The sequence below is a fragment of the Streptomyces coffeae genome (genome assembly GCF_016741875.1).
GTDB lineage: Bacteria > Actinomycetota > Actinomycetes > Streptomycetales > Streptomycetaceae > Streptomyces > Streptomyces coffeae.
Genome location: NZ_JAERRF010000029.1, coordinates 1 through 115,343, shown reverse-complemented (window position 1 = coordinate 115,343; position 115,343 = coordinate 1). Strand labels below are relative to the sequence as shown.

Annotated in this window: 74 protein-coding genes and 20 pseudogenes (1 of these 94 running past the window's edge); 39 read left to right on the top strand and 55 right to left on the bottom strand. The window is 69.6% G+C overall.

Annotation, left to right across the window (positions count from 1 at the left end; genetic code table 11):
- On the bottom strand, nucleotides 1–141 hold the 5' portion of the coding sequence (locus JK363_RS33855) for a hypothetical protein (protein ID WP_201881169.1). It extends 78 nt beyond the left edge of the window; only the first 141 of its 219 coding nucleotides appear in the window; it begins with the start codon at nucleotides 139–141; its stop codon lies beyond the left edge, outside the window.
- A 46-nt stretch (nucleotides 142–187) separates the two neighbouring features.
- Entirely contained in the window at nucleotides 188–1,294 is a 1,107-nt protein-coding gene (locus JK363_RS33850; protein WP_236076311.1) for a chymotrypsin family serine protease, read from the bottom strand.
- A 267-nt stretch (nucleotides 1,295–1,561) separates the two neighbouring features.
- Between JK363_RS33850 and JK363_RS33845 the strand changes: the two are divergent.
- Nucleotides 1,562–1,771, top strand: a pseudogene (locus tag JK363_RS33845) (methyltransferase domain-containing protein); the annotation flags it as partial.
- Here the strand turns inward: JK363_RS33845 and JK363_RS43985 are convergent.
- From JK363_RS43985 to JK363_RS33835, 3 genes are read right to left on the bottom strand one after another with little or no spacing between them, the layout of a single operon-like run.
- A complete protein-coding gene (locus tag JK363_RS43985) occupies nucleotides 1,724–1,846 on the bottom strand; it encodes a hypothetical protein (protein WP_268981126.1) in 123 nt (40 codons plus the stop codon). The pseudogene JK363_RS33845 and the gene JK363_RS43985 overlap by 48 nt on opposite strands.
- A gap of 27 nt (nucleotides 1,847–1,873) precedes the next feature.
- Nucleotides 1,874–3,028 carry a M20 family metallopeptidase gene (locus JK363_RS33840; protein WP_201881167.1) on the bottom strand — a complete coding sequence of 385 codons (1,155 nt, stop codon included), beginning with the start codon at nucleotides 3,026–3,028 and terminating at the stop codon, nucleotides 1,874–1,876.
- 45 nt (nucleotides 3,029–3,073) lie between these two features.
- On the bottom strand, nucleotides 3,074–4,672 hold the full coding sequence (locus JK363_RS33835) for an AbgT family transporter (RefSeq protein WP_307821971.1): 1,599 nt from the start codon (nucleotides 4,670–4,672) through the stop codon (nucleotides 3,074–3,076).
- A 136-nt stretch (nucleotides 4,673–4,808) separates the two neighbouring features.
- Here JK363_RS33835 and JK363_RS33830 point away from each other — a divergent pair, with 136 nt between their 5' ends.
- Nucleotides 4,809–5,804, top strand: coding sequence for an Lrp/AsnC family transcriptional regulator (locus JK363_RS33830; protein WP_201881166.1), 996 nt, complete (start codon nucleotides 4,809–4,811; stop codon nucleotides 5,802–5,804).
- A gap of 271 nt (nucleotides 5,805–6,075) precedes the next feature.
- Here the strand turns inward: JK363_RS33830 and JK363_RS44410 are convergent, their stop codons facing one another.
- The gene (locus JK363_RS44410; protein ID WP_201881165.1) at nucleotides 6,076–9,657 is read right to left on the bottom strand and encodes an nSTAND1 domain-containing NTPase; all 3,582 of its coding nucleotides are present in this window, start codon (nucleotides 9,655–9,657) and stop codon (nucleotides 6,076–6,078) included.
- Between the two features lie 243 nt (nucleotides 9,658–9,900).
- On the opposite strand from JK363_RS44410, the gene JK363_RS33820 reads away from it, so the two are divergent.
- From JK363_RS33820 to JK363_RS44790, 3 genes are all read left to right on the top strand, one after another.
- Entirely contained in the window at nucleotides 9,901–10,299 is a 399-nt protein-coding gene (locus JK363_RS33820) for a hypothetical protein (RefSeq protein ID WP_201881164.1), read from the top strand.
- A gap of 133 nt (nucleotides 10,300–10,432) precedes the next feature.
- Nucleotides 10,433–10,810, top strand: coding sequence for a recombinase family protein (locus JK363_RS33815; protein ID WP_201881163.1), 378 nt, complete (start codon nucleotides 10,433–10,435; stop codon nucleotides 10,808–10,810).
- Entirely contained in the window at nucleotides 10,786–11,142 is a 357-nt protein-coding gene (locus tag JK363_RS44790; RefSeq protein ID WP_201881162.1) for a recombinase family protein, read from the top strand. Before JK363_RS33815 ends, JK363_RS44790 begins: the two co-directional genes overlap by 25 nt.
- 386 nt (nucleotides 11,143–11,528) lie before the next feature.
- Here the strand turns inward: JK363_RS44790 and JK363_RS33805 are convergent, their stop codons facing one another.
- The 5 genes from JK363_RS33805 to JK363_RS43980 form a co-directional block, all read right to left on the bottom strand.
- Entirely contained in the window at nucleotides 11,529–12,665 is a 1,137-nt protein-coding gene (locus JK363_RS33805) for a phosphoenolpyruvate carboxykinase (ATP) (protein ID WP_201881161.1), read from the bottom strand.
- Nucleotides 12,666–12,691: 26 nt separating this feature from the next.
- On the bottom strand, nucleotides 12,692–13,588 hold the full coding sequence (locus tag JK363_RS33800) for a lactate/malate family dehydrogenase (RefSeq protein ID WP_201881159.1): 897 nt from the start codon (nucleotides 13,586–13,588) through the stop codon (nucleotides 12,692–12,694).
- Nucleotides 13,585–14,415: a hypothetical protein gene (locus JK363_RS33795; RefSeq protein ID WP_236076310.1), complete on the bottom strand. Its 831-nt coding sequence runs from the start codon at nucleotides 14,413–14,415 to the stop codon at nucleotides 13,585–13,587. The genes JK363_RS33800 and JK363_RS33795 overlap by 4 nt, the downstream gene beginning before the upstream one ends.
- Before the next feature lie 345 nt (nucleotides 14,416–14,760).
- Nucleotides 14,761–15,168 carry a hypothetical protein gene (locus JK363_RS33790; RefSeq protein ID WP_201881157.1) on the bottom strand — a complete coding sequence of 136 codons (408 nt, stop codon included), beginning with the start codon at nucleotides 15,166–15,168 and terminating at the stop codon, nucleotides 14,761–14,763.
- A complete protein-coding gene (locus tag JK363_RS43980) occupies nucleotides 15,152–15,286 on the bottom strand; it encodes a hypothetical protein (RefSeq protein ID WP_268981125.1) in 135 nt (44 codons plus the stop codon). Before JK363_RS43980 ends, JK363_RS33790 begins: the two co-directional genes overlap by 17 nt.
- Nucleotides 15,287–15,362: 76 nt before the next feature.
- Here JK363_RS43980 and JK363_RS33785 point away from each other — a divergent pair, with 76 nt between their 5' ends.
- Nucleotides 15,363–16,706 carry an NsdA family TPR-like regulatory protein gene (locus JK363_RS33785; protein WP_201881155.1) on the top strand — a complete coding sequence of 448 codons (1,344 nt, stop codon included), beginning with the start codon at nucleotides 15,363–15,365 and terminating at the stop codon, nucleotides 16,704–16,706.
- A gap of 72 nt (nucleotides 16,707–16,778) precedes the next feature.
- Nucleotides 16,779–17,207 carry a hypothetical protein gene (locus tag JK363_RS33780; RefSeq protein ID WP_201881153.1) on the top strand — a complete coding sequence of 143 codons (429 nt, stop codon included), beginning with the start codon at nucleotides 16,779–16,781 and terminating at the stop codon, nucleotides 17,205–17,207.
- A gap of 58 nt (nucleotides 17,208–17,265) precedes the next feature.
- Here the strand turns inward: JK363_RS33780 and JK363_RS33775 are convergent.
- Nucleotides 17,266–17,862: pseudogene (locus tag JK363_RS33775) on the bottom strand (helix-turn-helix domain-containing protein); the annotation flags it as partial.
- Between the two features lie 237 nt (nucleotides 17,863–18,099).
- Between JK363_RS33775 and JK363_RS33770 the strand changes: the two are divergent.
- Nucleotides 18,100–18,324, top strand: a complete 225-nt coding sequence (locus tag JK363_RS33770; protein ID WP_201881151.1) for a hypothetical protein — start codon at nucleotides 18,100–18,102, stop codon at nucleotides 18,322–18,324.
- A gap of 20 nt (nucleotides 18,325–18,344) precedes the next feature.
- On the opposite strand, the pseudogene JK363_RS43095 reads toward JK363_RS33770, so the two are convergent.
- A pseudogene (locus JK363_RS43095) lies at nucleotides 18,345–18,521 on the bottom strand (DnaJ C-terminal domain-containing protein); the annotation flags it as partial.
- Nucleotides 18,522–18,569: 48 nt separating this feature from the next.
- Here JK363_RS43095 and JK363_RS33760 point away from each other — a divergent pair.
- Together JK363_RS33760 and JK363_RS33755 are read left to right on the top strand one after the other, a co-directional pair.
- Nucleotides 18,570–18,670 (top strand): annotated as a pseudogene (locus tag JK363_RS33760) (IS21-like element helper ATPase IstB); the annotation flags it as partial.
- Between the two features lie 84 nt (nucleotides 18,671–18,754).
- Nucleotides 18,755–19,758, top strand: a pseudogene (locus tag JK363_RS33755) (IS5 family transposase).
- A gap of 73 nt (nucleotides 19,759–19,831) precedes the next feature.
- Here the strand turns inward: JK363_RS33755 and JK363_RS33750 are convergent.
- Nucleotides 19,832–22,093: an MMPL family transporter gene (locus tag JK363_RS33750; protein WP_201881150.1), complete on the bottom strand. Its 2,262-nt coding sequence runs from the start codon at nucleotides 22,091–22,093 to the stop codon at nucleotides 19,832–19,834.
- 175 nt (nucleotides 22,094–22,268) lie between these two features.
- Between JK363_RS33750 and JK363_RS33745 the strand changes: the two genes are divergently transcribed.
- From JK363_RS33745 to JK363_RS33725, 5 genes and pseudogenes are all read left to right on the top strand, one after another.
- Nucleotides 22,269–23,441: a sensor histidine kinase gene (locus tag JK363_RS33745; RefSeq protein WP_201881148.1), complete on the top strand. Its 1,173-nt coding sequence runs from the start codon at nucleotides 22,269–22,271 to the stop codon at nucleotides 23,439–23,441.
- A complete protein-coding gene (locus JK363_RS33740) occupies nucleotides 23,416–24,078 on the top strand; it encodes a response regulator (RefSeq protein ID WP_201881146.1) in 663 nt (220 codons plus the stop codon). The genes JK363_RS33745 and JK363_RS33740 overlap by 26 nt, the downstream gene beginning before the upstream one ends.
- A 370-nt stretch (nucleotides 24,079–24,448) precedes the next feature.
- Nucleotides 24,449–25,090, top strand: coding sequence for a gamma carbonic anhydrase family protein (locus JK363_RS33735; RefSeq protein ID WP_201881145.1), 642 nt, complete (start codon nucleotides 24,449–24,451; stop codon nucleotides 25,088–25,090).
- Nucleotides 25,091–25,177: 87 nt separating this feature from the next.
- Nucleotides 25,178–26,312, top strand: a pseudogene (locus JK363_RS33730) (IS630 family transposase).
- A gap of 467 nt (nucleotides 26,313–26,779) precedes the next feature.
- Nucleotides 26,780–27,997: pseudogene (locus JK363_RS33725) on the top strand (IS110 family RNA-guided transposase); the annotation flags it as partial.
- 41 nt (nucleotides 27,998–28,038) lie between these two features.
- On the opposite strand, the gene JK363_RS33720 reads toward JK363_RS33725, so the two are convergent.
- The 9 genes and pseudogenes from JK363_RS33720 to tnpA (JK363_RS33680) all read right to left on the bottom strand — a co-directional run bounded on the left by JK363_RS33720 (nucleotide 28,039) and on the right by tnpA (JK363_RS33680) (nucleotide 36,982).
- Nucleotides 28,039–28,248, bottom strand: a complete 210-nt coding sequence (locus JK363_RS33720; protein WP_215911532.1) for a hypothetical protein — start codon at nucleotides 28,246–28,248, stop codon at nucleotides 28,039–28,041.
- A gap of 192 nt (nucleotides 28,249–28,440) precedes the next feature.
- Nucleotides 28,441–29,213 (bottom strand): annotated as a pseudogene (locus JK363_RS33715) (class I SAM-dependent methyltransferase).
- A 217-nt stretch (nucleotides 29,214–29,430) separates the two neighbouring features.
- Nucleotides 29,431–30,564: an NAD(P)/FAD-dependent oxidoreductase gene (locus JK363_RS33710; protein WP_201881143.1), complete on the bottom strand. Its 1,134-nt coding sequence runs from the start codon at nucleotides 30,562–30,564 to the stop codon at nucleotides 29,431–29,433.
- Complete coding sequence (locus JK363_RS33705) at nucleotides 30,561–33,479, bottom strand: LodA/GoxA family CTQ-dependent oxidase (protein ID WP_236076307.1); 2,919 nt, start codon at nucleotides 33,477–33,479, stop codon at nucleotides 30,561–30,563. The genes JK363_RS33710 and JK363_RS33705 overlap by 4 nt, the downstream gene beginning before the upstream one ends.
- Before the next feature lie 140 nt (nucleotides 33,480–33,619).
- Entirely contained in the window at nucleotides 33,620–34,381 is a 762-nt protein-coding gene (locus JK363_RS33700) for a hypothetical protein (protein ID WP_201881142.1), read from the bottom strand.
- 249 nt (nucleotides 34,382–34,630) lie between these two features.
- Nucleotides 34,631–35,302, bottom strand: a complete 672-nt coding sequence (locus tag JK363_RS33695; RefSeq protein ID WP_201881141.1) for a hypothetical protein — start codon at nucleotides 35,300–35,302, stop codon at nucleotides 34,631–34,633.
- An 87-nt stretch (nucleotides 35,303–35,389) separates the two neighbouring features.
- Entirely contained in the window at nucleotides 35,390–35,812 is a 423-nt protein-coding gene (locus JK363_RS44405; protein ID WP_201881140.1) for a protein kinase family protein, read from the bottom strand.
- Nucleotides 35,813–35,945: 133 nt separating this feature from the next.
- Nucleotides 35,946–36,329: pseudogene (locus tag JK363_RS33685) on the bottom strand (transposase); the annotation flags it as partial.
- Nucleotides 36,330–36,565: 236 nt separating this feature from the next.
- Nucleotides 36,566–36,982 (bottom strand): IS200/IS605 family transposase, encoded by a 417-nt coding sequence (gene tnpA, locus JK363_RS33680; RefSeq protein WP_201881138.1) that lies wholly within the window; start codon nucleotides 36,980–36,982, stop codon nucleotides 36,566–36,568.
- 296 nt (nucleotides 36,983–37,278) lie between these two features.
- Here tnpA (JK363_RS33680) and JK363_RS33675 point away from each other — a divergent pair, with 296 nt between their 5' ends.
- Together JK363_RS33675 and JK363_RS44400 are read left to right on the top strand one after the other, a co-directional pair.
- Complete coding sequence (locus tag JK363_RS33675) at nucleotides 37,279–37,563, top strand: hypothetical protein (protein ID WP_201881136.1); 285 nt, start codon at nucleotides 37,279–37,281, stop codon at nucleotides 37,561–37,563.
- Nucleotides 37,564–37,691: 128 nt separating this feature from the next.
- Nucleotides 37,692–38,363, top strand: a pseudogene (locus JK363_RS44400) (helix-turn-helix domain-containing protein); the annotation flags it as partial.
- Nucleotides 38,364–38,414: 51 nt separating this feature from the next.
- Here the strand turns inward: JK363_RS44400 and JK363_RS45190 are convergent.
- Nucleotides 38,415–38,534 (bottom strand): annotated as a pseudogene (locus JK363_RS45190) (AraC family transcriptional regulator); the annotation flags it as partial.
- Between the two features lie 333 nt (nucleotides 38,535–38,867).
- Between JK363_RS45190 and JK363_RS44395 the strand changes: the two are divergent.
- On the top strand, nucleotides 38,868–40,076 hold the full coding sequence (locus JK363_RS44395; protein ID WP_307821973.1) for a S41 family peptidase: 1,209 nt from the start codon (nucleotides 38,868–38,870) through the stop codon (nucleotides 40,074–40,076).
- Nucleotides 40,077–40,716: 640 nt separating this feature from the next.
- Here the strand turns inward: JK363_RS44395 and JK363_RS44390 are convergent.
- From JK363_RS44390 to JK363_RS44385, 6 genes are all read right to left on the bottom strand, one after another.
- On the bottom strand, nucleotides 40,717–41,397 hold the full coding sequence (locus JK363_RS44390) for an FAD-dependent monooxygenase (RefSeq protein WP_307821970.1): 681 nt from the start codon (nucleotides 41,395–41,397) through the stop codon (nucleotides 40,717–40,719).
- A gap of 44 nt (nucleotides 41,398–41,441) precedes the next feature.
- Nucleotides 41,442–42,029 (bottom strand): SDR family oxidoreductase, encoded by a 588-nt coding sequence (locus JK363_RS33645; protein ID WP_236076305.1) that lies wholly within the window; start codon nucleotides 42,027–42,029, stop codon nucleotides 41,442–41,444.
- Nucleotides 42,030–42,039: 10 nt separating this feature from the next.
- Nucleotides 42,040–42,849 (bottom strand): enoyl-CoA hydratase-related protein, encoded by an 810-nt coding sequence (locus tag JK363_RS33640; protein ID WP_201881135.1) that lies wholly within the window; start codon nucleotides 42,847–42,849, stop codon nucleotides 42,040–42,042.
- Nucleotides 42,846–43,757, bottom strand: coding sequence for a fumarylacetoacetate hydrolase family protein (locus JK363_RS33635; protein WP_201881134.1), 912 nt, complete (start codon nucleotides 43,755–43,757; stop codon nucleotides 42,846–42,848). The genes JK363_RS33640 and JK363_RS33635 overlap by 4 nt, the downstream gene beginning before the upstream one ends.
- 22 nt (nucleotides 43,758–43,779) lie before the next feature.
- Nucleotides 43,780–45,015: a CaiB/BaiF CoA transferase family protein gene (locus JK363_RS33630; protein WP_201881133.1), complete on the bottom strand. Its 1,236-nt coding sequence runs from the start codon at nucleotides 45,013–45,015 to the stop codon at nucleotides 43,780–43,782.
- A gap of 145 nt (nucleotides 45,016–45,160) precedes the next feature.
- Complete coding sequence (locus JK363_RS44385) at nucleotides 45,161–45,373, bottom strand: hypothetical protein (protein ID WP_307821975.1); 213 nt, start codon at nucleotides 45,371–45,373, stop codon at nucleotides 45,161–45,163.
- Nucleotides 45,374–45,566: 193 nt separating this feature from the next.
- On the opposite strand from JK363_RS44385, the gene JK363_RS33620 reads away from it, so the two are divergent.
- Complete coding sequence (locus JK363_RS33620) at nucleotides 45,567–46,319, top strand: IclR family transcriptional regulator (RefSeq protein WP_268981124.1); 753 nt, start codon at nucleotides 45,567–45,569, stop codon at nucleotides 46,317–46,319.
- 453 nt (nucleotides 46,320–46,772) lie between these two features.
- On the opposite strand, the pseudogene JK363_RS33615 reads toward JK363_RS33620, so the two are convergent.
- The 3 genes and pseudogenes from JK363_RS33615 to JK363_RS33605 all read right to left on the bottom strand — a co-directional run.
- Nucleotides 46,773–47,006, bottom strand: a pseudogene (locus JK363_RS33615) (response regulator transcription factor); the annotation flags it as partial.
- Between the two features lie 77 nt (nucleotides 47,007–47,083).
- Nucleotides 47,084–47,197: pseudogene (locus JK363_RS44780) on the bottom strand (histidine kinase); the annotation flags it as partial.
- 465 nt (nucleotides 47,198–47,662) lie between these two features.
- Nucleotides 47,663–48,916: a DUF3500 domain-containing protein gene (locus JK363_RS33605; protein WP_201881131.1), complete on the bottom strand. Its 1,254-nt coding sequence runs from the start codon at nucleotides 48,914–48,916 to the stop codon at nucleotides 47,663–47,665.
- A 216-nt stretch (nucleotides 48,917–49,132) separates the two neighbouring features.
- On the opposite strand from JK363_RS33605, the pseudogene JK363_RS43975 reads away from it, so the two are divergent.
- Nucleotides 49,133–49,243, top strand: a pseudogene (locus tag JK363_RS43975) (CoA transferase); the annotation flags it as partial.
- A gap of 160 nt (nucleotides 49,244–49,403) precedes the next feature.
- Here the strand turns inward: JK363_RS43975 and JK363_RS33600 are convergent.
- On the bottom strand, nucleotides 49,404–50,072 hold the full coding sequence (locus JK363_RS33600) for a GntR family transcriptional regulator (RefSeq protein ID WP_201881130.1): 669 nt from the start codon (nucleotides 50,070–50,072) through the stop codon (nucleotides 49,404–49,406).
- Between the two features lie 357 nt (nucleotides 50,073–50,429).
- Between JK363_RS33600 and JK363_RS33595 the strand changes: the two genes are divergently transcribed.
- The 7 genes from JK363_RS33595 (at nucleotide 50,430) to JK363_RS33565 (ending at nucleotide 57,089) form a co-directional block, all read left to right on the top strand.
- Nucleotides 50,430–51,545, top strand: a complete 1,116-nt coding sequence (locus JK363_RS33595; RefSeq protein WP_201881128.1) for an LLM class flavin-dependent oxidoreductase — start codon at nucleotides 50,430–50,432, stop codon at nucleotides 51,543–51,545.
- 22 nt (nucleotides 51,546–51,567) lie between these two features.
- Complete coding sequence (locus JK363_RS33590) at nucleotides 51,568–52,389, top strand: alpha/beta fold hydrolase (RefSeq protein ID WP_201881126.1); 822 nt, start codon at nucleotides 51,568–51,570, stop codon at nucleotides 52,387–52,389.
- Nucleotides 52,386–52,895: a flavin reductase family protein gene (locus tag JK363_RS33585; RefSeq protein ID WP_236076304.1), complete on the top strand. Its 510-nt coding sequence runs from the start codon at nucleotides 52,386–52,388 to the stop codon at nucleotides 52,893–52,895. Before JK363_RS33590 ends, JK363_RS33585 begins: the two co-directional genes overlap by 4 nt.
- Nucleotides 52,892–54,136 carry a CaiB/BaiF CoA transferase family protein gene (locus JK363_RS33580; protein ID WP_307821969.1) on the top strand — a complete coding sequence of 415 codons (1,245 nt, stop codon included), beginning with the start codon at nucleotides 52,892–52,894 and terminating at the stop codon, nucleotides 54,134–54,136. The genes JK363_RS33585 and JK363_RS33580 overlap by 4 nt, the downstream gene beginning before the upstream one ends.
- Nucleotides 54,137–54,544: 408 nt before the next feature.
- Entirely contained in the window at nucleotides 54,545–55,321 is a 777-nt protein-coding gene (locus tag JK363_RS33575; RefSeq protein WP_201881124.1) for an alpha/beta hydrolase family protein, read from the top strand.
- A 5-nt stretch (nucleotides 55,322–55,326) separates the two neighbouring features.
- The gene (locus JK363_RS33570; RefSeq protein WP_201881122.1) at nucleotides 55,327–56,163 is read left to right on the top strand and encodes an enoyl-CoA hydratase/isomerase family protein; all 837 of its coding nucleotides are present in this window, start codon (nucleotides 55,327–55,329) and stop codon (nucleotides 56,161–56,163) included.
- 104 nt (nucleotides 56,164–56,267) lie between these two features.
- Nucleotides 56,268–57,089, top strand: coding sequence for an enoyl-CoA hydratase/isomerase family protein (locus JK363_RS33565; protein ID WP_201881120.1), 822 nt, complete (start codon nucleotides 56,268–56,270; stop codon nucleotides 57,087–57,089).
- 65 nt (nucleotides 57,090–57,154) lie between these two features.
- Here JK363_RS33565 and JK363_RS33560 read toward each other — a convergent pair whose 3' ends face one another.
- On the bottom strand, nucleotides 57,155–58,939 hold the full coding sequence (locus tag JK363_RS33560; RefSeq protein ID WP_201881118.1) for an acyl-CoA dehydrogenase: 1,785 nt from the start codon (nucleotides 58,937–58,939) through the stop codon (nucleotides 57,155–57,157).
- A gap of 375 nt (nucleotides 58,940–59,314) precedes the next feature.
- Here JK363_RS33560 and JK363_RS33555 point away from each other — a divergent pair, with 375 nt between their 5' ends.
- Together JK363_RS33555 and JK363_RS33550 are read left to right on the top strand one after the other, a co-directional pair.
- A complete protein-coding gene (locus JK363_RS33555) occupies nucleotides 59,315–60,151 on the top strand; it encodes an SDR family oxidoreductase (protein WP_201881116.1) in 837 nt (278 codons plus the stop codon).
- Between the two features lie 42 nt (nucleotides 60,152–60,193).
- Entirely contained in the window at nucleotides 60,194–60,436 is a 243-nt protein-coding gene (locus JK363_RS33550) for a hypothetical protein (RefSeq protein ID WP_201881114.1), read from the top strand.
- A gap of 27 nt (nucleotides 60,437–60,463) precedes the next feature.
- Here JK363_RS33550 and JK363_RS33545 read toward each other — a convergent pair whose 3' ends face one another.
- Nucleotides 60,464–60,991, bottom strand: a complete 528-nt coding sequence (locus tag JK363_RS33545) for a hypothetical protein (RefSeq protein WP_201881113.1) — start codon at nucleotides 60,989–60,991, stop codon at nucleotides 60,464–60,466.
- Nucleotides 60,992–61,136: 145 nt separating this feature from the next.
- Here JK363_RS33545 and JK363_RS33540 point away from each other — a divergent pair, with 145 nt between their 5' ends.
- Both JK363_RS33540 and JK363_RS33535 read left to right on the top strand, forming a co-directional pair.
- The gene (locus JK363_RS33540) at nucleotides 61,137–61,334 is read left to right on the top strand and encodes a hypothetical protein (protein WP_201881112.1); all 198 of its coding nucleotides are present in this window, start codon (nucleotides 61,137–61,139) and stop codon (nucleotides 61,332–61,334) included.
- Between the two features lie 855 nt (nucleotides 61,335–62,189).
- The gene (locus tag JK363_RS33535) at nucleotides 62,190–63,566 is read left to right on the top strand and encodes an MFS transporter (RefSeq protein WP_307821968.1); all 1,377 of its coding nucleotides are present in this window, start codon (nucleotides 62,190–62,192) and stop codon (nucleotides 63,564–63,566) included.
- Nucleotides 63,567–63,929: 363 nt separating this feature from the next.
- Here the strand turns inward: JK363_RS33535 and JK363_RS33530 are convergent, their stop codons facing one another.
- A complete protein-coding gene (locus tag JK363_RS33530) occupies nucleotides 63,930–64,397 on the bottom strand; it encodes a GNAT family N-acetyltransferase (RefSeq protein WP_215911531.1) in 468 nt (155 codons plus the stop codon).
- Between the two features lie 287 nt (nucleotides 64,398–64,684).
- Between JK363_RS33530 and JK363_RS33525 the strand changes: the two genes are divergently transcribed.
- Entirely contained in the window at nucleotides 64,685–67,513 is a 2,829-nt protein-coding gene (locus tag JK363_RS33525; RefSeq protein ID WP_307821967.1) for an ATP-binding protein, read from the top strand.
- A 291-nt stretch (nucleotides 67,514–67,804) separates the two neighbouring features.
- Here the strand turns inward: JK363_RS33525 and JK363_RS33520 are convergent, their stop codons facing one another.
- The 8 genes from JK363_RS33520 to JK363_RS33485 all read right to left on the bottom strand — a co-directional run bounded on the left by JK363_RS33520 (nucleotide 67,805) and on the right by JK363_RS33485 (nucleotide 76,381).
- Nucleotides 67,805–68,194 (bottom strand): hypothetical protein, encoded by a 390-nt coding sequence (locus tag JK363_RS33520; protein ID WP_201881108.1) that lies wholly within the window; start codon nucleotides 68,192–68,194, stop codon nucleotides 67,805–67,807.
- Nucleotides 68,195–68,717: 523 nt separating this feature from the next.
- Complete coding sequence (locus JK363_RS33515) at nucleotides 68,718–69,062, bottom strand: putative ATP-grasp-modified RiPP (RefSeq protein ID WP_236076303.1); 345 nt, start codon at nucleotides 69,060–69,062, stop codon at nucleotides 68,718–68,720.
- A gap of 275 nt (nucleotides 69,063–69,337) precedes the next feature.
- Nucleotides 69,338–70,030 carry an ATP-binding protein gene (locus tag JK363_RS33510; RefSeq protein ID WP_236076312.1) on the bottom strand — a complete coding sequence of 231 codons (693 nt, stop codon included), beginning with the start codon at nucleotides 70,028–70,030 and terminating at the stop codon, nucleotides 69,338–69,340.
- Nucleotides 70,031–70,873: 843 nt separating this feature from the next.
- Nucleotides 70,874–71,155: a hypothetical protein gene (locus JK363_RS33505; RefSeq protein ID WP_201881106.1), complete on the bottom strand. Its 282-nt coding sequence runs from the start codon at nucleotides 71,153–71,155 to the stop codon at nucleotides 70,874–70,876.
- A gap of 163 nt (nucleotides 71,156–71,318) precedes the next feature.
- On the bottom strand, nucleotides 71,319–72,068 hold the full coding sequence (locus JK363_RS33500) for a hypothetical protein (RefSeq protein ID WP_201881105.1): 750 nt from the start codon (nucleotides 72,066–72,068) through the stop codon (nucleotides 71,319–71,321).
- Nucleotides 72,069–72,400: 332 nt separating this feature from the next.
- Entirely contained in the window at nucleotides 72,401–73,453 is a 1,053-nt protein-coding gene (locus tag JK363_RS33495) for an S-methyl thiohydantoin desulfurase family protein (RefSeq protein ID WP_201881104.1), read from the bottom strand.
- 3 nt (nucleotides 73,454–73,456) lie between these two features.
- Nucleotides 73,457–75,007, bottom strand: a complete 1,551-nt coding sequence (locus tag JK363_RS33490) for a hydantoinase/oxoprolinase N-terminal domain-containing protein (RefSeq protein WP_201881103.1) — start codon at nucleotides 75,005–75,007, stop codon at nucleotides 73,457–73,459.
- A gap of 27 nt (nucleotides 75,008–75,034) precedes the next feature.
- Nucleotides 75,035–76,381: a purine-cytosine permease family protein gene (locus JK363_RS33485; protein ID WP_201881102.1), complete on the bottom strand. Its 1,347-nt coding sequence runs from the start codon at nucleotides 76,379–76,381 to the stop codon at nucleotides 75,035–75,037.
- 183 nt (nucleotides 76,382–76,564) lie between these two features.
- Here JK363_RS33485 and JK363_RS33480 point away from each other — a divergent pair, with 183 nt between their 5' ends.
- The 4 genes and pseudogenes from JK363_RS33480 (at nucleotide 76,565) to JK363_RS33470 (ending at nucleotide 80,092) form a co-directional block, all read left to right on the top strand.
- Nucleotides 76,565–77,626 (top strand): DUF917 domain-containing protein, encoded by a 1,062-nt coding sequence (locus JK363_RS33480; protein WP_201881100.1) that lies wholly within the window; start codon nucleotides 76,565–76,567, stop codon nucleotides 77,624–77,626.
- Nucleotides 77,626–79,149, top strand: coding sequence for a PucR family transcriptional regulator (locus JK363_RS33475; protein ID WP_201881098.1), 1,524 nt, complete (start codon nucleotides 77,626–77,628; stop codon nucleotides 79,147–79,149). The genes JK363_RS33480 and JK363_RS33475 overlap by 1 nt, the downstream gene beginning before the upstream one ends.
- 6 nt (nucleotides 79,150–79,155) lie before the next feature.
- A pseudogene (locus JK363_RS44380) lies at nucleotides 79,156–79,500 on the top strand (hypothetical protein); the annotation flags it as partial.
- Nucleotides 79,501–79,633: 133 nt separating this feature from the next.
- On the top strand, nucleotides 79,634–80,092 hold the full coding sequence (locus JK363_RS33470; protein WP_201881096.1) for an SRPBCC family protein: 459 nt from the start codon (nucleotides 79,634–79,636) through the stop codon (nucleotides 80,090–80,092).
- A gap of 201 nt (nucleotides 80,093–80,293) precedes the next feature.
- Here the strand turns inward: JK363_RS33470 and JK363_RS33465 are convergent, their stop codons facing one another.
- The 4 genes and pseudogenes from JK363_RS33465 to JK363_RS44370 all read right to left on the bottom strand — a co-directional run.
- Entirely contained in the window at nucleotides 80,294–81,031 is a 738-nt protein-coding gene (locus tag JK363_RS33465; RefSeq protein WP_201881094.1) for an SOS response-associated peptidase, read from the bottom strand.
- A 152-nt stretch (nucleotides 81,032–81,183) separates the two neighbouring features.
- Nucleotides 81,184–81,504 (bottom strand): HNH endonuclease family protein, encoded by a 321-nt coding sequence (locus JK363_RS43070; protein ID WP_236076301.1) that lies wholly within the window; start codon nucleotides 81,502–81,504, stop codon nucleotides 81,184–81,186.
- Nucleotides 81,505–82,317: 813 nt separating this feature from the next.
- Nucleotides 82,318–82,536: a hypothetical protein gene (locus JK363_RS44375; RefSeq protein ID WP_307821974.1), complete on the bottom strand. Its 219-nt coding sequence runs from the start codon at nucleotides 82,534–82,536 to the stop codon at nucleotides 82,318–82,320.
- 95 nt (nucleotides 82,537–82,631) lie between these two features.
- A pseudogene (locus tag JK363_RS44370) lies at nucleotides 82,632–82,832 on the bottom strand (DUF5131 family protein); the annotation flags it as partial.
- A 956-nt stretch (nucleotides 82,833–83,788) separates the two neighbouring features.
- Between JK363_RS44370 and JK363_RS33450 the strand changes: the two are divergent.
- A complete protein-coding gene (locus tag JK363_RS33450; protein ID WP_236076300.1) occupies nucleotides 83,789–84,553 on the top strand; it encodes a hypothetical protein in 765 nt (254 codons plus the stop codon).
- Between the two features lie 250 nt (nucleotides 84,554–84,803).
- Here the strand turns inward: JK363_RS33450 and tnpA (JK363_RS33445) are convergent.
- Nucleotides 84,804–85,031, bottom strand: a pseudogene (gene tnpA, locus JK363_RS33445) (IS200/IS605 family transposase); the annotation flags it as partial.
- 11 nt (nucleotides 85,032–85,042) lie between these two features.
- Between tnpA (JK363_RS33445) and JK363_RS33440 the strand changes: the two are divergent.
- A pseudogene (locus tag JK363_RS33440) lies at nucleotides 85,043–86,288 on the top strand (RNA-guided endonuclease InsQ/TnpB family protein).
- Between the two features lie 237 nt (nucleotides 86,289–86,525).
- Here the strand turns inward: JK363_RS33440 and JK363_RS43065 are convergent.
- Both JK363_RS43065 and JK363_RS45185 read right to left on the bottom strand, forming a co-directional pair.
- Nucleotides 86,526–87,086, bottom strand: coding sequence for a hypothetical protein (locus JK363_RS43065; protein ID WP_236076299.1), 561 nt, complete (start codon nucleotides 87,084–87,086; stop codon nucleotides 86,526–86,528).
- Nucleotides 87,087–87,126: 40 nt separating this feature from the next.
- Entirely contained in the window at nucleotides 87,127–87,504 is a 378-nt protein-coding gene (locus tag JK363_RS45185; RefSeq protein WP_504752458.1) for an ATP-binding cassette domain-containing protein, read from the bottom strand.
- A gap of 114 nt (nucleotides 87,505–87,618) precedes the next feature.
- On the opposite strand from JK363_RS45185, the pseudogene JK363_RS43055 reads away from it, so the two are divergent.
- A pseudogene (locus JK363_RS43055) lies at nucleotides 87,619–87,753 on the top strand (IS5/IS1182 family transposase); the annotation flags it as partial.
- 248 nt (nucleotides 87,754–88,001) lie between these two features.
- Here JK363_RS43055 and JK363_RS33420 read toward each other — a convergent pair.
- The 3 genes and pseudogenes from JK363_RS33420 to JK363_RS33410 all read right to left on the bottom strand — a co-directional run.
- Nucleotides 88,002–95,561 carry a type I polyketide synthase gene (locus JK363_RS33420; RefSeq protein WP_201881089.1) on the bottom strand — a complete coding sequence of 2,520 codons (7,560 nt, stop codon included), beginning with the start codon at nucleotides 95,559–95,561 and terminating at the stop codon, nucleotides 88,002–88,004.
- A pseudogene (locus tag JK363_RS33415) lies at nucleotides 95,558–102,028 on the bottom strand (type I polyketide synthase); the annotation flags it as partial. The pseudogene JK363_RS33415 and the gene JK363_RS33420, both read right to left, overlap by 4 nt.
- 147 nt (nucleotides 102,029–102,175) lie before the next feature.
- Nucleotides 102,176–115,343 (bottom strand): type I polyketide synthase (locus tag JK363_RS33410; RefSeq protein WP_201881086.1); only part of this gene is annotated, 13,168 nt, incomplete at its 5' end.

Below are 115,343 nucleotides of genomic sequence, written 5' to 3'. Positions count from 1 at the left end.
CTCGGCGAGGCTGGTGACCCACACGTCGATGGTGGGGGTACCGTCGGGCTGCTCGCCTTGGCCGACCGCGACGACCCCGGCGACCTGGCCGATCCAGGTGTTGGCTTCGGTCAGTGCGGCGGACAACTTGCTCTCGTTCATGGTCGTTCCATTTGGGCAGTCTCGAATCCCGTACAGCGGGAGCCGGTCAGGGTGTCTCGGTGACGCGGATTCCGAGCAGCTGCTGCACGAGCGGGATGGGATTCATGATGGTCACGTAGGGCGACCCCGCGAACAGCAGCCCGACCGCACCCTCCTCCAGGTCGCACACCAGGCTGCCGGAGTCGCCGCCTGCTGACATGGGCGTGGTGAGGATCTGGTTGGCGAACCGGGCGACCCGTCCGTTGCCGTAGTTGACGTCTACCGTGGCGTTGATGTTGAGCACGCGGCCGCTGGTGTAGTTGGTCGTTCTGCCGCACTTCTGCACCAGGGTGTTGATCTGCGGGGCGGAGTTGATGCGCTTGACGTCCCCGGCCCAGTAGATCCGCCGGTCCAGGTCGCGGAAGTCGCCCTCGGCGATGGCCGCGTCCACGTAGTTCAGTGGCACGTTTCCATTCTGCATGTACTTGATCGGTACGAACCTGCTGAGCCACGCGATCGTGTCGGCCGTCGCACTGCCGCCGTCGTACGGACCGGGTTGGAGGATAGGGTCGCCGATCTTGGCGTCGTTGGAGTTGGCCAGTACGTGGTTGTTGGACAGCACGTAGTACTTCGGCGGGGCGCCGGGGAAGTACTGCGCGTCGTACACGCAGGTTCCGAGCGTCCCTGCGGTGATCTTGTAGTGGCCGATGCTGACACCGCCATACGCCGGGCGGACCCTGTGGGTGAGTACCTGGGGCCTCACAGGGGCCATGCCGGGCGCGATCCGTTCGCGTGTGATGGCCGACGGCTCGCGCTCCGCCAGGGCCTCCCCTTCCCGGCCCATCTCCATCCTGCCGTCCATCATGAACATGGGTACGTTCGTGGTCAGGTCAGGACCGAGGCCGGCGTGGATAATGCCAACCTCCTGCACGTCGACCGGCGTCTCGCCGATCTTCGCCGGCGCCAGCTCGCCCTTACCCAGCATCTGCTTGTCGAGCTTCGTCTCGACCAACGCCACCAGAGCCTTCTGGTTGGTCTTCTCGCCGCCGGTGTACTTGTAGCCGAGGGCGACGCCGACTACGTTCGGCTTTTCCAGCAGCCCCGCCTCCTCGCTTGCCTGAATCTTGGCCAGGGCTTGGAAGTCAGGGTGGCAGAGCTCGTCTCGCTGCAACATGGGGCAGCCTCCTTCGCGGAACCGAGGATCGTAGGACGCCCACAGCTACGTCATTCCGGCTGATATGCCGGGCACCGTCACCCATACGTGGGCATGGGACTGTGCCGGACAGCTCACGCCAACCTCCGGACCAGCGAGGTGGCTTTGTTCACTTTCAGCAGCAGCGTTTGTCTACCCGTTCGGGCAGCGTTTGGTGGTCTCCGGGCTCGAGGATGTTCACGAGAAATGACGTCACTGTGGGAGCCCGGGAGTGTTTGACTAGCTCGCATGTCATCGACTCTTGGTATGTCCCGACCTGAACAGGCTTCCTACATGCTGCGAGGCGCTGCCAGTGATGCCGGCCGTGCGTACAAGCAGCAGCTACTTGACCTGTTAGACATCCAGGCGGGTCAGATCGCCCTGGACGTGGGATGCGGCCCAGGCACCGATCTACCGGCGCTGGCGGAGCGTGTCGGTGACAGTGGCACCGTCATTGGCGTCGACCGTGACCGAGCCATGCTCACCCGGGCACGCGAGCAGTTCCACGACGGCGACCGCCGCCGTGGCCGTCACGGCGGCGGTCCGCAAGTGGGTACGTCTCTACGACGCGTCGGACGCCAGCGCACGCAGCAGGCCGACGGCGAGCGCGGTACGGGCGGGGATGGGGGCCAGCAGCGTGTACTCGTGCCGGGCGTGGGCACCGGAGCCCAGGGCGCCGAGCCCGTCGAGGACGGGACGGCCGAGTCCGGAGACGAAGTTGCCGTCGCTCGAGCCGCCGACCGCAGTCTCCTCCAGCGCCCAGCCCTGTTCGGCCGCGACGTCGTGGGCCTGCTTGAACAGTTGCCGAGACGCGTCGTTCGGGACCATCGGGGGGCGGTTCCACCGGCCGCTGAGGGTCAGCCGCACCCGCGGGTCGGAGGGGGTGAGGGCGCTCAGCGCGGCGTCGATCCGCGCCGTCTCGGCCGGTTCGGCGATCCTGATGTCGATGCCGCAACTCGCCTGCGCGGCGACCACGTTACGCCCCGTGCCCCCGCTGATCAGCCCCACGTTCACGGTGGTCCCGCGCTCCGGAGAGCCGAGGCCGGTGATGTGGGAAACAACCTCGGCCAGGGCGTGGATGGCGCTCGCCCCCGCGGACGGATCGAGCCCCGCGTGCGACTCGATGCCCTGCACCGTCATGTCGAACAGCCCCACGCCCTTGCGTGAGGTCTTGAGCGCCCCGTCCAGCGACGCTTCGAAGACCAGCGTGGCGAGCGCGTCCTCGCTCAGCCGCTCGATATGCGGCCTGGAGGCCGGGCTGCCGATCTCCTCGTCGCCGTTGAGCAGCAGCCGAACCGAGGGGTGGGGCAGCCGTAGCTCGCGCAGCAGCCGCAACGCCCACACCGCTTGCACGATTCCTGTCTTCATGTCGAAGACGCCCGGCCCGCTCGCTCGGCCGTCCACCACCTCGAAGGGCCACTCGGCGAGCGTCCCGGCCGGCCAGACCGTGTCGTAGTGGCACAGCAACAGCACCGTGCCGGGCGCCGTGCCACGGTAGGTGATGGCGAGTACATCGCCGTACGGGCCGCCGTCGTGGTGCTCCGACTCGTCCGGCTCGCCGAGCCGCTCGACGAGCCATCTGCTGATCACCGCGAGCCCTGCGTCCAGCAGCCCTTTGTCGTTGCTCGGCGTCTCCAGTTCCACCAGTGTCCGCAGGTCTTTGATCATCTCGGGCAGCGCCTGCCGCGTCGGGGCGGCGATGTCGGAGATCGTCATCAAGGGGATCCTTCCCGGGTTGCATGAAAGCGGGGCGGCAGCGGGTCAGCGGACCGGCGCGCCGGGGCCGAGCGGGATGCCCAGCGCCCACCAGGCGTAGAACAGGAGAGTCCAGGCCACGAGCATGGCCACGGAGAGCGGCAGGGTCAGCGAGGCCAGGGTCCCGATACCCGCGGAGCGCCGGTAGCGCTGGAGGAAGCCGAGTGTCATGACGAAGTAAGCGCTCATTGGGGTAATTGCGTTGGTGCACGAGTCGGCGATGCGGTAGATCGCCTGGGTGGCTTCCGGGGGGATGTGCAGCAGCATCAGCATCGGCACGAACACCGGGGAGACGAGTGCCCACATGGCCGAGCCACTGGTCATCGCCAGGTTGATCACCGTGCATATCACCACGATGCCCAGGAAGGCGATGGGCCCCGTCACTCCGAGGTCCTTGAGTAGGTCGGCCCCCCGGATGGCGAGCACCTGGCCGACGCCGGTCCATTTGAAGTAGGCGAGGAACTGGGAGATGGCGAAGAACAGGACCAGGATGGGGGCCATTTCCCGCATGCCCTGTGCCATGAAGTCCGGGATGTCGCGGCTGCCGCGCACAGTCCCGGTCGCGCGCCCGTAGACCGCGCCGAGGACGGCGAAGAGAAGCCCGAGCACCACGGCGATGCCGGAGAGCACAGGCGACTCAACGATGCTGCCGCCCTCGCCCCGCAGTGGCGATCCGGAAGGGATCATCATCACCACGACCACCGCGAGGAAGACGAGGAGGGTGAGCCCGGCGCGGCGCAGTCCCCGGGCCTCCTCGGGACGCTGGGCGAGCTCGCCCAAGCCGGGCTCCGCGGTGTTTTCCTCAGGCTCGGGCGGCAGCGCTGCCACCCGCTTGACCAGCACCTTCTCGGTGACGAAGGTGATCACACCGGCCAGTACCACTGACGAGGCCAGTGAGAAGAAGTAGTTGGACAGCGGGGTGACGACATAGTCCGGGTCCACGGTGTGCGCGGCGGCCGTGGTCAGCCCGGACAGGACAGCGTCCACCGGAGTGATCAACGGGCTGGCGTCGTAGCCGGCCGACACACCCACGAAAGCCACCACGATCCCGAGGATCGGGCTCCGTCCGATCGCGCGGAAGGCCAGGCCGCCCAGCGGGACGAGCACGATGTAGGCGGCGTCGGAGGCTATGTGGGCGATCATGGCCGTGAAGGCCAGGGCGAAGGTCATCCACCGCGCCGGAACCCGGGAGACACCGGCCCGCAACATCGCCGTGAGCATCCCTGACTTGTCGGCGACGGCGACACCGAGCATGACGACCAGGATCGTGCCCAGCGGAGGGAAGGTGGCGTAGTTGGTGACGGCGTCAGTGATCAACGATCGCACGCCGTCGGCCGAGACCAGGCTGCGCACGGCCACGGTCTTGTCACTGGCCGGATCGACTACAGAGACGTCCGCGGCGGCCAGCACCCAGCTCACCAGCGCGAGAATGGCGCTGAGGACGGCGAACAGCCAGAACGGATGGGGCAGTTTGTTCCCCGCGCGTTCGATGGCGCCAAGCAGCCGGAGCAGGCCCGACAGCACCGGTGAGCCATCGCCAGGCTTGTCCGGAGGTGTTCGGCCTGGCGTGTTGTCGGGCGTGGTAGTGGTGTCGTTCGAATTCACCGTCCGCACTTCCTTCGTCGGTGACGCAGCAGATGGCCGCCATTAGAGATGGCTTAATGGAATAAGGCAAGAAGCGGGGAGATGATGCATGGATCATTCATTGCTCGGGCTTGGATCGCACGATACAGTTACGTCCATGGCGTCGAAACTGGACAATGTGGACCTCGACCTGGTGGCCGCTTTGCAAGTGGCCCCGAGGGCACCGTTGAGCGCGCTAGCCGACGTCCTCGGAATCTCTGCCAGCACCATCAGCCGTCGGCTGAGCCGGCTCGAGGAAGAGCGGCTACTGCGGGTGATCGGACAGGTGGAGTGGCCGATGCTGGCTGAGGGCAATCCCATGCATGTATGGGTGTCCACGGCCCCGGGTCAGGCACGACAGGTCGCCCGGCGCCTTGCCGAACTGCCCGAGATCCCGTTCGTGGCGACGACCACAGGACGGACGGATGTCTACTGCTCCGTCCACGCGGCGCGGCAGAGCCGGGCGCGCGAGCTGCTGATGACACAGATCCCGTCCGTCCCGGGAATCCGGTCGGCACACACAGAACTGGTCCTGCGGGCCTCGACGAAGTCCGACTCGTGGCGGCTGCGTCGACTCAACGACACCCAGGTGCGAGCCTTGCGGGAGGTCGCCGACACGCAGGACGAGCCCAGCACCGTCGCCGACTTCAGCGCCGATGAGCTCCGGGCGGTCGAGCTGCTCCGGCACGATGGACGCGCAAACGCCGCCGATGTGGCACGTGCGGTCGGCATCAGCCAGTCGACCGCCTACCGGCTATCCCAGTCACTGTTCCAGCGTGGTCTGGTACGGCCCCGGGTCGAGATCGAACCGACGCTCCTGGGGTACACGCTTGAGGTCGTGGCCGAGCTGCACGTGGCCCCTGGAGCCATCCAGGAGGTGGCCGACGCGCTGGCCCGTCACCCGTCGTCGCGATACGTCTCGATCGTCGCGGGCACCTCCTCCGTGATCCACCACGGCGTGTTCCGGGATGAGGAAGGGCTTGCCGAGCTGCTCACCCGAGATCTGGCCGCCCTCCCTGGCATCACCGCCTGCGAGGTGTCGGTGATGCTCGACGTGCTGCGCCGGTACTGGATCGGCCGAGAGGACGGCTATCTGGTCACCACGGGCGGATGAGCAACCACGAAACCCCCTGTGTCCGGTGGCTTACCCACTGGGCGGACCGACTCCCGTCTGCTAGCGATCACATGCTCAAGGATGATGACCGCGTTCTCGTCGCCCAGGGGGCGTACCGCTCAGCCGCCTCCATCCTCAGCCTCTCGCCGGAAGGCCCGCCGCTCGTCGGACAGCCCGCCTTCTTGCACATACCTCATGCAGTGGGCATATCGCAGGGATTTAGAGCCGTCAGCCCCTGCCGACACCACGCTTTGAAGGTCAGTATCCACAGTCAGTGATCGGGGCTTGAGTCGATGGCTCGTTGGGGATCGGTCTCCCACAGGCGGGTGGTCTGGTCAGTCCCAGTGGTGGCAAGGGTGTGCCCGTCTGGGCTGAACGCCGCGAACATGACCTCACTGGTGTGCCCTTGAAGGACAGCGGTGGGGTGGTGCGTGCGGGCGTCCCAGAGACGGACGCTGCTGTCTGAGCCGACCGTGGCGAGAGTGCGGCCGTCGGGGCTGAAGGCGATGCCGTACACCACACCCGTGTGGCCCTTCAAGGTGGCGATGACCTTGCCGGAGGCGCGGTCCCACAGCCGGGCCGTGCCGTCCAGCGACGCTGTGCCGACGGTCTTGCCGTCAGGACTGAACGCCGTATCCCACACACCGCGGCGGTGCCCGGTGAGGACGCGGGTTGCCCGGTGCGCGGACACGTCCCACAGCCGCGCCGTATCGCGGGCACCCGCGCTGACCAGAGTGCGGCCGTCCGGGCTGAAGTCCACGGAATGGACCGCGCCTTCGTGTCCCCGCAATACGGCCAGGAGTCTGCGGGAAGCCACGTCCCACAGGCGCACCGTGCGGAAACCGGCGCTCGCCACGGTCTGGCCGTCGGGTGAGAGTGCCACCGCGAAGACCTCTTTGTTGTGATGGCCCAGGGTGGCCAGCCGATGTCCGCCTCGGTGGGTCAGCTTCCACAGTTCGATGGCGCCGTCCGGGCTGCCGATGACCATGGTGTTTCGGTTCGGGGCGTAGGCGACGTTTCGCACCGGGCCGGTGTGGCGGGGCAGTTGGGTGCGTACGCGCCGGTACTCCGGATCCCAGCGGGTGACCGTGCCGGTCGAGTCGGGGACGGCCAGCTCGTGCCCGCTGGGGCTGAAGGCCGGTGCGTTCGGATAATGCCTCTGCTGGGGCCACTGGCGGCTCACTCGGCCGGTTGAGGCGTCCCATACCCGCGTCACCCCGTCGTTGTCCGCGGCGGCGACGTGCTTCCCGTCCGGGCTGACCGCGACGGTGGCCCGCAGGGCTGTGCCGTCGCCCAGCGACGTCGTGCTCCGCTTCGAGTCAAGGTTCCACACTCGTATCCCTGAACGTGTCCCTCTAAACGACGCCAGCGCCAGCAGGGACTTTCCGTCCGGTGTGAAGGCGAGCGAGGAGACACTGTCTTCCGGTCTCTTCAGATGGGCCCGTGGTTCAAGGTCTGAGGTGCGCCACAGGGTGATGCCCTCACGATAGGAGCTGGCCGCGAGGGTACGGCCGTCGGGGCTGAAAGCCACGGGGCCGACGAGCCGACCCCAAGGGTTCAGGCGGGCGCGCTCCACTCCGGTGGCAGCGTTCCACAGCCGGACCCGGCCGTTGTTGTCGTCGTCGCCTCCGGTGACCAGCGTCCGGCCGTCGGGGCTGAATGCCACCCCCCAGACAGCCCCTGGCTGCCTGAGGACGGCTCGGGTGCGCCGGTTGGTGACGTCCCACAGACGCGTGGACCCTTCCTCGGAGGCAGTGGCGAGGGTGCGGCCATCGGGGCTGAAGACCGCGCTGGTCAATGCGCTGGAACTCGCTTTCAGCACGGCTTTCGTGCGGTGGGTACGCAGATCCCACAGCCGGGCCGTACCGTCCGAACTCGCGCTGGCCAGCGTGCTGCCGTCAGGGCTGAACGCCACTGCCATGACCGATGCCGAGTGTCCCAGGAGCGTGCCCAGTAGCCAGCCGTTGTCCGGGTCCCACAGCTTGATGGTGTGGTCTGCTCCGGCCGTCGCAAGGAGGCGGCCTGTCGGGGAGAAAGTCACGGCGTTGATCAGGCGAGTGTGTCCGCTCAGCTGGCTACGGGATGCCGCGTAGGTGCTCAGCAGGCTGCCGCGGGCTTCTGTGCTGTGTGCCTGGCGGTAGGCCCGCCTGGCCTGTGCATAGGCGCGCTCTGGGTACCTGTCCATCCGTCCGAGTGCTGTGGCGGCCAGAGCGCGCGAGGTGGCCAGGCGGCTTTTTTCGGTGGCCCGGAGGGTTTGCTGCCAGGCCAGGACGGTGGTGATGAGTGCGAGGCACAGGAGGGTGGCGAGGGTGATCAGGGTGCGGCGGGTACGACGCTCGTGGCGGCGACCGGCGAGGAGTGAGGCGTCGAGGAAGGCGGCTTCCAGCGGGTTGAGGCCATCCCGACCGGTGCCGGTGAAGGTTTCTCCGGCTTGGGCCAGGCGCGTGCCGCGGTAGAGAACTCCCCCGTCGCGGTCCAGGTCGCGCCAGGCCAGGGCGTCGTGGGTGAGCTGGCGGTGCAGGCGAATACGGTCGCGCTCTTCGTCGATCCAGCCCCTCAGACGGGGCCATGCGGTGATCAGCTTTTCGTGGGCGAGGAAGACCGTTCCGTCATCCACGGTCAGCAGGCGAGCCCGGGCTAGCCGGTCCAAGACGACCTCGGTGTCGGCCCTGGTGCTGGGGTCGGCGGCCGTGAATTCGGTGCGGGGAGTGGGGTGGTGGGTGTCCTCGGTGCCATCACCGGGGGCGATCAGGCGCAGCAGGATGCGTCGGGCCAGGGTGGCCTGGGCGGGGGTGAGCTGATGGTAGGCGTCCTCGGCGGTGCGGGCGATGGCGCCGCGTAGGCCGCCGGCTGCCTCGTAAGCGTCTTGGGTGAGGATGTGTCCGCGGCGACGGCGCCAGGTCTCCAGCAGCGCGTGGGACATCAGCGGCAGCGCGCCGGGCTCGTCGGTGACCTCGTCAAGGATGTGGGCGGTCAGGTCGCGTTCCACGTTCAGCCCGCGCACCTGCGCCGGGCGCACGATGGCCGCGCGCAGTTGCTCGGTGGTCATCGAGCCGACCAGGAGGGTGGCGTCGTTGAGCTCGGCGGCCAAGGCGTGGTTCTCGGTGCACCGGGCGAAGAAGTCGGCTCGCAGCGCGAATACCACCCGTAACCGGCTTCCGGGCTCTCGGGCAGCCAGTAATCGCTCCAGGAAGGCCGCACGGTCGGCGGGCGAGGTGCAGAGGGTTAACAGCTCTTCGAACTGGTCCACCAGCACCCAGGTGTCCCTCGCGCCCTCGGCCGGTGCAAGCAGATCGGCACGGTCCATCGGCTGCGCGCCGGGGGTGAGGACCCGCACCGCGGCAGGCATCTGGCCCGCGTCCTGACCGGAACGGCGCAGCCGTGGGATGAGGCCGGCGCGCAGGAGGGAGGATTTGCCGCTGCCCGACGCTCCCACCATCACGCTCAGCCGATGCCGGCGGGCCATCGCCTCCAGCTGTGCGGTGGTCTCCTCGCGGCCGAAGAACAGCTCCGCATCGCCCGGCTCGAAGCGCTCCAGTCCCCGGTACGGCGGCCACTCGTCCTCCTCGGGCGGCCGCGGCTGCGCCGTGATCTCCGTATCCGTCTGTTCCCACCGGCGCCGCCACTCCTCCACATCACCTCGGCAGGCCCGCACATAGGCCAGAGCGACCGGAAGCGTCGGCAACCGCTCACCTCCCGCGGCCTGGGACAAGGTCGCGGCCGAATACCCCGCCCGGCGCGCCATGCTCCGATAGCCGGGAGCCCCCGCCTCGTCGCGGAGCTTGCGCAACTCGTAGGCGAACCGCGCGATGGGCCCGTCCTGCGGATCGATCGGCTTCTCCGGACGCCCCACTCGCCCCGCCCCTCCCCGGCAACTGCCTCTCCTTTCAACCACCGTAAAGATCGGATCGCGGCCACGGCAATGCCGCCAGCAGTGAAGGGCCGAGAACGGCCGGATTGATCAGAGCAGCTCAGACAGGCTGCCAAACAACTCCGCGGCGGGTGAACTCGATGACGTCCCGGCTGTGGTGCGGCGCGACGGGGGTGTGCCGCACCGCAGCCCGGACTCAGCCTCGTCTCACCTTGAGGAGTTGAAATGACTCGCACAAAGAAGATTTCCACGGTCGCCAAGGTGGCCGCAGGCGCAGGCGCCGCGCTCATGCTCGCGGGGCTCGCCGCACCGGCCGCGACCGCAGAAGGACACGCCCCGGCCGCAAGGACGGCCAGCAGCCACAGTCAACCGCACGCGGGGGGCGGCGCGGAGACGATGAAGGGCATCGCCTGGTCCGGCCTGCCCAAGTGCGCGCGCCACGGCAAGCTGTCCACCTCCGGGGTCACCGACCACCTCAAGGTGTGGAACAACTGCAACTACAAGGTCAAGTACCACGTGAAGCTCGACTACACCTCGGACTACTGGGAGACCCTGAAGCCCGGCTGGCAATTCACAGACTCCTGGAAGTACCCGCTCGCGCTGGACGAAATCAGCAACAAGTAACGCGGTGCACCACAAGCGCCCCGCACGTCGTGCGGGGCGCCGTGGTTTATCCGGTCGCCGGAGCCTGGATAGGCTCGCCTGGTGTCACAGTTATGCCGCTGGGGATGTCAGTCCCACGCGGCATCATTCGCTCATGAAGCTCGTCGGGTATATCCGCGTCAGCACCGACCGGCAGGTGGAGGACGGCTTCGGCCTAGCGGTCCAGGAGAAGGCGATCCGCACCTGGTGTCGGCAGCCAGGCCACACCCTCGGACGCGCGATCTATCGGGACGAGGGGTGCTCAGGGACCCTGCACGCTCCTGAGCGTCCCGCGCTGGCTGACGCGCTCAGCGAGGTAGAAGACGGCCAGGCAGCGGGGCTCGTAGTCGGCCGGCTCGCCCGTCGTCTTGTTACACAGGAAGCCATTCTGGCCCAGGTGTGGAAGAACAACGGACGCGTCTTCACAGCTGACCAGGGCGAAATCCTCCAGGACGACCCGAAGACCCCATGCGCACGGCCATGCGGCAGATGATGTGCGTCTTCTCTGAGCTGGAGCACTCCATGATCGTGGCCCGGCTCCGGGCGGGACGTAAGGAGAAGGCAGTCCAGGGCGGGTACGCCTACGGCGCCCCGCCCTATGGATGGCAGGCCGTTGCCGGAGAGCTTGTCGAACAGCCCGTCGAGCAGGTCGGTCTCGCCCGGGCTCGTGAACTACGGGCGGCGGGCGCCTCACTCCGTGAGATCTGTCGCCACCTGCAAGCGGAGCATTTCCCACCCCGACGCAGCGATCGATGGCATCCGGAGGCTGTGCGACGGATGCTTCAGCACGAGGCGCCGTACACCCTCCGGCCGCGCACAACCTAAGACCTGGTGTCGTACCAACGCCGGTAACCGTGACGACGAACGGCCCCTCAGAAGAGGGGCCGTGGCCAGTCCGCAGGCACGCTCAGCCCCGCGGGTACTGCATGACCGACTGCTGGCATCAGGCCGACAGGCGGATGCCCGCGCGCTCGGAAGAAGTCGACGGAGCCGCCGCGGAAAGATGGCCATGTGAAGACGACCCTGCTGCAGATGACCGTGCTGCCGGAGAACCTCGGGCTGGCGAAGGTGACCGTGCCGCCGGAGGTGCCGTACCGGGCAGGTGAATCAAACTTATCGACGGGTTCTGCGTTGACGTCGCCCAGGCGCACGGGGGATGGCGCTGGACGACGTCCCCGGGGAGGTCAGTTATCGGCCGTGGGCCTGCCTGCTCACTGGACGCCCGCGAGCTTGGCCAGGAAGTCGGCATTCGCCTGGATGTCGTGGCCGAGTACGACCTGATGGTGCGGGAGGGCTGCGAGGCGTTCGGCGACGGAGGCGCAGGCCAGGTCGTTGCCGCCGCCGTTGATGCCGCGGGCGAGGTCGAAGTGGTCCGGGTAGCGGTCTTCGGTCGCGCCGGTCATGAAGTCGTCGTCGGCGAGCGTCCGGTCGCCGTCGGCCAGAGCCGGGACGGCGGAGGGGTCGATGCGGGGGAACAGCAGCGCTGCCGCGCGGCCGCTGGTCGCCAGCTTCATGCCGAACCAGGTGGAGAACTGGTCGGGGAACACCTGGACCTTGCGCTCCCTCTTCCCGCCGGGCTCCCACAGCGGCTCGCGGCGGCCGACCAGCAGTGCGTCGGTGACGTCCTGGTGCTGGGTCGGGTGGAGCTGTTCTCCGGCCTGGAGCCGGTCGCGGACGACGTCGTACAGCCCGAGGGCGTCCAGCAGGCCGAGGCCGATGGCGGCCGCCGACGGCCACGGCAGGACACGCAGCTCGTCGCCGACAGGTTTGATGAACACCCGGTCGTTGGCCAGCAGCTGGAAGCCGCGATGGGCGAGCAGCAGCGCCGTGGTGGTCTTGCCGGACCCCTTGGAGCCGAAGGCGAGCAGGGCATTGCCGTCGTGGACGACGGCGGAGGCGTGCAGAAGCGTCCACCCGTTCCACAGCAGGGTCGCGCGGACCATCTCCCGCGCAATCCGTGCGGCGGCCAGCGCCACCGGCTCGGGAGCGCAGCCGGAGATGGTCAGGCGCTCGGCCAGCGGCTCGGAGCGGTAGGCCAGCCCTTCGTCGGGCGAGATGGCGCTGATGATGGTGCCCGTGCTGTCGCGCGTGAGGAGCAGCCTGGCCTTGGCGTAGGTGACCTCTTCGTGGGGGCAGGCGGCCATCAGTGTGGCCAGGTCGGCGTAGGCCAGCTCGTCGACGTCGGCGGTGACCAGAGGCCCGGTGAAAAGGCTTTTGGTGGGGACCTCGAACGCGTTCCACCAGGGGCCGAAGTACCGGTGGGACCAGTCGGTGACGAGGGGGGTGTTGCTCAGGAGGGTCACGCTCGCGTCCGCGGCGTGTAGCCGGGTTGCGGTGGGCGTACTCACGTCGTCTCCAGTCGGGTCGGTGTGGGTCAGGACAGCCGTAACGCCTGGTAGGCGGTACGGAGCTTGATGGTTGCCGCGGACAGCTGCGCGTCCTCGTCCGCGTCGAGGTCGGGCAGGCACGCTACGGGTTGGCCTGCGGTGAACCGCAGCGGAATTCCGCACCAGTCGTCGCCGTGGCGGGTGGTCAGTTCCTCGGTGCCTTCGGCCAGGGCGAGGGCCTTGCGCAGGGCGGACAGCACGGCGCCGGCGGGTCCGGAGCGGGTGCGGCCCACGCCCTTGTTAATCCGTCCGGGGCGGGTGCGCAGTTCGCTGCGTACCTCCGCAAGGGGGACGGAGGCGGGCTGGCCGTTGACGGTGGTCGTCGAGGCGCACACCACGGCGTGGTCGCCGTGTTCGCCGATCACGTGCCCGTGCACGGCATCTACCGGCACGTCGAGCAGGCGGGCGAGGGTGAGCCGGTAGCGGGCGGAGTCGAGGTTCGAGCCGATGCCGTACACCCGAGGGCAGCCGGAGGCCTCGGCGAACAGCCGGGTCATCAGGTCGACAGGGTTGGTGACCACGAGCACGGTCCCCACGTAGCCGCGCAGGGAGGTCGCGAGCGTACGGATGACGGGAGCGTTGGACCCCGCGCCGCCCATGCGCACGTTGCCGGTGCTCGTGTTGGTGAAGGCAGCCCGCACGGCGACGACGACGGCGGCGCAGTCGACCAGGCCCGCCACGTCGCAGGCTTCGGGGCGCACGGGCGAGGCCGCGGTCTCGCGCATGTCGTCGAGGTCGGCGGCGAGCGCCACCGCCTGGTCCAGGAGGCGGGAAGCGACGAGCAGCCGCCCGGTCATGCCGGAGACCATCAGTGCCGCGGCGACCGTCTGCCCGACCGCTCCGGCGCCGACCACGCCGATCGTGTCCACCGGTGCCGGCGTCACGCGGCGACCGCCTGTGCGTGGCCGAGGGCGCTGTCCCACACGGCCCCGGTGTCGCCTGCAGCGGCCAGGTCGGTGCTGATCTGCTCGACCATCCGGCACACCTCGACCGCGCGGTCAGCCAGGGCTGTGCCCTGGGCTGGCAGCGGCAGTTCGGCGGGCGCCGACAGATAGGTGGTGAGGATGTTGACGCTGTCCATCAGCCACAGCGCCAGCAGTTCCCTGAGCCAGGCACGGCGGGCCTTGACGGGCAGTCCGCCCATCCGTGCCGCGGCGAGGTCGCCGATGCCGTGCATCAGGTGTTTGCCCGTCTCCGGGCCCGGCCGGGCTGCGCGCAGTTCGCCGAAGGTCCCGGCGAGCAGCTCGGCACTGTGCTGGGGACGGTTCAGCAGGAGGTGGGCCAGGCTCGCGCCGGTGACGGACTCGGTGAACAGCACGCCGCGCCGCACGCCGGCCACCGGGCAGACCCGGGGATGGCCGACCTCCGCCAGGAACTGCAACTGCGCGGCCTCCCGTCCGATCAGCGCGTCCGTGCGCTGCACGTACTCCTGCTGCGCCGCGCGGACCTGGGGCCAGGGACCGCAGGTGCCCCGCAGCAGCGACACGAGGGAGACCCCGAGCAGCGAGTATTTGGCGTACAGCGGTCGGCCGTCCACGCGGATGCGGCGCACGTATCCGGTGACGCTGGGGACGTGGTCGCCGAGGTCGAGGTCGGCGTGCGGCCACTGCTCGACGGCAGCCGCCCCGATCTCCAGGTCCGCGAAGGCGAAGACTTCCGCTGCGGTGGGTGTAGGGCTGTTGGGCGAGGTGCTCACAGATGTGGTGCTCACATACGCCTCCAACGATGGTGAAGGAAACCGCCCTTGGGCCGTGCTCTCGTGCCCCGCGCGGCGGTGGACGAGCCACGGGAAGGTCGGTCGATTGGGGCGTTCGTCAACTGGTCACGGTGCGGACCGTCGTACGAGGTGAGGGTGTGAGCCGTCGCGGTCGGGGTGCTGCTCGGCTCGCTTGGCACGTGCGGCGGCATGTCCCTCCGGGCTTGCCATGGGCTCGGCATCCGGCACCGCAACCGTGACCGGCACGGCCGTTGCCCGTGGGCCGAGCACCGCTCGCCGTGTCCTCGACGTCCCGCCCGATCCATGGATGATCGCGGTGCATCAAGCTGCGCGCGCCGCTCACTTGACCTCACCGCCGCCCGCGGCCAGCGGCTCCCAGGAGTACCGCACCCGTACGCCGCAGCCCTGTAGCCAGCTGACCTCGCGGTACCTCAGTTCGTGTGAGGACTCCGGGGCGATGCACGCAGGCCACCGCACGATCACCACGCCGACCGCGCCGGACTCCGCCAGCTCCCTCACCCGCCTCCATCCCTCACGGTGACAAGGGTCCGGCTCGCCGTACGGGTCCGTGATCACTTCTGTGATCGTCAGCCCGCGCACCTCGGCGAAGTCGCGCCCTTCGGCCTCGGCGCGGTCGGCGGAGAGCGTGGGAGTGAGCTTGCTTCGCTCACCGCACACGTACAGCACAGCGGCGCTGGCAGGAGCAGCGACGGCGGTGCTCTCCCGGGTATCAGGTGTCCTGGTCATCGTGGTGGGCCTTTTCGTCGTCCTGGGTGCCCGGTCCGCCCCTCGGGGGTTCGGCGGGGCGGACCGAGCAGTCGACGGCCGTACGGGTGCGATCACCGAACGGCCGGTAATCACTCAACTCCCCTGCGCGAGACCGGGTAAGGGAGCAGAGTGGAAGCCCGGTTGAACTGGTTGAACGCACTCGGGGGTCATCGATGGCACGTCGACCGCGCACACCGAATACAGCCCTAGCGGGTTTGATGCAGTCGGGAGGAATCGGAAACGCGCAGCTCGCCCGCCGGGTGAATGCCGCCGGCCGCGAGCTCGAGCTCCGGCTGCACTACGACAAGACGAGCGTGTCCCACTGGCTCGCCGGATCCGTCCCGAAGCCCCAGGCGCGGCCCGCCATCACGGAGGCGCTCTCGCGGCTGCTCGGACGGCCCGTAACGTGCGGAGAAATCGGCTGGCCGACCAAGGCAGGACCGGCCGCAGACCCCGACGCCGTGACGGGAGTGATCGACCTGAGCCGAGCAGACATGGATCCCTCGCGCCGCGGTGTGCTGAAGACCGGCATGTACGCCGCAGCTCTGACCGTGCCCCGGTTCGAGGACGTGGCGGGCCGGATGGACGCGGTGACGGCCGGACGGACGGTGCACATCGGCCGCTCCGACGTCGAAACCGTCCGCACCATGACCGACAAGGTCGCCGATATCCTGGACCAGGTCGGAGCCGGGCACGCCCGCCCGATGGCCGCCGCCTTCCTGGTCAACACCGCGGGCCCCTATCTGCGGGCGAGCGGAACAAACCAGGTCACCCGCGACATGCGGGCCGCCGTCGCAGACTTCGTTTACCTCACCGGCTGGATGGCCATGTACGAGAACCAGCAGGGCCTGGGCCAGAAGTACTACCAGCGTGCGCTCGAACTCGCCGGCGCCGCCGAGGACCACGTCACCTACTGCCGCACCCTGCGCGGCATGAGCCTGCAAGCCTCCCACCTTGGACACGGGACGAAGGCCCTCGAATTGGCTGACGCGGCGGCTGAGGTCGCGCCCGCCGCAGGCCCGCGCCTGGTCGCGTTCCTGCGCGGCCAACAGGCCGCTGCCGCCGCGATGACCGGCACAGACCGGCACACCGCCGTGACCCGGTTGCGTGAAACGGAGACCGCACTCTCACGCGCCGACGACCGGCCGGACGCCGTCGGCGGCTACGACCAGGCCGCCTACTTCTTCCACGAAGCCCACGTGCGCTGGCACCTGGGCGACCGGGCCGGCTCGATCGCGTCCCTGCGTCGTTCGAACCAGGCACGGGACCCACTGGAGCGGCAAGGCCGCCTGCACTGCCTCGGAGTAATCGCCGAACGACAGCTCCGCATGCGGCACATCGAGGCAGCCTGCCAGACCTGGAACACCTTCCTCGACCAGCACGTGACACTCTCCTCCGCCCGGGGCGACGAGCACCTGAAGACAATGCTCAAGGCGCTCCCCGCCTACCGCAGCGTCGCCAGAGTCCGCGACTTGGAGGAACGCGCCCGGCACGTCGCCCATCTCAAGGCAGCCTGATCTGCACGACGCAGCTGGCCCGCACTCCCACCCCCGGCGTGCGGGCCAGCTGCGTTGCGGTCGAAGAGACCGGTGGCTGACCGCACGCTGGACGACGAAGTGCAGCAGTACTTCGCCGGCCATCCGACAACCCCGATCACGAAGGCGAAGATCGGCGGGATCCTGACCAGCGTCCAGGCGGTCCAGCGCCGAGTCGGCCCGGCCGACTTGTCCCGGCTGCTCCAGCGGGACGAGCGGGTACGGCTCTACCAGATCGACCAGGTGCTGGTAGAGCGGAACAAGAGCACCAACCGGCTCATCGAGTGGCGGGGCGGATCCCGTGTACTCGCTGACTGGGCGGAGCTGACGGGTATGAGTGAGAGCACGATCCGCCGACGTTTGTTTTATCCAGGGCTTGGTGGTCACTGCGGTCTGCCCCACGCGGCCTGGTTCCCAAGCCACCCCGAAACCCGATCCATGCCGGTCAGACCGGTCGTAGGTTCATGCCATAACGACCGTTGACGACATGGACTACGAGTTCCGCACTGCCCGCCCTGAGGACACCGAGGCCATCGAGGCCCATGACGAAGAAGACATAGAGACGCTTGAGGAAGACGGTCTCCACGTGCATGAAGCCGCAGGCGAGCAGCGTGTGGGCCTGGGATCGGAGGAAGGAGCGCCAGGTCTGCTGGGAGGCCCGCTGCGGTGCGGGCGGTAGACCGGAGCGGCGCAGGACGCGCCGGATCGTGGCGGCGGCAACCCTATACCCGAGCCGTCGGAGCTCACCTTGAATCCTGACGTACCCCCAGGTCGGGTTCTCTCGCGCCAGGCGCTGGATGAGCGCGACCATCTCTTCCGGCAACGGTGGCCGACCGGGTCCGACCACCGTCTGGCGCCACTTCCAGCGCACCAAACGCCGGTGCCAGGTCAGCAGCGTGCCCGGGGTGACCAGCCGATGGCGACGCAAGACGGAGGGAAGGTGCCGCGCGAGAGCGGAGAGCACGGCACGATCAGCCCACGAAAAAGGCGGCCGCTCGACCTGCCGACGAAGCACAGCGACCTCATGACGAAGCACCAGGATCTCAGCATTGGTCGCGGCGGTCGATCGGCCCAGCAACAGCAAGCAGCCCAGTAGTCGACAGAAGATCAGGTAGAGCAGTCGCAAACCCACAATCATTGATCATGCCCACACGCAGGCGATCACAAAGCCCCAGGTCAACCACCGTACGGCGATAAAGACACCCTGCAGGCGCAACTCCAGGCAGTGGCCAGAAGCTGCCCGAAGGTGAGCCCGCTGCGAAGGGCCCTCCGGCTTTGCGGGGTTTCGTCGCCCAGGGCATGAGCCAGTTGCCACGGCACCTGGTCGACGTAGACAGCTTCGACGGTGCGGTCGTCACGGAAGACGAAATCGCCGATGGTGGCTGGGAGGGAGACCGCCGACGCCATCGAGGAAGAAGTCAACGCCGTTACCCTCGGCATCGGCCCCTACCGCGACTTTGGCCCCAGCCAGGACCAGGAGGCCCTGAAGCTGTTCACCCAGCGCGTCGAAGACCACCGCAACGAACAGCGGCGCCGCCAGCAGCAGCTGGACCAGCCCGCCGACCACGCCCCACCCACTGACGCCGCACCACCGGCTTGAGCCCGTTTCCCTGCGTTGACTCACCCCTCGATCCGTACGACGACGAAGAGGTCACCCGCCTCCCCGCCGTTCCTGCCGGGCCAGCCCAGTCCTCTGAGGCGCAGTCGTTGCCCGGCTCGGACTCCCGGAAGAATCCGGATCCGGTGGGTTGTCTCTTCGGAAACCTCGCCACTGCCTTGGCAGGACTGGCAGCCCTCTGCGCCGTGCGCATCAGGCTTGGAGGCGCAGGCAGGGCAGGGGTTCCGGCCGGTGAGGCGAAGACGTTCACCGACCCCCGCCTCTGCGCGGCCATCGTCGACCGCCTCACCTTCAAGGCACGATCATCGAGACCGGCACCGACTCCTAATTCCTTGCTAGGGCGCGTATCGAGTCGTGATCAATTTGCGGGATGTGCCTTCGTGGCACTGTCCGGTCCGATAGACGGTCTTACGTGACGCGAGTGCAACTGACCGATCCGGGTTGGGAGTTCATCGAGCCGTACCTGCCGATCGGCGAGTACGGCCCGTACCCCGAGCGACTGCGGCAGCAGTTCGAGGGCGTGATCTGGCGGTTCAAGACGGGCGGGCAGTGGCGGGAGATGCCGACGGAGTTCGGCGCCTGGTCGACCGTCCACAACCGCTTCCGGCAGTGGCGTGACGCCGGCGTCTTCGAGGCCCTGCTGGAGGGCCTGATCACGGAAGCCGCGAAGCGGGGTGAGGTGGACCTGTCCCTGGTCAGCATCGACTCCACCACCGCCCGAGCCCACCACGACACGGCCGGGATACACCTCGACGAGGACGTCGTCACCGCCCTGGAGAAAGCCGCGGCCGAGGAGGAGAAGGCCAGGTCAAAGGGGGCGGCCTCGAAGAGCAAAACGGGCAAGAGACCAAAAGTGATCCCGCGCTGGAAGAACGACGACGCATCCGGCGTCGGCGGAAACTCCGGCTGAAGGCCGCCCTCCTCGGACGTTCCAGAGGCGGGCAGACCAGCAAGGTCCACCTCGCCGCCGACCGCAAGTGCCGCCCGCTGGCGTTCATCCTGACCACAGGCCAGGCAGCGGACAGCCCGCAGTTCATCCCCGTCCTGAAGAAGGTACGGGTACGCGGGCCCGTCGGCCGACCCCGCATCCGGCCGGACGCGGTCGCCGGGGACAAGGCGTACTCGTCCCGCGGAAACCGCGCCCACCTGCGCAAACGCCGTATCAAGGCGGTCATCCCGGAGAAGAAGGACCAGGCCGCCAACCGGAAGAAGAAGGGCTCCAGAGGTGGCCGACCCGTCAGCCACGATGCCAATCTCTACAAGGAGCGGAACACCGTCGAACGCCTGATCAACAAGCTCAAAGCATGGCGAGGCATCGCCACCCGATACGACAAGACTCCCGACAGCTACCTCGCCGGTCTCCACCTGCGCGCCTCGATGATCTGGATCAAGGACCTCACCAGGACCACCCGGTGATCACGACTCGATATGCCCTAGGTGACGCGCTGAGGTGCCGGACGCCAAGGGCGGGCAGGAGTTGAGTCAACGGTCAACTAGCCGTGGGACGCGGGGCCTCACCCGTGGATTCAGCGTCGGTGTCGTCGGTGCCGACCGGGCCGCGGGGAAGCATCCGGTCCAGCCACCTCGGCAGCCACCAGTTGGTCCGGCCGAGGAGTGTCATGGTCGCCGGTACCAGCACCATGCGTACGACCGTGGCGTCGATGAAGATCGCGGTGGCCAGGCCGAGCCCGAACATCTTGGTGGACGGGTCCTCGGCGACGGCGAAGGACAGGAAGACCGCCACCATGATGAGGGCGGCCGAGGTGATGATCCGGGCGGTGCGCGAGACGCCCTGCACGATCGCCGTGCCGTTGTCGCCGGTGCGCAGGTACTCCTCGCGCACGCGGGAGAGGAGGAACACCTCGTAGTCCATCGACAGGCCGAACAGGATGGCGAAGAGGAACATCGGGATGAACGACACGATCGGAACCGTCGCTTCCAGCCCGATGAGTGCGCCTCCCCAGCCCCACTGGAACACCGCGACCATGATGCCGTAGGCCGCGCCGATGCTCAGCAGATTCAGCAGCACCGCCTTGAGCGGTACGAGTACCGACCTGAAGACCAGCATCAGCAGCAGGAACGACATCGCCAGCACGGCGGCGACGAACACCGGCAGGCGTTGGCTGGTGCGTTGGCCCACGTCGGACAGGCTCGCGGCGGCGCCGCCGACGTGGGCCCTGGCCGGGCCGTGCCCGATCGCCGTGGGCAGCACGTCGGTGCGCAGCCGGGCGATGGTGTCGGCCGTGGCCTTCTCCTGCGGGCTAGTGGTCGGGAACAACACGAGCGTCGCGATGCCCGTGGCCCGATCGACCTGCGCCGGCGCGACGGATGCGATGCCCGGGTCCGCCGCGACCGTTGTGACGAGACGGTCCAGCACTCCCGGATCACCGGCGGGGTCCGCGGCGATGACGAGGGGACCGTTGGTGCCCGGGCCGAACCCCTCGGCGACGAGGTCGTAGGCGCGGCGCTCGGTGCGGCTGGGCGGCAGTGAGCCGTCGTCGGGCAGGCCGACGCGCAGGCCGAGCACGGGCAGCGTCGCGGTCAGCAGCAGCCCGGCCGCCCCGACCGCGTACGGCACCGGGTGCCGGCTGACGTGCCCGATCCAGCGCCGCCACCCGGCGGGGGCGGCGCCCGCCGCCGTGACCCGCCGCCGTGCGAGCCGGCCCAGCTTCCTGCTCTGCAGAGCCCGCCCGATCCGACCGGCCCGGGCCAGGCGCATGTCGGCGGCACCGAGGAAGGCCGGCAGCAGCGTCACCGACGCGACCACCATGATCAGAACGACGATCGAGACGGCGATCCCGCCCACCGTCATGAACGGCACGTTCGCGACCGCCAGGCCGAGGATCGATACGACGACGGTGCCGCCGGCGAAGACCACGGGCCTCCCCGCCGTGGCCACCGCTCGCCCCGCCGCCTCGCGGGGATCGAGCCCGCGCGCGAGGTACTCCCGGTGCCTGGCGAGCACGAACAGCGCGTAGTCGATGCCCACCCCGAGCCCGACCATGCTGCCCAGGACCGGGGCGAAGGTCGGGACGTCCGTCACCCCCGCCAGTACCGTCATCGTGGCAACTCCGACGGTCAGCCCGAAGACCGCCATGCCGATCGGCAGCGCGGCGGCGACGAGCGAACCGAACGCCAGGAACAGGATCGCGGCCGCGGCGAGGATGCCGATCAGCTCGCTTGCGCCGCCGTCGGGGTCGGAGAAGACGTAGAAGAGGTTCCCGCCCATCTCGATGCGCAGGGGCAGCTCGGCGCGCAGCCGGCCGCCGAGATCAACGAGGGCGTGGAGGTCCTCGGCCGACAGCCGGCTCTGGTCGGGATACTGCACCCGGACGACGGCGATCCGCCCGTCGGCCGAGACCAGGCCGTCGCGCACGGCGGTGTCGCCGCCTGTGTCGAGTGCCCCCGCCGGGTCGGTCGTGCCGAGTACGTGCGGCAGTCCCCTCACCTGGTCCTGGAGGCGCGCGAGCGCCGTGCGCGCGCTGCCGTGGTCGAGGAACGTCGCCCCGCCGTCGAGGGGGGTGACGACCACCTGGGCGGTCATCCCCTGCTGGCCGGTGCCGGCCCGCTCGATGAGTTCCGCTGCCCGTTGGGAGTCCAGTCCCGGAGCGGTCATCGAGTCCGCGGTCCGCCCGCCGAAGGCGATCGCGGCGAGGACGGCAAGCGTGGCGGCGATCAGCCATGCCGCGATCACCCGCCAGGGATGGCGGGCGGCGCTTGCGCCCACGCGCGAGAGGGCTTTCGAGAGCATCGGGTCCTCCAACCACCTCGTCGGCCGTCCTTGTACGGCCGCCGTTGCCGAGGCTCGTCGCCGCGGCGCTTCGGGACATCGGCTCGCGGGCCGCGGATCCGTCGGCCCCAGGACGGAGTGACGCCCCGTCCTTTCGGCTGATGCGCGGCGCGGCGCTGTCCTTAGGCTGAGAACCGTGCTGCGAGACGACCTACGAACCCTGTGGACCGAACCACGGCCGCCCGACGCGGCCGCCCGGGTGTGGCGGGACTGGGCGCTGCTCGGCGCGGGCCTGGGCGGTGTGGTGCTGGAGGCCACACTGCGCGAGGACGTCGTGTGGCGGCCGGTGGCCGTGGTGTTCGCCGTCTGGCTGTGCGTGCTGCCCCTGTGGCGCCGGACCCGCCCGCTGGCGACGGTCACGCTGGCGTTCGGCTCGATGATCCTGCTCCAGGTGGCCTCGCTGATCGCCGCACCCCGCGAGCCCGTCGGTCTGTACACCGGCTTGGTCGTGCTCGTGCTGGTGTATGCGCTGCCCCGGTGGGGATCGGGCCGGGAGATCGTGCTGGGCGGCGCGGTGATCCTCGGTGCCTTCGTGCTGTCGGTCGTCACGGACGAAACCCCGGCCGGCGAACAGGTCGCGGGCTTTGTCTTCCTGTTCCTGCCCGGCCTGATCGGGGCCGCCGTGCGGTTCCTGGCGACCGCTCGCGAGCGGCAGTTGGAGCAGGTACGTTCCCGCGAGCGTGAGCAGCTCGCCCGGGAACTGCACGACACGGTGGCTCACCATGTTTCGGCCATGGTGATCCGCGCCCAGGCGGGCCGGGTGCTCGCGGGCACCGACCCGGCCGCCGCCGTCGAGGCGCTGGAAGAGGTCGAGGAGGAAGGGGCGCGCACGCTGGAGGAAATGCGGGCCATGGTCGCCGCGCTGCGCGACCGCGGGGCCGGCGCCGAGCTGGCGCCGCCTGCCGGTGTCGCGGATCTGGAGCGCCTGGTGCGCGCCCCGGGTGGTCGCCTCAGGGTCGACCTGAAGCTCGACAGCGCACTGGAATCGCTGCCCCCGGCCGTGGACGCGGCCGTCTACCGCATCGTGCAGGAGTCGGTGACCAACGCCATGCGCCATGCCGTCAACGCGACCGAGGTCGTCGTCCGGGTCACCGCGGAACGGCACACGGTACGGGTGAGCGTGCGCGACAACGGCCAACGCACCGGCCGAGGCCGCGACGGATACGGACTTGCCGGACTGCGCGAGCGCGCTGCCCTGCTCGGCGGCAGACTACAAGCCGGCCCCGGCTCCGATCAGGGCTGGCATGTCGAAGCCGAGCTGCCGAGAGGGAGGACGGAGAGCGGTGCCCATCCGCGTCCTCGTCGCTGACGACCAGACCATCATCCGTACCGGGCTGCGGATCATGCTGAACGCCCAGCCCGGCATCGAGGTGGTCGGCGAGGCCGCCGACGGACAGGAAGCGGTACGTCTGGCCCGCGAACTGCGGCCCGACGTCTGCCTGTTCGACATCCGCATGCCCGTGTTCGACGGGCTCGAGGCCACCCGGCTGGTCGCCGGCCCGGGCGTCGCCGACCCGCTGGCCGTGGTCGTGATCACCACGTTCGACCTCGACGAGTACGTCTACGGCGCACTGCGTGCCGGCGCCCGTGGATTCCTGCTCAAGGACACAGGACCGGACCTTCTGGCACAGGCCGTACGGTCGGCGTCCGACGGCGAGGCGCTCATCGCGCCGAGCGTCACCGTCCGCCTGCTCCAGGCCTTCGCGGACCTGCCCGCAGGCCGGCCCGCAGCCCAGCCGGTGTCCCCCGTCACCGCCCGCGAGGAGCAGGTGCTCCTCGCCGTGGCTCGCGGGCTGACCAACACCGAGATCGCCGATGCGCTTCACATCAGCCTCAGCACGGTGAAAACGCACCTGGCCAGCCTGATGGCCAAGCTCGGCGCCCGCAACCGGGTCGAGATCGCGATGTGGGCCTACGAGACGCGCCGTATCCTCCCCGGCACCTGAGCCGGGCGCCGGGCCATGTCCCCATGAGCCCCCGCCCGGACATCGGTGCGCCGTTCGGCTCAGGTCGGCTCCACGTGCCTCACCCGCCCCAGAGCGTGACGTACCAGGAGGCCGGAACTGGGACGGTGAGACACCCGATACAACAAGACTCCCGACAGCTACCTCGCCAGTCTCCACCTGCACGCCTCGATGATCTGGATCAAAGACCTCACCAGGACCACCCGATGATCACGACTCGATACGCGCCCTAGTGCCGCATCAGCCAACATTCGCCCCGTAGTGCCTCAGATCGCGGATGGCACAGGTCTCGGCGAACGCGACGTCTGAAATCCGCCAGTGTGCTCGTGGTCCGTCGGGCGAGAATCCGCTCATGATCGTTGAAGCGCAGGGAATCCGCATCCGGCATCGCGGGCATGAACCGCAGGTCCATCCCACCGCCTACGTCGCCCCGACGGCCACGCTCGTTGGTGATGTCCGCGTGGGGCCGAGGGCGCGGGTGATGTACGGTGCGGTGCTCGATGCCGAGGGGTCTCGGATCGAGGTCGGGGAAGCGGCGGTGATCTGCGAGAACGCGGTGTTGCGCGGGTCTGCGGTCGCCGGCGACCAGCCGGTCCTTGTCGACGACCACGTCTTCGTGGGGCCGCATGCCACGCTGCTGGGCTGCGAGGTCGGCAGGTGCGTCTATGTGGCGACCGCGGCGACGGTCCTGCAGGGCGCACGATTGGGGGCCGGCTCGGTTGTCGCTGTCGGCGCGCTCGTCCATGCGCGCGCCGTTTTGCCGGACGAGTTCTTCGTGCCGCCGCAAACCGTGGCGCTTGACGCGCCGCTGCGGTTGCTGGCCCCAGGCGATTCAGGTCTGGCAGAGGCCGTCGGGCGGGTGGGTTTCGCGCAGGTGGCGTTCGGCGTCGACGCGGAGTGGACCGATCGGATCAGCCGGTACGAGCGCATCGCGGAGGTGCGCGTCGCCGAGTTCGGCACGCATGCGGACGATGAGGTCCTGAATCTCGGCTAGCGGCGACCTCAGCAACCCTTGTGCTGTGGTGAGGTGACGCGCCGTCCGGATTCACCTCCGGCGGCGCGCGTCCGGCAAGCTGTGCTGGTGGCAGAGTGCGTGAGGGTCCGTGGGATCGATGACGACGAGGGCAGGGCGGCTGCTGCGGATCATCCGCAGGGGTACTGGGTCGGTGGTGACCTGGCGCCGCGCGCAGATGGTGCTGCTGTCGGCCCAGGGCATGCCCGTGGCGAAGATCGCCGAGGTGGCGTTCACCAGCCCGGACCGGGTCCGGGACGTGGTCCACAACTTCAACACCGACGGCTTCGACTCGCTCTACCCGAAGTACAAGGGCGGCCGGCCCAGGACCTTTACCCTGCCCGAGCGGCGCGAGATCAAGAAGATCGCCAAGTCCAATCCGGCCGAGCACGGCCTGCCGTTCTCGACCTGGAGCCTGGCCAAGCTGGCCGACTTCCTGGTCGCCGAGGGGGTGGTCGACGACATCAGCCACGAGGGCCTGCGGGCCCTGCTCCGCGAGGAGGGCGTGTCCTTTCAACGGATAAAGACCTGGAAGAGCTCCCGCGAGCCGGAGTATGCCGCCAAGAAGGCCCGTGTCGAGCGCCTCTACGCGATCGCCGACGGCGAGGTCATACCCGAGGACGGCGAACCCGAAGTCGTCTTATGCCTGGATGAGTTCGGCCCGCTCAACCTCCAGCCCCACCTCGGGCGGCAATGGGTCGAGCGCGGCGGACGGCACAAGGACCCCGACCGCGAGCCCAGGCCCCGCCGACGGGCGACCTGCACCCGCCCTCACGGGGTCAGGCACCTGTTCGCCGCCTTGGACCTGGGCAAGGACAAGCTCTACGGCCACATCAAGCCAAAGAAGAACCGGACCAGGTTCCTGGAGTTCTGCCGCTACCTGCGCAGCCTCTACCCGCCCAAGACCCGCATCGCGATCGTGCTCGACAACTTCTCTCCACACCTGGCCACGAAAAAGGACACCCGAGTCGGCAACTGGGCTGCGGCCAACAACGTCGAGTTCGCCTACACACCGACCAACAGCTCCTGGGTGAACCGCATCGAAGCCCAATTCACCGCCCTGCGCTACTTCGCTCTCGACGGGACGGACCACGCCAGCCACAAAGAACAAGGCAGCATGATCCGCCGCTACATCATCTGGCGGAACAAGCACGCGCAGGACGAGCGCCTGCGCGAAGTCGTCAACAGGGCGAACGTTGCCTAATTCCGTGTTAACGGTGCCGCGAGGAGCTGTGAGCCTTGCGGTGCTGTTCGAATGCTGGACCGTGACGTCTAAACGTTGCCTGGCGACTGACGCCTCGCATCAGAGCGGCGGGCGGTCCGGCGTATCTCGTGGTGGCGGTCGCGTGGGTGCCGGACGGATGCCTTCCCATCGCACGGTACGTGAACCTCACAGCAGCGCGGCGACGCCCGGCGTCCTCGTGGCCGCCACCACCTACTGCGGTACTCGCTCGTTGATGTTGGTGGTGCGAGCCCGCCGCACGGTGACCTCTCGAAGCGCCCGAGCCGTTCAAGCTCCCACATAGACCGAGGCCCGTGGGGTGAGCTGGTGCCACGAACTGCTACTGAGGTGGCGGACCGGCCATGGGCCGAGTCCTTGAATTAGGTCGCCGCGTGGCCCGCATGCGCTCGTGACCAGCGCAAACAGTTAATGCTCAGGGGAGGAGCAACTTGATCTACTGCGGAATCGACTGGGCGGAACGAACCCACGACGTCGCCCTGGTCGACGACGCCGGCACGCTGATGGCCAAGCGCCACATCACCGACGACGCGGCCGGCTACCGGCTGCTGCTGGAGCTGCTCGCCGAGCACGGCGACACCGAGGAGAACCCGATCCCGGTGGCGATCGAGACCTCCCGGGGGCTACTGGTGGCCGTGCTGCGGACCGGCAAGCGGAAGGTGTTCGCGATCGACCCAATGGCCGCGGCTCGCTACCGCGACCGGCACTCGGTCTCGCGCAAGAAGAGCGACCCTGGCGACGCCCTGGTGCTGGCGAACATCCTTCGCACCGACATGCACGCCCACCGAACGCTGCCCAACGACTCCGACCTCGGTCGGGCCATCGCAGTCCTGGCCCGCGCCCAACAGGACGCCCTTTGGAACCGGCAACAAATCGCCAACCAGCTCCGCTCCCTACTACGGGAGTACTACCCGGCCGCCTTGGACGCCGTCGCCAAGTGGGAGAACGGTCTGTGCCGTCCCGAAGCCCGCGAACTCTTGAAGGCAGCGCCGACGCCTTCTCGAGCCGCACGGCTGAGCCGCACCCAGCTGCACGCCGCCCTGAAAAGGGCTGGCCGCAAACGCGGTATCGAGGCGGAGGCCAACCGCATCCGTGACGTCTTCCGCGACGAGTGGGCCCACCAGCCACCGTTGATCGAGGACGCGCTCGGCAAGCAGATGCTCGCCCTACTCGTCCAGCTGGAGGCAGCCTGCACCGCCACCGACGACCTCGCGAAGGCGGTGGAAGAGACATTCCCTCAGCACCCGGACGCCGAGATTCTGCTGAGCTTCCCCGGGCTCGGCATTCAGCTCGCCGCCCGGGTCATGGCTGAGATCGGGGACGACCGCAGCCGCTTCGCCGACGCCCGTGGGCTGAAGGCTTATGCCGGCTCCTCACCCATTACCAGGGCCTCCGGCAAGAAGTCAGCCATCACACGGCGGTGGGTAAAGAACGACCGGCTAAACCACGCTGGCTATCTCTGGGCCTTCGCATCACTGCGGGCGTCTGCAGGTGCCAACGCCCACTACCGGCGACGACGTGAGCGCGGCGACTGGCATGCCGCGGCCCAGCGTAACCTCTTCAACCGCATGATCGGACAGCTCCACCACTGCCTTCAAGGACGTCGGCGCTATGACGAGAGCCTGGCCTTTCCGACCTCGCTCGAAGCCACAGATTCAGCTGCCGCAAAGGGCACGGCTGGCCGCGGGCCTTACTCAGGGATGACCAGACCGCGGGCACGCAGCTGAGGCAGACAGACCTGCAAGCATGCTTCCACCGAGGCGGCGTCAGTACGCACGAGCAGGTCCTCGTGGAAGGGGACACCGTTCGCGACGAAAGTCCACGGCCTCACTCCGTCACGCATGCGTTCCGCATCCGCCTTGAACAGCACCGTGACACCCTGCTCCGCCAGCGTCTCCATGACACGCACCACGTCGACCAACGTTCCACACCGCCCGTTCGAATAGGCGAGCCACGCTACAGCCTCTGCTTTCCCCGACTTGACGGCATAGCAACGTGAGGTGTCTACCGCCTTGCCAGCACCGGGGCTCGGGCCGAGGAACCGGCCAAGGCCAGCTGACACCGGCCATCCCACGTCGGGCGGTGGAATCACCTACTCGCCGGTGCGGGCCACAAGCAGCGGCTGGAAGAAGCCCGTCTCCTGCGGTATCCGCCACCCAGGGTCGACAAACCCGGCCTCGGCTGCGAGGCCGGCCAGCCGGTCCTGGCCGAGCGCCCAGTAGGTGGTCCGGCGGACCTGGACGCGCCATTCCCCGCCTGCCGGAAGGAGTTGGAAGTGCTCCAAGTCGTAGTGCTCGCCGTCGTCGTGCCAGTGCCAGAGCTGGAAGGTGACGGTTCGCTCCCCGCCGTCGGCGCAGTCGGTGATCCGGTGGACTTGCGGAGGCGTCGAAGCCGGGCGGTCACGCAGCAGGTCGTCATAGGGGCGTGTGCTGACCAGCAGCAAGCCGGCGGGACGCAGCACGCGGCGCATCTCGGCCAGCGCGGCGTGCACATCCTGCTCCGTCAGCAGGTGAGGCAGCGAGTTGTCGGCGCAGACGACCGCGTCGAACCGGCCATCGGGAAACGGGAGGCGCCGCATGTCGGCGGCGGCCGTGCACAGGCTCAGACTCCGGCGGGCGGCCTCACCGGCAGCGCGGGCGGCGGCGCGAAGGCTGAGGTCGGTCCCGGTGACGCGGTGCCCGCGCACAGGCCGATGGCCTGCGTGCCAATGCCGCAGGAACAGTCAAGCACCGCCGCGCCATCCTGGCCGATCAGGGCGTCCAAGGCATCCCCCTGCCGACGGATGCTCGCGTCCCAGTCCGAGTAGATCAGGTGGTAGTCGTCGGCCAGTTCGTCGTAGAAGTGCGTCACTGACGTCTCGGACATGGCTCGAGATTACCGTGCCTGATTCCCCGGATGTGCTGATCGCCCCGTGATCGGCGCGACCCCCTCACCGACGACAGTGCCGTCATTTCCCGTGAACATCTGCGAGCGCCCTGATCGCCAACTGCTGTCGAAACTCATCGACAAACGCTGCTGCTGAACGTGAACGAAGCCAGCGTGCCCAGAACCAAGTATGGGCCTCCACCGACCCCGGAGCGTTTCAGTGCCTCCGCTGCCAGAAGGGGGCACCCTCCCACCGCCTTTCGTGACGGTAGGACTCCGCGTGATGCTGGTGATAGGCATCGACTACGCGGTCCACGAACGCGCAATAGGCTGCGATGGCCCCCGTCTGGCCGCTCAGGCAGAGATCGACAACCTGTCCCGCCCAGGCCCCGGTGTGCATGGCAGTCAGGATGCCCTGCGAGGACAGTGGGTCGACGGCCAGTGCGGCATCCCCGGCAGCCACCCATCCCGGTCCCGCAGGTGGGGTCAGCCGCAGCCCGTGGGCGGGTGACCAGCGCGGTACCGCTGGCCGGGTCAAGTCGTAGCCGTCCAGCCGGAGCCGTACATGCCTGGTGCGGGCCGCCCGATCCAGGAAGCCCGCGGAAGTCCGCAGGTCGGTACCCACGAGATCGATGTCGGTGAGATAGGCGACGAGCCGCCCGGCCGGTACGCGGACGGTGTACCACCAGCCTGCCGGCGCCGCCTCGACGATCGTGCGCAGCTCCTGGTCCGCGGAACGCCCGGAGCATGCGCCCGGCAGACGCCGGTCGAGCACGACGAAGGCGGCCACGAGCCGGTCTTGTCTCAGCCGCACAGCCCGGCGCCGGCCGATGACCGCCCGGCGGCCGGTCGCGTCCACGATCCACTCGCAGGGCAGCTCTCTCACGACGCCGTGCTCACGCACCAGGAGTCGCCGGTGGCCGGCCTCACCGACTTGCCGCATCACGGTGGCCTGTCGTAGGCAGGCGCCTGCGGCCACTGCGGCGCCGCGAAGGAAGGCGTCGAACCGGGAACGGTCAAGATGCCAGCCGTGGCCGTGCGGGTCGAAGAGATGGCTGCGTTCGTGCAGCGCGGCGGAGCCCCAGGAAGCATCGGTGCCGACGCACACGAGGTGCCCGTCGGCGGTGAAGCCGGACAGAAGCCCCAGATCGCGTAGCAGCGGTCCGGCGGCCGGCGGCAGGGTCTCACCGACCTTGAACGCGGGCGTATCGGCTTGGCCGTCGAGCAGGAGGACGCGGCGCCCCGCACGTGCCAGGGCCAGGGCCGCAACCGCGCCCGCCGGGCCACCTCCCGCCACGATGACTTCGAAGCGCCCGCACGGGGGCCGGTCCGAGCCGGGGCCTCTGGTCACCGGTTATCCGGGTAGCGGACTACCTTGTCGATAAAGCCCGTCGCGACCTCTTCGTCGGCCTGTTCGGTCATGGCCGCTGCCGCGGCCACGGCGTCCGCCCGGAGGTCAGGATCCGCGGCTACCGGCACATGCACAGTGAGCAGATTGCGCTCCCGGGGTGGTGCAGGCGTGTGGGGGAAGCTCACCTCGGACTCCACCAGCATCACCGCCGGGAAACCCGCTTCGGCGGGGATGCCCGGACGGCGTTCGACAATCCCGAGTTTGCCGAAGTCGCGGATCATGTCGTTGATGTGGGTGAGGTAGTCGGTGGGCAGCCACCTGTTCCACACGGCCCGGCGTTCGAAGGCGAGCCGGCGTTCCGCTGCTGGCCGGGACATGTCGAGGACGATGTCGTAGTCCTCCTCGGTCAGAATGTGGTTGGGTACACGCGCCGGCCAGAAGGTGGGGAGGTAGGGGTCGTAGCGTGCGCCGAAGCCCAGGTAGTAGCCGGAACGGCAGCTGGCAGTGTCGGTGTGCCAGGGCGTGGCCATCCACCGGGTGAGGTCGCCCGGGCTCTGCCCGTACAGAGGTCCGTCGACCGCTAGCGCGATCTTCGGTGTGAGCACGCTCCCGTACCTCTGTTCAGGCCGTCCGGGTTCCCGTCGTCTGACCCGGAACGGCGCCGAGTACAGGGTGGAGTGGCGCATCGGCCAGCTGAGTTCGCAGCCCGGGTGGAAGGCATCGGCGAGGCAGAACGACAGGGCGGATCGGTCGAGTGTCCCAGGGCGCTGCTCGAGCGGCAGACTGTCGAGTGCCGGCGGCGGCGTTGCCTGGGGGTCGAAGTCCGCCTCGAAGTCCCCGGCGGCCCAGCGGGCCAACAGACCGTACTGCAAGGCGGGGAGCGCGAGGTGCTGGCGCGCGGATACCGGCGTCAGGCTCATGGCATCGCCAAAGACCGAGGGCCAGGGCACCGGGGACATCCCGTCGCGGTCGAGGTCCCGGAACATGGCCCAGATCTGCCGGCGCAGTTCTGCGTGCGCGGGACCGGGATCTGCCAGTCGGGCCAGCCGACCGGGTGCCAGGAGGTGATCCCGTCCTGCGTCTCCGAACTGGACGGCGAATCCGCGGTTGACCCACTGCAGATCGCACAGCCGTCGCAGGACCGGCAGGACGTCACGGGTGAACGAGACGCGCTGGGGCTGCGGAAGCATGCCGGCCTTCACATAGGTGTCCTGCAGAAGGTCGTACAGGGTGATTACCGACTTGAGGTCCGGTGCGTAGTTCGGAGGAGCGACCACGATCCAGGCCGGCTCGACGGGGATGGTTCGCCCGTCGATGCGGACCTCGGCCGTCACCGGCCCGTCAGAGATGTCGTCGTGCCAGCCGTCGTTGTTGGCGAAGGTATCTGCCGGGAGGTTGGCGGCCGAGGAGGCAGCGCCCCGGCCTCCCAGGAAGAGGAGCCGGCCGGCGCCGTCGGTACGTAGCTCGCCCAGGTAGACGGGTGTGCCCATGAACCTGCCCGTGTCGAACCGGAGCTCGGGCCGTCCCGCGCGGTTCCGGCCGCGCACCGATCTGGGTCCCGGGTCGATGACCAGCTGACTGCGTGGCTGGACCGTAGGGTTGCGCAGCGCGCTCTCTTCGGCCTCGACCGCCTCCGGGATGTCCAGGGCAATCTGGAACTGGTACCAGGCAGCCTTCTTGTTGGCCACATGCACGGTCCAGCGGAGGTCCGCGTTGTCCGCCGTCAGTTCGGCGACCGGTTTTCCTGCGGCGTTGTAGCCGTATACCCGGAAGCGGACGGCCTGACGCTTCAGAGCTCCGGTCGCGTCCTTGTAGGACGGTTGCGCGGGTGGATAGTCGACCTCGGGCGCGAGGAAGAATTCGTCGGTGCTGTCCCCGACCCGGGCCACTCCGATCGCGGGGTGCACCGAGGCCCGTACGATCCGGGTGTCGCGGCCGAGGGGCTCGGCGGAAGCGGGCCGGGCCGGGCCGGGCTCCCTGACTGGGATGCCGTTCGCGTGGCGGCGCCGCGCCGCCGACGCCGGGTACACCACGCGGCGCGCCTCGGCGATACTGCCCGCGGGCCGATGCTCGGGCAGGCCGTGCCACGGGTTGAATGCGAGATTCTCCCCGTACGCAGCCTGGCCCCGCGCCTCGGTGTTCTGTTGATGCAAGGTCAGCCGCGCTACCCGGACGGGGGAACTGTCCGACTCCTCCCATCGGGCGGTGGCCCGGTCCAGAGGCATGCGCTCCGGATCCTTGCGGAACTGGAGCATCAGATCAAACGTCGCCTCTCCGGCGGACAGCCGGTGACGCACATCCTCGCGGAGAGCGAAAGGGCATTCGTCGGGCGGCACCGCCTGCGGGTCGCCGGGCGGGCAGCCGGCGGAGACCAGTTTGTATTTCACATGGCGGTCAGCACCGAAGGCGTAGGGAAGCACGCTCCAGTACGTGGCTTTCAGCGCGCTCTCCTCAGCCTTGGCCATGGCAAGGAGGACCGACCGGGTGGTGGGATGGTCCCGCAGGTACGACTCGATGTCGTGCTCCACGACTGCTGCCCGGGTGAATTCACACATGTCGCGGGCAGTGTCGACGAAGAAGACGTCGTGATTCTGCAAAACCAAGTCCTGGGTGTCCGCCCCGCTTTCGTCCTCCAGCAGCTTGGTCCCGGGCACCCCGAAGAGCTTGATGCCCATCCCGAGGGTGGTGCGGAGGTCGGGTCGGGTCGGCAGCGTGTCGCTGGAGAACCGGACCCAGGCAGTCAACCCACCCTGCTCCCGGGCGGCTTCCAGGAACCCGACGAGAAGGTCCGGCGGCAGATCGGCATCTACGGTGAGGACCCCACGGGCCGCCCCGTGCGCCTTGAGGAAGACCGGCCGCAGGGCCGGCTCCTGGCCCTGCGTGATCCGGTCACCCTGGACGGCGTCCACGAACATGGCGCGCAGTGCGGATGCCGGATCGTCCGTGCAGCTGGGCAAGGGCTTCGGAGGCCTGCCTGAGGGAACGAGTGGCCCGGTCATGGATGCACTCCGTCCTAGGACGAGCCCAAGTCAAGGCTTTTGGATCCGTGACCGGATCAGATCGGATGGCTCAGGACGTATCCCTGCGCGATCAGGTAGCCTGCTACGCCGCCGAAGACGACCGCCACAGCTATCAGGCCCCATTTCCGTTCCGGACCTGTGACCATGCGTTCCAGTTCATCGCGCGCCACGTCGAATTCCCTGGTGTGAGCCGAGCCCGACGTGTGCTCCCATTCCTTGATCTCCTTTGCGGTGTTCCGCAGGGCGTCGGCGGCGAGAGGTCCCTCGAGATCTGCCTCGACGCGACGTCGGAGCGCCTCTCCCTCTACCAGCCCGTGCCGGAGAGCAACAAGCGACCTGGGAACCGAGCCATCCGCCAGCGCGCCGAACCACGGCAGCACCGAAGGTTGCAGCGCCATACGATGATGGACGGGAGGGTGGTACGGATAGCCTGGCGAGGGACAAATGTCCGGCATCAGCATCGCCTTGAATTGTGGCCACATCGGTGTGATGACGCGGATCGCGTCTTCTTCGGGAAGCTCTTCGAAGCGCGCCATCAGGGCCTCTTGAACCCAAGCGATGTTCGGGTCAAGAGCCGCGAAGTGATCGATGTCTGCCTGGAATCTCTCCAGGGCTTCTTGGGAGTCAAGCCAGAGCCGAATCCCCCCTGCCTGCGCCTGCTCCACCGGTTCTGACGCACCCATATGAAACACCACCTCGGTCTTGGTTCGAATATCGGCTTGCTTTGTTCGCCGGTTCCGGCAGCAGATGTTCATGGCTCCGGAAGGCACCCGCAGACCGGAAGAGTCGATTTTCACGAGAACGGGAGGCACCTGCCGGCGCCCGGCAACGGCGCGATGGTGGCTGCCACCTACGCCGTAGCCAGCGCTTTTGCACCGGGCTCCGGACGGGCGGCAGACGGCTGCCCGTCTGCCACCACCGAGCTGCTGACCGAAGTCGTGAACATCCGGCGCGCGCACTGCCTCCCGAACTGCCGTCGAAACGCTGCTCTGCGACGTGAACAGAGCCAATCGGATCCCTCTGGCAGCCCGGGAAGGACGGGATCACTACTGGGGGTGAGAAACCAGGTAACCGATCCCGTAGCCCACTGCAAAGCCCAGCGCGAGTCCCACGAGTACGCCGACGAGCTTCCGTTCCGGTCCTGTGACCATGCGTTCCAGTTCATCGCGCGCCACGTCGAATTCTCTGGTGCGAGCCGAGTTCGACGTGTGCTCCCATTCCTTGATCTCCTTTGCGGTGTTCCGCAGGGCGTCGGCGGCGAGAGGTCCCTCGAGATCTGCCTCGACGCGACGTCGGAGCGCCTCTCCCTCTACCAGCCCGTGCCGGAGAGCAACAAGCGACCTGGGAACCGAGCCATCGGTCAGCACGTCGTACCACGGCGGGATGACCGGAGGCTCCGGAGGATAAGGCGGCCACGGGGGCCACGGGGGCCACAGTGGCCACGGCGGGAAGCCAGGTGGCGTTGGGAAGCCGCGGGGAGATGGGACCGGCGACAGTATCGCCTTGACTTGTGGCCACGCTAGCGCCATGACGCGGATCGCGTCTTCTTCGGGAATCTCTTCGAAGCGCGCTTTCAGGGCCTCTTGAACCCGAGCGATGTTCGGGTCGAGAGCCGCGAAGTGATCGATGTCTGCCTGGAAGCGTTCGAAGGCTTCTTGTGGGTCCAGCCACACATCGACGCTTCCGGGCTTTGCCTGTTCCACCGATGAATTCGCCATGAAGTGACCTACGTTCCTAGTTTGGTTTCCTCGTCAAGCAACCTCACTGTTGTCGGTGGATTAGTCACACCGACCGAAAGAGGTCTGCTATGGCTTCAGCCATACAGCCAGCATTGCATGGCGGGCTCCTGGATGCAGCCGGAGGCGGCAGCCCCCGGGCAGCACAGCGATTTGGAGGGCGGACAGGCCAGGGCTGCTGGAAGGGGACCTCCGGGCTGTCCGGGGTAGGGCCGTCCGGAAAAGGTAGTCGAGCGTGCCGATGAGTTCTCCGGTCGCGGTCAGCGGTAAGGAGCTGACGGCGGAGTCCACCGAGCCGGTTCGCTGAAGGGTGGCGGTTCCGAAGTCGGTGAGTACCGCGTCGCCGTCCGGGCGCAGGATCCGGGCGGCTTCCTGCGGCGTCAGCAGCGTCCCCTCGTCCAGCAGCTCCGCCAGGCTGCTACCCGGCACCAGCTCAATGACGAGCCAGGAGTAGAAATCTTGCCCTCCGTCGATGACGTGATGGATCGTCACTGCGTGGGCGTGGGCTGAGCCAGTGCACGGGCCTCGCGCAGCACGCGTTCGCGCAGCACCCGCGAGACGTCGGAGCTTCGCTCCTCTCCTCGGCGGCTACACGGCCCGCTAGGGCGTGTAGCGAATGTGCTGGTCATAGCCACTCATTGATGGCTGCGACGAGAAGGGTCGCTTCGTATCGGACAGCGAGCTTGTCGTATCTCGTAGCCACCGCTCGGTGCCTTTTGAGACGATTAATGCCGCACTCGACCGCGTGCCGAGCCTTGTAGTCCTGCACGTCGAACTTCGGTGGCCGACCGCCGCGGGAGCCGCGCTTCTTCCGGTTGCGCGCCTGGTCGGCCTTGTCCGGGATGGTGCAGTGGATGCCGCGACGCCGCAGGTATGTGCGGTTCTTGCGGGAGGCGTACGCCTTGTCCGCGCGCACGCGGTCGGGTCGGGTGCGCGGCCGGCCCGACCCGATGCGGGGCACGCGGATCTTCTTCAGGACGGGCTCGAACTGCGGGGAGTCACCCCGCTGTCATCTCCGTAATCAGCGACCGAAACGCATATCTCAATCAGCAGTCAGGGCGCCCCGGAGAACCGGACGGCCACTCCCAGAGAGCCACACTCAAGGCAAGTCAAGATCCTCATCAGCCACATCCGGCCCTCCCGGGCCACCAAACAACTTACGGAGATCCTTACCGGGACTCTTACACAAAGCCCCGGCGTTCACGCCGGGGATGAATGCATCTCAAGGCTGCTCTGACCTGCACTCTAGAGTGGGCTTTTTTGCTGTTCGATGTACTGGCGGACGATCGCCAACGGTTCTCCGCCGCACGATGCGGAGAAGTACGAGGGCGACCACAAGTGTCCTTGCATGATGGCGGGGTTGATGCGGCCGGTGAACTCCTGGCGTATCCGGCGGGCGGAGACGCCCTTGAGGCTGTTGACCAGCTTCGAGACGGCGACCTTGGGCGGGTAATGCACCAGGAGGTGGACGTGATCGCGTTCGCCGTTGAACTCCTTCAGCTCCGCCTCGAAGTCCTCGCACACCTTGCGCATGATCTCTTCGCAGCGTGTCAGCATCTCGTCGTTGAAGACTCCACGTCGGTACTTCGTCACAAAGACCAAATGCACATGCATCGCCGAAACAACGTGCCTGCCCCGCCTGTAATCGTTCTGCCCATCCATGAGACCAATCGTAGTAGATTCTTGGTTGTGCAGCTCCGCTACAACTGCGGATGGACACAGCGCCTGCAGGCAAGGGGGCTGTTCCGAGACGTGGCCTACGCGACGTCGTATCCACTGGCCGCTGGGGCTCTGACGAGGCGCTGGCTGCAGCCGAGGCCATCTTCACCGGACTCCCGCACGGTGCTGACCCAGCTCACGCCAGCCGGTTTGCCCGGCAGGCAGGCCCTGACCGCTGCCCAATTCGCTGGCTTTGCGACCGCCTACACCGGCGGCGCAGCACTGGGGATGCAGTGGTGATGAGGATCTTTGAATTTTCAAAGAGCGCCAACATCGTGGGCGTCGGGCTCGATCAGAGCGTACTCACCAGGGTTGGCAAGTTCCGTGGCGTTGGCGCGCAGCGCTTGGTCGAGAGCGGTATCGCGATCGATGCCAGGCCAGGTTGCGACCAGGGCGTCTGCGGCCGTGCGAGCGTAACGGTGGCGCTGGCGGGGGCTGAGGGCGTCACGAGTGGCGCGCTGAACCAGCGCGTGGACCCGCACGGCGCGGTGGGAGATGGCTGGGGTGTGGTCGATGAGGCTTAGCCGGTGCGGGACGCGAAGAGACTGTGCGACCCGGTCCGCAGTTACTGCCGACTGGCGGTGCTGGTCCGCCTGACCTGGCATGGCCAAAAGCTCCGCCAAGAGCGTGACGACGGGGGTGGAGGTGAACCGTGCGCCGGGGCAGTACCAGCTCAGTGCGCTACCGCCGGGCGATGATGCTGCTGGCGTCCGCCGGCGGGAACCGACTCCCGGTGATCGCCCAGCTGGTCCAGGCCGACGAGGGCACCGTGCGGGAGGTGTTCCACCGATTCAACGAGATCGGCCTGGCCTGTCTGGACCCTCAATGGGCGGGAGGCCGTCCCCGCCTGCTCACCTCTGACGACGAGCACTTCGTCATCCAGACGGCCACCACCCGTCCCACCAAACTCGGCCAACCTTTCACCCGCTGGTCGATCCGCAAACTCGCCGCCTACCTGTGCCGCGTCCACGAACGCAGCATCCGCATCGGCCGTGAAGCCTTACGCTGCCTGCTGTCGCGCCGCGGCATCACCTTCCAGCGCACCAAGACCTGGAAGGAGTCCCCCGATCCCGGCCGCGACGCCAAGCTCGACCGCATCGAGCAGGTGCTGGAACACTTCCCGGACCGGGTCTTCGCCTTCGACGAGTTCGGGCCTCTCGGAATCCGGCCCACCCCGGGCTCCTGCTGGGCGGAACAGAGCAAGCCCAACCGGCTTCCGGCGACCTACCGCCGCACCCACGGCGTCACCTACTTCCACAGCTGTTACTCCGTCGGCGACGACACCCTGTGGGGCGTCAACCGCCGTCGCAAGGGCACCGCCGACCGACCCTGCGATCGGGAAGGTGAGGTGGTAATACTCCGGGTCGGATTGCCGGATCAGACGCGGCGTCCTCCGCCAGCTCATAGGCTCAGCGATAGTCGGCCACACACTGACCGGCCCCAGTTCCAACAGCCGTGTCTCCCCTTGGAACTGTGCGGCGTGTTCGCTGTTCATGTCCATGGGACACAAGGTTTTTCGACATCAGGTCCCGCCAGCAGTCGAACCGTCGGCCGGTTCCACATCACCGGTCCGGAACACCGTCGCTTCCAGCATGGAGCCCCTCCTCGCCATGCCGTTCTGGCCCTCGTCGCCCAAGAGACTGACACGGTCGTCTCGGCGGTTCACGGCGGCTCGCCTCCCCACTCGCAGGATGACCAGAACTCACCCCAACCGGTGGCCAATCCCCGGGCCCAGAACCACCAAGGCGTGCCCACCTCCCAAAGACACCGCAGCTTGCAACGCACGGTGGCCTTAGCCGCGCCGGCTTCGTCGCTGGCTCCTCCTGCCATGCCACCGGCGGGCCCGGAGGCCAATGTCGCCCGTGACACGGGCAAACTGGAGTGCCTCGCGCAATCCGTCGAGTGCCCAGAACAGGGCTACAGAGCCTCACCAGGTGAGGGCGAATCCGACGTCCGCTGCAGCCTGCGTGGTTCCACACCCTCTGCAACAGCTCTAGGCTGTCAATTCATGGATCGCAGAAACCGTTTACGGCGGTGGGGTGCGCTGGTTCTGGTCCTGCTCCTCGCACTTGTGACCGCGTGCTCGCAGGACGAGGACACAGCACCCGACGACGGGATCTCTCCGAAACCGCGGGCATATCTCACGGCCGCACTGGACCTCATCCAAAAGCGGGCGCTGAGACGCGGCGAGGTCGACTGGCCTGAGGTACGCCGCACAGCGTTTGTCCAGGCAGCGGGCGCCCGCGAGCCAAGTGGCACCTATCCCGCGATCGAGGGGGTCATCCAGGCCCTCGGGGACGGCCACACCCGCTTCCTGCGTCCGGCGGCCGCCAAGCAATCGTTTGGCACATCGTTGGACACGATCCCCGGCCTGGTTGCCAAGCGGCTGCGGAGCGGTCCGGGGTACGTGGCACTCCCGGGCGTGGAGGGCTCGAAGCACACGCTTGACACGTACGTGCGTCAGGGCCGGGCCGCGGTGCAGGCAGCCGAACGCAAGCGCCCCTGCGGCTGGGTGGTGGATCTGCGCGGTAACAGAGGCGGGAACATGAATCCCGTGTTCGCCGTCGTAGCGGCGATCCTGGGCGACGGGAATGTGGGCGCGTTTGTGGGGGCCGACGGCAAGCGCATCGCATGGACGGTGAAAGACAGGAACTTCAAGATCGGCACCAATCCGCCCTGGTGGCCGGCGGCCGAGCCGCTGTCGCGTACGCACCCGCCCGTGGCCGTCCTTACCGATGGCGCGACCGCGAGTGCCGGAGAAGCGGTCACCGTGGCCTTCCGGGGCCGCCCCGCGACCCGGAGTTTCGGCATGAGAACTTCTGGGGTGCCCACCGGTAACACCCCCCACCACCTTTCCGACGGTGCAGTGATACTGCTCACCGAAATGAAGGAAGCAGACCGCACCGGGCGCGCGTATCACGGACCGATTCCACCGAACGAGGAGTTCTTCGTGGGACGCAAGGACATCGGCACCAGCCGTGACCGCGCTCTGGCCGCAGCCACCCGCTGGCTCGGGAAACAACCCCACTGCCAATGAATGGAGGGCCCAGCGCCGTGCCTGCTCAACAGCAGCACCATAAGAAACGACGTCTAAGGCCGTGTGCTCAGTAGCCAACTGCGGCGCTGAGCGACGGGCGGCGGTGGCGCGTAGCACCGTCCGTCGCGTAGGAGGGCCCAGAGGACGTTGACGCGGCGGCCGGCGAGTGCGAGCACGGCCTGGGTGTGGCGTTTGCCTTCGGCTCGTTTGCGATCGTAGAAACGGCGGGATTCCTCGGCCGAAGACGGTCATGTCGCCGCCGGTGGCGGCGAGGAACTCGGCACCGAGGATGACGCCCAGGCCGGGCATGCTGGTGATCATTTCGAAGGTGCTGTGGTCGCGAAACCGGGCCTCGATGGCTTTGTCGAGTTCGGCGACCTGTTGGTTGAGAGCCATCACCTCCTTTCGACACTCCGTCAGCGGTTCGCTCTCGCTCGCCTTCCCAGTCCCCACCTGACGCCTCTTGGACGCCTTTCCTCAACGCTCACCACGACGGACTTCAGCACCGCATGGGGTCTACCTACATCAGCCTCACTCTCTGCGCTCGTGGCGCGCTTAAAGATCAAGCTAGGGGCACCCACGGCCCGCAAGTGTGCTTGCGTGATCCCGATCTCGCGCAGAACCTCGATCGACCGGGGATTCACCGCTGAGCCCGTGGCAGTGTCTGCGGATGGAGTTCGCGTTCGAGGACGACGGTGGACACGCCCCGCCGTGCAAGCATCAGGGAAAGCGTGATGCCGACGGCGCCTCCTCCCGCGATGACGACTGGGGTGAACTCGGTGTTCCTCATCATGGGGCTCTTCATGACGGCGTCGTCTTGTGTCAACGACTGCACGCGGCCGATGATTTTCCGGCCGGTGACGCGTTTCCAGGGCGGGGGAACAGCGGGACATGCTCCTGTGGCTTCCACAGAACGGACAGCCGGCGCGTTCAGGATCACCGTGGCCTCAGCCGGATGAGCACAGTCGGCTCTCTGCTCGCGGTCGGCCGGGGTTGCTAGAAGACGAGGCGGTGACCTCGAACTCGCAGGAAGCGCCAGTGTCCGCCTACGGTCACGCGAGCCGTGCCGCGTGCTGAGGAGTTCGTGCGTAGGGGTGACTCGTCGGGGTGAGTCCACGAACAGGTCGGGTTCCGGGTGGTCGCCACCGCCGTAGCGGTTGAGGTCCGTCAAGCCGCCGGTGGCCAGGACGTCGGCGTCGATGAAGGTTCGGCCGGTCCGTTCGTGCGGCGGGCGGACCAGTATGGCGAGGGCGGCGTCCGCCATGATCTCTGGGCTCCGGGAGCGGACCGCCAGGGCTTCGCCGCCGAGGAGATTGGTCACAGCGGTCGTCGCGATGGTGGTCTGGGGCCACAGGCAGTTCGCGGCTATGCCGCATTCCGCGTACTCGGCCGCCCAACGAGGGTGAGCAGGGTCATGCCGCATTTCGCCACGGTGTAGGCCGGATGGGCGCCGAGCCAGTGTGGGGCGAGGTTGAGCGGCGGTGACAGGGTGAGAACGTGTGCGTGGTCGGACCGCTTCAGGTGGGGCACGCAGGCCCGAGTCAGTAGAAAGGTGCCTCGGGTGTTGATCTGCTGCATGAGGTCGAAGCGCTTGACGGACAGGTCTTCGGTTCCCCGAAGATCGATGGCGCTGGCGTTGTTGACACAGATGCCGATGCCACCGAACCGGTCGGCGGCGGTCGCTACCTCCCGCTCGACGTCGGCCTCTTGGCGAACGTCACCGACGACGCCCACGGCGGTTCCACCGGCGGCCCCGACGGCGGCGGCCGCGGTGTGGACAGTGCCCGGCAGTCTCGGGCCGGGCTCGTCGGTTTTGGCGAGGATCACCGCGTTGGCACCTGCTCGGGCCGCGGCCGCAAGGATGGAGAGGCCGATGCCGCGACTGCCACTGGACATCAGGATGGTTCGCCCCTTCAGTGGTGTATCCACGGGGGTGCTCCTCTCGTCGGTCAATCCCTGGCCGTCACTGGCCCGTGAATCGCGGTGGCCGCTTCTCCAGGAAGGCCAGTGCGCCTTCCTGGAGATCCCGGGAGGCACGGCAGCGAGCGATGGCCTCCCTCGCGAGGTCCCGGGCGGAGGCGGCTGCCGTGGGGTCGCCCTCGCTCAGGCGTACGGCGCGGATGGCCGCCTTGGCGGCCCGGATCGTCAGGGGTGCGTTCGCCGCGATGACCGCGGCGACTTCGTCCACCGCGGCCCCGAGATCGTCCGGTTCCACGACCTGGTCCACCAGGCCCACGGCGTGTGCTTCCCGTCCCGTGAGACGCCGTCCGGTAAAGAGGAGGTCGCTCGCGGTCGCGGCTCCCACCGCCTGGACGAGAGCGGCGGTCTGCGCCAAGGGATAGCCGACGCCGAGCCGGGCGGCGGGGATGCCCAGGACGCTTCGGGTGTCCGCGAAGCGCAGGTCGGCGCCCAGGGCGAGTGCCATGCCGGCGCCGAGGCAGTGGCCGTGGATGCGCGCGATGACGGGCACCGAGATCGCGGAGAGCTGTTCGAACAGCCGCGTCGCCGCTTCGTCCACGGCCTGTCGGCTGCCGTCGTCCCGCTGGCCGGAGAACTCGCGGATGTCGGCACCGGAGACGAAGTCCCGCGTGCCTGCGCCGCGCAGGAGGACGACCCGCACGGCCGGGTCGTCCCCCAGTTTCCGCAGAGCGAGGGAGAGATCGGTCATCATCGCCACGGACAGCGCGTTGTGCCGGGCCGGGTTACTGATCTCCACGGTGCCGACGGCATCGAGCACCGTGGTGCGGATCCGTGCTGTGGCGGAGGTGGTCATGACCGTCGTCCGGCCTGCTCGTCGACGAACCGGTTGCGCAGCGCGCCGATTCCCTCGATCCGTACCTCGAACTCCGCCCCGTCACGCAGGAAGACCTTGGGCTCACGCACGAATCCCACTCCCGCCGGAGTACCGGTGAGGATCACGTCACCGGGCTCCAAGGTCATCACCGTGGTGATGTAGGCCAGCAACTCCGGTACGCCGAAGAGCAGTTTCGACGTACGGTCGTCCTGCACGACCTCGCCGTCCAGAGTGCCGGCGATGGCCAGGTCCGGCCGGACACCGCCGAGCAGTGCGGCGGGCACGACGACCGGGCCGAGAGGCGTCAGTCCGTCCCAGGCCTTGCCCGCGGTCCGCTGGGCGGTGTGGAACTGGAAGTCGCGGACCGAGACGTCGTTGGCCGCGGTGTATCCGAAGACGAAGCGCTCCGCGTCCTCGACCGCGACTCGCCGGGCGCGGACGCCGATGACGACGGCCAGTTCGCTCTCGTAGTCGATCTGCTCCGACTCCGGCGGCAGCTCCACCTCGGCGAAGGGGGCCGCGAGCGAGGTGTGCCATTTCGGGAAGAGGTCGGGATGAGCCGGACCCGCGTCGCGACCGCCCTCGTGCACGTGCGCGAGGTAGTTCTGCCCGATGCAGATGATCTTGCCAGGGCGTCCCACGGGGCTGAGGAGCCGGTCGTCCGGCGCGTCGATCACGGCACCTGCCTCGATGGCCGCCGCGTCCCCTCGCGCGGCTTCGAGCAGCGCGGGTAGGTCGTCGAAGGTTTCGCCGTCCACCAGGGCGAGCCGCGCCTCGGACGCTCCGTCCCGCCGCAGAGCGGCCACGGGGCCGCTGCCGTGGAGAACCCGGGCGAGACCGAGCCGGTAGGTCCAGTCCACCGGGGACGAGGGTGTTGCGTCGTTCATGAGTCCAGTCTCCTGGTTTCAGTCAGGTCTGAGCTTCAGCGGAGTCCAGAGCCGCACCCACGACCCCGGCCTCGACAAGAGCGGTGATCCGCTCGCCGTCGTAACCGAGTTCGGAAAGGACCGCGACGGTGTTCTCTCCGAGCGCGGGAGCGGGTCCACGAGCTCGCGGCGCACCGTCGGACACGATGGGGGTGTTCACGATCGTCCGCTCGCCGAAGCGGGGCTCGTCGTGCACGAACAGGCCGCGTGTGGCGAACTGCTCATCGGTGAGGATGTCGCCGATGCCGTTGACCGGGCCACAGGGCACGCCTGCGGTACGCAGTGCCTCCATCCAGTGGTTCCGGGGCGCGGTGGCGAAGCGTGCCTGGAGGATCTCGGCGAGGGGAACACGGTGCAGGAAACGCTCGTACTCCGTGGCGAAGCGCGCGTCCTCGCTCAGGTCGATGTCCAGCACGCCGCACAGGGCCTGCCATGCCCGGTCGACCGCGCCGAGGACCAGGGTGGCACCGTCGGAGCAGGCGAACGCCTCGTAGGGTGCGGCCAAGCGGTGGGCAGTGCCCAGCGGGGCCGGCTCGATCCCGGTCGCCACGTAGTCGGCGACCTCCCACAGCGACCACGAGGCCACCGCGTCCGCGAGAGCCACGTCGACGTGCGCGCCACCCCCGCCGGCTCGTGCGCGCAGCAAAGCGGCCAGCACTCCGATGGCCCCCCACATTCCGGTGCCCACGTCGGATATGGGGAACCCGGCCTTGGCGAGTTGGCCGTCTGTGGAGCCGGTTACCGACATGAGGCCGCCGTATGCCTGTGCGATCAGGTCGATGCCTTTCGCGTCCCGCAGGGGTCCGAACTGGCCGAAGCCGGAGATCGAGCAGTAGACGAGGTCGGGGCAGTCCGTCCGGAGGTCCTCGTAGCCCAGGCCGAGGCGCCTCATCGCGCCCGCCCGGAAGTTCTCCACCAGCACATCGCTGCGGCGGGCGAGGGATCGCAAGATACCGGCGCCCTCGGGTGACTTGAGGTCCACCGCGAGGCTCCGCTTGTCGCGGTGGACCAGGTCGAAGGGGATCGGCCTGCGGTCCGGTCCCATCCGGCGTGCGCGCAGGGTGTCGCCGGTGGTCGGCTCGATCTTGAGGACGTCGGCGCCCAGGTCGGACAGGATGGTCGTGCAGTACGGGCCGGCCAGGGCCCCGGTCACGTCGAGGACGCGTACTCCTTGAAGGAATGCGGTGCCGGGTTCGGCGGGATGCGTGGTCATCGTCATGCACTGCCCTCCGCTGGGTCGATCAGCCGATCAGCCGATCAGCCGCATGTGTCGGTCCGTAATGCGGACCAATGGACCAGATTAAGGACCTGTGGCAGAGTCTGATTCCACATCCCGGCAACGTCAAGCGATTGTCTGGAAGGCTTCACACCGACGACGAACCGGACCTGGGCGGTGCCTTCCAGGACAGCCGGGTCATCCCCGACGAAGGAATCCGCGGCACGGAACGCGCCCGGCCCAGCAGGAGGGACTGATCGACATGGTCGCCCATCACGCGCCAGCAGGGCACCGAACTCGTGCTGCCCCGGCGCACCATCTGCTGCAACCGTTGCCCCTCCTGGTCGGTCGGTCTGCGCACACGGACAGGCTCGGCCACCGTGCCTCCAGAAGTCGGAACGGACGTCACCGCACATCCGACCGCCACCCCGGCGAACCTATGCGGTCACAGCATTGAGGCGTCACGGAGTACGGGTCGATGGCCCCGCCGTGTGCGACCATCGCGCAGAGAGGCGCTGCCGAGCGCCGGGAGACGAAGGAACGAAGGCAGGAGAATGCGGAGCGTCGCTACTGCGCTGCAGGTAATGGAGGCCGTCGCGGTCAACCAGCCCATCGGGCTGAGTGCTCTCACCCGCACCCTGGGCCTGCCCAAGACCACGGTCCAACGCAGCCTGGCGGCGCTCGCGGAGGCCAGCTGGATCGAGCAGGAGACGGCGACAGGCCGGTGGCAGGTCGGAGTACGCGCCTTCGTGGTCGGCAGTGCCGTCAGTGCCCGTGGCGGGCTGCGGCCCGCCGCGCTGCCCACGATGCGGGACCTGGGCGCCGAAGTCGGCGAAACAGTGCACCTCATGGTGCCCGCGGGCCGTGAGGTCGTCCTCGTGGAACGGGTCGACAGTCCTCAGCCCGTCCGCGCCGTGGCGCCGCTCGGCGCCAGGGCGGTGCTGCATGCCACCTCGAACGGCAAGGCCCTGCTCGCGGCCCTGTCCACACGTGAGGTCGATGCCTACATCGAGGGCGGACTCGAGGCTGTCACCCCACACACGATCACCGACCCCGAGCGACTGCGCAGCGATCTCCGGGGGATCGTCGAGGCCGGATTCGCGGTCTGTCGCGAGGAGCTCGAGGAGGGAGTCGTCTCCGTCGGCGCCGCGATCCGTCCCGGCTACGGCAGACCGATCGCCTCTCTCTCGATCTCGGGCCCCACGAGCCGCATGCTGCCCGAACTCCTCAAGTCCTACGGTGAGAAGGTCCGCCTGGCGGCAGAAGCGATCGCCATCGCCCTGCCGACCGACGCCGACCTACCGTGATTCCAGGCTTGGTCGGGGACTGATCCGCTCCGACGGAATTCCGAGTGCCGACGGTCATGCGATTCGGCTCTGTCGGGGATCTTGCGCACAGCGGATGAGGAATGCCGTGTCGACGCGGAGTGCGAGCAGCCTTGCCTGGGCCGGCGGCCACGATGTTCGCCGCGCGCGGAGACGGCGGCGCGAGCGTCACCCGGTACCGGAGCCCGGGGCGCGCGACGCGGTCAGGGGTGAGCCGAGGGAAGCCGGGAAGCTACCTCGGCCAACGTTCGCCGGGTGCGAGTCAGATCTGCAAGGCCTCCGGCCTGGCTGCTGCTGAGCGTCGAGCGGGTTCCCGAGCGCCGTACCGGCGGCAATTTCGTTCGTTTCACCGGCCGCGGCTGCACCGCCGCCGAACGCCTGGGCATCCTGGACTCGCTTGGCTGCAGCCCCCCTTCGCGGTGAGTGCGAGGCGCCTCAGCCGTTGCCGGGCCGGGCGAGCCCGAGGTCGTAGGCGAAGATCACGGCTTCGATGCGGTCCCGCGCTTTGATCTTGGCCAGGACGCGGCCGACGTGGGTTTTGACGGTGGACTCGGACAGGACGAAGTGGGCGACGATCTCACCGTTGCCGTTGGTCCAGCCCTTGCCGATGGCGAGCAGGATCTCCCGCTCGGTGAGCGAGCCCAGCCGCAGGTCCTCGGCCTCGGCTCCGCCGACGGGTTGTCGGCGGCCTCGCTCAGCACACCGAGCACGCGCCGCACTTCGCCGAGCGCCGTGCGGCCGGTGTCGCCGATGAGCTGGAGGGCCTCCTTGCCACGCTCGGGGGCGAGGTTGGTGGCATACGCGCCGGCGTCGGCGAGGGTGATGATGACGGACAGGTTGTGGCCGACGATGTCGTGCATCTCTCGGGCCACACGGGCCCGCTCGGTGGCGGTCGCCAGTCGGCTGCGCTGGTCGCGCTCCACCTCCAGTTGGGCCGCCCGCTCCCGCAGCCCGGCAAGCTGGGCCCGGCGGATCCGCACCACCAGTCCGAGGGCGAGGGCCGCGACCGCCGCGCTCAGCAGAAAGAACAGCGCGTACCAGACGGACACGGCCGACGACAGGTGTACAGCGACCAGCACGTGCCGCCCACCGTGACCGCGCAGGCCACGGCAGCAGCCGCAGCCGCCCGTGCAGGGCCAGGCTGTACAGGGCGATGAGCAGGGCGATGTCCGCGCGCAGCGCCACATCCAGCGACCACTGCAGCAGGAATACGACGGTGACGGCGCCGAACGCCGCCAGGGCCTGCGCCGCCGCCACAGCAGGGGCAGCACCAGCCCGGCCTGAAGCGCCAGAGTCCGGGCCCGGGGGAGCTGGGCGACCACTAGCTAGACAGGGCCGTCGAGCCGATGTGGGGAGCCGGTCGCCCGTCGGACCAGTTCGGCGCCGTAGTCGTTGCCGTTCGGTGTCCGCACGATGGTGTGGGTGTGGAACTTCTCGGGTTCGCTATTCGCCAAAAAGACGCCGGCGTGGTGGTCGAACTCGACGAGGATGACCGGGCTCTGCACCCGGTAGTAAAACGGGTCCTCGTCGCCGCGCCCGCCGATCCAGCAGAAGCGGGTGTCGTCGATGTGACGGCGGACGTCCGTCATCCGCGCCTGGCGCGGACCGTCGGGCTGGTAGTCCAGGAAGAGGGCCACCAGGTCGATCAGTGCCTCCTGCTGAGCCGGGGCAAGTTCCGTGCCGCGGACCCCTTCGTAGGGGATGACCCGGTTGTCCTGGAAGGCACCGCCGAGATGCAGTTCGTCGCCGGGGTGAAGACGTGCGGGCGGCATCCCCCGGTCCCGCTTCCGGTGGTACAGCACCGCCCGATCGGCCTGGCGGCCCGTCAGAGTCTGTACGAAAGCAAGGCCCGCGCACTCCTGCTCGTCGAAGAGCGACAGTCCGGCGTGCCTGCCGGTGTCGATCGTGTTCGGTTCGGAGCCGAAGAAGACCGGGGTGAGTACCTGTCGGCCGCCAATCAGCAGACAGTTGACGGCCAGATGGTGTCCCCAGAGGTTCCATCCCCACGGCTTGGTCGGCGAAGGAGTGCCGAAGATGTTGATGTTGTAGCTGTGCTCGTTGAGGAGCTGGGGCAGGTCGACGAGTTCACCAAGGAACCCGTTGACGGTCATGACATCCCGCACCCTCCGGTAGCCGGTCGGGCTCAGGCATGTCGCGATGAGCTCGAACACCCGCTTGCGCACGTCCTCGTCCACCTCCTCCAGCCGGAGGCCGAAGCGGTTGAGGTAGATCTCCGGGTTCATCCAGGCCCGCCACACACGGCTGTCGAGCGGGTGCTGGACGCGTTCGCGGTCCTGGGGACCAAGGGCTTCCATCAGAGCTCGGGCGGCGTCGGCGGCCGGGGCGGCCGGACCCCCTTCGTCGTGGTCCGTCCCGAAGAGACCCCGCACCGGTCGGCCGTCCGTGGTGATGCCCTGGAACTCGGTGGTCTCGAACAGGGAGCTCCACTCCGACAGCACTTCGTCGAACTGCGGGTTGCGTCGCAGCGCGTCGACGTAGGAGTACGGGTCGCAGGACCGGTACTCGGACAGCCGTGGATGGTTGAGAGGGTAGAGGTGATCGCGGAAGTCGCCGGCCATGCCGCCTCCGAAATGGTCAACGCGAACCCGGTCGGCTCGCTTCGTCCCGGCGTGTCCCTCGCGTCCAGCGGGGCCCGGAACGCTATCGCTTGACGTTGCCGGGATGTGGAATCAGACTCTGCCACAGGTCCTCAATCTGGTCCATTGGTCCGAATTGCGGACCGACACATGCGGCTGATCGACCCGGCGGAGGGCAGTGCATGACGATGACCACGCATCCCGCCGAACCCGGCACCGACCGGGGCCCTGGTCGGCCCGTACTGCACGACCATCCTGTCCGACCTGGGCGCCGACGTCCTCAAGATCGAGCCGACCACCGGCGACACCCTGCGCGCACGCCGGATGGGACCGGACCACAGGCCGATCCCCTTCGACCTGGTCCTGGGCTACGAGGATCTCCGGCCGGACTGTGGCGGCCTCATGTCGGTAACCGGCTCCACAGACGGCCAACTCGCCAAGGCCGGTGCACGAACACTCACGCGGAGCATCACCCGAGGATCTCCCTGGAGACCTGGCCGCCCCAGCGGATGTGATCGACCGTGCGAGCGGCGGCCAGCTCGCCGTCCCGGTCGGCGCAGGCGGCGTAGATCGCCTCGTGCTGCTCGTGGATGATCTCCACGAAGTGTTCTCCGATGTGACCGACCGGGGAGAGCATCAGCCGGTACGTACTGGTGTCCCGGTGCGCCGCTTCCGCGAGGGTCCTGAGTTTCGTGTTGGGGCACCGGACGAGCAGCGACAGGTGGAAGGCCGCGTCCAGCTCGACCCTGCGCCGCACCTCGTCGGTGGGGACCCCTCGGTGTTCGTCCAGCCGACGCCGGGCGTCGGCCAGTTCCTCGTCGGTCAGCAGCGGTACGGACGCAGCGATGCAGGGGCCCTCGAGAAGCTCCTCCACCTCCGAGGCTTCGAGCACATCGGCCAGAGTGGGCCTCACAACCCGCACCCCGCGATGCTCGATGCTCGTGGCCAGTCCCTGCCGTCGGAGTTCGGCGAATGCCTCCCGTACCGGCGTGCTGCTGACATCGAACTCGCGCGCCACGTCGTTCTGCTGCAACCGTGCTCCTGCAGGGATCTCCCCGGAGAGAATCCGGACGCGCAGCTCCTCGGCGATCATGCTCGCGATGGTCAGCCGCCGGGCTCGCCGACCTGTCGTCGTCATGCCACGCCACCCTGCGCCGGCAGCACGCGACGCGCCTCCGGCGCGTCTTGGTCATTGGTGTGCATGCCAGCGACATTAGGTCGCCCTCGCCTCTCCGGGCAAGACGACTATGCATAGTCGTCTGCCCAGAACTTCTCAAAAATCGATTATGCATAATGCCTTGCTACTAGTGCACACGCAGGTCTACTGTCGCCGTTACGACGGCGTTGCCATCTGTTAACGGCGCCCACGGTCTTGCCGCCTCGCAGTTCACAGGTTCTCAGTGCGGCTTCGGGCTCTGCCGATGAGCAACGTCCACATTCCTCCGGCACTGCCGGGACACGGGCAGCGTCGCTACGTGGAGAGGACAGCCACATCATGGAGATCGGGATCTTCGGTGGCACCGACTATCAAAACCCCCAGATGCCGCATGGCTGGCCACGCCGGCCCCGGTACTGGGACGCGGATCTGGCGCGCAAGGCGCACGAGGCCGGGATGGCGCTGTACGAGCGGGCCGACGACCTCGGCATCGACTTCGTCACCGTCTCCGAGCACCACTACGGCGGTCCGCACCTGGAGCCCAACGCGCACGTGGCCGCCGCCGCGCTCGCGCCGCGGATGAAGAACGCGCGGATCGCCCTCCTCGGCCCCAACCTGCCGATGAACAACCCGGTGCGGATCGCCGAGGAGGTCGCGCAGCTGGACATGATCAGCGGCGGCCGACTCTACGCGGTCGCGCTGCTGCGCGGCACACCGAACGAGTACCTCACCTACTTCAGCAACCCGGCAGAGTCCCGCGCCGTGTGGGAGGAGAGCGTCCAGCTCATCCTCCGGGCCTGGCGGGAGCCGGAGCCCTTCGGCTGGGAGGGCGTCCACCACCGCTTCCGGACGATCGCCGTGTGGCCGAAGTTCCTGGACCCGGCCGGCCCCCGGGTGTTGCTGTCGGGCAACAGCCTGGACTCGGTCGACTTCGCCGTCGCCATGACGGGCGACATAGCGATCAGCTACGGCAGCCCCAAGACCGTCGCGCAGTCCGTCGAGCGGTACCGAGCCGGGAACGCGGCCCTCGGTCGCACCGTGGGGCCGGCGAACGTGCTGTACCGGAACTTCGTGTATGTGTCGGACACCGAGGAGCGTGCGCGTGAGGAGTGCACGCAGTACGGCTTCGGTGCGATGGACTTCTTCCGCCCGCCGACCTCCGGCGCCCAGCGCCTGATGGCGGAGGTCAACGCCTCCGGGTACGCGGGCGCGGGCGTCACCGCCGAGCTGGTCAATAAGCAGAACTGGGGGCTCCCGCGCTTCATCGGCACGCCCGACCAGGTCATCGAGGCCATCCGCGAATACCACGAACTCGGCGTCGGCGCGATCGACTTCAGCTTCGGCGGGTTCGGGCTCCCCGCCGAACTGGCGACCAAGAACCTCGAACTCTTCTGCCGCGAGGTCCTGCCCGAGGTCCAGAAGCTGCCCACCACCGTCCACGCCGCCACCGTCTGACCGCGTCCAGAAGGAGGAAACGATGACCACCACCGCACCGGAACTCAACGGCTTCCAGGAGCACTTCGTCGACGCCGACGGCTTCCGGATCCGCTACTACGAAGGCGGGGAGGGCGAACCCCTTGCCGTCGTGCACGGCGCCGGAGGCCCCGCGGACTACGCCGCCGGGCCGGCCCTCGAACTGCTGGCGCGCGACCGGCGCGTGATCGCGTTCGAGCTTCCCGGCTTCGGCCAGTCCGAACCCAACACGCGCACCGCCGACGGACGCCAGATGGCGACCACCGTGGCGAGCGCGATGGCCGCGCTCGGTATCGAGACGTACTCCGTCATGGGCACGTCGATGGGCGGAATCGTGGCGCTGTGGTGGGCGGTAGACCACCCCGAGCAGGTGACTTCCGTCGTACTCGAAGCACCCTCGGCGTTCCGCGCCGACACCACCCGCCCGGCCGCCATGCTCAGCGACCGCGACGTCTACATCCGCGCCTTCCACGCACACCCCGAACGCAAGCCGTGGCTCGCCGATTTCCAGCTGGCGCTGCCCCCGAACTGGGACCTGGTCACCAAGATCATGGGGCCGGACCGGGACGAGAACCTCGTCGAGCGACTCACGTCGCTGGAGCAGCCGGTTCTCGTCCTGTTCGGAACGCAGGACGGGGTCATCTCCCCCGATGAGGGCCGTCACTACAAGGAAGCGATCCAAAACTGCTACTTCATGCTCGTGTACAGCGCTGCACATGACCTGAAAGGCGACCGGCCGGAGGCGTTCTCGGACGTCGTGGGGGACTTCCTCACCCACGGCCCGAAGTTCCTGGTCGACCACAAGAGCACGGTCATCAACCCATGACCACCCACACGCAGGTCGCCGACTCTCCGCAGGAGGCGTTCCGTGAGGCCATGGCGGCCGTGTGCGCCCCCGTCACGGTGATCACGGCCCGGCGGAACGGACTTCCCTACGGCACCACCGTGAGTGCCTTCGCATCGCTGTCCTTGGCCCCGCCCATGGTCGTGGTCGCGCTCGACCGGGGCTCGCAGTTGCTCCAAGTCATCCACGAGACGGGCGAGTTCGGCGTCAACGTACTCGGCCGCGAACAAGCCGGTCTCGCGGCGAACTTCGCCCGCAAGGGCGGGTCGGGCAAATTCGCGGGCGTCGCCTGGCGTCCCGACAGCGGTCTGCCGCGCCTTCCCGACGCGGGAGCGTTCGTCAGCTGCCGGGTCGCGCAAGTGATCGAGGGCGGCGACCACCTCCTGGTGCTCGCCGACGTGGTGGCCGCCGACAGCACCGATCGCGCGCCGCTGACCTACCACCGGCGGACGTTCGGCACCCATACGGTCCTCGGGGAGGCCTCGTGACGGCCGGCGCCATGCCCGACGACACCGGACACGGCTCTGCGTGGCAGGTCCACCGGGGGGCGTTGAGGGGGCTGAAGGTCCTGGACCTGTCCCGTATCCTGTCCGGCCCGTACTGCACGATGATGCTGGCCGACCTCGGCGCCGACGTCATCAAGATCGAGGAACCGCGGCGCGGCGACGACACCCGGATGTGGGGTCCGCCGTTCCAGGGCGCGGACGCGTCGTACTTCCTGAGCGCCAACCGCAACAAGCGCTCCTGCGCGGTGGACCTCAAGCACCCCCGGCTGCGGGCGGTGGTCCAGCGGCTCGCCGGTGAGGCGGATGTCGTCGTGGAGAACTTCCGGCCCGGCACCGCGGAGCGCCTCGGGCTGGGATACGACCAGGTGGCCGCCGCCAATCCGGGCGTGGTGTACGCATCGATCAGCGGCTACGGGCAGAGCGGCCCGTACCGCGACGCCCCCGGCTATGACGCGATCGCACAGGCGCTGAGCGGCATGATGAGCATCACCGGCGAACCAAACGGCCCCCCGGTCAGGTTCGGGGTGGCGGGGGCGGATCTGAGCGCCGGGATGTTCGCCGCCGTCGGCATCCTGGCCGCGTTGCACAGCCGACGGCACACCGGCGTGGGCCAGTGGGTGGACATCGGACTGCTGGACGCGCAGATCGCCTGGCTGTCGTACGTCGCCGCGGGCTGGTTCGCCACCGGGGACACACCTCCGAGGTACGGTTCCGCCCACCCCACGATCGTCCCCTACCAGGCCTTCGGCACCGCGGACGGCCATGTGATGGTCGCGGCCGGCAACGACGGCCTGTGGCACGCCTTCGCCGACGCCGTCGGACTGGGTCACCTTGCCAAGGATGAGAGGTTCGCCACCAATCCGGACCGGGTCCGCAATCGGGCCCACCTGTTGGCCCTCATCGACGAGGCCATCGCCCGGCGGCCCACCGCACACTGGGTTCGCGTGCTCGGCGCCGCCGGGGTGCCCGTGGCACCGATCAACGACGTCGCCGGAGCCCTGGCCCATCCGCAGGTCGTCGCCCGGGAGATGATCCGCGACGTCAAGCACACCGAGGCCGGCCCCGTCCGGGTGCTCGCCTCACCGATCAAACTGTCCGGCACACCCCCCGATGTCCGGGACGCGCCACCGGTCCTCGGCGAGCACACCACCGCGATCCTGCTCGACTGCGGGGTGGGCGACATCGAACTGACCTCACTCACCGAGTCCGGCGCCATCGGCTGACGCCGCAGGACACCACGCGACCCGTCCTTGCTCTCACTGCGATCACTCCGCCCGCTCCAGTCGGCCCCGCCGCCATCGGGCTCGCCGAATCGTGCGCGGCCGAGGGGTACGCAGGGAGTACGACCGTCGACTGCGACTCGGAGGGCGGCAGGTGAGCACGCTCGACCTGCCGCCCGGGCCTCCGAGTGCGGGATACGGCCGCCCCATGCGCAAGGCCGGCGCCTGCGTTTTCCTGACCGGGAACACTCCCCGAGGTTCACATGTACCCCCAGAATGAACTGGCCGACCCGCACCACGTTGTGCGCCGAGCGGTCCGAGTGCCCGCGCTTGAACGCGCGGACCGCCACGACGCAGCGCGCGCCGTCTCCAGCGCCGCAGTTCCGAGGCAATGGGAAGGCGGGCGTGAACATGAGTCCCGATCTGACCCGTAGGCTCCCCGACGCCCAGCGGTGGCCGCGCGAGCACCTCACCGCCCGGCGCCACCCGCTCGCCGACGTGGATCCCGATGCCGCCGCGCGGACCATCGACACCCTGCCGGGCACCGACCCGGTCGCCTGGGCCGGGCACTGGACCGCGACTGCGGCGGAATGCGCCGAGCGGGCCACCGCCCTGGACGACCCTCCGCTCGAACAGGTCACCGTGCCGTTCGCGGGACGCGAGGGCGAAGGCGACAGCCTCACCTTCCACGTGGCCCGCCCCCGTGGTCGGCAACGCCCCCCGGCGGTGATCGCCGCGCTGGGGATGTCCTTCGGCGGGTACGGGGCGATGAAGCTCGCGCACACCCACCACGAACATCTGGCCGCGGCGGTCAACTGGGGCGGTGGGGTGCACATCACCTTCCAGCCCGAGTGGCAGGAAAAGTCCCGCAACGCCGCCTCGTATCTCATGGACCTGATGGCCGCCCGCGAACGCATCTTGGGCGGGAGCACCTTCGAGGACTGTGTGGCCTCCTGCCCCGCGCTGTCCCTGCTCGATCAGGGCGTCCTGGACCGCACGTCGGCGCCGCTGTTGCTCGTCAATGGCACCGACGACCTGCAGAACAGCTCCGAGGACAGCTACCTCAGCCTGCGCTACGGCGACCCGAAGACCGTGCGCATGTTCCCCGGCGGGCACATGGGCACCGGCCCGGTCCGGCTGACCATCGCGGCCTGGCGCACCACCCGCCTGACCGACGGAGGGCGCTGAGCGCCATGGACGACACGCCGTACACCCTACGCGCGGACACCCCCGACCGGCGGCGCCCCGCTGTGACCGCTCTCGTCGAACTGACGGCACAGGGCGGCGTCGCCCGCATCGTCGTGGGCGACGGCCGTCGGCGCAACGCGTTGCCCACCTCGGCGTGGACCGAGCTGGCGCACACGGTCGAACGCGTCGGCCGGGACCCTGCGACCCGCGCCGTCGTCATCCGCGGACGGGGGCGGCACTTCTGCGCCGGATCGGACCTCACCGAGTGGCGCGACGCGGCCGAGGCCGCCGTGGAGGAGTCCTTCACGGCCATGGAGTCGGCCTTCACGGCGATCGAACACTGCCCGGTCCCCGTCCTCGCCGAGGTTCGCGGTGCCGCCGCCGGAGCGGGCTGCCAGCTCGCCCTGGCCTGCGACCTTCTCTACATCGCCGAATCCGGCCGCATCGGCATGCCCGTCGTACGGCTCGGAATTCTGCCCAGCGTGCGGTTCGCCGCCCGGATGGCCGAGCTGATCGGACCGTCTCTGACCCGCGAACTGTTCTACACCGGTGCCCTGTTGGACGGGGCGGAGGCGGCCCGCTGCGGCCTGGCCACCCGGGCCTTCCCCGACACCGACCTCGAGGGCGCGGCCACCGGCCTGCTGAAGCGGATCCTCGCGCTGCCCCCCGAGGCGGTACGCGCCGCCAAACACGCCACCCGTCTGGCTGGACGGACCACTCCGGCCCCGCGTCCGCCGACGGTCTCCCCCGGCGACTTCCGCCGGGCGATCGGCACCTTCCTGGACAACGGCGATCCGCCCGCGCGTCGTGGGGTGTCCCCTGCGGCGCTGCTGCCCGAGTAGTGCGGGGGCCGCGCGTCGCGGATGCCGGGGCGCGGTGCCGCAGCGTATCCGGGAGCCGCCCGATTGACGCTCTTGACGTCTGCCAACCAGTCGAGGTGAAAGGGATGATCACCATCACAACGCCTGTGCAGCTGCACCACGACGGCGACGTCGCTGTCGTCGTACTCGACCGGCCGCCTCTGAATCTGTTCGACGAGCAGGTGCTCGCCGCGTGGGAGGGGGTCGTCGACGAGCTGCACACCCTCACGGACCCGACGCACTCCCGTCGCGCCAGGGCTGTACTCGTCGAGGCGCGGGGCAAGGTCGTGTCCGGAGGGGTCGATGTGGCGCTGTTCGCCGCGATCGCCGAGAGCCTCGGCCCGGTCGAACGGGCCGGGGCACAGTGGAAACGGCTGCTGCGTATCACGCAGGGGATGGAGGACCTGCCGGTGCCGACGGTGTTCGCCGCGCACGGCCTCACCCTCACCGCGGCGTTCGAGATCGCCCTGGCGTGCGACATCCTTCTCGCTGCGGAGTCCGCGTCGTTCGGGCTGGTGGAGACCGTCGTGGGGCTGACGCCGTCGATGGGCGGACCGCAGCGGCTGGCCCAGCGCGCCGGGCCGGCCAGGGCGCGTGAGCTGATCTACACCGGGGAGCGTTTCACGGCGGCCACTCTGGAGCGATGGAACGTGGTGAACCGCGTCCTTCCCGACGAGGGTTTCGGCGAGGCCGCACGGGAGCACGCGCGCCGCCTCGCCGATGGCCCCACATGCGCGCATGCCGCCACCAAGCAGCTGATCGCGACCGCGGGGCGCGACGGTGTGCGTGCCGCGGACGACGCGGTGCCGGCCGTCTCGGGTGCGCTGTTCGCCACCAACGACCTGCGCGACGGCATCGCCTCCTTCCTCCGTGACGGTCCCGGCAAAGCGGTCTACCGAGGCCGGTGATCTGACGAGGTGGCCGGTCCCGTGGTCAGGCGCAGGCCGGGGCCCCGGTTGCGCGGTCCCGGTCGTCAGAGCACGTCGGTGTCGAGATCCAGCAGCTGAGTGTCGCGCTCGGCGAGGAGGTCCAGTTGGGCGTCGACGCGTGGCAGTTCGTACGTGAAGAAGTAGCGCGCCGCGGCGTGCTTGCCCGCATAGAAGGTGCCGGAGTGGCCATTCGCGACGACAGCCTGTTCGAGCCACATCCAGGCGATCACGATGTGGCCGACGGCTTCGAGGTACAGGGTCGCGTTGGCCAAGGCGCGTTCGGCGTCGCCGTCTCGCCACAACGCCCTGGTGACTGTGACCAGCCGATCGATGCGAGCGGACAGCTGAGCGGCCCACGGTGTGAGGCCGTGGGGCGCTCTCCCAACCGCCTCGCGCATCGTGGTCACGAGCAGGTCGAGGCCTGCACCGGAGTCGACGACAACTTTGCGCCCGAGGAGGTCCAGGGCATGGATTCCGTGCGTCCCTTCGTGAATCTGATTCAGCCGATTGTCGCGGTAGAACTGTTCGGCGTCGTGATCCCTGGTGTAGCCGGCGCCGCCGTGGATCTGGATCGCCAGGTCGTTGGCGCTCAGGCACCACTGCGACGGCCAGCTCTTGACGATCGGCGTCAGCACGTCCAGCAGCCTGATCGCGTCGGCTCGTGCCGCGTGGTCCGCAGCTGTGGTGCTCTCGTCGAGGAGCCTGGCCGCGTACAGCACCAGTGCCATGGCCCCCTCCACATAGGACTTGGAGGCCAGGAGCATGCGCCGCACGTCCGCGTGCTCGACGATCGGCGACTGGGGCGTGGACGGGTCCTTGCGGCCTGGCTGCCGTCCTTGCGTACGGGTACGGGCGTAGTCGAGCGCCTGGAGGTAACCGGTGCAGCCCAGGGCGGCCGCACCGGCTCCGACGCCGATCCTGGCCTCGTTCATCATGTGGAACATGTACGCGAGGCCACGGTTTTCCGCGCCGACCAGGTATCCGACGGCGCCCGCCTCGCCGTCGGGACGGAAGGCGCCTTCGCCGAAGCTCAGCAGAGTGTTGGTGATTCCCCGGTAACCCATCTTGTGATTGAGTCCGGCGAGCGCGATGTCGTTCCGCTCGGGGCCGTCGTGTTCCGAGGTCAGGAACTTGGGAACGACAAACAGGGACAGGCCTTTGACGCCCGGTTCGGCACCCTCGACGCGGGCGAGCAACAAGTGGACGATGTTCTCGCCGAGTTCGTGATCACCTCCCGAGATCCACATCTTCTGCCCGAAGAGCCGGTAGCGGCCGTCGGCATCGGGCCTGGCCCGGGTGGTGACGTCGGCCAGCGACGACCCGGCATGCGGTTCCGACAGGCACATGGTCCCGAAGAACCGGCCCTCGAACATGGGGACCACATAATCGCGTACCTGGCCGGCGCTGCCATGCTCGATGAGAAGGTTCGCGTTCGCCATGGTCAGCATCGGGTAGGAGGCGGTCGCGATGTTGGCGGCCTGAAAGTAGGCGAAACAGGCGCGGTGCACCACATGAGGCAGTTGGATGCCGCCCAGACGCTCGTCCGCTGTGCCGGCCAGCAGACCACTCCTGGCGAAGGCAGTAAGCGCCCGCCCGACCTCGGGAATCATCCGCACGCGCGAACCGTCGAAGCTCGGCTCGTTGAGGTCGCTCGCGCGATTGTGTGATCGGAATTCCCGGCGCGCCAGGTTCTCGGACAGATCGAGCGCCGCGTCGAAGGTCTCACGGGAGTGATCGCGGAAGCGCGGGGCCTTCGTCAGAGCCGACACGTTCAGCCACTCGTGGAGCAGGAAGTCCAGGTCCCTGCGGCGCAACAGATCGAAGTTCATGATCGGATCCCTGTGTCGACTTCCCGGAAACCCGGCCGACCGCCTTTGGTCCGTAATGCGGACCACTGGACCACTGTGAAGTCCAATGGCAAGGTATGTGGCACCTCGTCGGGCGTCAAGCGACGCCCGGTCACCGTGTGAGGCCGATCCCGGGAGGACGGAGGCCTCCGTGAGTCCGGCGTTCCGTGATCACCTTCACCTCGACCAACGCCGGATGGAATGCACCGCGGCCGATCACCCGATGTTCCTCGGTCCCGGAGCGGCACCGGGTCGGCCTGCGGCAGGGCCAGCAGGACGTCCAGTCGTTGTCGCCTCAGTCATCTGACGTTCCGAGCGGTTCGCAATCGCTCTTCCGTTTCACAGGGAAGGACGCCCATGTCCTCACAGCAACCTCTCGCCGGCCGCACCGTGCTGATGTCCGGGGGCAGTCGCGGGATCGGCCTCGCCATCGCTGTCCGCGCTGCGCGAGACGGCGCGAACATCGCCTTCATCTCCAAGACCGACAACCCCGACCCTCGTCTGCCTGGCACGGTCCACACCGCCGCCGCGGAGATCGAAGCCGCCGGCGGCCAGGCCCTGCCGATCGTCGGCGACATCCGCGACGACGACACCGTCAACGACGCCGTGGCCAGGACCGTCGCCCGCTTCGGCGGAATCGACATCCTCGTCAACAACGCCTCCGCCATCGCCCTCACCGGCATCGGTGAGCTGCCGCTCAAGCGCTACGACCTGATCCAGGACATCAACGCACGCGGCACCTTCGTCCTCACCACGGCCGCGCTGCCGTACCTCCTGAAGTCGTCGGCGCCACGCGTCCTCACTCTCTCGCCGCCCCTCAATCTCGACCGCCGCTGGCTGGCCCGCCACGCGCCGTACACCGTCAGCAAGTACGCGATGACCATGCTGACCCTCGGCGTCGCCGAGCAGTACCGGGACCAGCGCATCGCGGCCTGCTGCCTGTGGCCACGGACCCTCGTCGCGACCGCCGCCGTGCAGAACGTCGTCGGCGGCGACGGCGGCATGCGGGCCTCTCGCCGGCCGGGGATCATGGCTGACGCAGCCGCCGTCATCCTGGCTCTCCCGGCCTCGGAGGCCAACGGCCAGTGCTACGTCGACGAGGACGTGCTGCGGGCCGCTGGTGTCCGCGAGTTCTCGCGCTACCTCCACGACGGCGCCACCGAGGACGGCCTCGAAACCGACCTCTTCCTGTGAGCGGGATCCGGCACGTCAACGGCGCAGGACCATCCCTGGCCGATGCGCGAGTGCCTCACTCCCGTCCCCGTCGTGCGCGTCTCGCTGAACTCAGGCCTCTTCGGCGGAGTGATCGGCGCGGTGCTGAGCGGCCTGGTCAACGACGCGTTCGTCGCTGTGCCGGACAGCGCCGTCAATCACGCCCTGACCGGCCTCGCCAGCGGTTTCGCCTCCGCCTTCTTCGGGCTCCTACCGGCGGGCCGCTTCCGGCGTTCCTGTCGGTGTCAGGGCCGGTGCCGGGTGTAGTGCTGACGGAGCAGATCCTTGCCGTAGTCACCGCCGTTCGGGGTACGGACGATCGCGTGGACGTGAACGGCTCGGGCTCGTCGTTGTCCAGGAAGACCCCGGGGTGATTGTCGTACTGGATAAGCAGGACAGGGCTGTGGAACCAGTAGGAGAACGCGTCCCCATCCCCCAGGGGCCGATCCAGCCGACGTGCGCGTGGTCAAGGTGGCGTTCCACCTGGGCGCGGCGGGTGGGCTCGGGGCGCGTCAGGAAGGTTCGCCACCGAGGGCAGAACGAGGTTGTCGCGGCCCGTGCCTTTGGGTGTGCCGGTAAGATCGCCACCCGCTCGCCGGGGCTGAAGCCCGCGTCGGCGATTCCGGCGGCGAACGCGTCGGTCAGCCCGTCGAGTTCCCGGAAGCTGATCCGGCCGTCGAAGTAGCGGATGGCGTCGGCTTCCGGAGTGCGCTTCACAGTGGCTCGGAAGGCGGTCAGGATGTCGTTGTGCTCGGGTGTGATGGTGGCCTGCTGGCCCGGCCCGTAGCGAGCGAGCCAGGGATCGGCGTCGTGGACGGTCATCGTCGTCCTCGGCTGAGTTCGGGTGTGCCGCTCTGACGGTGTGAGAGCACACGTAGCGGGAGGCGGAGCCGGCGATGCTGCTTCGGTGGACATGATCGGCTGGCGCGACCGATCCACGGTGGTCGTTCGCCGGTGGGAGCGGCCGATGCGAGCGGTCGTCGACGCGGGCGACGAGACCTTCCTGGTCGGGCTCACCGAGCGGGCTTCGCTCAGAAGACGGCACGGCGGCCGTGTGGTACCACCCGGCGACGCGGCGTATCCGGCCTTCCCGACGATCGGCCAGGGCACTGTCCGGATCGTCGAGGACGCGATGGCGCCGGCCACTCGCCTCAGCGCGCGCTGACCCGAATACATCCAGCTGGCGCGGTTCCGCGGGCCGAAGGGGTACAGATCGCCTCGGCCGGACACCCTGGAACCGACTGTGGAGCCAGGATGCCGCCCGCGGTGGCGTCGGGTGCCGCCGTCCCCGAGCTGACGCCGAGTGCCTCTTGAGTGCCAGGTCCGCATGCCGTGCAGGGGCCGACACGGCTGGTCGTGCGGCACCCGGCGGGCCTGACGATCCGTGCCACCGAAGCCGATCTCCATGATGTGGGCCGTCTCCGCCAGATGACTCAGAGGTCGCGTTCGGTTATGGGCTGTATGAAGGGCCCGAAGCTCACGTGACCGGCGGGATGGCGCCTCAGGAGGCCGCAGAACCTCCGGGCAGCGGCCGATCACAACCTTGTGTGTGGCAGCGACAGTAGCCCGGCCAACAATCGGCAAGCGATTATGCACAATGTATTGCCGCCAGGTGTCGTGCGGTCTACTGTCGCTCCCATCCGCTCAAGGCGGTGGCCGCGGCACTCTGGCCGCGACCCGGACAAGCTTCGGGTGGTGGGTTACTACCAGGACCAGTTCCACACATCTGATCGCTGAACCAATAGGCCCGTGCCCTAGCTGACCGATCCTGGTCGGCGTGCGGTACCTGCCTCACGAGCGCCACAGAGTGCTGTAGCCGGAGCCGCGACGCGCGCCGGAACTCGATACAGCCTCCATACGGGGTTGCTCGTCCGTGTCCCACGCGAGAACTGCGAGCCTCACGAAAACGGCGCGCCAGGACGCCGTGGTGCAACGGTGATGCTCCGACCGCTCGGCAACAGCGGCACAGTCGAACACTTCGCGGAAATCCTCCTCAGCAACACGAAGCCATCTACCCGGTGTGCCCCGACCGGGACGGAGAGGTGGCTGCCACGCGCGCGCAGAGGTTCCACCCCCATCTGAGAGATTTCACCCCCATCCGGAGGTCAACGTGGACCCCACATATTCGACGGCCAGGCGTGGGCTGGTCATCCTCGTCTGCTGGCTCGGCCTCCTAGCCGACGGCTATGACATGGCGTCGTACGGTGCGGCGCTGCCCAGGCTGATCGGCCCGCAGCCGTGGGGCATGACAACCGAGACCGCGGGCATCGTCGGCAGCCTGGCCTTGGTCGGCGCGTTGATCGGGGCCGTCGTATCGGGGACTCTCACGGACGTCTTCGGCCGACGGCGCCTGTTCATCGGCGGACTCGTCCTGTTCTCCCTGGCGATGATTCTGTGCGGGATCGCGCCCAACCTGGAGGTGTTCGCCACCGGACGGTTCATCTGCGGTCTCGGTTTCGGTGGGGTGATTCCGGTCTCCGTCTCACTGGCCGCTGAATTCGCGCCGCGTCATTACAGGGCTCGCATCATCGGCCTCGTGCTCACCGGTCTCGGTGTCGGCACGGCGCTGGCCGCCTTCGTGGCTCTGTGGTCGCTGGACAGCCACGGCTTCCGACCGGTCTTCCTGATCGGCGGCTTCCCGCTGCTGATCACCGTTCCGCTCGCGATCGCCTTCGTTCGGGAGCCGGCGTCGTCCCCGTCGCGGGGACGCACGGGCCGGGCTTCCAGCGCGGCCGCGGGCACGGTTCGACGTCTCCTCTCGCCGCCGATGCGCTGGGCCACGCTGACTCTGTGGGTCGTCGCACCACTGCAGCTGGTGAATCTGTGGGGCGCAACGACCTGGCTGCCGAAACTGATGAGCCAGGCGGGATTCGGTCTGAAGGCCTCGCTCACCTTCCTGCTGGTCTACACCGGCGGCTCGATCGTCGGCACGCTGATCAGTTCGGCGATCGCCGAGCGCGTCGGCGCTAAGCCCATGGTGATTCTCGGCGGCATGCTGAGCGGCTTCGGCCTGTCCGCGCTGGCCGTCACGGACGCCTTGCCGGTGTTGCTGACCACGGTCGGCGTAGCCGGGTTCGGCATCGGGACAGCACAGAACCTGCTGCAGGTGCACATCGCCGAGTTCTATCCGCCGGATATGCGGGCCACAGCCCTCGGCTGGGCAGGGGGCGCCGGGCGTATCGGCTCCATCGTCGGCCCGGCCTACGGGGGGTACTTCGTCGCCACGGCCGGCGGCGTCTCGTCGGCGGCCCTGGCGTTCGCTGCACCGGCCCTGCTCGCGGCGCTGGTCATGATCACAGTCAAGCCCCAGCTCGTACCCCGGAGCAGCCTCGACCCGGCACGCACCGCTGACCTCCAACACGCTGCCGGGAGAATCGCAGAGGAAGGCGCCCCGTAATGACATTACCAACACCGACCTGCCGTACCTTCCCGACGCTGCGCGCTTCTCAACCGCCGGGTCGCACAATTGGCCGCGGCCACCTCCTGGTGCTCGGCGATGCAGGCATCCTGACGGCCGATGCGGCGCCCGAGTTCGAAGCCCCTCCCCGATCAGACGCTGTTGGTAAATCTGGGGCCTGCGTGACGACGGCCTGTACGACCCCGTTGGGGTAGTGCAGGCCGTCGTCGTGTTCAGGGCCGGCCCGGCTGGCGCTGGTGTGTCGGTGTTGCAGTTCGCGCCGCCCAGTGCAAGGAACGCGCCCGCATCCGCAGCGAGAGAGGCATCCGCTGGGGAGGTCGGTCGCTTCCAGTAGCAGTTTGATCAGACAGGAACTTCAAATATGAGCTCGAGGCCGTCTTCCTCGTCCCATTGCTCCCCGACCTCCACGAAGCCGAACCCGGAAATCGTGGCCAGGGAGGCGGTGTTGTCAGGACTGATCGTCACCCGCACGGTCCTGGCTCGGGCTTCGGCAGCGGCCCGGTGCACCAACGCGGTCAGCATCGCCCTGGCGTAGCCCTGACGGCGGTAGACGGGGACCACCGAGTAACCGAGCTCCACCATTCCCGCCTCATCCGGCGGCCCATGGAACCCGGCATGCCCCACGACGGCGCCTTCCGGCTCGGCTACCACGATCTGAGTGAGCCACCCCGCGCACGCCGGGTCCGAGGCCAGCTGATTGACCCGATACTGCCACACCCACTTTGCCGTGTCGGTGACGAAGTACTCGGTGAGAGCGACACCTGCCTCGGCGCTGGCGCGAGCCAGGTCGTCCTTCAGCAACGCGATCATGGCCGTGCTCGATAACTCAACAAATCGCACGGACTTCGGGCTCGTGGGGGCCGGGGTCCGGCGCTCGGCTTTGTCTGTCACAGCGGGAATCGTCGTAAAGAGTCCAGGGCGTGTCCAACAGTTTTCGCAGTGGCGGATGCATGCCCGACCAGATTGCGGCCCCATCCACTCGCCCTCACCTGCGCCCCGGTGAACCTTCTCGGTCAGAGCACTAGTGAGGAATCAGCCGGAAAAGAACCGGTCAGTTCACTTGATCGGCTGAACCTGTAGCCCGGGTAATCACCGAAATGTCACAATCTTATACGAAGCAATGCACTCGGATTGGTGGAGGGGTGGGCATGGCGGATACGGCCAAGGCACCGTACCGACGAGGCCGTCTCCGCTGGCCATTGCTGGAACGCGAGGCCGAACTCGCCGCTGCCGACAAGGCATTGGAAGAGCTCTGCGCACCTACCGGCGAGACCTCAAGGATGCGATGCGGCGGCTTGCTCGCCTATGCGGGAGCCGCGGGGCTGGGGAAGACCGCCTTGCTTTCCACGGTGCGACGTCGGGCCGCCGCACGGGGGTGCACGGTGCTATGCGCCAGTGGCAGTGAGCAAGAGCAGCACCTGCCGTTCCACGTCGTACGGCAGCTGCTCCAGCCTGTCCTTTCCACCTTCGATGGGGAGCCTCTGGAGAATGTGCTGGGCGGGTGGTACGGCATCGTCGGACGAGCTCTCGGCCTGACGGCGGATCAGCCAACTCAGTCGACGCAGGACTCATGGTCCCCGGACCCACATGGTGTGCGCGACGGTCTGGACTGGGCCGTGACGCACGTGGTCGTGCGCCGTGCGCCCGTGCTCCTTGCGCTCGACGACGCACACTGGGCCGATCGGGAATCCCTGGACTGGCTGACCGCGTTCGCTCCGCGCGTCGCACAGCTGCCGATACTGATCGTCGTCACCTACCGACCGGAAGAACTCACCTACGAGAGGGCGGCGGTCAGCCGTCTCGCCGAGCGCCACGGCTCACGGCCGCATTCCTTGACGCCTCTCACCTCCGACGCGGTCAGTCTGCTGGTACGCGACCGGCTGGGAGCCGACGCGGACGACGCGTTCTGCCGCGCATGCTGGGCGATCACCGGGGGCAGCCCGTTCGAGACAGTGGAACTCGCCGCCGCGGTCAGTGACCAGGGCCTGGAACCGCGAAGGGAGAACGTCCCCCGTATGCGGGATCTGATTTCGGCCGTCCAGAGCAATGGGCTGATCGCACGCATGGAGCGGCTCGGCGCCCCCACGGTCCGTCTCGCGTGGGCTGTCGCCGTACTCGGAACCGAGGCATCGCTGGCGCTCGCCGCGCATGTGGCCGGGCTGTCGACTCAGGAATCCCGCGACGCCGCCGACCGGATGCGCATCGCGCGCATCCTGGCAGGCGATGCAAGAGACCTGGCGGAGACCGGCGGCTCCGGGATGCCCACTGTCCACGCGCTGCAGTTCCTTCATCCGCTGATCGCCTCCGCCGTGTACCGGGCGATCCCGGCCGCCGCGCGCGCCGCGATGCACCGCCAGGCCGCCACGGCTCTCCTTGATGCCGGTTCTGGCGCCACCACCGCGGCCCGCCACCTGCTGGAGACCCATCCCGGGGGCGACCCTTGGGTCGTTCGCCAGCTGCGCACCGCCTCCCGCGATCACCTTCGTACCGGCGCTCCCAACGCGGCTCGCCGCTGTCTGGCCCGGGCCCTGCGTGAGCCTCCCGCCACCGAGGACCGTGCCGCCCTTCTCTTCGAACTCGGCTGCTCCGCGCTGTTCAACGACCCCACAGCGACCGTCAACCACCTCACCCGGGCTCTGGACGAACCCGCGATCGATCCCGCGCTACGTGAGGCCGTCACCTGCCGCCTCGCTCAAGCCCTCGCCCACACCAACCGGCTCCCCGAAGCCGCCCAGCTCGTCGCCTCCGCGGCCCGGCGGGCCAACAGCGCCGACTCCCGGCTGCGGATGCAGGCCGAACACCTCTTGTGGGGCGGCCTCCACGCCGACAGCAAGAACGCGCACCTCCGCTCGCGCCGGCTCGCCAGGCTGGCCGAGCGGCTCACCGGGCGCAGCAGAGCCGAACAGCAGATCCTGGGCCTACGGGCAGCGGACGCCGTCATGCGATCCGAATCGGCCGCCACCGCCCTGCACTACGCGGACAAGGCACTGAGCCCCGGTCTCACCTGGGCCCACGAGGACTTCGGTTTCGAGGTGCCGACGATCGTCGCCCTCCTCTATATGAACTGCGATCAGCCCGACCGTTCGGCGGAGCTGTTCGCACAAGGCATGGCCGAGTTCGAGCGGCGCGGCTGGCGCGGAACCCACCTCTCGCTCGTCCACACCCTTCTGGGCTACGTCCGCTTCCGGTGCGGACGGCTCCACGAGGCAGAGGCCCTCGCGCGCACCGGCCTGCGACTGGCCACCCGGGTGACCAAAGGGGGTCCCGCGGAAAGATACGCGGTCGGCATCCTGACGCAAATCCTGCTCGCCCGCGGGCAGATCGAGGGGGCTCAAGCGCTCACCGAAGCGCACACCGACGGCGGACCACCGCCCCCTGAGGCCTCTGTCCTGCCCGATCTGCAAACCGCGATCGGCCAACTCCTCCTGGCCCGCGGGCGGGCCCGGCAGGCGGCGGCGCTCCTCTCCGACGCCGGGCGGGACCTCGAATCTCGCGGGATGCACAACCCCTCCTGGTGCCGATGGCAACTCGACCTGGCCCAGGCCCAGGCCTCCCACCACCCCAGCCAGGCCCGCGCCCAAGCACACCAGGCCCTCGCCCGCGCCCGCGCCTTCGGTACCCCCAGCGCCATCGGCCAAGCTCTGCACACCGCCGCCCAGATCACCGAGGGCCCACAAGCACTCGACCTGCTGAGCGACGCCATCGCTCACCTCGAACGGTCCCCCGCCGCGTACGACCTCGCCTGCGCCCTCACCGATCACGGCACCATGCTGCGCCGTTCCGGCCACCTGACCCGGGCCGCCACCCAGCTGTCCCGAGGAATGGAGGTCGCCGCCAAATGCGGCGCCGACGGTCTCACCGACCGCGCCCGCGCCGAACTCTCCGAGGCGGACAAGCACTCCCGTGGGAGTCGCCGGACGCCGTGACCATGCACGCGTGGGTGGACTGCTTCAATGGGAGGTTGGCAAGTTTCAGCATGTCCAGCAGATCGAAGGCAACGCAACGGCCCATGGCCTCCTCCACCGCCTGAAGCCCGGTGGGCTCACCCAGCCCTCGGCACGATGATCCAACGGTCGCCTCATCGTTGCCGCAGAGCTGGATTTCTGATGAAGCCCTGGCAGCACGGCCTTTGCGGGACGAGCGGCCCGCCGCACCTTGTGCGACGGGCCACGGTCATGCCATCGGCGGCCGATGAGGCCCGGCCGCCGGGTGTGGGGTCAGGCCACCACGGTGATTCCCAAGGATCCGCTGCCCAGCGCGGAGACACTCACGGTAGCCCCCGGAGCCACGGTGACCGTGGCGCCACCGCCCGCGGACAGCTCGAGGGTGGCGTTGGTGTTATTGGTCACGGAGGTGATCACGCTGATCTGCACGCCGGTGTTGAGAGTGGTTCCCACGGACAGCAACGAGCCGGGAATGGTGACGGTGGCACCGCCGGTCAGCTTGATCGACACCGAACCGGAGACGGCGTCGGCGCGCTGCGAGACCGCGGACGCCGCCGGGGCGGCAGACGCGGCCACAGCGGTCGGTGCCGCCGACAGGCAGCCGGCGGCCACCAGCGCGCACACCAGGAAGTTCACACCACGACGACGGGATGCAGAAGACATGGCACTCCTGTCAGATGGGGAGCAACTCACAATGCGGGGACGGGATGTCCCACACCGCACACTCAATCGGCCCATACGATGATCCGACAACCCGCGCACATCAGGGCGCGGGAGGCACGCCGAGAAACGGCCAGCACACCAAGCGCCCCAACGAAAGCCACTCCCCCACCAGCGCAAGCGGGTAGCCGGACTGTGGGCACACCATCGATCAACCGACGGCCGCCACCCGCGAACACACCTTGGGCCGGCTGACGCACCACCGCCGACTCATGCGCAATCTCTCTGCTTGCCACTACTCCGCCGGTACCTGAACGCACATCACCCTGCCGACCACACCGGCGGCGAGAGCACGGTGTTGTCGGCTTCGAACCATGTTCGGATACCCTCCGGGAACCGCTCGCGGGCGTACCCCGCCGAGGCAGGGTCGGCCACAGACGTTCATGAGCGCCGATACGGGCGCCGAAGGCCAGGCCGGGGCCGATGTCGGCTGGGTCGACGCGGACGACGGGCACCTGGCGCTCGTTCAGCACGGTGATGACCCGGTCCGCGGTGACGTCTTCCAGCGCGGTGACGACCAGGACGGTGGAGACCATTGGATCAGTCCGACTCGTACTCGGGTGTGGTCGTCCTGCGTTTGCGGCTGCGGGTTCTGTCCGTCGCCTCCGCCGGATACCGACGCGGTTCCCGTCGTACGCGACGTGCCGTGCTTGCCCCTCTCCACCATCTGGCCGGCGGCGTCGGTGTAGACGGCGGTCTGGGTGACCGCGTCCAGCTCGACGGCCGCGTACGAGGGCGGGCCGACCGGCAGCCGGTCGGTGATCAGCCGCATCGCCCACGGAGTGTGAGCTTGGGATGCAAGCGTCGCCATGCGAGTCCTTCCCCTTGCCTCAAGTGGATGGCCCGGCGGCTACCCGCTCCAGCAGAATCGCCCTCCCCCACTGGCGGTGACCAGTACCGTGAGGGCCGCGAACCGTGGCGAAGCCGCGCGCGTGACCAGCATCCACCTCGGCCTTGCGGACCCAGGTCCGCATCGAAGGGACGGACCTGCCATGACTCGATCCTCTCAGGGAATCGAGCCTCCATCAGGCTTGGAGCGGCTCACCGTGAGGGCGGGCGGAGTCCTCAACGTGAAAGTCATCCCTGTCAGGAGGCAGCCTTGGCGAGGGCTTGGATGAGCTGATGTGGGTTCATCTCGGACCGGGCGGGGATGGCCAGCTTGGTCGCCTGCTCGTACAGCTCGGCCTTGCTCAGCTGCTCAAGTTGCGCCTTCGCGCTCTTTCCGGCCTTCTCATCGCCGTCTTTCCGCTCGCCGACCGGGAGGCGCTTGACCTTTCCCTGGTTGGCGAGCTCGCTACCCTTTTGGGTCTGTGCGACGTTGCGCCGGAGGGCCTCCGGCAGGGCTTCCTCGCTGCAGAACCGACCAACCTCGACCCAGATCCTCTTCCCTTCTCCAAGGGACTCCTGGCCCCAGCGGTCTGCCAGCACATTCACCAACGTCAGCCCCCTCCCATGTTCGTCGAAGGCAGCTGCCTGCCGCTTGCTCGCGGGCTTGGGGGACGTGTCGGCCACGGAGATGCGAAGTGCGCAAGGACTTCCGGCGCTCCATTCACGCGTCACCGAGAGCTGAATAGGGCCGCAGCCATGCGTCACGGCGTTGGTGACCAGTTCGCTGACCAGCAGCTGTGATCTGTCTGCACACTCGCTACAGATCACCCAGTCGGCCAGCACCGATGCCAGGAGCCGACGCGCGGCCCTAGGAGCACTGATCGATTGTGGTAGACAGAACGAGGCGTCGGGCAGGTTTCCGATTCTGGGGGGAGTGAGCCTCGAGTACATGATGGGTGCCAATCAGAGAGTGGATCGTACAGCTTGTGGGGACTTGGTCCAGTCGCTGGGGCTAGCGCAACGGTCAAAGGCGACAAAGCCTTCTGTTTCAGACGCTAGGTTGGGGGCCGGTACCAGTCACGGTGCAGCATGACCAGCGGTACGGCCTACGCGATGCACAGTGCACCGTATGGAGCCCGAGCGAGCCGCGACCGCTGCCCCTGCCGCCCAGGGCACATAGGGAGACGGCACATCTCGGCCACTACTGCATGGTTGCCCCGGCCACCCTCTTCGGAGTGCGTCGACCGGCCTAGCACCATTGGGTGCTCGAGTCAGCGCACCGGTCCGGTGCAGACCGGCCTATCGCATCCACGCCTTGGCCAGCGCCAAGAAGGCGTCGTTCTCCTCCTCGAGGGCCACTGACACACGTATCTGCTCTTCGGGGAACGGGCGTACCACTACTCCGCCGGCGAGACGCGCGGGCCGCGCCCCCTCCCGCAAGGTCGCGGGCCCGCTTGGCCAGCCGGAGGGCTGCACTGGGCGGCGGTGGGGAAAGCGGCCCGGGCCGGATCGGTGAGGACTGGTGACGAGGTCTGCCACCAGCGCGGAGGATCGACCGGCGGCAGCGGCAGCATCCGTGCCTTGTGCGTCTCGATCCGGTCGGCCGGGCCTTGGGACCGCCCTGAGCCCGGCCAGCGGCCGCCAGCGCCCGGTGATCAGGTCGGCTGCGGTCTTCGTCGACAGGATCCTCCGAGCGGGATCTGTGCCGGCGGGAACCACAGATCACACTGGGCCGGCTCGCCCGGCTCATCGCCGGTCCGCGACACCGGGTCCGCCTGACAGGCCGGCCGCAGTTCACGCACTCGCCAGCGGATCACCGTAGAGGAACGACTCCAGCCAATCCGTTCCGCGACACTGCCGCGGGCACCTCCGGAACCGCCGCAGCAGGTCGCGGATGTGCGGCTCGACCACATCGACGATCAAGCTCTTCGGCTGATACTTCGGTGCAACCTCGCTCTTCAGGACTGCCGTACCGACGTCCTGCGAGATCTCCAGACGCCTCGCGACCGCCCGGAGCGTCCTCTGCTCGGCCCGGTGCAACCGGCGGATCTCCACCCAGTCCTCCACGCTGATCACCCATCCTCCCGGCCTGACACACCGGGCCAAAACCTCGGCGGGGGTCAACTTTAAAAAGTCGGAGAAAGAAAACGTGCGCACGGGCGAATGTGCAACACGCGCAGATTTCCTTCCTGGATCGAGAAGAAGTCATAGCCCTTGACGCATACGCAGTCATCGGAGTTCAAGGGGCCCAGTCGATGCGTCCCTGGCTGGCCCCCAGGATCCGCGCAAGGTGTGACTTCGCCGAGAGGTGCTGAGGGGTCCGTGCCTCGCCTGCCTCATCGGCGGGGATGTCGGCGGATTCCTCGGCTCCGCCCGCCCGCTCCGGCGTGTGCAGCGGATACGCCTCAACGTCTTCTCCGTAGACGCGCTGCGCGAGAGTGCGCGCGAAGGACGCCAGGTCGGCCTCGGGCTCGGTCAGCGCGTGTGCCACCAATGGTCGTGCGAGTTCCGGCCATTCGATCAAGAGGAAAGCACGCAGGGCCGCTTCCCGCACCGTCTGCTGCGGCGCGAACAGAGCGGACGTCATGACCTCTGCGATGGTGGGGCTATGGCGCTCCGGAGCCGACGCGGCAAGAGCCGTCAGCAGGGGTGCCCACGCCGTCCCCTCCGCAGACGACAGCAGGGCGAGAACGTCCGCCAGGGCGAAGGAGCCGAACTGGCGGTACATCAGAGCGTGCGCCTCAGCCATCGCGCGCTGATACCTGTCCGGATCGTCTGCGCTGACGTCGGCGAAGGCGACCGACAGCGCACTGCAAGGGGAGAAACGGATGAACGCGCCGTCGGCGCTGCTCCACACAAACACCGGGCTGCGCCAGTAGGGCTCACGGCCTTCATACCACCAGCCGGCCCCGGAAGCGAACGCCCCGAATTCTTTCTCATCCAGACGTTCCCGAAAAGCTATCTTCCTCCGCCGCAGACGGCCGCCCACGTCGGATTCCCCCTCTCGTCGGATACTCGCCAATTGCACTGAAGTGTCCCTTGTTACGCCCGTCGTGATGGCAGCGGGACAGGCATGTTTTCACTATTGGACGGCAGTCCTGCCGGACGGGCTGGGCCCTGGCACCCGGTCGGGTCCAGAGCCCAGGCCCTGGTTGCCGCCGCGCCGTTGTGGCGGCTGTGCGGCGTGTTTGTCGTTCCCGATCAGCCAGTGCTCTGCCGGGCGACCGGCTCTGGAGTTCGGCTCGCTCCTACGGAGTGCGGTGGCCTGTCCCAGAACTGGTGGCCCCAAGACGTCCCCGGCCCTGACTCGGCCCGTCGGCTCTATTGCTCAAGCTCGTAGCCGAATGCCTGGGGCCCGGCGAGAGCGAGGCCATCGGATGTGTGCCAACGCGGGTCTGCGGGCGCGACCAGTACAGTGACGCGGTGGCCGTACCGAAGCGTCTCGGTGGTGATCGCTTCACCCGTGTCGCGGTCGAGGACGCAGATGAGGTCGGGGACGGTGGCCACCGCCACGCCATCGCGTCGGGCGATCAGGTTCTCGTTCTGGAAGGCGATTGTCAGCCGGGACTGCGCGTCGTGGTCCAAGCCCTCGATGATCGCCTCTCCGCGGGCGAACCCTTGCTCGGTGCGTCGGGCCACGTCAACGACCTTGCCGTCGAAGACCCGCCGCCCGTCGAGCCGGGCCGCGACCGCGTCGGCCGGCGCGGTGCCGTTGCGGGCGGATGTGACCAGACGGCCGAGTTCGACGCAGAGTGAAACAGTGCCGTCTACGAGGCTCGCCCGTGCTTCGCTGCCGGTCATCCCATAAAGACTGACCATGGTCGAACAGCCCATATCGACCGTAGCCGATCGTGCCAGGCGCTCCGCCCAATGGTTGTCGATGGCCGCGACGATCTGATGGTTGCCCTTCTCGTCCGTGATCGACGTGGGAGTGGCCTGGACACCGATGAGTGTTGGCAGGACCATCTGGAGCTCCGGGAACGCACGCCCCATGCCGTCGGCGTCGATGAGCGGGAGGCCCAACTGAGCCGCGGCGACCACTGGGGTCAGGGAGTTGATACCCCCGGCCTCGATGCACGCGATGTGGGTGGCAGCCTTCCCCCGGTACTCACCCAGAGCGCGAACCGCATTCCCCACCTGCTCGATTGACGGAAGTTTCTCCAAGGCGACGGTCGGCGCGCCCATCATCGCGACGGGAAGTACCTCGGCATCGTCGGGCAGTTCGTCCAACGCCGTCAGAGGAACAGGGCCGTACTTGTCCAGCGCCGCTTGAGCGAGCAATCTGCCGATGTAGGGATCGCCGCCGCCGCCGGTGCCAAGGATGGCAGCACCTCGCGCGAGGTCGCCCAGGTCATCCGCGGTCAGTTCACGCATGTTTCAGTCCTCCAGAGAGAGGTCGCCGACTGCCCTGACCCGGATTCGGGCGGCGTTTCCGGGGAGATAGGGAAGAGGCACTTCTTCGCACTCGACGACCGACACACTGCCCGGCGTCGCTCCTGCTGCCACAGCACGCTCGACTGCCTCCTGTTTGGCAGCGTCGAGTACGCTCTCGCGCTGTCCCGGTGGTGTGGGGAAAACGCGGTCGACTTCGCCCCCGACCTGGGCGATGGCCGCTCCTACGGCATTGGCCACCGCATAGTGGTCGGGTCGGTGCACGCCGTCGCAGCCGGCGATCTGTTCGGGAAGGAGAATGGATCCGCCGCCCACTGCGACGAGGGGCAGCGGGGCGGCCGTCGTGTGCATCCTCTCGACCAGATCGGCTACGTCTGCTGCGATCCGTGTCAGTGCGGCGTGGATGAGTTCCTTGTCGAGATGAGCGACGAGGCTGGCGTCTCCGACGTTGGCGCGGCCTGCCGCGACGGCGATGTCGGTGGCGGTCAGGGTGTCGCCGCCGAAGACAAGAGCGCGCTGTGTCAGCGCGGACCCGACGGAATCCGGGCCGATGGTCACCTCCTGCGGCTCGCGCCTCACCTTGCTGCCTCCTCCGATCCCGATACTCAGCACGTCAGGCATGCGGAAGTTTGTGCGGATGTCTGCCACGCTTACCTCGGTCGTGGCTTCGCGGGGAAAGCCGCGTTGGAGGATGCCGATGTCGCTGGTGGTGCCACCGATGTCAACGACGGCACATGTCTCAAGGCCGGAAAGGAGTGCCGCACCACGCATGGAGTTGGTGGGACCTGAGGCGAACGTCGCGACGGGGTAGCGCCGTGCGAAGTCCACGTCCATGAGGGTGCCGTCGTTCTGGCTCAGGTACAGAGGCGCTTGGATGCCTGCCTTGGCCACAGAGCGGGCGAGGCCGTCGACGATGTGCGTTGCCAGTTCCCGCAGTGAGGCGTTGATGATGGTTGCGTTTTCCCGCTCCAGAAGTCCGATGCGACCGATTTCGTGTGACAGTGATACCGCGATTCCCGGCAGTTCTGCCTGGAGCAACTCGGCCGCGCGTTCTTCGAATTCGGCGTTGACTGGGGAGAACACCGAGCTGATGGCTACACTGCGTACGCCGTGTTCGGCCATGTCTGCTGCGGCTCGGCGTACTTCGTGCTCATCGAGTTCTGCGATGTGGCGACCGTCGAATTCGTGGCCGCCATGGCAGAGGTAGTGGCGGCCTCGGATCGCCTGGACAAGGCGGTCCGGCCAGTCTGTCATCGGCGGCAGCGAAGTGGTCGCTGGGAGGCCGAGCCGAAGCGCCGCGGTCGGTGCGAGGCGGCGGGCTTCGACCAGGGCGTTGATGAAGTGCGTGGTGCCGATCATGACGGCTCGCACGTCGGCGGGCTCGAAGCCGCGCTTCCGTTGCAGCTCTTCGAGAGCTGAGACGATGCCGGAGGTGATGTCGTCGGTGGTGCTCGTCTTTACCGCAGCCAGTACCTGGCTGCCGCTCATCAAGACGGCGTCGGTGTTGGTTCCTCCGACGTCGATGCCAATGTGCACGGAATGGCTCCTCGGAAAGGGTGGCGGTCAGACGCCGGCTGCGGGATCGGGGGTGAGCGCGCTCTCAGTGGTGGCCTCGGTGGCAGTCTTGCCGACTCCGCGCACGAGGTGGAGCTTGCCGGCGATCACGTAGAGGACGAACGCGAGCACCAGAGCGTTAACGCTGCCGAGGCCGAAGGTCGCGTATTTGGCCACGAGAGCGGAGACGAGCCAGATCACCACGGTGGCGGGCACCCAGGTGGGTGCTGTCCGGGGCGCTCGGTTGGCGGCGCGGCCTTCGTCGAGCTCTGTCCGCCAGCGACGTACGACGAAGTATTCCGCGATCATGATGCCGGAGATGGGCGGGAAGGCGACGCCGAGCAGGATGAGGAAGTCGGTGAAGCGCGAAAGGACACCGCCCGCGGCCAGCAGGGACCCGGCGACGCCGACCGCGAGGGTGGCCACGCCCCGGGGGACGCTCCTGCCGAACACGGTGCTGGTGAAGTTCACGACGCCGAGTCCCGCGGAGTACAGATTCCAGTCATTGATCTTGAAAGTGCCGAAGAGGATCACCAGAACTCCGACCCATCCGACCGATGAGGTGACGATCGCGATGATGTCGCCGGTGCCGACCGCATGGGCCAGGAGCACTCCGGCGAGGCCGATGGCGTACTCCCCGAGAGTGATGCCCACAACGGTTTGTTTCACGACGTCGGCCGTGGTCCGGTTGAAGCGGGTCATGTCGGGGGTGACGACTGCGCCGATGATGAAGCTGCCGGCGACGAGCGCGGTGCCTTGCACCAGGCTGATGTGCGGGCCCGGTGCGGCGGAGTCGACGAGCGCGCCGAGGGAATGTCCGGCCAGCCCGGAGCTGACGGACCAGGTGACCAGCGTGAGGAAGAGCGGAACGGTCAGGTAGGCGGTCCACGCCATCGATTTGAAGCCGAAGACCACGATGGCCGTCACGCCGAGTCCGAATACCAGTGACCAGCCCCACTCAGGCAGGCCCCCGACGAGCTGGGTGAGACCCTGTGCCGATATCTGGGACTGTATGCCGAACCACCCGACGAGGCTGATGGCTATCACGAGCCCGATGAGGCTCGCCCCTCCCTGGCCGAAGCCCGTCCACCGGGCGATCATGGAGGTCGACATTCCCTCGCGGACTCCGATCACCCCGATGAAGATCGTGACGACCTCGAGGATGACGGCGCCGAGGGTCAGCGCCCAGAAGGCATCCCAGAACTTCATCCCGAAGCCCAGAGTGGAGCCGAGCAGGAATTGACTGAGCGCGGACATCTGCCCGAATCTCTGGACCGCCACCGAGAACCAGGCGTACCGCTCGCCCTCCGGTATGCGCCCGAGAGCGTGATCATCGACACCAACGGCTTGGGACATCGGACCTCCCCGAATGAGTGAAAGCCTGTGCGATGCCCGGGACGCTAAGATCGAAAGTGGCACCCGTCACGATGCAGCATGACCAGCAGATGCGCTTTCGGAGTGCACAGTGCACAGCTTGCGGGCGGCCCTCGGCACCGGTGCGTTGAGGCCATCCGGATGCGCGCGTGTCAAACTGAACGCGTGAAGACCCTCTCCCTGGTCGATGTGGGAGCACTGGAGCGAGGATTCGCACTGCTCGGAGCCGGCGGGGCCGGCGAGACGGGGACCTGCGCGCTGATCCTGCGGCACCAACTCGAGCAAGAAGGGCTCAACCTTCTGCAACCTGCTGAACTCCCACCAGACTCCTGGGTCGTCCCCGTCGCCTACATCGGCACACCCAGCGTCTTGGATGAGAAACCGCCCAGCGGTAAAGAGTTCACTGCCGCAGTCCGCGGAGTCGCCCAATGGTCGGAAAGACAGCCGGTGGCCGTGATGCCCGCCGAAGGTGCGGGACAAAACGGCATCATGGCCATGATCGCCGCCGTCAACCTGGGGCTCCCGCTCGTCGACGCAGATCTGTGCGGACGCGCTCTGCCCCGCCTTGACCAGGTCGCTTCCTCCATCGCCGGCGAGCCGCTGGTGCCGCTGGCACTCGCCGACCCAGGTGGCCGACTCATGGTCCTTGACGATGCCGATGCACCGGCCATCGAGGCCATCGTGCGCGCAGCCATCCCAGCCTCCGGCGGGTGGGCAGCAATGGCGTTTCCCCCCTTGCCGGCCGGGCGCCTGCCTGAGGTGGGGGTCGTAGGAACAGTAAGGCGGGCACTGGGTTTGGGCCACGCCCACGCGGCCGCCGCGCTGGGCAGCGCCCAGGACCTGGCTGAGTCTCTCGAAGCGTGCCTGCTCGGGCAGGGGCGCGTGCTTGAAGTCGTGCGGGAGGGCCGCGCGGGTGGATTCGGACGCGGAAGTGTCTCACTGGTCGACGCGGTGAGCGGTTCTCTGGTTCGCGTCGAAATGGAGAACGAGTATCTTCTGGTCCTGCGCGACGGCGCCGTCGTGGCGACCACACCCGACATCATCTGTCTGGTCGATGCCCGGACAGGCGAGCCGATCACCTGTGATCGGGTGCGCGGCGCACTCGACGTCGCAGTAATCCAGCTCGCCGCGGCACCGTTCTGGATGCACAACGGGCGGCTCGAGCACGTCGGCCCCCGGGCCTTCGGGTTCCCCCACGACCCTGTCCTGCTGCAGGAGGCGAGGTAATGGGAGAGAGCGCTTCCCTGGGACTCACAGGCCTGCTCGCCCACCCGCGCTGGCGCGCTTCGGTCGTCGTACTCGCCGGCAGCAAGCTGGAACGTCCTGTCGATCACGTAGTCGCCCACAGCGGCGTGGGGACGATCCCCGCTGTTCCCGCGAACACTCTGCTCGCACTGACCTCGCGACCCGAGCCACTGGACTGGCGCCTGGACGCGCTGCTGCGCCGACTCGCCGACCAGGCAGCCACGGCCCTGCTCCTGCCGATGCCGATGTCGCTTATCCAGGCGACCGTCCGCCTTGCCGACCGGCTGGGCATCGTGATCTTGGGGACCGCCGATGACGTCCTGGCACTTGTCGTCGAAGCACGGACCCTTCTGGCAGGGCCGAGCGTCGACGCGGCGGCGCTCGTCTGCCGCGTGGCGCGAGCCATGGGGCCGCAACTGCTCGATCCGGAGATGCTCGTAAAACGGTTGCATGTGCTGATCGACCTCCCCGTTGCGGTTCTCGACGGAGACGGTGTCCGCGTCGCAGGTGATGTCGAAGTCACCGCCCGGCCCCACCCGACCTGCGCTCGCCAGCGCCTTCCCGTCGCCAACGGTGAACTGCTGCTTGCGCCCGCCCCCGACGCCGCGGGGCGCCGGGCTGAGTACTGGATCGCGGCGCGGGTTTCCCGGAACGCCGCGTGGCGGGCGCCGGCGGTGTCGGACGCTCTGGATCTGGCCGCCCTCTCCCTGCAACGCTGGGTATTCGCCCGACGTCTTGTGGTGGAACGAGACGCCCGACATCGCGCCGCCCTCCTGGGTGAACTGCTCCAGCTGACCACCGAGCCACAGGTCGAGACGCGTCGCCGTGCGGCCGATCTGGGCTGGCGGCTCGACGGATGGCACATCGGAGTGCGGATCGGTGTACCGCCCGATGTCGAGGTTCTTGGCCGCACGGCCGACGTTGCTGCCGCGCTGCGCGGCGAAGACCTCGAAGCCGTTGTTGTGGAGTACGGCGACGGTTGGTCAGGCTGGGTCACTCTCGACGCAGAACCCACAGCCGACCAGGTGAGACAGCTGTCCCAAGCCATCCGCCACGCACACGCGCGCCTGCGTCAGCGCATCGATGCCCACGTAGGCGTCGGCCGCCCCGAAGCCGGCCCCCCGGGCATCGCCCGAACCGTGGCCGAGGCAGATGACGCAGCCCGGCTCGCTGTCGGCCGACCAGAAACCGGGCGGTTCCTCCAGGTCGACAGCCTCGGGATGGCCCAACTCCTCCTGGGGTGGGGCCGTACGGAGACCTTTATTCCAGCCGCTCACACCATGCTGACGCCTCTGCGCAACCAGCCCGGCGACCTGATCCGGACGCTTGGCACCTACCTCGATTCCGAATCCTCCCTCAACGAGACCGCCGCTGTCCTGGGTGTGCACCGCAACACCGTGGCCAGCCGTGTGGACCGGATCAAGAACCTCCTCGGCGTTGACCTCCAAGACCGCGACGAGCGGCTCGCCCTGCACCTTGCATGCCGCGCCGTCCTGATGGACTAGGGCCTGTTGCGAAACTGCTCGTCACAGCCGCTCGTTGACGGCTGCGACCAGCACGGTCGCGTAACAGCGGACTGCTCGGGATCTCCGGCTCCCGGAACACGAAGCAGCCGACGGTGCCACCCAGCCGATGGGCGCGCCCACCCCGATCAGCGTCCAGGCCGAGCGCATCACGCCGATCCCCGGTGGACTACTCGACTGTGCCCACGGAGGGAGCGGTGGCGGGCCGCCAGTGGGTTGCTGCAGAAGATTCACCAGTACAGCGAGGACTTCCCATCCCACGGCCTGCACCGTCGTGACTGCTGGCAGGCTCGGGACAGCCACACCCGCATCACCACCGAGCAGGCAGTCGAGCTGTGCGCGGGCCAGACGGTGGCGATCTGCGACGTGTGCCGTCCGGACCGGGCCCTGCGGCGCTGGCCAGGATCGGTTTATGGAGTCGCTGCTCGGCAACCCGTGGCCGTGACCACGGCGAGAGGAGTCTGCGATGAGCACGGTGCGGGAGTCTGTCGAGGTAGAGGTTCCGCTGCACGCGGCCTACAACCAGTGGACGCAGTTCACCGAGTTCCCGCGGTTCATGGAAGGCGTAGATCAGGTGACGCAGGTGGACGACCGGCACAACCACTGGTCGACCTCCATCGCCGGAGTACAGCGTGAGTTCGACACCGAGATCGTCGATCAGCTCCCCGACGAGCGCATCGCCTGGCGCACCACATCGGGCGACGTCCAGCAGCGGGGCATGGTGAGCTTCCGCCGCGTGGACGAGACCCACACCGAGGTCAAACTGACCATGGACTACGAACCGACCGGGGTCGCGGAGAAGGCCGCGGACATGACCGGGACGGTCGACCGCCGGATCAGGGGCGATCTGCACCGGTTCAAGGACTTCATCGAACGACGCGGTGAGGAAGAGGGCGGCTGGCGAGGCCGTATCAGCCCCAGCTGACCACCAGCGCCGCACCAGGGCAGCCCGGCACAACAACGATCAGCAAACGAACACATGAGCAGCGCCGAAGCCGATGGGGCAGACGCTCCATCGGCTGCGGATAGCCGGGTCAGGCCCGCGCCTCGAGAAGCCACCCCCGGCAACTCCCATAACCCCCTGAGCAGCCTGGCGCCGCTGGGAGAACTGCTTGGCGACCTCGCCTTACGAGGCGACCTCATCCAGGAGCTGTGGGCCGTTGTTGCCGGTGTTGTTCACCGCCGTCGAGACGGGTCGGGCGTCCAGGCGGCCCTCTGCGGGCTGGATGAGCAGGCCGCGCAGCTCGTCGGCATTGTCGCGGTGGGGGTCGAGCCAGGCGTCGTAATGGTCCGGTGCCAGGGCGAGCGGCATGCGGGGGTGGATACGGCCAGCCGCGTCGGTGGCCTCGGTGGTGATGATCGTGCAGGTCATCAGCCAGGCAGCTGGGTCGTCCTTCGCCATGTCCGGGTTCAGCCAGTACTCGTACAGACCAGCGAGGGCCATCACCTGCCCATCAGCGGGATGGATGAAGTACGGCTGCTTGCGCGCCTTGCCGCGTTGGTCGCTCTTGAGCTGCTGCCACTCATAGAAACCATCGGCCGGGAGCAGGCAGCGGCGCCGGGCGAAGGCGCGGCGGTAGGCGGGCTTTTCGTGCACGGTCTCCACCCGCGCGTTGATCATGCGGGAGCCGATCTTCGGGTCCTTCGCCCAGGAGGGCACCAGGCCCCACCGCAACGGCAGCAGCTCCCTGCGCACCGCCCCCTCATCGTCGTGGCGAGGGGTGCGCTCGAGGACGGCGTAGACGTCGTCGGTGGGGGCGACGTTGTAGTTCGGATCCAGAGCTTCTTCGGAGCGCCAGTCCTTGACGCCGAAGAGCCGGGTCAGGTCCTTCGGACTACGGGTGGACACGTAGCGGCCGCACATACCGCCACTGTGCCACGCACCCGCCGGAATGGCGGATCAGCAATGAGGGACCCCAGGGACCTCTACCCCTACCGGTTGTCCAGCCGTAGCTGGACCTCCGATTCGTCATTCCGGTGCGTCGGCCTGTCGGCGCACCGGACGACGGGCGTGCATCAGCGGCAGCTGTTGAGCATGTCAACCAGCGCAGCGCGTTCTTCCTCGTCCGTGGTGAGTGAGTAGGTGTACTTCACCGAGATCCAGGCTCGCGCGTACGTGCAGTGGTAGTCGAGCCGGTCAGGCCGCCAATCGGAAGGGTCTTTGTCACTCTTTGCCCGGTTGGAGTGAGTCGAGACAGCGATGAGCTGGGAGTGGTCGAGATCGTTGGCGAACGCTCGGCGGTCCGCAGTCGTCCACTGCGAGGCCCCGGACCGCCACGCTTCTTTCAACGGGACCACATGGTCGATGTCGATCTTCGACGCCGCGTCCGTCTGCATGCCGTCGCACTCCGAGTTAGTACCAATTGTCGGCCACAGCGCGGCACTGCCCATCGCTGGCGACGGCCTCTCCGTCCCGGGCGAGCACAACTTCCCGGGCGTCGCACGTGCCGTGCTGGGTGATCCAGTGGGGGAACTTGCCCCTGCTGTACCCGGGAGCGCCGTCCTCGGGCGCGACGGTCAGCTCGTCCGGCTCCGCTTCGGCCTACACCGTCGCTGCGGCAAGGCGGCGCTGAATCTATACGAGCCTGGTTCCTGCGGGGGCTGGTTGGGCAATGCCTCTCGGAAAACCGACCAAGTTTCATGCCGAACCAGGAGTCTCTGCTTTGACCTCCGCCTCGGATCTGCTAGCCCCTCGGCGGCCGAGGAAGAAGGTAATGACCGCAACCACGATGGGGGTCAGAGCTGTGCCCACAGCAGCGATATAGGAAGAAAGGTCGGGGCGTCCTCCTCCGGACCCCGGGACGTTGACCACAACCGTCACCGGCAGGGCGGGGGAGCGAGTCGGTGATGCCGTTGGCGTCGCCGGTGCACTCAGCGATGGCGCAGCTGTCTCGGTGACAGTCGGTGACGGCTTCGATGTCGGTGGTGATTCCTCGATCGCGTTGAAGCTGAACACAGCTGCAGCAATAGCGCCGAGGACTGCGGTGAGGACAGCGGCGATGCTCTCCACTCCTACCCGGGTTCGAGTACGTCCATTTCGTCCCATGTGGTCAGGATTTCAGTGAGTGCTCGTCCGACAAGCGAAGCTCACGTTCATGTCCCACGTGGCAGGGTCTGCTGTTGGCGGTCAGCGTCGTGGCCCCGCACCGTCTATGGGGTCGGCGACGGAAGCGCGGCCGACAGGAGCCGGAACAGCGCGGCAGGCCACGCCACCAGCAGTAGCGCCACCAGGCCAGAGCCTTGGGCGCGCCGGGGCGGAAACTCGTCCCACATCCGTCCGTCCAGCAGTCGGCCCGCAGCCGTCTTGCCGACCCGGACCATCGCGGCTGACTCGACAAGGCCGACGGCACCCGGTCCGTCGAAGGCCACAGGGCGATGGCGATGAGGGGCGTCGCCGACTTCGGCCGGCCACCACGCTCGAAGAAAAACGCTACGCCAGCTTCCTGGCATTGGTCACGGAGGGACGTGGCCCAACCCGGGTGGATTGGTGGAGCCTTCGGACCGGACTCGCCACCGACGATCACCCAGTCAAGGCTGTCAGCCAGCCACAGCCGGATGTGCAGCGCGCCCAGCAGCGGCTCGCAACTGGCCAAGCGCACCACGACTGGGGTCTCGACCAGAAGTGGCAGCCGGATCCGCGCCCACCGCTGACTCTCGACCGACACTCCTAGCCAAGCGTTCGGCAGCACGGCCTGGCATCCTCGGTGCCTGCGCTACGTGGTCGTGACCGCACCAACCATGTTCGGCTGCCGCCTCGATCCAAACGACCTGCTGGTCACGGTCGCCCCTGATGGGGATCCGCGATTTTGGCTCTGTCCGCAGTTTCGTGAACGACCTTGATGCACCATTGGCGAGCGTCGCATTATAGAGCACTCGTGCGCCAGCTTCCGTAATTTGCCCCAAAATATGGGCCGTGCCCGCATCCGGTGGAATCCTGTGCCTATACACCGTGCAAGGTTGTCCGTTGTGAGGGGGGAACGGATGCGAGTGTGCTCGGGCGCCGTGATCGGGGGCCGGACTGCTGCAGCGGTTGTCATGACGGTGGTCCTGGGCTACGGAGCCGCAGGGTGTGGTACTTCGGGCGGGCCGCCTGGCGGAAATCAGCCTGGCAGTATATCGGCCCCGGAAGCGACAGCCGCCGGTCAGAGCGGCAGCGGATCCGTTGGCGGTCAAGACGCCAGTGGTGCGGCAAATGGGGACCCGGGCATTCCCTCTGTGGATCCGCCGCCATCGGATACCGGGCCAACCGATGGGCCTGGCGCCGGTGTCACCGGCAGCCCGCCGGCGCATCCAACACCATCCTCTTGCAGCCCGACGCCGGCCCCAGGTGACACCTGTTCGACACCTCCGACTGCGTCGGAAAGCAGCATGTTCCCCGAGGCAAGCTGACGGGATGGGCGCATCCGCAGCCCGAGGCCCGGCACATCCCCCCGCCTCGCCGAGGCCGCCTACCGGATCGCGCCGCCGCGCAGTCCGCCGTGGGCCTGCCTCTCATCACCTCCGCCGTCTCCGTGACAGGCAGGGGCCACCGCGACCCCCTCCCGCCCCGCAGACTGAGAGCGGCGGCCACCTGGACCTCGTCAACTCAGCTGTCGGAGCGACATCGTTCGTCGGCGGCCTGATGCTCTACGCGGGCTACATATACACCAACGCCTACTTCGGCTACTTCCACTTGGACAGCCTCGCCATGGGCTTCAGCACCTTCGAACTGGTGATGCGCAGCCTGCGGCTCGCCGCCCTGCCCGCTCTGGAAGTCATGGCTCTGGCGCTTGTAGTACCGGCCATTCCCCGACTGCTGATCGCCATGCAACTCCCCGAGCGCCACATCCGCCGCATGCGCGTGCTCGGGCGCGCGGTGGCGCGAGCCTATCTCGGGTTCGTCGCCACGGGGGTCGGCCTGATGATGCTGTGGCGCTGGATCCAGCCCTTCGCCTGGTCAGCGCCCCTGCTCGTGGCGGCCGGACTGCTCCTCAGCCAGACCAGCGCCGCCGCTCCTGCGGGCGGGCCACGCAAACCGGCGTGGGAGCGCGCCCTGTCCCTTCTGGCCGCGGGCCTCTTCCTGATCTGGGTGGTAGCCCTGGTAGCAGGGCAGCTCGGCCGTCAGGACGCGCACCGTGACGCGGATCAATTGGTACGCCGTGTGGCCGTGGTCGTACTGAGCACCGAGCGGCTGAGCATCGCTCCGCCGGGACCCCGCGTGGAGGATCTGGGACGCGATGCCCACTACCGGTACCGCTACAGCGGCCTACGCTTGCTGATTGAACGTGATCACCGGTACTACCTGCTACGGCTGGGATGGAAGAAGGCCACGGATCCTACGTACGTCATCGAGGACGACGACACCATGCGCATCGAGCTCAGGCCCGGCACCCAGCCGCGCACTTGATCAGCTTTGAGAAAACCTGCGGCCACAGGGCGGCGAAGCCGCCACCTGGGTCGCGCCTGAGTGAAGGTGAAGGCGTACTGATAGGCCGATGGAGGCTCCGTGTTGGCTTCGTCCAGCAGAGCACTTCTTCGAGTGAAGGGCGCCTGCGGTGGCGCTGCGCGCTGCGCTTGGTCTTTACCGGGACTCTTGCAGAAAGCCCCGGCGTTCACGCCGGGGATGAATGCATCTCAAGGCTGCTCTGACCTGCACTCTAGAGTGGGCGTTTTTGCTGCTCGATGTACTGACGGACGATCGCCAATGGTGCTCCGCCGCACGATGCGGAGAAGTACGAGGGCGACCACAGGTGTCCGTGCATGATGGCGCGGTTGATGCGGCCGGTGAACTCCTGGCGTATCCGGCGGGCGGAGACGCCCTTGAGGCTGTTGACCAGCTTGGAGACGGCAACCTTCGGCGGGCAATGCACCAGGAGGTGGACGTAGGGTCTTGGTTATGCAGCTCCGCTACAACTACCGGGCCTACCCGGATGCCACCCAGCGCCGTGCGCTGGCGAGTGCGTTCGGGTGCGCCCGCGTGGTATGGAACGACTGCCTGCGCGACCGCAAGGAAGCACACGCAGCGGGGCTGCCGTATGTGAAGTCGGCGGAGTTGTCCCGGCTTCGCATCACCCAGGCCAAACGCACCGAGGAACGGGCCTGGCTCGCCGACGTGTCGGCGGTCGTCCTGCAACAGTCCCTTCGGGACCTCGACACCGCCTACAAGAACTTCTTCGACAGCCTCAAGGGCAAACGGCAGGGCCGGATGGTTGGGCCGCCCCGGTACAAGTCGAAGAAAGACACCCGGCAGTCGATCCGCCTCAACACCAACGCCTTCTCCCTCCAAGCGGGCGGCGCGGTGTACGTGGCCAAGGTCGGCAATCTCAAGGTCAAGTGGTCCCGCCGGCTTCCGGCCGCGCCCACGTCCCTGACCATCACCAAAGACAGCTGCGGCCGGTACTTCCTCAGCTTCGTCGTGGACACCGGCCGGACATCCTCCCGCAGGCGGAGACCGACACCGGTCTCGACCTCGGCCTGTCCGCCTTCGCCGTCCTGTCCGACGGCAGCAAGATCGACAGCCCCCGCTTCCTGCGCCGGGCCGAGAAAAAACTCAAGCGCCTTCAGCGGGAGCTGTCCCGCAAGGCCAGGGGATCGAAGAACCGGGCCAAGGCCCGCATCAAGGTCGCACGCCAGCACGCCAAGGTGGCGGACCGGCGCCGGGACTGGCACCACAAGGCATCCACACAGATCATTCGCGACAACCAAGCGGTGTACGTGGAAGACCTCGCGGTCTCCGGCCTCGGCCGCACCCGCCTCGCCAAGTCCGTACACGACGCGGGATGGTCCGCCTTCGTCGGCATGCTCCAGTACAAGGCGGTCAAGCACGGCCGCACCTTCGCCAAGGTGAACCGGGCCTTCCCGTCCTCTCAAGTCTGCTCGGCCTGCGGATTCCGGGACGGCCCCAAGCCCCTGCACATCCGAAAGTGGACGTGCCACGAGTGCGGCACCATGCACGACCGCGACCACAACGCAAGCCGCAACGTCCTCCTCGAAGGACGCCGCATCGTCGCCACCGGACGGGCGGAGACGCTCAACGCCTCGTGGAGCGCCGGTAAGCCAGGACGAAAGTCCCGGCACAGCGCGTTGAAGCAGGAAGCCCCCGGAAGGGTCAGACAACCCAGGCCGGAATCCCTGGACTTTAGGCCAGGGAGCACGTCAATCTTCGGCTGTCACGCGGAGCGACCGTGTCGGTTTGGCCTCTTGTCCGCGGCTCTCGAACGGGGTTCGCACTTGAGGCGGGCCTGCGTAGTTCACCGCTCTTGCGGGCGGCCTTCGCGCGATCGTGTGTGCCGTATCGAATCAGGCACCTGATCAGCACGAAGGCCGGGGGAATGCGTCTGCTCCTACCGTCGGGCGGCTCCGCGTATGGCGCGTCGGGTTCAGTCGGTGATGTACCAATCGTTCTTGAGGTACTCCAGGGTGTAGCTGCCGAGGTCGTTCTCGGAGAAGGTGGCGGAGGCCCTGACCGCTTCGACCGGCATCTCGATCTTGTCGGGCGTGCGCACGGCGATGCGCTGCGGGTCGACCGTCGCGGTTTGCAGGGCCTTCTTCTGCGCGGGCGAGATCATCTGGAACACGGCGGCGTACGTCGAGGTGCACGGGCCGAGCCCCTGGTCCTCTGCCTTCTTCGCGGCGGGCCCGGCCACTTCGCAGACCGTGTCGATGTCCTCACGGCCCAGGGCGTGGAGGTACTGCTCGTACCGCTGGATCGCGCCCTCCTTCGTCCTGGGCGCGGGGTGGTCGCCGGTCGGGGTGGCCGACGGTTTCTCGGTCCGCGTGGACGCGGACGGCGTGGCCGACGGCTCTTTTGCCCGCGTGGACGCGGACGGCTGCGAAGGCTTCGCGTCCGTGTCCTCCTTCGTCTTCTCCGGACCGCACGCGCACGCCACCAGCGCCACACAAGCCGATACCGCCACGCTCACCATCGTCCGCGCTCTCATCTGGTCCCCTCCGGTCGCCTCACCACGAGCCGACAACACATCAAGAGGTCACGCAAGATCTGGGAGAACGGTTCCCGAGCCGGTCCAGGCCTCCTCCTCGTCCCGCGGCGAATGCCTGGGCGACGGTGAACCCGGGTGGCCACGGCGTTTCCTCCTGGCGCAGATGTCCCACCCGTCCGAGGACGTTCACCGAGCCACCGTCGGGTGGGAGTTCTCCCGCCAGGACGCGCGTCAGGGTGGTCTTGCCGGCTCCGTTGGGGCCGGTCACCAGCAGCCGCTCGCCGGGCCGAATGGACAGGGACGGGATGTGGAGCCGCTCGCCGACGTAGAGGTCGGTGAGCTGGGCCGCCTCGGTGAGGACGCCAACCGGCAGGCTCTGGCTCGCTTCATCACCACCAGCCCGTGGGATCCGGCACACGTACGGGCCCGTCTGGCCTGGCGAATGCAGCCGGTCATCAAGCCCACCGCGCTGCTCATCGATGACACCGGGTTCTCAAGGACGGCGATGCCTCGGCATGCGTGTCCCGGCATGTGGTCAGCCGACGGTACGTGGGAACGTCTGCTCCAGCAGGTCCAGGCTGCGGCCGACGCGGCCGGTGAGGTCGACTGGGACATCTCCGTGGACTCCACCATCGTCCGCGCGCACCAGCATGCGGTCGGCGCCCGCACCGATCCGCCCCCGGCGCCCGCCTCAAAAGGGGCCGACGAGCTGGAACACCAGGACGAGACGCCGTGGCAGTGCCTCGTCGGTCGCCTGGTGGAGGTGGTGCTCGAGGTGAGCAATGCAGCAGGCTCGGCCTGCTCCGCGAGCGTCACCCTGGGACACCCGGAGTTGTCACGGGCCCCTGCCGAAGGTTCCGTGCCGCGGGTCCGTGGCGCCTTACCGGGCGCGCCGGACCCGCGGCACGGGACGCCTCACACCGTGATGTCCGTCATGCCCCAGAACACCAGGATCTCGCGGATCTTGCCGTCGCCGCCGATACGGATGACGTCGACGCACGGTATCTCCATGCGGGCGCCGTCACCCGTGCCGAGCTGGTTGAGGCGGCCCACCAGCGGCACCGCGATGCGGGAACCGTCCTGGGCAGCCACTATGGTGCCGACCTCGATCTCGGACTTGGCCTTGATGACCGAGGCTATGTACTCCTTGACCTCCTCGATGCCGACCCGCGGCGCGCTGCCGACCGGGTCCTCCATCCGGATGTCCGGCGCGAACATCTCGACCGCGCCCTCCAGGTCGCCCGCGTTGAGCCGGCGGAAGTACTCCTCGACGACTGCCTTGCGGTCGGCCTCGTCGAGCAGTTCCTCCCCTTCGAGAGCAGCCCAGTTGCCGGCGTTCCGGCCTTCCAGGGTCTCGCCGAGCAGGGCCACCGGGTTGGCGTTGAGCCAGTAGGTATCCCGCCGGAACGCGTACGTGGGCAGGTCCACGACCCGGCCCTCGGCGCCGGCACCGACCAGCGCCTCGCGCCAGGCGACCGGTACGCCGGTCACGTGCAACCCGGCCAGCAGGCACAGGAGTTGCTCGGCCGCTGCCCGGCCGTCCTGCTGCACCGCGACGTCCAGCCGGACGAGAGCGGTGGCACCGGCCGGCGTGGGCAACTGCCCGGACAGCGGCTGCGTCGCCTGCCAGTGCGCCGGGTCGAGCAGGGTGTCGGCGGTGAGGGTCTCCCCGGTGCTCGCGCGCACCAGCGGCGCCGAACCGGGTTGCGGCGCCACGCCCTTGAGCGTACGGCGGAACAGGTCCTCGGCCTCGGCCCGCAGCGCGTCCCGCGCAAGGAGCCGGGCCGCCGCGACGACCAGGCTCGCCGCGTCCGGCAGCGGCAGGGCCCCGGCCACGTACGCGGCCGCGACCTCGCCGAGACCGTGCCCGGCGACCACATCGGGCGTCACACCCATGCCCTGCACCAGTTGGGCGAGGGCCACCTCATGCGCGAAGGCCACCGCGGCCGCGAGGGTCGCGTCCGCGGGGCGCTCCGCCGCGAGTGCCGCCGGGTGCGCCGGGGTGTGGAGTTGGGCGTCAAGGTGGGCGCACACCTCGTCGAGGGTGTCCGCGAAGAGCGGGAACCGCTCGTACAGCTCGCGTACGCCCGGCTGGATGCCGCCCGCGCACACGAACACGGTACCGGCCCCGGCCGCGGCCTCGGCCTGCACGCCCTGGTCGAGCGGCTCACCGTTCTCCAGCGCGGCCAGCCCGGCGAGCAGTTCGTCCCGGCCGGAGGCGAAAAGCGCCGCCCGGTGGGTGAATGCGGTACGTGTGGTGGCCAGTGACCAGGCGACGTCGCGGAGTTCGGTCGCGGGTCGGCCGGCCACCGATTCCCGCAGCCGCCGGGCTTGCTCCCGCAGACCCTCGGCGCTTCGGGAGGACACCAGGAACGGCAGGACGGCGGGGCCGCCGCTCTCCTGTGCGGCGGGGCTCTTTGCGGGTGGCTCGTGTTCGAGGATGAGGTGGACCTTGGTGCCGCTGGCTCCGAACGAGGACACTCCGGCGCGGCGCGGCCGCCCCGTCTCGGGCCATGGCGTGTCCTCGGCGAGCAGCGCGACGCCGCCCCCGGACCAGTCGACCTGCATGGTGGGCGTGTCGGTGGATAGCGTCCTCGGCAGCACCCCGTGCCGCATCGAGAGGACCGTTTTGATCACCCCGACCAGGCCGGAAGCCGCCTGCGGGTGGCCGATGTTGGACTTCACCGTGCCGAGCCACAGCGGCCGGTCGGCGGGCCGGTTCCTGCCGTACGTGGCGAGCAGGGCCTGCGCCTCGATCGGGTCGCCGAGCGGGGTGCCGGTGCCGTGCCCCTCGACGGCGTCGACCTCGTCGGCGGTGAGCCCGGCGCCGGTCAGCGCCTGGCGGATCACCTTCTGCTGGGACGAGCCCTTGGGTGACATGCCGTTGCTCTCACCGTTGTGGTTCACGGCCGAACCGCGGATCACGGCCAGCACCTCGTGCCCCTTGCGGCGCGCGTCGGACAGCCGCTCCACCATCAGCACCGCGGCGCCCTCGCCCCAGCCGGTGCCGTCGGCGTCCTCGGAGAACGGCTTGCACCGGCCGTCGGGGGCCATCCCGCCGAGGTCCGGTACGGCCAGTGGGCTGGACAGCACGGTCGCGCCGCCGACCAGCGCAGCCGAGCACTCGCCGCGGGCGAGCGCCTGGCAGGCCAGGTGCAGGGCGACACCGGACGAGGAGCAGCCGGTGTCGACGGTGAACGTCGGCCCTTCCAGACCCATCAGGTACGCGACGCGGCCCGAGGCGAACGTCGGCACCATGCCGATGCCCAGGTACGGCTTGACGTCCTCGGCGATGCGGTTCGAACCGGCCCAGTACGGCTGGAAGAACGTACCGACGTAGACGCCGGTGTCGGTGCCGCGCAGGGTCTGCGGATCCACTCCGGCACGTTCCGCGGCCTCCCAGGAGAGCTGGAGCAGCAGCCGGTGCTGCGGGTCCATGGCCAGCGCCTCGGCGTCGGAGATACCGAAGAACTGCGGGTCGAACTCGGTCGCACCGGTCAGGAACCCGCCCCGGGTCAGCCAGCGACCGCCTGGCATGTCGACGCCCATCTCGGTGAGCTTCTCGACGGCGTCCCAGCCGCGGTCCTCCGGCAGCGGGCCGACGACGTCGTGACCGTCGGCAACGACCCGCCACAGGTCCTCCGGCGACTCGACGCCGCCCGGCAGCCGGCAGCTCATGCCGACGATGGCGATCGGGTCGGCGTCGACGAGGGCGAGCGGTGCCACCGTGTCCTGGCCGACCTCACTGTCCTCGGCGCCGACCAGGTCGATGCGCAGCCGGCGGGCCAGCGCGGTGGGGGTCGGATGGTCGAAGACGAGGGAGGCGGGCAGCTTGAGCCCGGTCGCATCGCTGAGCCGGTTGCGCAGTTCCACCGAGGTGACGGAGTTGTAGCCGAGCTCCTGGAACGTCCGTTCGCGGTCGACGGCCTCCGCGGAGTCGTACCCGACGACGGCCGCCGTCTGGGCGCGGACCAGGTCGAGCAGAACCCGCTGCTGTTCCACCGCCGACATGCCGGCCAGGCGCCCGGCCAGCTCGGAGACCGGGCCGCCCTCGGTGCCCCGGTCGCCGGTTGTCCCGGCGGCGGACGGGCGGCGCAGCTCGGGCAGTTTGCTCAGCAGCGTGCTCGGCCGGTTCGCGGTGAAGACGGCGGCGAACCGCTCCCAGTCCATGTCGGTGACCGACAGGAAGGTCATGTCCCGCTCCAGTGCCTGCTGCAACGCCGCGACAGCGAGCACCGGCTCCATCGGCAGCAGACCGGTCCGGCGCAGGGCGTCTTCCACGCCCTTGTCCGAGGCCAGGCCATCCCCGGCCCACATGCCCCATGCCACCGACAGTGCCCTTCGGCCGCGGGCGCGCCGCCGCTCGGCCAGCGCGTCCAGGTGGGCGTTGGCCGCCGCGTAAGGGCCCTGGCCGGCGCCGCCCCAGACGCCGGCGTTGGAGGAGAACAGGACGAACGCGTCCAGTTCCTCGTCGGCCAGCAGCTCATCCAGCGCCTCGGCGCCGCCCGCCTTCGCGGCGAGCGTCTCGGCCAGATCGTCGGCCGAGGCGTCGGCGAGTGTGACGAACGGGCCTGGCACGCCGGCTGTGTGGACCACCGCGGTCAGTGGTGAACCGTCGGCCCGGAGCCCGTCCAGGAGCGCGGCGAGCGCCTCCCGGTCGGCCACGTCGCAGGCGGCGACGGTCACGCGGACGCCCGACTGCTCCAGTTCGTCGCGCAGTTCGGCCGCGCCCGGGGCGTGGGGACCGCGGCGGCTGGTCAGCACGAGGTGCTCCGCGCCTTGCCCGGCCAGCCACCGCGCCACATGCCCGCCGAGACCGCCGGTACCACCGGTGACGAGCACGGTCCCCCGCACCTGCCACTGGCCGGCCGGCGTCTCCACCAGCGGTGCATGTACCAGCCGCCGCACGAACACACCCGACGGCCGCAGCGCCAACTGATCCTCCTCGCCACCGGCGGCGAGGATGCCGCACAGGCGGCCGGCCGCCCGGGTGTCCGGACCGGCCGGCAGGTCGACCAGACCGCCCCAGCGGGCTGGCTGCTCCAGCGCGGCGACCCGGCCGAAGCCCCAGATCTGGGCCTGCGCCGCGTTCTGCGCGCGGTCGGCACCGCTCACGCCGACCGCGCCGCGGGTCGCGCACCACAGCCTGCCCTTGACGTCGGCGTCGCCGAGCGCCTGGAACAGGGTGAGTACGGCTGCGGCTCCCTGGGTCAGCACCGGGTTGCCGCCGAGCGGCGCGTCGTCCAGGGCGAGCAGGGACAGTACGCCGGCCAAGGGGCCCTCGGAGGCCAGGCGCTGCGCCCAAGCCGCGCGATCGGGGGCCGCGGTGTCCAGGGCCACCGTGCGGACGTCGGCGCCGGCGGCGCCGAGCGCCTGGGCCGCCGCGTCGATCCAGGCGTCCCGCGGCCCGTCCACGGGGTGCACGAGTAGCCACGTACCGCCGGCGAGCGCGTCGGCGGACGGTGCGGAGACACCCAGCGGGTGCCAGGCGACCCGGTACCGCCAGGCGTCGACGGTGTTCTCCTTGCGCCGCTCGCGCCGCCAGGCGGACAGGGCCGGCAGCAGCGCCCCGAGGGAGGCGCGGACATCGGCACCGGCACCGGGCTGCAGGGTGGCGGCGAGCCCGTCGAGGTCCTCGCGCTCGACCGCCTCCCAGAAGGCGGCGGTGGCCTCGTCGTGGGTGTCGTCGCCGGGCCGCACGGGAGGTTCGGTCGTCAGCCACAGCCGCTTGCGCTGGAAGGCGTACGTAGGCAGGTCGACCGGGCGGCCGCCGGCCAGGGGCCCGGCCCAGTCGACGTCGACGCCCTGGGTGTACACCTCGGCGGCCGAGGTCAGGAACCGGTCCCAGCCGCCCTCGTCGCGCCGCAGCGAACCGACGGCCGTGCCGGGCAAGCCGCTGTCCTCGATGGTCTCCAGGAGGCCGTTGACCAGGACGGGGTGTGCACTGGACTCCACGAACACGCTGTAGCCCTGCTCGAGCAGCGACCGCGTGGCCGACTCGAACTCCACCGGCCGGCGCAGGTTGCGGAACCAGTACTCCGCGTCCATGCCCGCCGTGTCCTGCCAGTCCCCCGTCACTGTCGAGAAGAACGGCACCGCGGAGGTCTGCGGGCGGATCGCGGCCAGGACGTCCGTCAACTCGTCCTGAATCCGCTCGACATGGGCGCAGTGCGAGGCGTACGACACCGGAACCCGCCGGGCGTGCACCCCCAACTCTTCGGCAGACTCGACCAGTTCGTCCAGTGCGTCCGTGTCGCCGGACACCACCGTCGATTCGGGGCCGTTGGCCGCCGCGACCGACAGCCGATCCCCGTACGGCGCGAGGATCTCCTCGGTGCGCGCCCGCGACACCGCGATCGAGGCCATCCCGCCCTGCCCCTGCAACGCCACAAGCGCCCGGGCGCGAAGCGCCACCACGCGCGCCGCGTCCTCCAGTGTGAGACCGCCGGCTACGCACGCGGCGGCGATCTCGCCCTGGGAGTGCCCGACGACCGCGGCCGGGACCACGCCGACCGAGCGCCACGCCTCGGCCAGCGACACCATCACCGCCCACAGCACCGGCTGCACCACGTCGACCCGTTCCAGGAGCGGCGCGGTCGCCCCGCCGCCGGTCAGGACCTCGGTCAACGACCAGTCCACGTGCGGGGCCAGCGCCTGCTCGCACTCGGCGATCCGGCGGGCGAACGCGGGTGACGCCGCCAGCAGGCCCTCGGCCATGCCGACCCACTGCGAGCCCTGCCCCGGGAACACCAGTACCGGGCGCACTCCGCCGCGGGCCACGCCGCGCACCACACCGGCGGTGGTCTCCCCGGCGGCCAGCACGGCGAGGCCGGCCTGCAGTGACTGCGCTGTGCCGTCAGCGGCGACCACCACCGCGCGGTGCTCCAGCGCGGACCGGGTCGTCACCAGCGAATGGCCCACGTCGATGGGGTCCGCCTCCGGCCGGTCGGCCACGTACGCGGCAAGGCGCGCTGCCTGCCCGCGCAGCGCCTCGGCACTTCGCCCCGACAGCACCCACGGCACCACTGCGCCTGCGGGCGCCTCGGCGGTGCGCTCGGGCTCGGGCTGCTCGGGAGCCTGCTCCAGGATGGCGTGGGCGTTGGTGCCGCTGATCCCGAAGGACGACACACCGATACGGCGCGGGCGTCCCCGCTCGGGCCAGTCGCACTGCTGCGTGAGCAGTCCGACGGCGCCCGCGGACCAGTCGATGTGCGAGGACCGCTCTTCGGCGTGCAGCGTCTTGGGCAGGATGCCGTGCCGCATCGCCATCACCGCCTTGATCACGCCGGCGACGCCGGCCGCGGCCTGCGGGTGGGCGATGTTCGACTTGACGGAGCCGAGCCACAGCGGCTTGTCCGCATCCCGCCCCTTGCCGTATGTGGCCTGCAAGGCCTGCGCCTCGATCGGGTCGCCCAGCGGGGTGCCGGTGCCGTGCGCCTCGACCGCGTCCACGTCCTGCGGCTTGAGCCGGGCGTTGGCGAGCGCGGCGCGGATGACGCGCTGCTGGGAGGGGCCGTTGGGGGCGGTGAGGCCGTTGCTGGCGCCGTCCTGGTTGATCGCGGAGCCACGCACCACGGCGAGCACCTGTCGGCCGTTGCGGCGTGCGTCGGACAGCCGCTCCAGGAGGACCAGGCCGGCGCCCTCGCCCCAGCCCGTACCGTCGGCGGACGCGGAGAACGCCTTGCAGCGGCCGTCCGGGGACAGACCGCGCTGGCGACTGAACCCGACGAAGGTGCCGGGGTTGGGCAGTACGGCGACGCCGCCGGCAAAGGCGAGGTTGCACTCGCCCTGCCGCAGCGACTGGGCGGCCATGTGCAGCGCGACCAGGGACGACGAGCACGCCGTGTCCACCGTCACGGCCGGCCCCTCGAAGCCGTAGGTGAAGGCGATGCGGCCGCTGAAGACGCTGGAGGCGCTGCCGGTCATGGCGTGGCCCTCGACGCCGCCCGGCACCTCGGGCGCGCCCATGGCGTAGTGCCGGGAGATGTAGTCGGTGCCGACGCCGCCGGTGAAGACGCCGACGGGCGTGCCGCGCAGCGAGTCGGGGGCGATGCGGGCCCGCTCCAGGAGCTCCCAGGAGGTTTCCATCAGGACGCGCTGCTGCGGGTCCATCGCCAGTGCCTCGTGCGGGGAAACGCCGAAGACCTCGGCGTCGAAGTCTCCCGCGTCGTACAGGAAGGCGCCCTCGCGGACGTACGTCTTGCCCTGCGCGTCGGGGTCCGGGTCGTAGAGGGCCTCGAGGTCCCAGCCGCGGTCGTCGGGGAGCGGGCCGACGGCGTCGCGGCCTTCGAGCACCAACTGCCACAGGTCCTCGGGGGTTCTGACCCCGCCCGGGTAGCGGCAGGCCATGCTGACGATGGCGACGGGTTCCCGGGAGGCCTCGGACATGTCCCGGTTCTGCCTGCGCAGGCGCTCGTTCTCCGTGAGCGACGCACGCAGCGCCTCGACCACCTTGTCCGCGGATGCGCTGCTCATTCTGCGTACGTCCCTTCGGTGTCGTTCTGTGGGTCTGTGTCGGTGGCGTCGCCGAGGGCGACGCGGACGAGGTCGTCCACGTCCATCTCGGCGATGGACGTCCCCTCCGGCTCGTCCGTGTGCTCTGTCGTGCCGTCGCCGGGACCGTCCTCGGTGGCGAGGCGGAGCAGGGTGTCCAGGACACCGGACTGGCGGATGCGGTCCAGCGGCACGGAGGTGATGGTCCGCCAGATCTCGGCGTCGGTCAGGGAGCCCGCGGCGGCCTCGGCCCCGGTGGTGCCGTCCGGTGCCACCTCGGCGAGGATGTGCCGTGCCAGGGCCTGGGGGGTCGGGTGGTCGAAGACCAGGGAGGCAGGCAGCCGCAAGCCGGTGGCGCCGTTGAGCCGGTTGCGCAGCTCGACGGCGGTGAGGGAGTCGATGCCCATGTCCTGGAAGGACCGGGTCGGATCGATGCCCGCGGGCGAGGAGTGGCCGAGGACCGCCGCCAGGTCACCGCGGACCAACTCCACCACCAGGCGTTCGTGCTCGGTCGCGGGCACCCTGCTCAGCCGCTGGACCAGGGTCGGGCCCTCGCTCTGCGCAGGACCGGCCGCGGCCCTGCGGGCGGGCGCCCGCACCAGGCGGCTCAGCAGCGGCGGCAGGGTGCCGTCGCCTGCCTGCTTGCGCAGTACCGACCGTTCCAGCCGGACCGGTACGAGCAGCGGCTGATCCTCCAGGATTGCCGCCTCGAGGAGTTCGAGCCCCTGCTCGTTGGTGAGCGGTGCCAGACCGCCGCGGGAGAGACGGGCCCGGTCCTCGCCGCCGAGTTGCCCGGTCATGCCGCTCGCCTCGGCCCACAGGCCCCAGGCCAGCGAGACCGCTGGCAGACCCTCGGCCCGGCAGCGGTGTGCGAAGGCGTCCAGGAAGACGTTGGCGGCCGCGTAGTTGGCCTGCCCGGGGCTGCCGAAGACACCGGACGCGGATGAGAACAGGACGAAGCCCGCCAGGTCGAGGTCGCGGGTCGCCGCCCGCAGATTGACCGCGGCGTCGACCTTGGCGCGGAACACCGTGTCGATGCGCTCCGCGGTGAGCGACGCCAGCACGCCGTCGTCGACCACGCCCGCGGTGTGCACCACGGCGGTCAGCGGGTGCGCCTGGGCCAGACCGGCCACCAGGCGCCGCACCGCCTCGGCGTCGGCGAGGTCGCACGCGGTGACCGTGACGTCGGCGCCCGCGGCAGTGAGTTCCTCGCGCAGTGCGGCGGCGCCCGGTGCGTCGGCGCCACGCCGGCTGACCAGCACCAGGTGGCGCACCCCGCGCGCGGTCACCAGATGGCGGGCGGTCAGCGCGCCAAGGGTGCCGGTGCCGCCGGTGACGAGGACGGTGCCCTCCGGGTCCCAGACCGGAGGCATGGTGAGCACGACCTTGCCGGTGTGCCGGGCCTGGCTGATGTGCCGGAAGGCGTCGGGCCCGTGGCGTACGTCCCAGGTGCTGAGCGGGAGATGGTGCAGTACTCCGTCCCGGAACAGCCCGATGATGGTGCCCAGGATTTCCTGGAACCGGTCGAGCCCGGCGTCGATCAGATCGAAGAACCGGTACCCGACGCCCGGGTGCTGCTCGGCGACGCGATCGGCGTCCCGCAGGTCGGCCTTGCCCATCTCGATGAACCGGCCGCCATGCGGCAGCAACCGCAGCGAGGCGTCGACGAATTCGCCGGTCAGGCTGTTGAGGACGACATCCACACCGCGGCCCCGGGCCGTCTCCCCGAACGCCTGCTCGAAGTCCGTGGTGCGGGAGGAGGCGATGTGGGCATCGTCCAGGCCGGCGGCGCGCAGTGTGCCCCACTTGCCGGGGCTGGCGGTGCCGAACACCTCGGCGCCCAGCTGCCGGGCAAGCTGCACGGCAGCCATGCCGACACCGCCGGCGGCCGAGTGCACCAGCACTGCCTCGCCCGCCTTCAGGCCGGCCAGGTCCATCAGGCCGTAGTACGCGGTGGCGAAGGCCACCGGCACGGAAGCGGCCTGCTCGAAGCTCCACTCGTCGGGGAAGCACACGACGGAGCGGCTGTCCGCCACCACCGTCGGACCGAAGGCCTCCGAGAGGATGCCCGTCACCCGGTCCCCGACTCGCAGACCGGTCACCTCGGCGCCGACTTCGGTGACCACACCGGCGCCCTCGCCACCCATGAACGCCCGGCCCGGGTACATGCCCAACGCGAGCAGTACGTCGCGGAAGTTGACACCCGCCGCACGCACCGAAATGCGTACCTCCTGCGTGCCGAGCGGGTCCTCGGCCCGGGAGGCCGGGAGCAGGGCGAGGTTGTCCAGCGTGCCGGGGGTGGTCACGTCCATCCGCCACGCGGCGCCGGCGGGCGGCACCAGCGCGCCGCGGGCGGCGGAGCGCATCAGGCGCGGAGCCAGCGGTTCGTCGGCGCGGACGGCGAGCTGCATCTCTCCGGTGGCAAGGGCGGTGGGCAGGACCGCGGCGAGGTCGGTGCCGGGCTCCAGGTCGAGCAGCAGGAACCGGCCCGGATTCTCGGACTGGGCGGAGCGCACCAGGCCCCACACGGCGGCCTGGGCCGGGTCGCCCACTTCGGCAGCGGCGGTTCCGACCGCGTCGCGCGTGACGACGACCAGATGGCTGTCGGCGAACCGTTCCCCCTCCAGCCAGGTCTGCAACACCGTCAGCACCGCGCCGGTGTGCGCCCGCGCGGCGGCCGGCAGGTCGTCCCCGACGCCGTCCGCGGCGCACTCGAGGACCGTGAACTCCGGTACGGGCGCGCCCTCCAGGCCGACCAGACCCTGCGGGCCGAGAACGGTCCACCGGTCGGCGGCCACTGGTGTGCTCTGCGCCACCACCGGCACCCAGTCGAGCCGGAGCGGCTTGTCCTTCTCCTCCGCGCTGACCCGCTCCAGTTGCTCCGGGGTCATCTCCGGGATCAGCAGCCGCTCCACCCGGGCCACCGGCGCGCCCGTCGGGTCGGCCAGGTCGAAGGTGACCGCGTCCGGACCCGACGACGTCACCCGCACCCGCACGGCGGCGGCACCCCCCGCGTACACGGAGACACCGCTCCACGCGAACGGCAGCCGCATCGAGCCGCCGCTGTCGAAGAACGACCCGACCCCGGCGGACTGCAGGCAGGCGTCGAGCAGCGCGGGGTGCAGCGTGAACTCGCCGGCCGCGGCAAGCTCCTCATCCGGCAGTGCCACCTCGGCGAAGATCTCCTCGCCCCGCGTCCAGGCGGCCTTGAGGCCCCGGAAGGAGGGGCCGTAGTGGTAGCCGAGGCGCTGGTACGCGGCGTAGAACCCGTCGATGTCCAGGTCGAGTCGGTGCGCGCCCGGCGGCGGCCAGGCCGTCAGGTCGGCCTCGGGCTGTGCCGCGTCGGCGCTCAGCGCGCCGCTCACGTGCCGGACCCACTCCTCGTAGGGCCCTGCCTGCGAGTGCACCGTCAGCGGCCGCCAGCCGGCCTCGTCCTCGGCGCCCACCCGGATCTGCAGGGTCACGCTTCCCTCGCGGGGGATCATCACCGGCATTTCCAAGGTCAGTTCCTCGACCCGGTCGCAGCCGATCTCGTGCCCGGCACGTAGCGCCATCTCGACCAGGGCGGCGCCGGGCAGCAGCACTGTCCCGCCGATCTCGTGCCCGGCCAGCCACGGGTGGGTGCGCAGGCTCAGCCGTGTGGTGAGCACCGCGCCCTGCCCGTCGGCGAGGGGCACGGCGGCGCCGAGCAGCGGGTGCTCGGGGTCCCCGAGGCCGAGGGCCGTCGCATCGGCGGCCGCGCCGTCGTCCCCGTCCAACCAGTAACGGCTGCGCTGGAACGCGTACGTCGGCAGGTCCACCCGCCGGGCGCCCGGCAGGAGGGCCGCCCAGTCGAGCGGGGTGCCGTGCGCGTAGGCACGCAGCACGCCACCGACCAGCGCGTCGACCTCGTCCCGGTCCTTGCGGGCCAGCGCGACGGCGGTGCTCTCGCCGGACACCTCGTCGAGGGTGTCCTGTGCCATCGCGGTCAGGACCCCGGAGGGACCCACCTCCACGAACACATCGGCACCCTCATCCGCCAGCGCCCGCACGCCGTCGGCGAACCGGACGGCCTCGCGGACGTGCCGCACCCAGTACTCGGGGGTGCTCAACTCCCCGCCGTCCCCCAGCAGTCCGGTCGTATCGCACACCACCGGGATGCGCGGCGGGGCGTACGTGATCGAGGCCACGACCTCGCGAAACTCCGCCAGCATCGGCTCCATCAACGGCGAATGGAACGCATGGCTGACCACGAGCGGCTTCGAGCGCCGGCCCTCGAGGCAGGTCAGCACCTCCTCCACCGCCTGCCCGGCACCGGACAGCACCACCGAGCGCGGACCGTTCACCGCAGCGACCGAAACCCGGTCCTCATAACCCTCCAACGCACTCCGCGCCTCGGCCTCCGCAGCCTCGACCGCCACCATCACCCCACCGGCCGGCAACGCCTGCATCAACCGACCCCGCGCAGACACCAGCCGCGCCGCATCCGCCAGCGAGAACACCCCCGCAACATGCGCCGCCGCAATCTCACCAACCGAATGCCCCAGCAGAAAGTCGGCCCTGACACCCCAGCTCTCCAACAACCGGAACAACGCCACCTCAAACGCAAACAACGCACCCTGCGCATACCGCGTCTGCCCCAGCAACTCCCCGTCACCAAACACCGCCGGATCAAGCTCCAGCGCCGCACACACCTCCCCCAACCCCTGCGCAAACACCGGGAACGCAGCCGCCAGACCACGCCCCATCCCCACACGCTGCGCCCCCTGCCCCGAGAACAGGAACACCGTCCGGGCGCTGCCGCGGGCCACCCCGCGCTGGACCTCGGCCGCCGTGGCTCCGTCCGGCTCACCTGCCAGGGCCCGCAGACCCGCGAGAAGTTCGTCCCGGTTCCGCACGGTAAGGACGGCCCGGTGCGGCAGTGCGGAGCGCGTGGTGCCGAGCGAGAACCCGGCGTCGAGCAAGTCGAGTTCGGGGTGGGCGTCCAGGTGGTCGGCAAGGCGGGCCGCCTGTGCTGCCACGCCGTCGGCGCTGCGTGACGACAGCGTCCACGGGATCAGTTCCCCGGCCACGGGCACGGGGGTGGTGGCCTCCTCGGCCTGCTCCGGAGCCGGTGCCTGCTCCACGATGACGTGGGCGTTGGTGCCGCTCACGCCGAAAGCGGAGATGCCGGCCCGCCGGGGACGGTCGGTCTCCGGCCAGGCGCGGGCCTCGGCCAGGAGCTGGACGGAACCCACGGACCAGTCGACGTTGGTCGACGACCGGTCCACGTGCAGCGTCCGGGGCAGCAGGTTGTGCTGGAGCGCAAGCACGACCTTGATGACACCGGCGACGCCCGCCGTGGACTGGGTGTGCGCGATGTTCGACTTCACCGAGCCGAGCCACAGCGGCCGGTCGGCGGGGCGGTCCTTCCCATACGTGTTGATCAGCGCCTGCGCCTCGATCGGGTCGCCGAGCGAGGTACCGGTGCCGTGCGCCTCCACCGCGTCCACGTCCTGCGCGGACAGCCGCGCGTTGGCCAGCGCGGCGCGGATCACCCGCTGCTGGGCCGGACCGTTGGGCACGGTGAGGCCACTGCTGGCGCCGTCCTGGTTCACCGCCGAGCCACGGATCACCGCGAGCACGTGGCGTCCGTTACGGCGTGCGTCGGACAGCTTCTCCAGGACGAGGACGCCGGCGCCCTCGCCCCAGCCGGTGCCATCGGCGCTGTCGGAGAACGGCTTGCAGCGGCCGTCGGGGGCGAGCCCGCGCTGCCGGCTGAAGCCGATGAACGGGTACGGGCTGACCAGCACCGACACGCCGCCGGCCAGGGCCAGCGAGCACTCGCCGTTGCGCAGCGCCTGGGCCGCCAGGTGCAGGGCGACCAGCGACGAGGAGCACGCCGTGTCCACCGTCACCGCCGGGCCCTCCAGGCCGAGGGTGTAGGCGATGCGCCCGGACAGCACGCTCGAGGACCCGCCGGTGATGGCGTACCCCTCGGCGGTGTCCGGGACCTGGCGGCCGGAGATGTAGCCGGAGGCGGCGGCGCCCGCGAAGACGCCGACATCCCTGCCGTGCAACGAAGCCGGGTCGATGCCGGCTCGCTCGATCGCCTCCCAGGACGTCTCGAGCAGCATCCGCTGCTGCGGGTCCATGGTCAGCGCCTCGCGGGGCGATATCCCGAACAGGTCGGCGTCGAAGTCGGCAGCGTCGCGGACGAACGCCCCCTCCTTCGCGTACGACTTGCCGGTGGCGTCCGGATCCGGGTCGTACATGTCCGGGTCCCAGCCACGGTCGTCGGGGAACTCCCCGACGGCGTCCTGCCCTTCGGACAGCAGCCGCCAGAAGTCCTCCGGAGAGGCGACACCACCGGGCAGCCGGCAGCCGATGCCGACGACGGCGACGGGCTCCCGGGACCGGGACTCGGCCGCCTTCAGGCGCTGCTTGGTGTCCGACAGGTCCGCGGTGACGCGCTTGAGGTACTCACGAAGCCGTTCCTCGACACCGGCCATATCACTTTCTCCAACCCGTTAGTGGTGCGTGTTCCAGGGCGTGTTCCGGGGCGTGTTCCAGGGCGTGGGGCGTTGGTGCACGGGCGGACGCGTCCGGCCCGTGCACCAACGGCGGCCAAGGGCACGTCAGTCGAGCCCGAGCTGCTTGTCGATCAGGGCGAACATCTCGTCGTCCGAGGCCGCATCCAGCGCGTCCCGGTCGATCGCGGCGTCGCCGTCCGCGGTGGCGTCCTGGCCCTCGACCTTGCGGAGCAGTTCCCGCAGTTGTCCGGCGACGAGGTCGCGCTCGCCGCCGGCCGGCGGGCGGACCAGTACGGCCGTCTCCATCTGCTGGATGCGTTCCAGGACGGAGCCGTCCTTGGCGGAGCCGGCCGGGTCCATCTGAGTGCGCATCCGACGGGCGAGGGCCGCCGCGTTGGCGTGGTCGAAGATCACCGACGGCGGCAACTTCAGGCCGGTCACCTCGTTGATCCGGTTGCGCAGCTCGACCGCGCTGAGTGAGGTGAAGCCCAGCTCGGTGAACCCGCGCTGCGGGTCGATCTCGCCGAGCCCCGCGTACCCGAGGATCGCGGCCGCCTCGGCCCGCACCAGGTCCACCAGGATCCGGTGCTGCTCCGGCGGCTGCACCGCTGCGAGGCGGGCGACCAGCGCGGAGCGCGAGCCGTCCTGCTCGCCGGCCCCGGTGCCGTCCTCGGCCTCCTGCGCCGGCGCGAGTTCCGCGAGCAGAGGGCTCGACCGGGCCACGCTGAAGACGGCCGTGAAGTGCTCCCAGTCGGTGTCGGTGACCGACAGGAAGGTCTCGTCCCGGTCGATCGCCTGGTGCAGGGCCGAGATGGCGAGGGCGGGTTCCATCGGCCGCAGACCACGCATGCTGAGCTGTTCGCCGATGTCCTCGGTACGGGCCAGGCCGTCGCCGGCCCACATCCCCCAGGCCACCGAGGTGGCCGGCAACCCGGCCGCCCGGCGCCGCTCGGCCAGCGCGTCCAGGTGCGCGTTCGCCGCCGCGTACGCGCCCTGGCCGGCGCCGCCCCAGACACCCGCGTTGGAGGAGAACAGGACGAACGCGTCCAGTTCCTCGCCCGCGAGCAGCTCGTGCAGCGCCTCGGCACCGCCGACCTTCGCGGCCAGCGTCTCCGTCAGATCGTCGGCGGACGCCTCGGCCAGGGGCAGGTAGCGGCCGGGCACACCGGCGGTGTGCACAACGGAACGGATCGTGGAGCCCTCGGCCTTGAGCCCGTCGAGCAGCACGGCAACGGCATCGCGGTCACCGACGTCGCAGGCGGCGATGGTGACGCGGGCGCCCAACTTCTCCAGTTCCGCCCGCAGTTCGGCGGCCCCTGGGGCATCCGGCCCGCGACGGCTGGTCAGCACCAGGTGTTCGGCGCCCTGCCCGGCCAGCCAGCGCGCCACATGCCCGCCGAGGCCGCCCGTACCGCCGGTGACGAGCACGGTTCCGCGCGCCCGCCACTCCCGTACCGCCGCGGACTGCGCCAGCGGCGCGGGCACCAGCCGCCGTACGAACACACCCGAGGACCTGAGCGCCAGTTGGTCCTCCTCGCTGCCGCCCGCCAGCAGGCCGGGCAGCCGCTCGGCCGTCCGGTCCGTCACCGCGGCCGGCAGGTCGACCAGGCCGCCCCACAGGTCGGGCTGTTCCAGGGCGGCCACCAGGCCGAGGCCCCACGCCTGCGCCTGCACCGGGCTCTGTGCACGGTCCGCCGGGCTGACGGACACGGCGCCCTGCGTGGCGCACCACACCCGGGCCCCGAGGCCCGCGTCGTCCACGGCCTGCAGCACCGTCATGGTGCCGAGCACGCCCGCCGTCACCGTGGACGGCCGCCCGGGCACCGGCGCCTCGTCCAGGGCGAGCAGCGACAGCACGCCGGACGCCACGGGCGAGGCCGACTTCAGGCGCGCGGCCCAGGTCTCGCGCTCCGGGTTCGCGGTGTCCAGGAGTACCTGGCGCACCTCGGCCCCGGCGGCTGTCAGCGCGCCGGCGGCGGCCTCCACCCATGGGTGGTCCCGCAGCGTCTGGGGTACCGCGACGATCCAGCTGCCCATCGCCACGGCCGGCCTGTCCTGCGGGGCCGGCCGCCACACGATGCGGTGGCGCCAGGAGTCGACGGTCTGCTCCTCGCGGCGCTGCCGCCGCCAGGCGGACAGTGCGGGCATCAGCGTTTCCAGCGACCCGCGTACGTCGCCGTCGATGCCGGGCTGCAGGGTGGCGGCGAGTTCCTCCAGGTCCTCCCGCTCGACAGCCTCCCAGAACCGACTGTCGACGGCGTCCTGCGTCCCCGTACCGGCCTTCTGCTCCGCGGTGGCACGCTCCAGCCAGTAGCGCTTGCGCTGGAAGGCGTACGTGGGAAGTGCGACCGTGCGGCCACCCGCCAGGAGGCCGGCCCAGTCGACGTCCACGCCCTGGGTGTACACCTCGGCGGCCGAGGTCAGGAACCGGTCCCAGCCGCCCTCGTCCCGCCGCAGCGAGCCGACGGCCGTGCCGGCCCGGTCGGTGTCCTCGATGGTCTCGAGCAGAGCGTTCACCAGAACCGGGCGCGCGCTCGACTCGATGAACACGCTGTAGCCCTGGTCGAGCAGCGACCGCGTGGCGGCCTCGAACTCGACCGGTCGGCGCAGGTTGCGGAACCAGTACTCGGCGTCGAGCTCGGTGGTGTCCTGCCAGTCGCCGGACACCGTGGAGAAGAACGGCACCGCCGACGCCACCGGCCGGATCGGGGCCAGGGCCTGGAGCACCTCGTCGCGGATCCGGTCGACGTGGGCGCAGTGCGAGGCGTACGACACCGGAACCTGCCGGATCCGCACCTGCAACGTGTCAGCGGCGGCGATCAGTTCGGCCAGCGCATCCGCGTCGCCGGACACCACGGTCGACTCCGGCCCGTTCGCCGCCGCCACCGACAGCCGCTCCCCGTACGCCGCGATCAGCTCCTCCGTACGGGCCCGAGAGGCGGCCACCGACGCCATGCCGCCGAGCCCCTGCAGCCTGACCAGGGCCCGCGCCCGCAGCGCGACCACGCGCGCCGCGTCGTCCAGGGACAGCGCGCCCGCCACGGTGGCGGCCGCGATCTCGCCCTGCGAGTGCCCGAGGGCCGCGGCCGGAACCACACCGATCGAGCGCCACGCCTCGGCCAGTGACACCATCACCGCCCACAGCACCGGCTGCACCACGTCCACCTGGTCGAGGAGTCCGGCGGTTTCCTCGCCGCCGGTGAGCACCTGTGTGAGCGACCAGTCCGTGAACGGGGACAGCGCGGCTTCGCACTCGGCGATCCGGGCGGCGAACGCCTCGGACGCCTCGAGCAGGCCCTTGGCCATGCCCACCCACTGCGACCCCTGCCCGGGGAACACCAGCACCGTGCGCACCCCGGCCCGCGCCGTCCCGCGCACCAGGCCCGCGGCAGGCTCCCCGGACGCCAGCGCGGCGAGCCCGCCGTGCAGCGACTCCAGGCCGCCGCCGGCGCAGAGCACGACCGCCCGGTGCTCCAGCGCCGAGCGCGACGCCACCAGGGAGTGGCCGACGTCGAGGGGGTCCGGCTCCGGGTGCCGCGCGAGGAGTTCGGCGAGCCGGGCCGCCTGGCCCCGCAGGGCTGCGGCGCTGCGCCCGGACAGCACCCACGGCACCACACCGCCCACGGGCGCACCGCCGGTGCGCTCCGGCTCGGCGGCCCGGGCCGCGTTGTCCGGAGCCTGCTCCACGATCACGTGTGCGTTGGTGCCGCTGATGCCGAACGAGGAGATACCGACCCGGCGCGGACGCCCGGTCTCGGGCCACTCGCGCGACTCGGTGAGCAGTTCCACCGCTCCCGAGGACCAGTCCACGTGCCCGGAACGCTCCTGGGCATGCAGCGTCTTGGGCAGCACCCTGTGGTGCAGCGCCATCACCATCTTGATCACACCGGCCACGCCGGCCGCCGCCTGCGTATGCGCGATGTTCGACTTCACCGAACCCAGCCACAGCGGCCGGTCCGCCTCGCGGCCCTGCCCGTAGGTGGCGAGGAGCGCCTGCGCCTCGATCGGGTCGCCGAGCGGAGTGCCGGTGCCGTGCGCCTCCACCGCGTCCACGTCCCGTGGCCTGAGCCGGGCAGCCGCCAGGGCTGCCTCGATGACCCGCTCCTGGGAGGGGCCGTTGGGCGCCGTCAGGCCGCTGCTCGCGCCGTCCTGGTTGACGGCCGAACCTCGCACCACCGCGAGGACGTTGTGGCCGTTACGGCGCGCTTCGGAGAGGCGTTCCAGGACCAGGAGGCCGACGCCTTCGGCGAAACCGAAGCCGTCCGCGTCGGCCGAGAACGCCTTGCAGCGGCCGTCGCGGGCAAGACCGCGCTGGCGGCTGAACTCGACCATCTCCTGCGGTCCGGCCATCACGGTGACACCGCCCGCGAGCGCCAGCGTGCTGTCGCCGTTGCGCAGCGACTGGGCGGCCAGGTGCAGGGCGACCAGGGACGAGGAGCACGCCGTGTCGACCGTCACCGCCGGGCCTTCCAAGCCGAAGGTGTAGGCGATGCGGCCGGAGACCACGCTGCCGGTGCTGCCGGTGACCGCGTAACCCTCCAGACCCTCGGGCAGTACACCGCCGGGCAGGTAGTCGGTGCCCATGTAGCCCGCGAACACGCCGACGCGGCTGCCGCGCAGCGACTCGGGCGCCAGCCCTGCCCGCTCGAACGCCTCCCAGGACGCCTCGAGCAGCAGCCGCTGCTGCGGGTCCGTCGCCAGCGCCTCGCGCGGGGAGATGCCGAAGAGTTCGGCGTCGAAGTCGCCCGCGTCGTAGAGGAACGCGCCCTCCTTGACGTAGCTGCGGCCCGCGGCTTGCGGGTCGGGGTCGTAGAGGCCCTCCAGGTCCCAGCCGCGGTCGGCCGGGAGTTCGCCGACCGCGTCCCGTCCCTCGCTGACCAGGCGCCACAGCTCCTCGGGGGAGGCGACGCCGCCGGGAAACCGGCAGGACATGCCGATGATGGCCAGCGGCTCGTCCGGCGCAGCGGCCGTGGCGGGCGCGACGGCGGTGCTCGTACGCGGGCCGCCGCTGAGCCGGGTCGCCAGATGGACGGCGAGGCCGGACGGCGTCGGATAGTCGAAGAGCAGCGAGGCGGGCAGGCGCAGACCGGTGGCGCTGCTCAGTTGGTTGCGCAACTGGACCGCGGTGAGTGAGTCGAAGCCCTGTTCCAAGAACCCGCGGCCCGGGTCGATCGCGTCGACGCTGCTGTGCCCGAGCACCGCGACCGCGGTTTCGCGCACCAGGTCCAGCAGCGCCCGCTCCCGCTGCTCGGCGGAGAGCCCGGCCAGGCGCCGCACCAGGGCTGAGGACCTGCCGTCGGTGCCGCCGCCGGCGGCGGCGCGCCGGGCCGGCACCCGTACCAGGCTGCGCAGCAGTACGGGCACCGCGTCGGCGCCCATGGACATGGCGCGCGAACGCATCACGCCGAGGTCGAGCCGGATCGGGACGAGCAGCGCGCGGCCGGGCACCGAGGTTGCCGCGTCGAAGAGGGCGAGGCCCTGCTCGGTGCTGATCTCGCCGACGCCGCCGCGGCCGAACCCGGTCCGGTTCGCCTCCTCGCTCATGCCGCTCTCCTCGGCCCACAGGCCCCAGGCGAGCGAGACGCCGGGAAGGCCCTCGGCGCGGCGCTGCTGGGCGAGGGCGTCCAGGAAGGCGTTGGCAGCGGCGTAGTTGCCCTGGCCCGGGTTGCCGAAGACGCCGGCCGCGGAGGAGAACAACACGAACTCGGCGAGCGGCAGCTCACGGGTCAGCTCGTGCAGGTGGAGCGCGGCGTCGACCTTGGGCCGCAGCACCGTCTGAAGGTGCTCGGGGGTGAGCGCGGCGAAGGTGGCGTCGTCGAGGACGCCGGCCGCGTGCACGACGGACACCAGCGGGTGCGCCGGGTCGATCGCGCTGAGCAGGCCCTCCAGGGCGTCCCGGTCGGCGGCGTCGCAGGCAGCGATCGTCACCCGGGCACCCAACTCCTCGAGTTCTGCCCTGAGCCCGGCGGCTCCCGGGGCGTCCATGCCGCGGCGGCTGGTCAGCACCAGGTGCCGGGCGCCTCGGACGGTGATCAGGTGTCGGGCAGTCCGACGGCCGAGCAGGCCGGTGCCGCCGGTGATCAGGACGGTGCCGTCGGGGTCCGGTGCGGCCGTGCCCGTACCGGCCGTGTCCTCGGGGAAGGTGCGGGTGAGGCGGGGCACCAGGACGGTGCCGGCGCGCACCGCGGCCTGCGGTTCCTCGGTGGCGAGCACCGCGGGCAGCACGCTCTCCCATGCGGTGTCCTCGTCGACGTCGACGAGCAGCAGCCGGCCGGGGTTCTCGGACTGCGCCGACCGCACCAGCCCCCACAGCGCGGCCTGGTCGAGGTTGGCCACGGGCTCGCCGTCCCCGGTGGCGACGGCGCCGCGGGTGAGGATCACCAGTCGCGGCCCGGTTCCGGAGTCGGCCGCGAGCCAGCTCTGTACGGTTTCCAGGAGTTCACGAGTGCCCTCGTACACCATCTCGGCGAGGTACGCGCACTTGACGGGCGTGCAGGGCAGTACCAGGAACTCCGGTTCGCCGTCGGCACGTTCGTGTGCACGGTCGCCGAGGATCTGCCAGGCGGCCGGTGCGGGCGGCTCGGTGCGGGCCGGGGCCGGCACCCAGTCGACGCCGAGCAGCAGGCCCTGGTCGGTGCCGATGGCGGCCCGCTGCAGGACCTCCTTGGCCACCGGCCGGGTGACCAGTGCCTCGACGGAGGCGACCGGCTGTCCCTCGGTGTCCGCCAGCCATAGGCTCGTGCCTTCGCCGTCGCGCGGCGCCAGCCGTACGCGGGCCGCGACGGCGCCCTCGGCGTGCAGGGCCACTCCGTTCCAGGTGAACGGCAGTTGTACCTCGTCGGTGTCCGATGCGGCGGCCAGGGCGGTGTGCAGGGCCGCATCGAGCAGCGCCGGGTGCAGGCCGAAGGCGTCGGCGCCCTCCGCGTTCGCCTCCGGCAGGGCCACCTCGCCGAACAGTTCGTCGCCGCGCCGCCAGGCGGCGTGCAGGCCCTGGAAGGCGGGCCCGTATCCGTACCCGGACTCGGCAAGCCCGGCGTAGAAGCCCTGGAGGGGCAGGGGGTCGGCGCCGGCCGGGGGCCATGCCGCCAGGTCGAACCCGGCGGTCGGCGTCTCGGCGCTGAGGACACCACTGGCGTGCCGGGTCCACTCCTGGCCGTCGCCGCCCCGGGCGTGAACGCTCACCGTGCGGTGCCCGTCGGCGTCGGCCGCGCCGACCCGGACCTGTACGGTGACGGCGCCGTCCTCGGGCAGCACCAGCGGGGCTTCCAGCATCAGCTCGTCGAGCCGTCCGCAGCCCACTGCGTCGCCGGCTTGGACGGCCAGTTCGACGAAGCCGGTACCGGGCAGCAGGACGGTGCCCGCGACCGCGTGATCGGCCAGCCATGGCTGTGTCCGGGCGGAGATCCGGCCGGTGAGGACGACTCCCTGGTCCTCGGCGAGCACCACCGCGGCACCGAGCAGCGGGTGGCCGACGGCGGCCAGTCCGAGGGCGTCCGGGTCGCCGCCGGCCAGCGGGTCGGCGGCCCAGTAGCGCTTGTGCTGGAAGGCGTAGGTGGGCAGGTCGACGGTCCGGCCTCCCTTGAGCAGCGCGGCCCAGTCGACGTCGACGCCGCGGCTCCATGCCTCGGCGAAGGAGTTCAGCACCCGCCCGAGGCCGCCCTCGTGGCGGCGCAGGGTGCCCTGGGCGTGGACCTCGGCGCCGGTTTCGTCGGCGGTCTCGCTGATGCCGTAGGTGAGGACCGGGTGGGCGCTGGACTCCACGAAGACGTCGAATCCGTCCGCGATCAGCGCCCGTACCACCGGCTCGAAGGAGACCGGGCGGCGGCAGTTCTCGTACCAGTACGCGGCGTCCAGATCGGCGCCGGTCAGGACCTCGCCGGTGACCGTGGAGTACATCGGGACCGAGCCGGCCCGCGGCCGGACGAAGGACAGCAGCTGAAGCAGCCGGTCGTGCAGCGGCTCGACCTGGGAGCAGTGCGAGGCCACCGTCGAGCCGATGACCTTCGCACGGATCCCCTCCGCCTCGAGCTCGGCCACCAGTTCCTCCAGGGCGGCGACCTCACCGGCGACCGTCACCAGACGCGGACCGTTGTTCCCGGCGATCGACAGGACGTCGCCGAAGCGCGCGATCCGGGACTCCACCTCCGTGGCGGACAGCGGGACCGAGGCCACCGCGCCCTTGCCCACCAGTTCGTCGGCGAACAACTGCGAGCGCAGCACCACGATCTGTGCGGCGTCCGCCAGGGTCAGCGCACCGCTGACGGCCGCGGCGGCGATCTCGCCCTGCGAATGCCCCACCACGGCCTGCGGCTTGACGCCCGCCGAGGCCCACACCCCGGCCAGCGACACCATGATCACGAACAGCACCGGTTGCAGCACCTCGATGCGGTCCAGGGACGGCGCGCCGTCACCACCGCGTACCGCGGCCTCGACCGACCAGTCGACGTGTGCCTCGATCTCGGCGGCCACCTCGGCGAACCGGGCCGCGAACACCGGTGAGGAATCGAGGAGTTCGACCCCCATGCCGGCCCACTGCGAGCCCTGCCCCGGGAAGACGAACACTGCGCGGGTCCCGCCGCGGGCCACCCCCTGCACGGCGCCGCCCGCGCCCTCGCCGCCGGCCAGCGCGCGCAGCGCCGCCAGCGAGGCGTCACGGTCGGACGGGTCGACGGGGACCACGGCCCGGTGTCCGAACCGCCCGCGGGTGGTCACCAGGGAGGCGCCGACATCGAGCGGTTCCAGCTCCGGCCGGTCCGCCAGGAAGGCGGCGAGGCGAGCCGCCTGGCCCCGCAGGGCCTCCTGGGTCCCGCCGGAAAGCACCCACGGCACAAGGCCGCTCGAGGGTGCGTCGGCCGCGGGGGCCTCTGCGGAGTCGGCGTCGTCGGCGGGTGCCTGCTCCACGATCACGTGGGCGTTGGTGCCGCTGATGCCGAACGAGGACACACCGGCCCGGCGCGGCCGCCCGGACTCGGGCCAGTCCCGGGTCTCGGTCAGCAGCTCGACCGAGCCCGCGGTCCAGTCGACGTGCGGGGAGCGCTCGTCGGCGTGCAGGGTCTTCGGCAGCACACCGTGGCGCAGCGCCATCACCATCTTGATCACACCGGCGACACCGGCCGCGGCCTGGGTGTGCGCGATGTTCGACTTGATGGAGCCCAGCCATAGCGGCCGGTCCGCGTCCCGGCCCTGCCCGTACGTGGCGAGCAGCGCCTGCGCCTCGATCGGGTCACCGAGCGAGGTACCGGTGCCGTGCGCCTCCACCGCGTCCACCTCGAGCTCAGTCAGCCCGGCGGCGGCGAGGGCGGCACGGATCACCCGCTGCTGGGACGGGCCGTTCGGCGCGGTGAGACCGTTGCTGGCGCCGTCCTGATTGACCGCCGAGCCCCGCACCACCGCGAGCACCCGGTGCCCGTTGCGCCGCGCGTCCGACAGCCGCTCCACCAGCAGCACGCCGACGCCCTCACCCCACCCCGTGCCGTCCGCGTCCGCGGAGAACGCCTTGCAGCGGCCGTCGGGCGCCAGCGCGCGCTGCCGGCTGAACTCGATGAACGCCTTGGGCGAGGAGACCACCATGACGCCGCCGGCGAGCGCGAGCGAGCACTCGCCGCTGCGCAACGACTGGGCGGCCATGTGCAGGGCGACCAGCGAGGAGGAGCATGCCGTGTCCACCGTCACCGCCGGGCCCTCCAGGCCGAAGGTGTAGGCGATCCGGCCGGAGACGACGCTGGAGGCGCTGCCGGTGGCCGCGAAGCCCTCCAGTTCGGCGGGGACGTGCAGGGTGGCGAGATAGTCGGAGCCCATCGCCCCCGCGAACACGCCCACGTCGGTGCCGCGCAGCGATTCCGGCGCCAGGCCGGCCCGCTCGAACGCCTCCCAGGAGGTCTCCAGGAGCAGCCGCTGCTGCGGGTCCATCGCCAGCGCCTCGCGCGGCGGGATGCCGAAGAACTCGGCGTCGAAGTCGCCGGCCGCGTCGAGGAACCCGCCGGCCCGCGTGTAGTTCTTGCCGATGGCGTCCGGGTCCGCGTCGTACATGGCCTGGACGTCCCAGCCGCGGTCGTCGGGCAGCGGCGAGACGGCGTCCTTGCCGTCGCGCAGCAGCTCCCAGAGGTCCTCGGGGGTTTCCACGCCACCGGGGAACCGGCAGGCCATGCCGATGATCGCCAGTGGCTCGTCGGTGTCCGTGGTGCGCACCACGGTGGCGGTCGCACCCTGACGGGTGCCGACGAGCACGGTGCGCAGATGGCGGGCGAGCACCGCGGGGCTCGGGTAGTCGAAGACGAGGGAGGCCGGAAGCCTCAGGCCGGTGACCGCGCCGAGCTGGTTGCGCAGTTCGACGGCGGTCAGCGAGTCGAAGCCGAGGTCGCGGAACGCCTGGTCGGCCTCGATGCCCGCGGACGAGCTGTGGCCGAGCACGGTGGCGGCCCGGGTGCGCACCAGGTCGAGCAGCGCGCGTTCCTGCTCCGGCTCGGACAGTGCGGCCAACTGCCGCACCAAGGCATCGGCGTCGCCGCTGCCGGTGTCGGCGGTACGGCGCACCGGGACCCTGACCAGGCTGCGCAGCAGCGGCGGCAGCGTACCGCCCGCGGCCTGCGCGCGCAGGGCCTGCTGTTCCAGGCGGACCGGTACGAGCAGCGGGTGCCCGGCGGTGAGGGCGGCGTCGAACAGTGCCAGGCCCTGCTCGCGGGAGAGCGGAGCGATGCCGCCGCGGGAGAGCCGGGCGCGGTCGCCGCCGCCGAGCCGGCCGCCCATGCCGTCCTCGGCCCACAGGCCCCAGGCGAGGGAGCTGGCGGGCAGGCCCTGGGCGCGGCGGTGCTGCGCAAAGGCGTCGAGGAAGGTGTTGGCCGCGGCGTAGTTGCCCTGCCCTGCGTTGCCGAAGACGCCGGCCGCCGAGGAGAACAGCACGAACGCGCGCAGTTCGAGGTCGGCCGTGGCTTCGTGGAGGTTGATGACGGCGTCGACCTTGGCGCGGAGTACCGCGTCGAGGCGCTCGGGGGTCAGTGCGGTGAGCATGCCGTCGTCGAGCACGCCCGCGGTGTGCACCACCGCGGTCAGCGGATGGTCGCCCGGGATACCGGCGAGCATCAGGTCCACCGCGTCCCTGTCGGCCACATCGCAGGCCACCACCGACACCGAGGCGCCCGACACCGCCAGTTCCGCGCGCAGTTCGGCCACACCCGGGGCGTCGGCGCCGCGCCGGCCGGCCAGGGCCAGGTGCCGGACGCCGTGCTCGGTCACCAGGTGCCGGGCCAGCGTCCGGCCCAGGGAGCCGGTGCCGCCGGTGATCAGGACGGTGCCCTCGGCGTCCCAGACCGGGGCCTGGGACGGTGCGGCGGCCGTGTCGGCGGCGCGGGTGAGGCGGGGTGCCAGGGTGCGCCCGACGCGCACGGCGACCTGCGGTTCGCCGGTGGCCAGCGCCAGGCGGACGGAGTCCTCCCAGTCGTCGGGGGCGTCGGTGTCCACCAGGACGAACCGGCCTGGGTTCTCGGACTGGGCGGCACGCACCAGACCCCACAGCGGGGCCTGAACCAGGTTCTCCACCGGGTCGTCACCGGCGGCGACGGCCCCGTGCGTGACGACCACCAGTCCCGTTTCGGCGTACTGCTCGGCGGCGAGCCAGGTCTGGATGACGCCGAGCACCTGAGCGGCGCACTCGCGCGCTGCGGCAGCCGTGCCCGCCCCGTCCGCCATGGATACAGCGGTCGGCGGCAGCACCGCCCAGTCGGCACCCAACGTGCTGTCGGGCAACGGGAGTTCGGGGCCGATGACCGTCCAGGAGGCCGCCCGGCCGTCGGTCTCGCCCGGCACCGCGGACCATTCGACCGCGAAGAGCGGCGCGCTCCGGTCGGCCGTCACCGACCGCCGCAGTTGCTCGGCCGACACCGGCCGGGAGGCCAGCGCCTCGACCGAGGCCACCGGGCGCCCGGCACCGTCGGCGACCTCCAGGGAGACCGCGTCCGGGTCGGCCAGCGACAGGTGCACCCGCAGCGCGGTGGCTCCCGACGCGGCGAGGGTCACCCCGTGCCACGCGAACGGCAGCCGGATCACGTCGCCGTCGAGACCGTCGGCGGCGGACACCGCGTGCAGCGCGGCATCGAGCAGTGCCGGGTGCAGCCCGAAGCGGCCCGCCTGCTCCGCCGTCTCCTGGGGCAGCGCCACCTCGGCGTACACGTCGTGGCCGTCCCGCCATACGGCCGTCAGGCCCTGGAACGCGGGCCCGTACCCGTACCCGGCGTCTGCCAACCGCTCGTAGAAACCGTCGAGTTCGATCGCCTGCGCGCCGGCCGGCGGCCAGGCCGTCGCCCGGAGGGGCTCGGTCTCACCGCCGGGTGCGACCAGGCCCTCGGCGTGCCGCACCCAGGTGTCGGGGTCGTCGTCGTCACGCTGCGAGAACACCCCGACCGGACGGCGGCCCGCGGCGTCCGGCGCCCCGACGCGGACCTGCACGGCCACCGGCTCGTCGGGCAGGGCGAGCGGCGCCTCCAGGGTCAGTTCTTCAAGGCGGGCGCAGCCGGCCTCGTCACCCGCGTGCACCGTGAGTTCGACGAAGGCGGTGCCGGCCAGCAGCACCGTGCCCGCCACCGTGTGGTCGGCCAGCCACGGATGCGTACGGGTGGAGAGGCGGCCGGTGAGTGCCACGCCCTGCCCGTCGGCGAGCCGGACGACGGCGCCCAGGAGCGGATGGTCAGCCGCGCCCATGCCGAGGGCGCTCAGGTCACCGCTGGAGCGGCCCGGGTCGTGCAGCCAGTAACTCCGGTGCTGGAAGGCATAGGTGGGCAGGGCTACCGAGGTGCCCGCCGCGAGGACGGAGCCCCAGTCGACGCCGACGCCGTGCACGTACGCCTCGGCAACGCCCGCCGTGAACGACTGAGTCTCGTCCCGGTCCTTGCGGGCCAGCGCGACGGCGGTGCTCTCGCCGGACACCTCGTCGAGGGTGTCCTGTGCCATCGCGGTCAGGGCCCCGGAGGGACCCACCTCCACGAACACATCGGCACCCTCATCCGCCAGCGCCCGCACACCATCGGCGAAACGCACCGCCTCACGAACATGACGCACCCAGTACTCCGCCGAGGACAACTCACCCGGCCCGGCAAGACGCCCGAACACATTCGACACCACCGGGATGCACGGCGGGGCATACGTGATCGAGGCCACGACCTCGCGAAACTCCGCCAGCATCGGCTCCATCAACGGCGAATGGAACGCATGACTGACCACGAGCGGCTTCGAGCGCCGGCCCTCGAGGCAGGTCAGCACCTCCTCCACCGCCTGCCCGGCG

Bases quoted from the DNA above. Each gene is read 5' to 3' on its own strand.
- JK363_RS33570 (WP_201881122.1), top strand. From the start codon at position 55,327: ATGGACGACACGCCGTACACCCTACGCGCGGACACCCCCGACCGGCGG.
- JK363_RS33530 (WP_215911531.1), bottom strand. From the start codon at position 64,397: ATGATCGCGTTGCTGAAGGACGACCTGGCTCGCGCCAGCGCCGAGGCA.
- JK363_RS33450 (WP_236076300.1), top strand. From the start codon at position 83,789: ATGCTCTACGCGGGCTACATATACACCAACGCCTACTTCGGCTACTTC.
- JK363_RS33630 (WP_201881133.1), bottom strand. From the start codon at position 45,015: ATGACGATGACCACGCATCCCGCCGAACCCGGCACCGCATTCCTTCAA.
- JK363_RS33770 (WP_201881151.1), top strand. From the start codon at position 18,100: ATGGTGGCTGGGAGGGAGACCGCCGACGCCATCGAGGAAGAAGTCAAC.
- JK363_RS33475 (WP_201881098.1), top strand. From the start codon at position 77,626: ATGGGAGAGAGCGCTTCCCTGGGACTCACAGGCCTGCTCGCCCACCCG.
- JK363_RS33515 (WP_236076303.1), bottom strand. From the start codon at position 69,062: ATGGCGACGCTTGCATCCCAAGCTCACACTCCGTGGGCGATGCGGCTG.
- JK363_RS33595 (WP_201881128.1), top strand. From the start codon at position 50,430: ATGGAGATCGGGATCTTCGGTGGCACCGACTATCAAAACCCCCAGATG.
- JK363_RS33575 (WP_201881124.1), top strand. From the start codon at position 54,545: ATGAGTCCCGATCTGACCCGTAGGCTCCCCGACGCCCAGCGGTGGCCG.
- JK363_RS33840 (WP_201881167.1), bottom strand. From the start codon at position 3,028: ATGACGATCTCCGACATCGCCGCCCCGACGCGGCAGGCGCTGCCCGAG.
- JK363_RS33525 (WP_307821967.1), top strand. From the start codon at position 64,685: ATGTCACAATCTTATACGAAGCAATGCACTCGGATTGGTGGAGGGGTG.
- JK363_RS33785 (WP_201881155.1), top strand. From the start codon at position 15,363: ATGGCACGTCGACCGCGCACACCGAATACAGCCCTAGCGGGTTTGATG.
- JK363_RS43065 (WP_236076299.1), bottom strand. From the start codon at position 87,086: ATGAGAGCGCGGACGATGGTGAGCGTGGCGGTATCGGCTTGTGTGGCG.
- JK363_RS33485 (WP_201881102.1), bottom strand. From the start codon at position 76,381: ATGTCCCAAGCCGTTGGTGTCGATGATCACGCTCTCGGGCGCATACCG.
- JK363_RS43070 (WP_236076301.1), bottom strand. From the start codon at position 81,504: ATGCAGACGGACGCGGCGTCGAAGATCGACATCGACCATGTGGTCCCG.
- JK363_RS33555 (WP_201881116.1), top strand. From the start codon at position 59,315: ATGTCCTCACAGCAACCTCTCGCCGGCCGCACCGTGCTGATGTCCGGG.
- JK363_RS44395 (WP_307821973.1), top strand. From the start codon at position 38,868: ATGCCACCGGCGGGCCCGGAGGCCAATGTCGCCCGTGACACGGGCAAA.
- JK363_RS33510 (WP_236076312.1), bottom strand. From the start codon at position 70,030: ATGTACTCGAGGCTCACTCCCCCCAGAATCGGAAACCTGCCCGACGCC.
- JK363_RS33470 (WP_201881096.1), top strand. From the start codon at position 79,634: ATGAGCACGGTGCGGGAGTCTGTCGAGGTAGAGGTTCCGCTGCACGCG.
- JK363_RS33675 (WP_201881136.1), top strand. From the start codon at position 37,279: ATGAGGATCTTTGAATTTTCAAAGAGCGCCAACATCGTGGGCGTCGGG.
- JK363_RS33605 (WP_201881131.1), bottom strand. From the start codon at position 48,916: ATGGCCGGCGACTTCCGCGATCACCTCTACCCTCTCAACCATCCACGG.
- JK363_RS33585 (WP_236076304.1), top strand. From the start codon at position 52,386: ATGACCACCCACACGCAGGTCGCCGACTCTCCGCAGGAGGCGTTCCGT.
- JK363_RS33830 (WP_201881166.1), top strand. From the start codon at position 4,809: ATGGCGTCGAAACTGGACAATGTGGACCTCGACCTGGTGGCCGCTTTG.
- JK363_RS33695 (WP_201881141.1), bottom strand. From the start codon at position 35,302: ATGGCGAATTCATCGGTGGAACAGGCAAAGCCCGGAAGCGTCGATGTG.
- JK363_RS33820 (WP_201881164.1), top strand. From the start codon at position 9,901: ATGACTCGCACAAAGAAGATTTCCACGGTCGCCAAGGTGGCCGCAGGC.
- JK363_RS33540 (WP_201881112.1), top strand. From the start codon at position 61,137: ATGCGAGCGGTCGTCGACGCGGGCGACGAGACCTTCCTGGTCGGGCTC.
- JK363_RS33850 (WP_236076311.1), bottom strand. From the start codon at position 1,294: ATGTTGCAGCGAGACGAGCTCTGCCACCCTGACTTCCAAGCCCTGGCC.
- JK363_RS33705 (WP_236076307.1), bottom strand. From the start codon at position 33,479: ATGTTCGTGGACGCCGTCCAGGGTGACCGGATCACGCAGGGCCAGGAG.
- JK363_RS33550 (WP_201881114.1), top strand. From the start codon at position 60,194: ATGCGCGAGTGCCTCACTCCCGTCCCCGTCGTGCGCGTCTCGCTGAAC.
- JK363_RS33560 (WP_201881118.1), bottom strand. From the start codon at position 58,939: ATGAACTTCGATCTGTTGCGCCGCAGGGACCTGGACTTCCTGCTCCAC.
- tnpA (WP_201881138.1), bottom strand. From the start codon at position 36,982: ATGGATGGGCAGAACGATTACAGGCGGGGCAGGCACGTTGTTTCGGCG.
- JK363_RS33545 (WP_201881113.1), bottom strand. From the start codon at position 60,991: ATGACCGTCCACGACGCCGATCCCTGGCTCGCTCGCTACGGGCCGGGC.
- JK363_RS33735 (WP_201881145.1), top strand. From the start codon at position 24,449: ATGATCGTTGAAGCGCAGGGAATCCGCATCCGGCATCGCGGGCATGAA.
- JK363_RS33720 (WP_215911532.1), bottom strand. From the start codon at position 28,248: ATGGAGACGCTGGCGGAGCAGGGTGTCACGGTGCTGTTCAAGGCGGAT.
- JK363_RS33565 (WP_201881120.1), top strand. From the start codon at position 56,268: ATGATCACCATCACAACGCCTGTGCAGCTGCACCACGACGGCGACGTC.
- JK363_RS33635 (WP_201881134.1), bottom strand. From the start codon at position 43,757: ATGAACGACGCAACACCCTCGTCCCCGGTGGACTGGACCTACCGGCTC.
- JK363_RS33640 (WP_201881135.1), bottom strand. From the start codon at position 42,849: ATGACCACCTCCGCCACAGCACGGATCCGCACCACGGTGCTCGATGCC.
- JK363_RS33420 (WP_201881089.1), bottom strand. From the start codon at position 95,561: ATGAGCAGCGCATCCGCGGACAAGGTGGTCGAGGCGCTGCGTGCGTCG.
- JK363_RS33620 (WP_268981124.1), top strand. From the start codon at position 45,567: ATGCGGAGCGTCGCTACTGCGCTGCAGGTAATGGAGGCCGTCGCGGTC.
- JK363_RS33465 (WP_201881094.1), bottom strand. From the start codon at position 81,031: ATGTGCGGCCGCTACGTGTCCACCCGTAGTCCGAAGGACCTGACCCGG.
- JK363_RS33590 (WP_201881126.1), top strand. From the start codon at position 51,568: ATGACCACCACCGCACCGGAACTCAACGGCTTCCAGGAGCACTTCGTC.
- JK363_RS33790 (WP_201881157.1), bottom strand. From the start codon at position 15,168: ATGACCAGGACACCTGATACCCGGGAGAGCACCGCCGTCGCTGCTCCT.
- JK363_RS33750 (WP_201881150.1), bottom strand. From the start codon at position 22,093: ATGCTCTCGAAAGCCCTCTCGCGCGTGGGCGCAAGCGCCGCCCGCCAT.
- JK363_RS33520 (WP_201881108.1), bottom strand. From the start codon at position 68,194: ATGTCTTCTGCATCCCGTCGTCGTGGTGTGAACTTCCTGGTGTGCGCG.
- JK363_RS33495 (WP_201881104.1), bottom strand. From the start codon at position 73,453: ATGCGTGAACTGACCGCGGATGACCTGGGCGACCTCGCGCGAGGTGCT.
- JK363_RS33815 (WP_201881163.1), top strand. From the start codon at position 10,433: ATGAAGCTCGTCGGGTATATCCGCGTCAGCACCGACCGGCAGGTGGAG.
- JK363_RS44790 (WP_201881162.1), top strand. From the start codon at position 10,786: ATGCGCACGGCCATGCGGCAGATGATGTGCGTCTTCTCTGAGCTGGAG.
- JK363_RS33600 (WP_201881130.1), bottom strand. From the start codon at position 50,072: ATGACGACGACAGGTCGGCGAGCCCGGCGGCTGACCATCGCGAGCATG.